Origin of the sequence: Rothia sp. HMSC064D08 (assembly GCF_001809525.1) — a bacterium.
GTDB lineage: Bacteria > Actinomycetota > Actinomycetes > Actinomycetales > Micrococcaceae > Rothia > Rothia dentocariosa.
This window is the reverse complement of record NZ_KV797900.1, coordinates 217,420-332,762: the sequence shown is the minus strand read 5'-3', so window position 1 is coordinate 332,762 and position 115,343 is coordinate 217,420. Positions and strand designations below refer to the sequence as shown.

Annotated in this window: 91 protein-coding genes, 4 tRNA genes, 1 other RNA gene, 1 CRISPR repeat array and 2 riboswitches (1 of these 99 running past the window's edge); of the genes, 35 read left to right on the top strand and 61 right to left on the bottom strand. The window is 50.1% G+C overall.

Features of this window, described 5'->3' with window-relative positions:
• The 6 genes from HMPREF2625_RS08220 to HMPREF2625_RS08195 form a co-directional block, all read left to right on the top strand.
• Positions 1–615, top strand: the 3' portion of a protein-coding gene (locus HMPREF2625_RS08220) for a heme o synthase (RefSeq protein ID WP_048754087.1). It extends 297 nt beyond the left edge of the window; only the last 615 of its 912 coding nucleotides appear in the window; the start codon falls outside the window, past its left edge; the stop codon is at positions 613–615.
• A 354-nt stretch (positions 616–969) separates the two neighbouring features.
• A complete protein-coding gene (gene tkt, locus HMPREF2625_RS08215; RefSeq protein WP_070523841.1) occupies positions 970–3,081 on the top strand; it encodes a transketolase in 2,112 nt (703 codons plus the stop codon).
• 111 nt (positions 3,082–3,192) lie between these two features.
• On the top strand, positions 3,193–4,299 hold the full coding sequence (tal, locus tag HMPREF2625_RS08210) for a transaldolase (protein ID WP_013399030.1): 1,107 nt from the start codon (positions 3,193–3,195) through the stop codon (positions 4,297–4,299).
• A 211-nt stretch (positions 4,300–4,510) separates the two neighbouring features.
• Positions 4,511–6,058, top strand: a complete 1,548-nt coding sequence (zwf, locus tag HMPREF2625_RS08205; RefSeq protein ID WP_070523837.1) for a glucose-6-phosphate dehydrogenase — start codon at positions 4,511–4,513, stop codon at positions 6,056–6,058.
• Positions 6,055–7,041: a glucose-6-phosphate dehydrogenase assembly protein OpcA gene (locus HMPREF2625_RS08200; RefSeq protein ID WP_070523835.1), complete on the top strand. Its 987-nt coding sequence runs from the start codon at positions 6,055–6,057 to the stop codon at positions 7,039–7,041. The genes zwf and HMPREF2625_RS08200 overlap by 4 nt, the downstream gene beginning before the upstream one ends.
• On the top strand, positions 7,034–7,999 hold the full coding sequence (locus tag HMPREF2625_RS08195) for a 6-phosphogluconolactonase (protein ID WP_070523832.1): 966 nt from the start codon (positions 7,034–7,036) through the stop codon (positions 7,997–7,999). The genes HMPREF2625_RS08200 and HMPREF2625_RS08195 overlap by 8 nt, the downstream gene beginning before the upstream one ends.
• A gap of 54 nt (positions 8,000–8,053) precedes the next feature.
• Here HMPREF2625_RS08195 and HMPREF2625_RS08190 read toward each other — a convergent pair whose 3' ends face one another.
• The 16 genes from HMPREF2625_RS08190 to HMPREF2625_RS08115 all read right to left on the bottom strand — a co-directional run bounded on the left by HMPREF2625_RS08190 (position 8,054) and on the right by HMPREF2625_RS08115 (position 29,785).
• Positions 8,054–10,705 carry a DUF6493 family protein gene (locus tag HMPREF2625_RS08190; RefSeq protein WP_070523829.1) on the bottom strand — a complete coding sequence of 884 codons (2,652 nt, stop codon included), beginning with the start codon at positions 10,703–10,705 and terminating at the stop codon, positions 8,054–8,056.
• 22 nt (positions 10,706–10,727) lie between these two features.
• Positions 10,728–13,379, bottom strand: coding sequence for a DUF6493 family protein (locus HMPREF2625_RS08185; protein WP_246826760.1), 2,652 nt, complete (start codon positions 13,377–13,379; stop codon positions 10,728–10,730).
• Between the two features lie 69 nt (positions 13,380–13,448).
• A complete protein-coding gene (locus HMPREF2625_RS08180) occupies positions 13,449–14,828 on the bottom strand; it encodes an SWIM zinc finger family protein (RefSeq protein ID WP_070523821.1) in 1,380 nt (459 codons plus the stop codon).
• A gap of 248 nt (positions 14,829–15,076) precedes the next feature.
• Positions 15,077–15,334 carry a preprotein translocase subunit SecG gene (gene secG, locus HMPREF2625_RS08175; protein ID WP_172461380.1) on the bottom strand — a complete coding sequence of 86 codons (258 nt, stop codon included), beginning with the start codon at positions 15,332–15,334 and terminating at the stop codon, positions 15,077–15,079.
• Positions 15,335–15,456: 122 nt separating this feature from the next.
• Positions 15,457–15,867, bottom strand: a complete 411-nt coding sequence (locus tag HMPREF2625_RS08170; RefSeq protein ID WP_070523818.1) for a hypothetical protein — start codon at positions 15,865–15,867, stop codon at positions 15,457–15,459.
• A gap of 151 nt (positions 15,868–16,018) precedes the next feature.
• Positions 16,019–17,644, bottom strand: a complete 1,626-nt coding sequence (locus HMPREF2625_RS08165) for a BCCT family transporter (RefSeq protein WP_070523815.1) — start codon at positions 17,642–17,644, stop codon at positions 16,019–16,021.
• Between the two features lie 288 nt (positions 17,645–17,932).
• Complete coding sequence (locus tag HMPREF2625_RS08160; protein WP_070523812.1) at positions 17,933–18,274, bottom strand: DUF6176 family protein; 342 nt, start codon at positions 18,272–18,274, stop codon at positions 17,933–17,935.
• A 129-nt stretch (positions 18,275–18,403) separates the two neighbouring features.
• Entirely contained in the window at positions 18,404–19,180 is a 777-nt protein-coding gene (gene tpiA / locus HMPREF2625_RS08155; protein ID WP_070523809.1) for a triose-phosphate isomerase, read from the bottom strand.
• Between the two features lie 142 nt (positions 19,181–19,322).
• Complete coding sequence (locus HMPREF2625_RS08150) at positions 19,323–20,780, bottom strand: hypothetical protein (RefSeq protein ID WP_070523805.1); 1,458 nt, start codon at positions 20,778–20,780, stop codon at positions 19,323–19,325.
• Between the two features lie 118 nt (positions 20,781–20,898).
• Positions 20,899–22,122 (bottom strand): phosphoglycerate kinase, encoded by a 1,224-nt coding sequence (gene pgk, locus HMPREF2625_RS08145; protein WP_004004604.1) that lies wholly within the window; start codon positions 22,120–22,122, stop codon positions 20,899–20,901.
• Between the two features lie 271 nt (positions 22,123–22,393).
• Positions 22,394–23,398, bottom strand: a complete 1,005-nt coding sequence (gene gap / locus HMPREF2625_RS08140) for a type I glyceraldehyde-3-phosphate dehydrogenase (protein WP_070523801.1) — start codon at positions 23,396–23,398, stop codon at positions 22,394–22,396.
• Positions 23,399–23,873: 475 nt separating this feature from the next.
• Positions 23,874–24,839 carry a DNA-binding protein WhiA gene (gene whiA, locus HMPREF2625_RS08135; protein WP_070523797.1) on the bottom strand — a complete coding sequence of 322 codons (966 nt, stop codon included), beginning with the start codon at positions 24,837–24,839 and terminating at the stop codon, positions 23,874–23,876.
• A 136-nt stretch (positions 24,840–24,975) separates the two neighbouring features.
• Positions 24,976–26,046, bottom strand: a complete 1,071-nt coding sequence (gene yvcK / locus HMPREF2625_RS08130; protein WP_070448665.1) for a gluconeogenesis factor YvcK family protein — start codon at positions 26,044–26,046, stop codon at positions 24,976–24,978.
• On the bottom strand, positions 26,046–26,936 hold the full coding sequence (gene rapZ, locus HMPREF2625_RS08125; protein WP_004004598.1) for an RNase adapter RapZ: 891 nt from the start codon (positions 26,934–26,936) through the stop codon (positions 26,046–26,048). Before rapZ ends, yvcK begins: the two co-directional genes overlap by 1 nt.
• Positions 26,937–27,039: 103 nt before the next feature.
• Positions 27,040–29,013, bottom strand: a complete 1,974-nt coding sequence (gene uvrC / locus HMPREF2625_RS08120; protein ID WP_070523794.1) for an excinuclease ABC subunit UvrC — start codon at positions 29,011–29,013, stop codon at positions 27,040–27,042.
• A gap of 91 nt (positions 29,014–29,104) precedes the next feature.
• A complete protein-coding gene (locus tag HMPREF2625_RS08115) occupies positions 29,105–29,785 on the bottom strand; it encodes a lysophospholipid acyltransferase family protein (RefSeq protein ID WP_048752248.1) in 681 nt (226 codons plus the stop codon).
• A gap of 459 nt (positions 29,786–30,244) precedes the next feature.
• Here HMPREF2625_RS08115 and HMPREF2625_RS08110 point away from each other — a divergent pair, with 459 nt between their 5' ends.
• From HMPREF2625_RS08110 to HMPREF2625_RS08090, 5 genes are all read left to right on the top strand, one after another.
• Positions 30,245–32,656 (top strand): nitric-oxide reductase large subunit, encoded by a 2,412-nt coding sequence (locus HMPREF2625_RS08110; protein ID WP_013399013.1) that lies wholly within the window; start codon positions 30,245–30,247, stop codon positions 32,654–32,656.
• A 5-nt stretch (positions 32,657–32,661) separates the two neighbouring features.
• Complete coding sequence (locus HMPREF2625_RS08105) at positions 32,662–33,471, top strand: transposase (protein ID WP_037230884.1); 810 nt, start codon at positions 32,662–32,664, stop codon at positions 33,469–33,471.
• 158 nt (positions 33,472–33,629) lie between these two features.
• Positions 33,630–34,412 carry a slipin family protein gene (locus HMPREF2625_RS08100; protein ID WP_004004593.1) on the top strand — a complete coding sequence of 261 codons (783 nt, stop codon included), beginning with the start codon at positions 33,630–33,632 and terminating at the stop codon, positions 34,410–34,412.
• Positions 34,413–34,621: 209 nt separating this feature from the next.
• On the top strand, positions 34,622–35,170 hold the full coding sequence (locus HMPREF2625_RS08095; protein ID WP_070523791.1) for an NAD(P)H-dependent oxidoreductase: 549 nt from the start codon (positions 34,622–34,624) through the stop codon (positions 35,168–35,170).
• Positions 35,171–35,423: 253 nt separating this feature from the next.
• Positions 35,424–35,972 (top strand): NAD(P)H-dependent oxidoreductase, encoded by a 549-nt coding sequence (locus tag HMPREF2625_RS08090; RefSeq protein ID WP_004004591.1) that lies wholly within the window; start codon positions 35,424–35,426, stop codon positions 35,970–35,972.
• Positions 35,973–36,085: 113 nt separating this feature from the next.
• Here the strand turns inward: HMPREF2625_RS08090 and HMPREF2625_RS08085 are convergent, their stop codons facing one another.
• Positions 36,086–37,729 (bottom strand): bifunctional hydroxymethylpyrimidine kinase/phosphomethylpyrimidine kinase, encoded by a 1,644-nt coding sequence (locus HMPREF2625_RS08085; RefSeq protein WP_070523788.1) that lies wholly within the window; start codon positions 37,727–37,729, stop codon positions 36,086–36,088.
• A 100-nt stretch (positions 37,730–37,829) separates the two neighbouring features.
• Positions 37,830–37,954, bottom strand: a riboswitch (TPP riboswitch).
• A gap of 198 nt (positions 37,955–38,152) precedes the next feature.
• Between HMPREF2625_RS08085 and HMPREF2625_RS08080 the strand changes: the two genes are divergently transcribed.
• Positions 38,153–38,908: a DUF6318 family protein gene (locus tag HMPREF2625_RS08080; RefSeq protein ID WP_070523785.1), complete on the top strand. Its 756-nt coding sequence runs from the start codon at positions 38,153–38,155 to the stop codon at positions 38,906–38,908.
• A gap of 43 nt (positions 38,909–38,951) precedes the next feature.
• Positions 38,952–40,040 (top strand): hypothetical protein, encoded by a 1,089-nt coding sequence (locus tag HMPREF2625_RS08075; RefSeq protein WP_246826759.1) that lies wholly within the window; start codon positions 38,952–38,954, stop codon positions 40,038–40,040.
• Between the two features lie 112 nt (positions 40,041–40,152).
• Here HMPREF2625_RS08075 and HMPREF2625_RS08070 read toward each other — a convergent pair whose 3' ends face one another.
• From HMPREF2625_RS08070 to HMPREF2625_RS08060, 3 genes are all read right to left on the bottom strand, one after another.
• Positions 40,153–41,886 carry an ABC transporter ATP-binding protein gene (locus HMPREF2625_RS08070; RefSeq protein ID WP_070523782.1) on the bottom strand — a complete coding sequence of 578 codons (1,734 nt, stop codon included), beginning with the start codon at positions 41,884–41,886 and terminating at the stop codon, positions 40,153–40,155.
• Positions 41,879–43,705, bottom strand: coding sequence for an ABC transporter transmembrane domain-containing protein (locus HMPREF2625_RS08065; protein WP_246826758.1), 1,827 nt, complete (start codon positions 43,703–43,705; stop codon positions 41,879–41,881). The genes HMPREF2625_RS08070 and HMPREF2625_RS08065 overlap by 8 nt, the downstream gene beginning before the upstream one ends.
• Before the next feature lie 236 nt (positions 43,706–43,941).
• A complete protein-coding gene (locus tag HMPREF2625_RS08060; protein WP_246826757.1) occupies positions 43,942–44,667 on the bottom strand; it encodes a hypothetical protein in 726 nt (241 codons plus the stop codon).
• A 224-nt stretch (positions 44,668–44,891) separates the two neighbouring features.
• Between HMPREF2625_RS08060 and HMPREF2625_RS08055 the strand changes: the two genes are divergently transcribed.
• The 4 genes from HMPREF2625_RS08055 to HMPREF2625_RS08035 all read left to right on the top strand — a co-directional run bounded on the left by HMPREF2625_RS08055 (position 44,892) and on the right by HMPREF2625_RS08035 (position 53,719).
• Positions 44,892–47,498 carry a DEAD/DEAH box helicase gene (locus HMPREF2625_RS08055; RefSeq protein ID WP_070523774.1) on the top strand — a complete coding sequence of 869 codons (2,607 nt, stop codon included), beginning with the start codon at positions 44,892–44,894 and terminating at the stop codon, positions 47,496–47,498.
• A 685-nt stretch (positions 47,499–48,183) separates the two neighbouring features.
• Positions 48,184–49,548: a hypothetical protein gene (locus HMPREF2625_RS08045; RefSeq protein ID WP_070523768.1), complete on the top strand. Its 1,365-nt coding sequence runs from the start codon at positions 48,184–48,186 to the stop codon at positions 49,546–49,548.
• 696 nt (positions 49,549–50,244) lie between these two features.
• Entirely contained in the window at positions 50,245–51,585 is a 1,341-nt protein-coding gene (locus HMPREF2625_RS08040; RefSeq protein WP_037230883.1) for a hypothetical protein, read from the top strand.
• 682 nt (positions 51,586–52,267) lie between these two features.
• A complete protein-coding gene (locus HMPREF2625_RS08035) occupies positions 52,268–53,719 on the top strand; it encodes an alpha/beta fold hydrolase (protein ID WP_070523762.1) in 1,452 nt (483 codons plus the stop codon).
• A gap of 77 nt (positions 53,720–53,796) precedes the next feature.
• On the opposite strand, the gene HMPREF2625_RS08030 is transcribed toward HMPREF2625_RS08035, so the two are convergent.
• The gene (locus HMPREF2625_RS08030; protein ID WP_070523758.1) at positions 53,797–54,399 is read right to left on the bottom strand and encodes an NAD(P)-dependent oxidoreductase; all 603 of its coding nucleotides are present in this window, start codon (positions 54,397–54,399) and stop codon (positions 53,797–53,799) included.
• 158 nt (positions 54,400–54,557) lie between these two features.
• Here HMPREF2625_RS08030 and HMPREF2625_RS08025 point away from each other — a divergent pair, with 158 nt between their 5' ends.
• Positions 54,558–54,956 (top strand): winged helix-turn-helix transcriptional regulator, encoded by a 399-nt coding sequence (locus HMPREF2625_RS08025; protein WP_004004579.1) that lies wholly within the window; start codon positions 54,558–54,560, stop codon positions 54,954–54,956.
• A gap of 21 nt (positions 54,957–54,977) precedes the next feature.
• On the opposite strand, the gene HMPREF2625_RS08020 is transcribed toward HMPREF2625_RS08025, so the two are convergent.
• From HMPREF2625_RS08020 to HMPREF2625_RS11080, 5 genes are all read right to left on the bottom strand, one after another.
• Entirely contained in the window at positions 54,978–55,673 is a 696-nt protein-coding gene (locus HMPREF2625_RS08020) for a hypothetical protein (protein ID WP_070523755.1), read from the bottom strand.
• Positions 55,674–55,827: 154 nt separating this feature from the next.
• Positions 55,828–56,511, bottom strand: coding sequence for a transcriptional initiation protein Tat (locus HMPREF2625_RS10795; RefSeq protein WP_083295651.1), 684 nt, complete (start codon positions 56,509–56,511; stop codon positions 55,828–55,830).
• Between the two features lie 209 nt (positions 56,512–56,720).
• Positions 56,721–58,889 carry an excinuclease ABC subunit UvrB gene (uvrB, locus tag HMPREF2625_RS08015; protein WP_004004576.1) on the bottom strand — a complete coding sequence of 723 codons (2,169 nt, stop codon included), beginning with the start codon at positions 58,887–58,889 and terminating at the stop codon, positions 56,721–56,723.
• A 114-nt stretch (positions 58,890–59,003) separates the two neighbouring features.
• The gene (locus tag HMPREF2625_RS08010; RefSeq protein ID WP_246826755.1) at positions 59,004–60,203 is read right to left on the bottom strand and encodes a hypothetical protein; all 1,200 of its coding nucleotides are present in this window, start codon (positions 60,201–60,203) and stop codon (positions 59,004–59,006) included.
• A 139-nt stretch (positions 60,204–60,342) separates the two neighbouring features.
• A complete protein-coding gene (locus HMPREF2625_RS11080) occupies positions 60,343–61,035 on the bottom strand; it encodes an IMPACT family protein (RefSeq protein WP_246826792.1) in 693 nt (230 codons plus the stop codon).
• 33 nt (positions 61,036–61,068) lie between these two features.
• Between HMPREF2625_RS11080 and coaE the strand changes: the two genes are divergently transcribed.
• Positions 61,069–61,689 carry a dephospho-CoA kinase gene (gene coaE / locus HMPREF2625_RS08000; protein ID WP_246826754.1) on the top strand — a complete coding sequence of 207 codons (621 nt, stop codon included), beginning with the start codon at positions 61,069–61,071 and terminating at the stop codon, positions 61,687–61,689.
• Positions 61,690–61,804: 115 nt separating this feature from the next.
• Here the strand turns inward: coaE and rpsA are convergent, their stop codons facing one another.
• Together rpsA and polA are read right to left on the bottom strand one after the other, a co-directional pair.
• Positions 61,805–63,265: a 30S ribosomal protein S1 gene (gene rpsA, locus HMPREF2625_RS07995; RefSeq protein WP_004004572.1), complete on the bottom strand. Its 1,461-nt coding sequence runs from the start codon at positions 63,263–63,265 to the stop codon at positions 61,805–61,807.
• Positions 63,266–63,586: 321 nt separating this feature from the next.
• Positions 63,587–66,532, bottom strand: a complete 2,946-nt coding sequence (polA, locus tag HMPREF2625_RS07990) for a DNA polymerase I (protein WP_083295649.1) — start codon at positions 66,530–66,532, stop codon at positions 63,587–63,589.
• Positions 66,533–66,761: 229 nt separating this feature from the next.
• Here polA and HMPREF2625_RS07985 point away from each other — a divergent pair, with 229 nt between their 5' ends.
• Entirely contained in the window at positions 66,762–68,039 is a 1,278-nt protein-coding gene (locus HMPREF2625_RS07985; RefSeq protein WP_070523742.1) for a dicarboxylate/amino acid:cation symporter, read from the top strand.
• A 79-nt stretch (positions 68,040–68,118) separates the two neighbouring features.
• On the opposite strand, the gene HMPREF2625_RS07980 is transcribed toward HMPREF2625_RS07985, so the two are convergent.
• Positions 68,119–68,532, bottom strand: a complete 414-nt coding sequence (locus HMPREF2625_RS07980; protein ID WP_070523739.1) for a nuclear transport factor 2 family protein — start codon at positions 68,530–68,532, stop codon at positions 68,119–68,121.
• Positions 68,533–68,644: 112 nt separating this feature from the next.
• Here HMPREF2625_RS07980 and HMPREF2625_RS07975 point away from each other — a divergent pair, with 112 nt between their 5' ends.
• Entirely contained in the window at positions 68,645–69,109 is a 465-nt protein-coding gene (locus HMPREF2625_RS07975) for a PaaI family thioesterase (RefSeq protein WP_070523736.1), read from the top strand.
• 439 nt (positions 69,110–69,548) lie between these two features.
• Here the strand turns inward: HMPREF2625_RS07975 and HMPREF2625_RS07970 are convergent, their stop codons facing one another.
• Positions 69,549–70,163: an ANTAR domain-containing response regulator gene (locus HMPREF2625_RS07970; protein WP_048754317.1), complete on the bottom strand. Its 615-nt coding sequence runs from the start codon at positions 70,161–70,163 to the stop codon at positions 69,549–69,551.
• A 211-nt stretch (positions 70,164–70,374) separates the two neighbouring features.
• Here HMPREF2625_RS07970 and HMPREF2625_RS07965 point away from each other — a divergent pair.
• Positions 70,375–70,454, top strand: a tRNA-Leu gene (locus HMPREF2625_RS07965).
• Between the two features lie 199 nt (positions 70,455–70,653).
• Here HMPREF2625_RS07965 and pyk read toward each other — a convergent pair.
• Positions 70,654–72,132, bottom strand: a complete 1,479-nt coding sequence (pyk, locus tag HMPREF2625_RS07960; RefSeq protein ID WP_013398979.1) for a pyruvate kinase — start codon at positions 72,130–72,132, stop codon at positions 70,654–70,656.
• 509 nt (positions 72,133–72,641) lie between these two features.
• On the opposite strand from pyk, the gene HMPREF2625_RS07950 reads away from it, so the two are divergent.
• Positions 72,642–73,214, top strand: coding sequence for a flavodoxin domain-containing protein (locus HMPREF2625_RS07950; RefSeq protein ID WP_013398977.1), 573 nt, complete (start codon positions 72,642–72,644; stop codon positions 73,212–73,214).
• A gap of 228 nt (positions 73,215–73,442) precedes the next feature.
• On the opposite strand, the gene lgt is transcribed toward HMPREF2625_RS07950, so the two are convergent.
• The 12 genes from lgt to pnuC all read right to left on the bottom strand — a co-directional run bounded on the left by lgt (position 73,443) and on the right by pnuC (position 85,447).
• A complete protein-coding gene (lgt, locus tag HMPREF2625_RS07945) occupies positions 73,443–74,573 on the bottom strand; it encodes a prolipoprotein diacylglyceryl transferase (RefSeq protein WP_083295648.1) in 1,131 nt (376 codons plus the stop codon).
• A gap of 1 nt (position 74,574) precedes the next feature.
• Positions 74,575–75,426 (bottom strand): tryptophan synthase subunit alpha, encoded by an 852-nt coding sequence (gene trpA / locus HMPREF2625_RS07940; protein ID WP_070523728.1) that lies wholly within the window; start codon positions 75,424–75,426, stop codon positions 74,575–74,577.
• Positions 75,423–76,754 carry a tryptophan synthase subunit beta gene (gene trpB, locus HMPREF2625_RS07935; protein WP_070523724.1) on the bottom strand — a complete coding sequence of 444 codons (1,332 nt, stop codon included), beginning with the start codon at positions 76,752–76,754 and terminating at the stop codon, positions 75,423–75,425. The genes trpA and trpB overlap by 4 nt, the downstream gene beginning before the upstream one ends.
• Positions 76,755–76,941: 187 nt before the next feature.
• Complete coding sequence (gene trpC / locus HMPREF2625_RS07930) at positions 76,942–77,736, bottom strand: indole-3-glycerol phosphate synthase TrpC (RefSeq protein WP_070523721.1); 795 nt, start codon at positions 77,734–77,736, stop codon at positions 76,942–76,944.
• A gap of 92 nt (positions 77,737–77,828) precedes the next feature.
• Positions 77,829–78,083: an HGxxPAAW family protein gene (locus HMPREF2625_RS07925; RefSeq protein ID WP_048751642.1), complete on the bottom strand. Its 255-nt coding sequence runs from the start codon at positions 78,081–78,083 to the stop codon at positions 77,829–77,831.
• Positions 78,084–78,257: 174 nt separating this feature from the next.
• On the bottom strand, positions 78,258–78,941 hold the full coding sequence (locus HMPREF2625_RS07920; protein ID WP_070523718.1) for a Trp biosynthesis-associated membrane protein: 684 nt from the start codon (positions 78,939–78,941) through the stop codon (positions 78,258–78,260).
• 24 nt (positions 78,942–78,965) lie between these two features.
• A complete protein-coding gene (locus tag HMPREF2625_RS07915) occupies positions 78,966–80,558 on the bottom strand; it encodes an anthranilate synthase component I (protein ID WP_070523714.1) in 1,593 nt (530 codons plus the stop codon).
• A gap of 139 nt (positions 80,559–80,697) precedes the next feature.
• Entirely contained in the window at positions 80,698–81,171 is a 474-nt protein-coding gene (ribH, locus tag HMPREF2625_RS07910; protein ID WP_048779800.1) for a 6,7-dimethyl-8-ribityllumazine synthase, read from the bottom strand.
• 90 nt (positions 81,172–81,261) lie between these two features.
• Positions 81,262–82,017 (bottom strand): GTP cyclohydrolase II, encoded by a 756-nt coding sequence (locus HMPREF2625_RS07905; protein WP_070523711.1) that lies wholly within the window; start codon positions 82,015–82,017, stop codon positions 81,262–81,264.
• Entirely contained in the window at positions 82,014–83,291 is a 1,278-nt protein-coding gene (gene ribB, locus HMPREF2625_RS07900; protein ID WP_070523706.1) for a 3,4-dihydroxy-2-butanone-4-phosphate synthase, read from the bottom strand. Before ribB ends, HMPREF2625_RS07905 begins: the two co-directional genes overlap by 4 nt.
• A 192-nt stretch (positions 83,292–83,483) precedes the next feature.
• Positions 83,484–84,731, bottom strand: a complete 1,248-nt coding sequence (ribD, locus tag HMPREF2625_RS07895) for a bifunctional diaminohydroxyphosphoribosylaminopyrimidine deaminase/5-amino-6-(5-phosphoribosylamino)uracil reductase RibD (RefSeq protein ID WP_070523702.1) — start codon at positions 84,729–84,731, stop codon at positions 83,484–83,486.
• A complete protein-coding gene (gene pnuC, locus HMPREF2625_RS07890) occupies positions 84,728–85,447 on the bottom strand; it encodes a nicotinamide riboside transporter PnuC (protein ID WP_070523699.1) in 720 nt (239 codons plus the stop codon). The genes ribD and pnuC overlap by 4 nt, the downstream gene beginning before the upstream one ends.
• A 123-nt stretch (positions 85,448–85,570) precedes the next feature.
• Positions 85,571–85,710, bottom strand: a riboswitch (FMN riboswitch).
• A gap of 480 nt (positions 85,711–86,190) precedes the next feature.
• On the opposite strand from pnuC, the gene HMPREF2625_RS07885 reads away from it, so the two are divergent.
• The gene (locus tag HMPREF2625_RS07885; protein WP_070523695.1) at positions 86,191–87,666 is read left to right on the top strand and encodes a GH25 family lysozyme; all 1,476 of its coding nucleotides are present in this window, start codon (positions 86,191–86,193) and stop codon (positions 87,664–87,666) included.
• Positions 87,667–87,874: 208 nt separating this feature from the next.
• Here HMPREF2625_RS07885 and fabF read toward each other — a convergent pair whose 3' ends face one another.
• From fabF to orn, 14 genes are all read right to left on the bottom strand, one after another.
• Complete coding sequence (gene fabF / locus HMPREF2625_RS07880; RefSeq protein WP_070523692.1) at positions 87,875–89,143, bottom strand: beta-ketoacyl-ACP synthase II; 1,269 nt, start codon at positions 89,141–89,143, stop codon at positions 87,875–87,877.
• Positions 89,144–89,231: 88 nt separating this feature from the next.
• Positions 89,232–89,474: an acyl carrier protein gene (locus HMPREF2625_RS07875; protein WP_004004541.1), complete on the bottom strand. Its 243-nt coding sequence runs from the start codon at positions 89,472–89,474 to the stop codon at positions 89,232–89,234.
• Positions 89,475–89,677: 203 nt separating this feature from the next.
• Positions 89,678–90,703, bottom strand: coding sequence for a beta-ketoacyl-ACP synthase III (locus tag HMPREF2625_RS07870; protein ID WP_004004540.1), 1,026 nt, complete (start codon positions 90,701–90,703; stop codon positions 89,678–89,680).
• Positions 90,704–90,759: 56 nt separating this feature from the next.
• A complete protein-coding gene (locus HMPREF2625_RS07865) occupies positions 90,760–91,659 on the bottom strand; it encodes an ACP S-malonyltransferase (RefSeq protein WP_070523690.1) in 900 nt (299 codons plus the stop codon).
• A 294-nt stretch (positions 91,660–91,953) separates the two neighbouring features.
• Positions 91,954–93,024, bottom strand: coding sequence for a tyrosine recombinase XerC (locus HMPREF2625_RS07860; protein ID WP_083295647.1), 1,071 nt, complete (start codon positions 93,022–93,024; stop codon positions 91,954–91,956).
• Positions 93,025–93,084: 60 nt separating this feature from the next.
• Positions 93,085–94,569, bottom strand: coding sequence for a DNA-processing protein DprA (gene dprA / locus HMPREF2625_RS07855; RefSeq protein ID WP_246826752.1), 1,485 nt, complete (start codon positions 94,567–94,569; stop codon positions 93,085–93,087).
• A gap of 50 nt (positions 94,570–94,619) precedes the next feature.
• Positions 94,620–96,164: a YifB family Mg chelatase-like AAA ATPase gene (locus HMPREF2625_RS07850; protein ID WP_013398958.1), complete on the bottom strand. Its 1,545-nt coding sequence runs from the start codon at positions 96,162–96,164 to the stop codon at positions 94,620–94,622.
• The gene (locus tag HMPREF2625_RS07845; protein WP_238789094.1) at positions 96,164–96,610 is read right to left on the bottom strand and encodes a YraN family protein; all 447 of its coding nucleotides are present in this window, start codon (positions 96,608–96,610) and stop codon (positions 96,164–96,166) included. Before HMPREF2625_RS07845 ends, HMPREF2625_RS07850 begins: the two co-directional genes overlap by 1 nt.
• Before the next feature lie 279 nt (positions 96,611–96,889).
• Entirely contained in the window at positions 96,890–97,225 is a 336-nt protein-coding gene (locus HMPREF2625_RS07840) for a DUF2469 domain-containing protein (protein WP_013398957.1), read from the bottom strand.
• The gene (locus tag HMPREF2625_RS07835; RefSeq protein WP_070523688.1) at positions 97,225–98,019 is read right to left on the bottom strand and encodes a ribonuclease HII; all 795 of its coding nucleotides are present in this window, start codon (positions 98,017–98,019) and stop codon (positions 97,225–97,227) included. Before HMPREF2625_RS07835 ends, HMPREF2625_RS07840 begins: the two co-directional genes overlap by 1 nt.
• Positions 98,020–98,184: 165 nt before the next feature.
• Positions 98,185–99,312, bottom strand: coding sequence for a signal peptidase I (lepB, locus tag HMPREF2625_RS07830; RefSeq protein WP_070523685.1), 1,128 nt, complete (start codon positions 99,310–99,312; stop codon positions 98,185–98,187).
• A gap of 105 nt (positions 99,313–99,417) precedes the next feature.
• Positions 99,418–100,017: a signal peptidase I gene (gene lepB, locus HMPREF2625_RS07825; RefSeq protein ID WP_256387838.1), complete on the bottom strand. Its 600-nt coding sequence runs from the start codon at positions 100,015–100,017 to the stop codon at positions 99,418–99,420.
• 47 nt (positions 100,018–100,064) lie between these two features.
• Entirely contained in the window at positions 100,065–100,412 is a 348-nt protein-coding gene (rplS, locus tag HMPREF2625_RS07820) for a 50S ribosomal protein L19 (protein ID WP_004004530.1), read from the bottom strand.
• Positions 100,413–100,669: 257 nt separating this feature from the next.
• Positions 100,670–101,305 carry an oligoribonuclease gene (orn, locus tag HMPREF2625_RS07815; protein ID WP_004004529.1) on the bottom strand — a complete coding sequence of 212 codons (636 nt, stop codon included), beginning with the start codon at positions 101,303–101,305 and terminating at the stop codon, positions 100,670–100,672.
• 256 nt (positions 101,306–101,561) lie between these two features.
• On the opposite strand from orn, the gene mptB reads away from it, so the two are divergent.
• The gene (gene mptB, locus HMPREF2625_RS07810) at positions 101,562–103,205 is read left to right on the top strand and encodes a polyprenol phosphomannose-dependent alpha 1,6 mannosyltransferase MptB (RefSeq protein ID WP_070523681.1); all 1,644 of its coding nucleotides are present in this window, start codon (positions 101,562–101,564) and stop codon (positions 103,203–103,205) included.
• 172 nt (positions 103,206–103,377) lie between these two features.
• Positions 103,378–103,450: transfer RNA gene (locus HMPREF2625_RS07805), tRNA-Arg, on the top strand.
• Positions 103,451–103,553: 103 nt separating this feature from the next.
• Here the strand turns inward: HMPREF2625_RS07805 and HMPREF2625_RS07800 are convergent.
• Positions 103,554–104,459, bottom strand: coding sequence for an HNH endonuclease family protein (locus tag HMPREF2625_RS07800; protein WP_070523679.1), 906 nt, complete (start codon positions 104,457–104,459; stop codon positions 103,554–103,556).
• 384 nt (positions 104,460–104,843) lie between these two features.
• On the opposite strand from HMPREF2625_RS07800, the gene HMPREF2625_RS07795 reads away from it, so the two are divergent.
• The 4 genes from HMPREF2625_RS07795 to def all read left to right on the top strand — a co-directional run bounded on the left by HMPREF2625_RS07795 (position 104,844) and on the right by def (position 107,604).
• Entirely contained in the window at positions 104,844–105,506 is a 663-nt protein-coding gene (locus HMPREF2625_RS07795; protein WP_070523676.1) for a single-stranded DNA-binding protein, read from the top strand.
• A gap of 133 nt (positions 105,507–105,639) precedes the next feature.
• A tRNA-His gene (locus HMPREF2625_RS07790) sits at positions 105,640–105,712 on the top strand.
• Between the two features lie 64 nt (positions 105,713–105,776).
• Positions 105,777–106,970 carry an acyl-CoA dehydrogenase family protein gene (locus tag HMPREF2625_RS07785; RefSeq protein WP_070523671.1) on the top strand — a complete coding sequence of 398 codons (1,194 nt, stop codon included), beginning with the start codon at positions 105,777–105,779 and terminating at the stop codon, positions 106,968–106,970.
• A 61-nt stretch (positions 106,971–107,031) separates the two neighbouring features.
• Positions 107,032–107,604, top strand: coding sequence for a peptide deformylase (gene def / locus HMPREF2625_RS07780; RefSeq protein ID WP_070523667.1), 573 nt, complete (start codon positions 107,032–107,034; stop codon positions 107,602–107,604).
• 86 nt (positions 107,605–107,690) lie between these two features.
• Here def and rnpB read toward each other — a convergent pair.
• An RNA gene (gene rnpB, locus HMPREF2625_RS07775) (RNase P RNA component class A) lies at positions 107,691–108,080 on the bottom strand.
• A gap of 65 nt (positions 108,081–108,145) precedes the next feature.
• Between rnpB and HMPREF2625_RS07770 the strand changes: the two genes are divergently transcribed.
• Together HMPREF2625_RS07770 and HMPREF2625_RS07765 are read left to right on the top strand one after the other, a co-directional pair.
• Positions 108,146–108,931, top strand: coding sequence for a YaaA family protein (locus HMPREF2625_RS07770; protein ID WP_070523664.1), 786 nt, complete (start codon positions 108,146–108,148; stop codon positions 108,929–108,931).
• Positions 108,932–109,204: 273 nt separating this feature from the next.
• Positions 109,205–109,960 (top strand): S-layer homology domain-containing protein, encoded by a 756-nt coding sequence (locus HMPREF2625_RS07765; RefSeq protein ID WP_246826751.1) that lies wholly within the window; start codon positions 109,205–109,207, stop codon positions 109,958–109,960.
• 184 nt (positions 109,961–110,144) lie between these two features.
• On the opposite strand, the gene HMPREF2625_RS07760 is transcribed toward HMPREF2625_RS07765, so the two are convergent.
• Complete coding sequence (locus HMPREF2625_RS07760) at positions 110,145–111,035, bottom strand: Nif3-like dinuclear metal center hexameric protein (protein WP_070523659.1); 891 nt, start codon at positions 111,033–111,035, stop codon at positions 110,145–110,147.
• Positions 111,036–111,169: 134 nt separating this feature from the next.
• Between HMPREF2625_RS07760 and msrA the strand changes: the two genes are divergently transcribed.
• From msrA to HMPREF2625_RS07745, 3 genes are all read left to right on the top strand, one after another.
• A complete protein-coding gene (gene msrA / locus HMPREF2625_RS07755) occupies positions 111,170–111,694 on the top strand; it encodes a peptide-methionine (S)-S-oxide reductase MsrA (protein ID WP_070523656.1) in 525 nt (174 codons plus the stop codon).
• 134 nt (positions 111,695–111,828) lie between these two features.
• Positions 111,829–112,593: a DUF6318 family protein gene (locus HMPREF2625_RS07750; protein WP_070523653.1), complete on the top strand. Its 765-nt coding sequence runs from the start codon at positions 111,829–111,831 to the stop codon at positions 112,591–112,593.
• A 130-nt stretch (positions 112,594–112,723) separates the two neighbouring features.
• A complete protein-coding gene (locus HMPREF2625_RS07745) occupies positions 112,724–113,491 on the top strand; it encodes a DUF6318 family protein (protein ID WP_070523649.1) in 768 nt (255 codons plus the stop codon).
• 164 nt (positions 113,492–113,655) lie between these two features.
• Here HMPREF2625_RS07745 and HMPREF2625_RS07740 read toward each other — a convergent pair.
• Positions 113,656–113,728, bottom strand: a tRNA-Glu gene (locus HMPREF2625_RS07740).
• A 124-nt stretch (positions 113,729–113,852) separates the two neighbouring features.
• Positions 113,853–115,343: a CRISPR direct-repeat array (repeat unit 27 nt; unit sequence GGCTCATCCCCGCAGGTGCGGGGAAAA).

Below are 115,343 nucleotides of genomic sequence, written 5' to 3'. Positions count from 1 at the left end.
ATCTCCGTCGTATATCTGTGGACTATGGTAAATCCCCTCTCTGGGCTTTTAGGGCTTGCCGCTATTTTGCTCTATGTAGTCTTCTACTCCATGTATTTAAAGAAGCGCACTACTCAGAATATTGTGTGGGGTGGGATTGCCGGGTGTATGCCTGTCCTAATTGCATGGGCAGCTGTTCGCAATACCATTGAATGGCCAGCTTTAATTCTCTTTACAGTAATTTTCCTCTGGACTCCTCCGCACTATTGGCCACTCTCTATGAAATACGCGGAGGATTATAAAGCAGCCGGTGTTCCTATGCTGGGTGCTATCGCTCCCGCTCAAGCAGTGTCTGTACAGGTCGTACTCTACGGCTGGGCTATGGTTATCTGTTCGCTTCTACTGATCCCTATTGGAGGCGCGGGCTGGGTGTACGGCGTTAGCGCGGCTACCGCTGGTGCATGGTTCCTCTACCACTGCCACAAGCTCCACTATTTAGCTCTCCAGCAGGTAGCGACAAGCCGTACCGCTATGGTGGTATTTTTCGGGTCCATCACATACTTAACGATTCTTTTCATTGCATTGGCAATCGATCCTTTTGTTGGGCAGCCTATATTAGAATCTTTTATTTTCTAAGAGCATCCGTATCTTGAGGCGAGTAAAGCAGCTATCTCAAGATACGGGTGGTCTATTTTGAAGCTTATCTACGTGGAGCTTAGGCTACAGCATCCTATGTATGTAAGTTCAGCGTGAGGCATAAGTCGTCTAAATACCATGCGAACATACTATAAACGCTAGGATGGTGAACTATCCTTAAGAAGGTAGAATTTCACGATAGATTTATAGATGCTATGTACATGATTACTTGTTGAGAGTGCTCATGGAATACGCACCCTATCTTTTGAGTTATATCTGCTGCAGTCAGCGTTCACAGACTACTATTGTTTGTGTACTTCATGCATGACGTACCACTAAGCGAAGGGACAATACGTGACTAACCCTAACGAAAAGTTCGAATGGACTGAGGTAGACCAGCGTGCGGTTGATACTGCTCGCTTATTGGCAGCCGATGCGGTTGAGAAAGTAGGGTCAGGTCACCCCGGCACCGCCATGAGCCTTGCTCCTGTTGCCTATCTACTCTTCCAAAAGGTCATGAACCAAGACCCCAATGATGACCGTTGGGAAGGTCGCGATCGTTTCATCCTATCCCCCGGTCACACATCGCTGACTCTTTACACCCAATTATTTATGGGTGGGTATGGTCTTGAGATGGAGGATCTAGAATCTCTTCGCACATGGGATGCGCTCACTCCTGGACATCCCGAATATAAGCACACCAAGGGCGTAGAAATTACGACTGGTCCATTGGGTCAGGGGCTCGCTTCTGCCGTTGGTTTTGCATATGCTCAACGTTATATGCGTGGTCTTTTCGATCCCGAATCCCCGGTTGGTACTTCTCCCTTTGACCATTATGTGTACTGTATCGCCTCCGAAGGCGATGTTCAGGAAGGCGTAACGGCAGAAGCCAGTGCGCTTGCTGGGCACCAAGAATTGGGCAATCTCATCGTACTCTGGGATCGCAACCATATTTCTATTGAAGAAGACACTGACGTTGCATTCACCGAAGACGTGCCAGCTCGTTACCGGGCCTACGGCTGGGATGTTCAGCGCGTGGACTGGACCAAGACCGGAAACTACGTTGAAGATGTGCAGGAACTCTACAACGCTATTGAGCGCGCGAAAACGGTCACGGATAAGCCCTCATTCATTGAGGTGCGTACTATCATTGGTTACCCAGCACCCAACAAGCAAAATACTGGGTCCGTTCACGGCTCAAAGCTGGGGGCCGAAGAAATCGTTGAAACCAAGAAAGTTCTAGGATTTGACCCCGAAAAGAGCTTCTTCATTGAGGATGAGGTTCTGGCGCATACTCGTGAACTTCGTGAACGCGGTGCTGCTGCGCATAAGGTCTGGAATGAAAAATTTGAGGCATGGGCTCAGGCTAACCCCGAGCGGGCAAAGCTGTACAACCGCCTGGTGTCAGGCGAAATGCCAGTTGATTATAAGGCTGCTTTCCCTGTCTTTGAGCCGGGTACTTCACTAGCAACCCGCGCAGCATCCGGCAAAGTCATTAACGCTATTGCCGATACTTTCCCTGAACTTTGGGGTGGATCTGCCGATCTAGCAGGTTCTACCCTCACCACCATCAACAACGCCGAATCATTCAACCCGGTTTCGCACAGTACGGAGGATTGGACCGGCAACCCCTACGGTCGTGTGTTGCACTTCGGTATTCGCGAGCAGGGGGCGGGCGCAATTGTGAACGGTATCGTACTATCTTCGCCAACCCGTGCTTTCTCTGGGACGTTCTTCGTATTCTCGGATTACCAGCGTCCTGCAGTCCGTCTTTCAGCTCTCATGGGTGTACCTGCACTGTATATCTGGACTCACGACTCCATTGGTGTTGGCGAAGACGGGCCCACCCACCAACCGATCGAACATCTCAGCTCACTGCGCGCAATTCCTGGATTCGACGTTGTACGCCCTGCGGATGCGAACGAAACTGCGGTTGCTTGGCGTACTATTCTTGAGAAGAAAGACCGCCCTGCCGGCCTAGTACTTTCTCGCCAGAACCTACCAATTTGGGCTCGTGAGGATATTCATTCAGACACTGAAGGCGAAAAATTTGCTTCCGCAGAAGGTACTGCGCGCGGAGGTTATGTTATGGCTGACACCGAGGGAACTCCAGATGTCATCCTAATCGCAACTGGGTCCGAAGTTGAAATTGCCCTCGAAGCCCGCCACAAGCTCTCAGAAAAAGGCATTGCAGCCCGAGTTGTTTCAATGCCTTCCCGCGAATGGTTCAACGAGCAGTCAAACGAATACCGAGAATCAGTTCTGCCTTCCTCGGTTGCAGCACGCGTCTCAGTTGAAGCCGGTTTGGGCATGAGCTGGTACGATTTGCTCGGCTCTGCAGGACGTGCTGTCTCAATTGAACACTTTGGGGCTTCTGCCGATGCTAAGACTTTGTACCGTGAGTTTGGTATTACCCCTGAAGCCGTCGTGACTGCTGCTGAAGAATCTATCGCTTCGGTCAAATAGTCAGTCGGCAAGTTAAGGTTTTTCGGTGAGTCCTGATGCTACTTGCATCTTGCATAGCTCATTAATGCTCACCCGTCCATATTGACTAATTTAGATTGAAGGTTTTATTTCATGAGTGATTCGACTCGAAAGCTCTCTGAAGCTGGTGTCTCCATTTGGCTTGATGATCTTTCCCGCGACCGTCTTACCAGTGGCAGTCTTGCAGAGCTCATCAGCGCTAAGAACGTCGTGGGTGTCACTACCAACCCCACTATCTTTGCCGGTGCGCTTTCAAAAGGTGCTGCTTACGCTGAGCAGATGCGCCAGCTTGCCGCATCCGGCGCAGACGTTGAAGAAGCTGTCTTCGCAGCGACTACTGACGACGTACGTGCTGCTTGTGTCGTATTCGAACCCATATATTCTGCCTCTAAAGGTTACGACGGCAGGGTTTCTATTGAGGTTGATCCCCGCCTTGCCCGCGATGCCGAGGGAACCCAGAAAATGGCACGAGAACTCTACGAGCGTGTAGGCCGTGAGAATGTCATGATCAAGATTCCCGCAACCGTCGAAGGTTTGGAGCCTATTGCCAAGACTCTTGCAGCCGGAATCAGCGTTAATGTGACTCTCATCTTCTCACTAACACGTTATCGTGAAGTCATTAACGCTTACATGCTCGGCCTTGAAGAAGCACTCAAAAACGGTAAGGATCTCTCTAAGATCCATTCGGTCGCATCATTCTTCGTATCCCGCGTAGATAGCGAGGTAGATACCCGTCTGAATGAAATCGGTACTGAAGAGGCCTTAGCGCTTAAGGGTAAGGCCGGTCTGGCAAATGCTCGGCTGGCATATGAAGTTTTTGAAGAGATGTTCTCTTCTGAACGCTGGGCACGTTTGGCATCTCATGGTGCCAACGTTCAGCGCCCGCTCTGGGCATCTACTGGAGTCAAAGATCCGGCGCTTCCAGATACTCTCTACGTTAGCGGTCTGGTCGCTAAACACACTGTCAATACCATGCCTGAAGCAACTCTGAACGCTGTTGCTGATCATGGTGAAATCACGGGAGATACTGTAACCGGTGAGTATACGAACTCCAACAAGATTCTGGACGATATCGAGCGTCTGGGTATCTCTTATGTAGAGGTTGTGGATAAGCTCGAAACCGAGGGCCTTGCAAAGTTTGACGTTTCGTGGGAAGAGCTTCTGGAGACCGTACGGAAAGCACTTAGTGAGTCACGTTAGTGACTAGTGAATAATTTTTCGTTATACCCGTTCTCTAAAGTTCATAAGGCGAGCGCTGTCGCTATAAATAACACAAAATTAGCTTCGGCGCTCGCTGTCAGATATCTCTCGTTTGCCATTGAAACGGTAAGATGCAGGGATACGTGCCCCAGAGGTACATAAAGTATCGCAGGGTGAATGTGCACATTATCAGCAATCAAAGGAATCTATCTTGCATACCGGTCATGAGTCGAATCCGCTACGAGATTCGCGCGATCGACGTCTCACTCGTATTGCGGGTCCTTCCGCACTTGTGTTCTTCGGCGTCACGGGCGATCTTGCCCGCAAGAAACTGCTCCCTGCGGTCTATGACCTAATGAATCGTGGTTTGTTGCCCCCAAGTTTTGGTCTTGTTGGGTATGGGCGCCGCGAGTGGGATAACGATGATTTTCGTAACTATGTGCGTAAGTCTGTGGAAGAAAATGCGCGTACCCCATTCCGTGAGGATGTCTGGAACCAATTTCAGAAGGGTATGCGGTTTGTTCGCGGTAATTTTGATGATGATGCCGCATTTGAACGTCTCAAAAATACTCTTACTGAGCTCGATGAACTTGGCGCCCAAGGGAACCATGCGTTCTATCTCTCTATTCCGCCGAAGGCTTTCGAACAGGTGCTGTCGAAGCTTGCCGAGCACGGTTTAGCCTCACGCGATAACACGAACAATAATCCCAGGAACGGATGGCGTCGTGTCGTTATTGAGAAGCCGTTTGGTCACAACTTAGAGTCAGCGCGTGAACTTAATGGAATTGTGGAACGTGTATTCCCCCCGGATTCAGTGTTCCGTATTGACCACTACTTAGGTAAAGAGACCGTTCAGAATATTCTAGCGATGCGTTTCTCAAACCAGATGTTTGAACCGGTTTGGAACGCAAATTATGTGGACCACGTGCAGATTACGATGGCTGAGGATATCGGTATTGGTTCACGTGCGGGTTATTATGACGGCGTGGGTGCAGCACGTGATGTGATTCAAAACCATCTGCTTCAGCTGTTGGCTCTAACCGCCATGGAGGAACCCCTTAGTCTTGATTCTAAGCATCTTCGCGCTGAAAAGGCTAAAGTACTGGAAGCTGTACGTATTGATGATCTGGAAAATTCTTTCGCGCTCGGCCAGTATGCCCCCGGTTATCAAGGCGGCGAACATGTCAACGGGTTCTTTGATGAGAAAGATATTCCTGCGGACTCACGCACAGAAACTTTTGCGGCTCTTAAAGTCAATATTGACAACCGCCGCTGGGCAGGAACTCCGTTCTATCTGCGTGCGGGTAAACGGCTGGGTCGCCGAGTAACCGAGATTGCGCTTCTCTTCAAGAAATCTTCTGACCGTCTCTTTGGTAAGGAGACTGAGGTTCCTGCGGGTCAGAATGCCATTGTGATCCGTGTGCAGCCCGATGAGGGTATGACTATTCGTCTGGCGGCTAAGGTTCCTGGCACTCAGATGGAAATCCGTGATGTGAATATGGATTTCGGGTATGGTCATGCGTTCACTGAGGAATCTCCTGAAGCCTATGAACGTCTAATTCTGGATGTGCTCTTAGGTGAGCCGCCGCTGTTCCCTCGCCACGAGGAGGTTGAACTTTCGTGGAAGATCTTGGATCCATTTGAGAAATATTGGGAAGAGAACAAGATTAAGCCTGAACCCTATGAATCCGGTTCGTGGGGTCCACGTTCGGCTCAGAAGATGCTTGAGCGTGATAACCGTGCCTGGAGGCGCCCATGATTTCGCATCTGCAACACACGAATGTTTCTGCTATTTCAAAGGAACTTTCTGATCTTCTGGCTTCAAACGGCAGTCTTAGCAGCAGCCGTGTACTTACCTTGGTGGTACTAGCAGAAAAAGGACATTCTCGCGAGGCTATTAATGCGGCTATCCGCGCTTCACACGAGCATCCGAGCCGGATCATTGTGCATATTGCGCATAATAGTGATGCGCCCGATCAGCTGGATGCTGAGATTCATGTGGGCGGAGAGGCCGGTGCTTCTGAGCTTATTATTCTGCGCGGCTGGGGTAGTGCATCAACGCCGACAGAATCGTTGATTTCTGGTCTGCTTTTGCCGGATTCTCCTATTGTTGTGTGGTGGCCGCATTCCGTTCCTGAGAATCCGGGTGAGGATTCAATTGGTAGGATTGCACAGCGCCGCATCACAGATTCGGCACGCGCATATGATCCGATGGCTGTTCTTACGCATCTTTCTGAGGTTTATCAGGCCGGGGATAGCGATCTTGCCTGGACACGTTTAACGCTGTGGCGTACCCAACTGGCAGCTCTTTTGGAGCAGATGCCTTACTCTCCTGTTAAGCGTGTAGTGGTTTGGGGTTCTGAGAAGTCTCCTTCGGTTGTGCTCCTTGGCGCTTGGCTTGGCTGGAAACTCGAAGCTGAGGTTCATCTTGCAACTATCGGCGCAGCAGAACGGGGTCTTTACCGTGTAGCTATTGAACGTGAAGATGGGCAAACGATAATGTTCCGCCCTGGCAAGAATATCGCCATTATTGAAACTCCCTATACACCTGATCAGCAGATTCCACTACCAGTTCGTACTCTAGCGGATTGTATTTCTGAGGAATTACGCCGACTTGACCCTGACACTATGTATGGGGAAGTTTTAAAGTCGGCATTTCCTACTCTGGAAATGCATCCTGCTCAGTGCGATGCTGAACCTTTCCTTAATACTTCTGAATTCCCCGAGGTTTTTGATGCCTAAGATCAACAATATTGGTGAGAGTACTCCAACTTTAATAGCGCATCCTTCTCGGGAGGCGCTTGCCTCTGATGCCACTACGCGTATCTTAGATGTTATTGAGCATATACTCACGGAACGCACCATGGCTCATGTCTCTCTTACAGGTGGCACGATGGGCATTGCTACTCTTCGTGCATGGGCTCAATCTCCACGTGTTAAGGATATTGATTGGTCGCGCGTTCATTTCTGGTTCTCGGATGAACGCTTTGTTCCTGAGCGTGATCCGGATCGGAACGATGGGCAAGCAATCGAGGCGCTTCTCGCAGATTTAGTAGATCTTGGTTTTCCGGTTGAAAACGCGCATCGTATGGGTCCTTCCGATGTCATGATTGATGTTGAAGCTGCTGCCGAGCACTATGCCTACGAAATGCGTAATTTTGCGGGTTCTGCCGAACCCGTGCGTGTTGAGATGCCTGAGGGGGCATCCGAGCTTCCATTAGCGGGAGGGCACGGGGGATCTGCTTCTCAGCAATCTGGAGGCGGCTGCGGATGCGGTGGTTGTGGATGCGGCGGTGGCTCGGATATATGGCCTGTCCCCATTTTTGATGTTACGCTCCTAGGGATGGGGCCTGATGGTCACATCGCTTCGCTGTTTCCCAATCGGCAGCAAGTCCTTCTGGGCACAGGTTTACCAGAGGATCCTGTGGACGGCGCTAAAGCTGTGACGGTAATGGTCAAGGATTCCCCTAAGCCACCTAGCGAACGTGTATCTGTCACGCTGCCGGTTATCAATAATTCGCGCCATATATTCTTTTTGATTACCGGCGGTGATAAACAGGATGCGACAACCCGTCTTCTCAAGGGTGCACAGGTTCCTGCTGAGGACATTACTGCCGATATGCTCCTAGAAACTCCAGCTATCGGGGCTCGTGGGCAGAAACAGACCCTGATTTTTGCGACGGAAGAATCGCTAGCTTAGGATCCACAAATTTTTCTAGTGGGGGTTACGGTCTTAGGATTATGACTCCCACTTTTATTTCGCGTCCCTAGTCTCATTCACCCTATTGAAAGTATTGAGGTTACTTGCTTCTTGCCGTGCCTTCTCCGCGAGCTCGGTCGGATGCGGTTCTAACCTTTCGAGCGCCCGCAGATTCTTCGCGAGCACAGTTGAACCCTTCATTTTGGGACGCAAACCCTCAGGAATCTCGATACTCGCCCCGTACTCCCCTGCTAATTGCACCAAGAGCTGCACGAAGGAACCACCACGATTAATATCGCTCACCGCTGGCAACATGTTCTCTAGCACCTGCACGATACGCCACCCCGCCAACGGGCTAATGGATGCAGCGTCCTGTAAACAGCTAGCTGCCCGGGCCGGTTTAACCCATCCCCCTCGGAGCAGGTAGGTCAGTTCATCCGCAAGTAAAGAAGCATCGAGCATTCCGCGACCCGCAAGAGCAGCAATAGATTCGGCGGTGAGAGCCCTGTGCTCAGCTGCTGCTGCACCAGTTAGCCAGCCCAACACGGAATAGGCGGGTTCTTGCAGAACCTGATGTGTGTGGGTGATGGTATCCAGTACGGCGTCAAGCCCCTTGATGTGTTTCTGGAACCCTGTTGTAGTGACGAACGGCATGCTCTGCGCCGCCAATGTATTGGGGTTATTCTGCAGAAGCCACGCATACCATTGCATGAGGGTACGGTGAAAATCGTCGGTTGCCTGAACAGCACGGTGCATAAACTCTTCCGGAATACCTGCCGTGTTCAGAGCCGCCTGCGCGAAAGGCATCTGTGCGGTCGGCAGTTCGTGATCTTCAATAAGCCACATCATCAGGCTGCCGTTGGGAGCCTCAGCATAGGCTTGGTCGTACATATTGTGAGGACGCGGGCGGTAAGTGAGAGGTTCAACGCGGCGTGTCCAGGTGCTCTCTTCTGCGTGAGGTATAGGCGCAAATACAAGGTTTTCTGGATGTTCTAAACAGTTAATCTGCTCTTGACAGAGCCCCGCCGGTCCACGATAATTTGTGGTCGTTTTCTCTATACGGGGTTTTTGACGCCCCAGAGATCCAGTGTGTTCAACCTGGTAGGGCTGGATGGTTTCGCCAGTCTGGGGGTCGGTATGGAATTCATGCCGGTACCCGGTAAAACCTTGCGGCAGTTTTTTAAAAAGTTTTCGGTGCGGGGCAATCACCCGGTACATCAGATAGTTGCCTAACGCATGAGTACCCGAGCGGATACCGGAATTCACGCATCGTTCAGCCAGAAAGTCCTGCTGGGCCGTATCAAGAGTAATGCGAGGATTATGCGCTAAATAATCAATGAGTTGCGGGAGCAGCGAACCGTCACCTGTGCCTTGGAGACAGGGAATAAGACCATCCATAAACTCAGCATCACTCGTATAAATATGCACCTGTGGGGTTGAAACGTGCTGCTCTAAAAGTTGCGGCAGATTCTCGGGAATCATGACGCTGCCCATTACTTGCTCCGCGTGAGACGGTGCGCTAGTTTTATCCGCCGCGGCTTCAGCAGGAGACATGAGTGTTTGCGCAGCGGGCTGCAGATCAGGCGGGAGAGATTCTGCGGTTTCCCTCATCAAGCCGTCCACATCTTGAGTATACTCGGGGTGCGTTCTAGCAATAGCGCCAAGGAGTGCGATCTGCGCCCGGAGTATTTTCTTCTCGGTGCGAAGCATCACGGTGCGAGAGACATTAAGTAAGTCATGAATCTGGGGTTCGGTCAGCTTTTCGACGCATGACATCAACATTTCTTGAGCCAATCCCACGGAGGTTGAGGGAACGGTAGTGAGCACTGAGGTGAGCAGATTGGTGTTACCAAGGTTCTCGTCTAGGGTGGGGTTCATCCCCCGATAGATGTAGTGGAAGATACTGGTATTCTTAGCGGAAAAGTCGCGGAGCATCGCCTTCAGACATTCAGTAAGCAGGCGGTCACGGAATCCGTCAAAATTCTCCTGCAGCGTGTGGAAGAGAGCGAGCGTGTCCGCGTTTTCACGCCCTGACCACTCTTTCCGAAGAAGCCCTTCATCTGTGAAACACGCCCACATTTCGTGTTCTAACGTCTGAGGGTTGTTTTTGAAGAAAGAGATAACCTCTTCCCGATTCTCGGATGAGCCAATGTACATGTCAGGGACGGCTGTCACGAAACCCCAGAGGTAGGAGCGCGTGGTATTGGTAAGTCCGCGTTCGTGAAGAAGCTGATGTATCTGCACCCAGAGTGTGGGCGAGTCGTAACCAAACCTGCCATAGCCGCGCTCGTTAACGAACCCGGTTATCCAGGTGTTATCACGTTCGCTGAGTCCAAGCATCATAGCTTCTGTGCGTTGGCTGAGGTATTTTTCTGATTCAGAAGTTGAAAACTTCCAGTTCGCCTCACCGGGTAATCCCCTGTCGATGAGGTTTAAGAGCTCAACACCCATATGTTTGTTGAAGATTCCGCCCAGCGCAGCTGCCGTGTAGACACATATAAGCCGCTGCTCGGTCGTTCCTTCACGGCTGTAGAGGTCTATGAGCTTTTTAATGGAGAGTGTGCGTGCAAGGCTCTTACGTTCGTCCTCGGTGGCGCCGGTGAGAACTTCATGGTACTGCCAGAAGGTGGCGTCATCACGTTTCAGTAGCTCCCGCAGGCGGGCGCGACGTTCCGTAAGACTAGGTTGCGGTATTTTTGGGGTCATAGCAGTCTCTCAGTTTCTGCACTTATGGTTGTGCGCAGCGGTGTTGGTCCAGCAGTTCTTGGGCTTGGTCTCGGGCCTGCTCCGCAAGCTCGGTCGGATGCGGATGCAGCTTTTCAAGCGCACGCAGACTTTTCGCCAGCACGGTCGATCCTTTCATTTTGGGCCGCAAAACCTCAGGAATCTCGATACTGACACCGTACTCCCCCGCTAATTGCGCTAAAAGCTGCACCAGCGTACCGCCCCTGTTCACCTCGCCCACGGCAGGCAGTATGCCTTCTAGTACCTGCATAATTCCCCAGCCCGCCAAGGGGCTAATCGACGCAGCATCCCTAAATGTCTGCTCAATTCGTTGAGCCATCACGTGTTGCTGGTCTAACAACCAATACAGTTCTTTGGCGAATAAAGTAGTATCGAACATGCCCCGATCCACCAGGGAGGCGAGCGCCTCCGCAGCATTGGCGCGCACCTCGGTAGTTTTAGCGCTAGCACCAAGCCCGAGTGCGCTGTAGGAGGCGGCACCTAGTGCTCGGTGCATATCACCTAGGATGCGCATGATGATATCGGCGCCATAAGCATTATGGGCATGGATAGCGGCCACAAGAATAGGTATGGTTTGTGCGCTGAAAATATCTGGGTTGTTCTGCATCAGCCAGCCGTACCACCCCATGACCGTGCGGTACGAAGGATAGTATTTTGATTCCACCATACGGTGCACGTACTCGATTTGCGTGCTATTGGTGTTAAACGCGGCAGCTTCAACGGAGAGCGCGGCAGCATCGGGCGTATCTGTTCCAACCCACAGCGGGAATTGCAGAGGGAAGCTGTACTGCCGAGCAAGATATAGCGATTCCCAATACTGGGTGAGGACAGTACCCGTAGTGCGTTCAAGGGCTACTCGCTGGGGCGCAAAAGGCGCGGCCACTATGTTGGTTTCTGCGTCTTGATCCGCAAAAATCAGGGAGAACAGCTGCTCCATCAGCAGCATGTGAGGCCCGCGCTCATTGAGACGAAGTTCTGTCCCTGTAGCTTTTACGTTAAAGGGACGAGGGTGATACTTCTTAGCCGTCTGTTCATCTACTATCACCGGGTCTCCGTGCTCATCGCTCAGGTAGAGACGTTCTTTATACCAGGTGGGGATGATCGGTATCTTAGCAATATCAGCATGTTGTATCTGTCCACTTTTGATGAGTGCCACAATGGCAAGGTATGGGATATTGGGACTGGAGAGAGTATAAATACCGAATGAGTCTTTTATGAGAAGGTTGCGAGCTTCCCAGAGAAGCTTCTGTTCTGCATCGTTTATTTCCAGGTTCTCGGTATGTTCCAAGTACTCCAGGATGCGCGGAATATCGGTGCCATCGCCTCCTTGGAAGGTTGCTGCCAGGCATTCCATTAGTTCCCAATCCGTAGTAATAGGCGGTCGAGGCGTCAAGCACCCCTGCGGTTCACGATCCTTCGGGGTGATATCCGGTACCGTGATGCTCCCCGCTGCGTTCTGAGGTATGGGTGGCTCCTGCACCGAATCGTTGATGAGCTTCTGGGCCTTGTCTTGAAGGTCCAATGGCATAGACTTGAAAGCATCCTGTACTATCTGGCTTACTTGTTCAGTATATTCGGGGTGGACTTTAAGCAGTAGAGAAAGAAGCCGTATCTGAGCATGCAGAATTTTCTTTTCGGTGCGCGTCAGCACTGTTGCTGAAACCTCAATGAGCTCACGTGCTTGCGCGTCGGAAAGCTCGTAGACTGCCTGCTCCAGCAGATCTTGCGCCATGGCGATAGCTGGGCTATACGCCGTCCCCAGCACCGAAAGGTAGAGCGCAAAACGCTCCTTAATTTCTTGAGGTGTTGGCTGCAGAGCAGCATGGGACCGATAAAAATGCCGCACATGGTGGGCCGAGTAGTCGCGCAGGAGACCTTTGAGCGTTTCATCCAAGAACCTGGGACGAATATCTGGAAAAGTTTCGCACATGACCTGAGCAAGAGCCGAAAATGACGACGAACTTCGATATTCAGGCTGCAAGGTGGGATCCCACCTAGACTGTGCGAGTACCCCTTCAGCTGTGAAAGCATCCCAAAATTCTCGTTCCAGCAGCACAGGATCGTGAAGGAAGAACTGCTCTATATTCTGATACTCTTCCGCAGACTTTTCTCTCACGTGTGGGACGGCATTCATCATCATGCAAAGATACCCTGGCGATAAGCTCGTCAGCGAATGTTCACGTATAAGTTTATTGAGGTGTGTCCAGGAACGTATGGACCAATCGTCTGAACATTCTTCAACAAAATGCAGAACCCACTCATCGGATCGTTCTATTACCCCTTGAGTTAAGAATTCCCAGAGCCGCTCAGTAGCAAGCATAGGCGGCTCAGGAATAATATTAAAATTCTCATCTCGAAGAGGATGAAAAAGTTCACTTATGATCCTTACCGCACGCGGAGTCGAAGAGGTTAAAGCCCCTACTGCATATGCGGCCAGGGCTGCTTTCTCCCCTCGGGCTTTCGAAAGTTTCGTGGGTGATAGCGTCCTTGCCAACGACGCGCGTTCTTTCTCTGTCGCACCGCTAATCACTGTGTGATAGTCCTCAACGGTAGCATCGTTACGTTTCATGAGCTCCCACAGGTGGGCGCGACGCTCTCCAAGGCTCGTGTGCTGCGAATAGTTCTTCTCGTCCATCATTACCTGTTTGTATATTTGGGTGTGTACGAAAAATATGCTTCTTTACGGATGCAACCCGGTATCGGGCTAATTCAGCCCGCCGCGACGTTTAATACTTACCGCCAGTACATGTTTGCAGGGGCCTCGGGTGCCCCGGTATTTCACCCACCACGGGCAGGTACACCGGTATTCTTCGATTTTCTCGGCAGGGGTTACCGTGTAGAACGTATCCCGCGACTGTACGCGATAGGTGCCGTCTCCGTCATCCCACACCGCACCGGAGTCAATAAGCTTCTGGGCACTCACAAGCCGCGGATGCATAGCCTGCAGGGCATCCGCCTGCACGGGCAGCGGCCGGTGGAAGTACTCCCCTGCCTGCACATCAAAACCGACCTGTCCGGAGGATGCCAGTAATGCGAGGGCGTCGCGTACTTGAGTCTCGTTCAGCCCGCTGCGTGCAGACATGACGGGCACCTCAATACGCGGCTCAAAGGAGAGAAGCACACTGAGCATATCCGCATTTTCAGCAACTGACGGATCGGAGAGCGCCTGCAACACAGAACCTTCTCCTGAGAATCCGCGTGATTTTTCGGGGCTCAGCCCAATACTCAGGCGCGCGCCTGGCAAGTGGGCCACCCACACGCTTGACACTGGGGTGTTACCTGAGGTGACCGGTTCGCTGTATGCTTCCAGACGGGTCATGAATCGGATGAGCGGCTCAAGCACCCGCAGCCGCTCCGGTCCGGCCACACACACCGACCCAACGGTGGCTCGGGTAGCCAGCCTCAGTGAACGCACCGCACGGGTTGCCCACATGACGCTTTTCGTGGCGGATCGGCGCGGCAGCCCCTGGATGAACATGCGGGCTGCTGCCGCATCCAGAGAATGAGTAAGCTTCATCAGGGACGAGAGCATCTGTGTTTCGGCGAACCCTTTGAGCCAGCGTACCGGCAGGGGTACTTTATCTTCCATCACTTCACCGTCTAGGGTGGTGGTCAGCAACCCTTCATTCCCCACATCCAGGTGGAGGGGTTCGCCAGCCCGGAGGGAAGCTAAAGCAGTGCGAAGCGGCGGATTCACGTCCACATTTGTCACACCCACAGCACTGTGGGTGGCATCTAGGGCGGATGAGTCTACGTCAAGTCGGGCGTAGACACCGCAGCAGGCGCTAAAGGATTCAAACCGGAGTCCCTCGCTGGTGCTGGTCACTACCGGGTCGGCAGCCCGCAAAATGGCGGCGACCATGCCGGGTGGGGTGTAGTAACGGGTGCGGGCCACACGCGCAACCACCAATAGCGACGCCGCGATCACATCGGGACGCTCCATGAATCCTGAGAAGAAGTAAGGGTGTGCCACCGCGCCTTCCGGTGTGCTGCCACCGCTAGTTGCTAAAGCAAGTCCAAGACTGCCGTCTTGTTCATGCAGTAAAGAAGGTTTTAGATATGTATAGGTTAGAGTCTGTGCCATGGCGATCCCTCCAGTGGTTGGATATGCTAGGTTTTCGCCTTATCACTACTATGCCTGAACCCCGAAAGTTTTGGCCTCTTTTCCGTCATCCTAGGGAAAATATTATCTACTTGTCTCTATATCAGACACTCGTCATGACTTGATCCTCCGTCATCTTATGCACCGACAATCTCCATAATTACTACAGTAGGACATGTAAGAAGCCCCGGCGGATGTACCTGCCGGGGCTTCTGGGAAATATATAAAGTCTATATGACGAACTGTCCGTTAAAACGTAGTGCTAGGCCATAAAGCACCACGGCAATAACCCAAATAACGGTAACTGTAATGGTCAGACGGATTAGGTTCTTAGAAGCCATACCTGAAGAATTCAGTGAGCTGGTCATACCGCCACCAAACATATCGGACAAGCCACCACCCTGACCGCGGTTCAAGAGCACCAGAAGCACGGTGATAATGCTGGTAATCACGATGACTACCAAAAGCACATTCATAATGATGTCCACAGCGGGCCTTCCTAATAGGTCGATAATAAAGCCTGTCCCATGGCAGACTTTAATAACTATACGGTATAGAGACTCTGTGGTCATTCTCTAACACGTAATAACGCGTAGAGCGAAGGGCTAAATTATTGCCTAAACTGAGTGACACGCCGTTGATATTCGCTGGGGGTAAGTTGAAATGCATCTGGACGGTCTCGTAGCGCCCGCTCTGCATCCAACGGGTCTCCCTCGGTATCGTAGGCGTAAACATAACCGCCCTGAACAAGATAGTACGTAAATTGTTGGGCTATACCCCAGTAGTTGCCGCCTTCGGCATAGAATCCCAGATCTACCCAATCGCGTAGTTTTACCTGAACGGGTACTTCTGGGGAGCTTGTGCGGTGATACAGCCAGTCCAGGAAGCTATCACGTTTATTTTCAAAATACACGATCTGCGGAGTCTCCGCGGTAGGTGCAGAGACTCGTCGGCTTCGAATAATGAGGACCACTATAGCCGCCAAAATACCTGCAACGGCAAGGGATACAATTGCAAACATAGTTAAAGTCTAACGGGTTGAATTTACAGGGTACAGGAACTTAGCTTATCGAGCAGCTACAGAGTTCGCTTACCCTATAGATAAAAGATCTTCCCAGAAGCCGGTTACCGGCTTCTGGGAAGATCTTTTATCTTATTACGATGCTAAAAATTTATGATTCTTTTTGGACCACTTTTGCCTCAGGTTTTTCTTCTGCTACCTGATCGTCTTCAGAGTCTTCAACCTCGTAAGGTTCATAAGACTTGAAGGGCTGTCCCTTTTCGGGATACCGTTTAGGCGAGATCGACAGACCCATCTGAACCTTCTCGTGATACACCTCAACTATTAGCGCCACCACGATTAACGCAACCACAACGGCGAAGGGTAACGCAATAATAATCAGCGTATTCCGCAGAGCGTCTAGCCCGCCAGCATACAGCAGCACGGTTGCAATACCCGCGACGATAACACCCCACACAACTTTCTTTCCGTTAGTGGGGATAAGACGCCCATCTTCGGAAAGCATTGAGAGCACATAAGTTGCTGAGTCTGCGGAGGTAATGAAGAAGGTAAAGATCAGAATGATTGCGATGATCGACATTAATATACCCAGCGGGTAGTGTTTAAACGTTCCGAACAGCAGTTGTTCATCCTCTAGTTTCGTCAGATTCTCTAGACCATTCTGCTGTACCGTATTAGCCATCGTACCGAAAGCGGAGAACCAGATGAAGCTTAAGACGGTAGGTATCAGAAGTACTACAGTAATAAACTCACGTATTGAACGGCCTTTGGAGATGCGGGCGATGAAGAGGCCAACGAAGGGCGACCAAGAGATCCACCACGACCAGTAGAAAATGGTCCAGGTATCAATCCAGGCGCGTTCGTCACCGTTAAATGCGGCGGTTCGGAAACTCATCTCGAAAAAGTTCTGCATGTATAGACCGATGGATTCCGACATATTGTCAAAAATTTTGACGGTAGGACCAACCGCAATAGCAATCGCCAGAAGTGCGATAGCCAGAATCATATTAAGATTTGAAAGGATTTTAATACCTTTACCCAGCCCCGAAAGAGCTGAGAGCACAAAGAGAGCAGTGGTTACTACGATAATAACAGTGCGTACTTCCATGCTATTAGGAATGGCATTATCAGTGAGGTAGCTCAGCCCACCATTAATCTGAATAGCACCGAAACCAAGCGTGGTTGCCACACCAATAACGGTTGCCACCACAGTAACAATATCTATAATATATCCCAGCCAGCCATCGGTTTTTTTACCGAAAAGCGGCTTAAGTGTGACAGAAAGAAGATATTTCTCTTCCTTACGGAAACCGAAATATGCCAAAGCCAGAGCCACAATACCGTACACAGCCCAGGCGTGTATACCCCAGTGGAAGAACGTAAATTGGAAGGAATCTGCCATTGCTTGCTGTGACCCCGGCGCAGCATGCGGAGTTTTGTTAGCAAAGTGTGAAAGCGGCTCGGCAGCACCATAGAAAACTAGACCGATACCCATACCAGCCGAGAAAAGCATGGCAATCCACGAACCGGTGGAATACTCGGGCTTTGAGTCAGGCTCTCCAAGCTTAATTTGTCCCATGGGGCTTAAAACAAAAAACCCGCAGACCAATACTATAAGAGTTACAAGCAGGAGGTAAAACCAACCGAAGTCAGTTCCGATCAGCGCCCTCCAGTTTTTAGAAACTGTCTCGTAACCCGGAACAAAGCCCAGAGCCACTAATATTAATGAAATAATTAATGAACCAATAAAAACAGACGTATACTTGCGTGATTTCATATCTCACCCTCCTAAAACGCTTAGGCATAAGTGTAACAAATCTCGAAGACTTCACAAAACCACACATTTTAAATATATAAAGAACATTTGAATTATATTTAATTAAATTAGATTTAAATAAAATGCAACTAACTACATCAAACTAACTCAAAATCCTTAATCATTTTGTTATATTTTAGATATTATTATAATAATTTTAGCCGCAAATATATGCCGAAAATCGCTATTTTCCACATTTTTACAGAAAAATTTTAGGTACCACATATTTTGTCCCAGGGCTGCGTTCTCTTACCCTAAGGCAACTTTATGAATATCTGGTAGCATCATCAGAACTTCCATCGTTAGATCTTCTCCCGGAAATGTAGGGTCAATAACCTCGCACCAGAACCTTAAATGCTCCTTATCCACCCAGTGCTCTGATTCTTCTACAGGTTGTGCTCCCTGTCCCTGTACGCTGTACCAGTACATATGCCCATCACGAACCTCCGAAAAGATCGTTTCGACATACATTTTCTCGGGCGCTAAAGTCTGCTCAACGGCATCCATATTCTGGCGAAGAAAATGCATCCATCTTACAGCTCGCTCTTCTTGACCTTTTAGCACCCGAAATCTGGTGAGCTCAACCTGCATCAATATCTGCCTCTCTAAATATGGAATGAGAATATTTCTGTTCATGTTCGTAACATTACACAAAATGGTAGGCGCCTAGCGCACGAATACACGTATGCTAGACGCCTTTAAGTACGAATTGCTGCTTAGCTATGCATCAAAACGCGCAATTGCTGCAAACTCTTCAGCCTGAAGGGATGCGCCACCTACCAGCACACCATCCACGTCTTCCTTCCCCATAATAGAGGGCGCCGAAGAAGACTTAACCGATCCACCGTAGAGAATACGAACCTTCTGAGCAACGTCTGCGGAGTAGAGCTTTTCAAATTCAGCACGTATAGCCGCAGACATTTCCTGCGCATCATCGGCAGTTGCGACCTTACCAGTGCCAATTGCCCATACAGGTTCATACGCAACCACGAGAGTTTCTGCTTGATTGGCACTCAAGCCTGCAATAGAACCGCGAAGCTGCTCAAGGGTAAAGTCCACATGGGTGCCAGCCTCACGGACTTCCAGGGCTTCACCAACGCACAGTACCGGAGTCAAATCATAGGTGTAAGCAGCCTGTACCTTAGCAGCACATAGTTCATTACTTTCGTGATGGTAAGTGCGACGCTCAGAGTGTCCTACGAGAACGTATTTCGCACCAAGTTTCTGCAAAAAAGCACCAGAGATCTCTCCGGTGTATGCACCGGATTCATGTACAGAAATATCCTGACCACCATATTCAATACTCAGTTTGTCGCCTTCAACGAGGGTCTGTACGGAGCGAATATCGGTAAAGGGAGGAAATACCGCTACTTCAGTCTTTGTAAAATCAAAATTCGAATCATCAAGAGTCCATGCTAGCTTCTGGACCAGCGTAACGGCTTCAGCATGGTTAAGATTCATCTTCCAGTTACCGGCGATCAGCGGTTTGCGCGACATATTTTCGCTCCAATCCCCCGAAAAATCAGGGTATAGATTCGGAAATTTCTATCTTCTATTTTAATGGTTTGATCACTCAAAAAACACTAAATACTCTAGGTTTTATCTGGATTTTTAGGCTAGTCAGGTCTACTCCGAAAAGCTACAGATCAAGTTTCCAGGCGTTTGCCATTTGTTCTGTCTCCTGCATGAAGAATTCCCGAGTATTTTCCGACATGTTCTGCAGTATTAGAGCATCAAGTTCTTCTTCGTCGTAATCTTGAAACATCTCACGATAGTCAGTGTACGCATAACGATGCGCCATCACGATCGCCTCATGAGCGCTGTGGGCGAGACTCCAAGCCTGTAGGGTATTTCCATTCTCAGCCAATGCTTCCTCATAACACATACGCGCATTGGTGTATATCGCATAGGTTGCCACCATAAGTGGAGCAAAATTGCCTAAAGCATAGATATCCCACTGAGTTAGTAGCATTGTGAGGTAGCGCCGGTACGGTTCAAGCAAATAGCGCAAAATTTCTGTAAAGACCTGTTCGGGAACATCCGAATGCACAAGATCCAGAAGGTAGAGTACAGTATCAGCATCGTCAGCAAGAGAGTAATCTTCCAATGCTCTTACCGATATAGACTCTAATCTAGCAAGATATTCGAGTATATGAACGTACTGTTCATCGTCTGAAGTTTCTCGCAAAATTCTCACCACTTGACGAAAAGCAGTAACAAAATCCACATGCAGCAGTTGGCTTTCCCTCACACAGTCTGCATAGTTTTCAAGGGCAAGTACAAGATCTGAGGCGCCTGATTCATACGCGAGTGCTAGGTTATAGAGACCCGTTTCAGGTTGTGACTCAGCCTTTTGTGCAAGGTGCTGGGCGCGTACTATCGCTTCTTGGGCGACACGCTGTCCTGTCTTCAGAATATTCTGGCGTTCTTCTACAGAAATAAGAAATGCGTCTGATGGAGCCATAACTACCGGGGAATCTATAACTGCTGGCATAATCTCTGGAATAATCTGCGCCGTATCTTGTGCACGTTCAGATAAGATACGTATCATCTTGTATTTTTGCCTCAAGATATTAGTTGTAGTCCAGATATTATTCTGCAGACACCGGTAAGCAACCTTTACAATATCGCATGCAGCGTTATAACTCGGAAAATAATATTCGGCAAGTTCTGGATTTTGTGGGTTTATCTCCCACGCAGCGTTATAAGTGTAGTAGCTCAGGAGCGCTTGAGTGGTTTTTTGATGAAGCTCCGTCACGGTTTTCTCTAGATAACTAGGGAGCTCGTCCAAGTGATCTTCAAGGTCAGTTACTAGCGTCTGAATAAGATCCCTAGATTTTTGCGCTTGCAGCATGGTGATAGTCAGTTTGTGGTCCCGATCAACTGCCGAGTTTTCCCAAAAATCTGATGAATTATCGGCAGAGGCACCATACAAATAATCCGGATGTTCTGAAGCTGATGCGACTTTAGCTTCGTCTGCCTTCCGAGGCTCTTTCAGATTTTGGGCGGATGCCTGTCTTTCTTGCCGCACTTCACGTTCATAGTCTGCGACTGTTGTAGCTTCGCGGGAACCAAAGTATTTAGAGAAAAATCCCATGGAATGCATCCTTGCGATGTGGGTTATGGCTATCTATCTATGAGCATATAGGAACGCACCCGGCGCGTCCTTGAAGTTGAGAGCCGGGTGCGTTTTCCTAGCGGCAGCGCGATAAGAGTTATGCGCCTAGAGCGTCCAAACCGGGCAGGGTCTTACCCTCAATGTATTCGAGCGATGCACCGCCACCCGTAGAGATGTGTCCGAACTGTTCGTCAGCAAAGCCAAGGTTGCGCACAGCCGATGCAGAGTCGCCACCACCGATGATGGAGAATGCATCAGACTCAACAATTGCCTCCGCAACGGCCTTCGTACCACCGGCAAAGGGAGCAATTTCAAAAACGCCTACCGGGCCGTTCCAGAAAATAGTCTTCGCATTCTTAATTTTTTCTGCGAAAAGCTCACGAGTCTTCGGTCCAATATCTAGACCTTCTGCTTCGGCACCAAGTTTACCGCCGGTGAGATCCTCGACGGGTCGAATCTCGGTGTTAGCCTCTGCCGAGAAGTCGTCTGCCCAGACAACATCAACAGCGGTCACGATTTCAGTTCCCTTCTTGGGGGCTTCTTCTAGGTACCGCTTTACAGTCTCAACCTGGTCTTTTTCAAGCAGAGAATTACCGACTTCGTAACCCTGCGCATAGGCGAAGGTATATCCCATGCCGCCACCGATAAGAATGGAGTCTGCCTTGCCAATCAGGTTGTCGATCACGGCGAGTTTATCAGAGACCTTCGCACCGCCCATGACAACGACGAAGGGGCGCTCAGGATTATTAAGAGCCTTTGAGAGAACATCGACTTCCTTCTTAACAAGGTCGCCAAGGTACGCGGGAAGACGCTTTGCCACATCGTAGACTGACGCATGCTTGCGGTGAACAGCACCGAATGCGTCATCCACATATGCGCCATTTTTACCGGTGAGAGCAACGAGCTCATCTGCAAATGCACCACGCTCTGCATCGTCCTTAGAAGTTTCACGAGCATCGTAACGCACGTTCTCAAGAACAAGGACTTCACCGTCTTTGAGGTCCGCAGCCTTCGCCTTTGCGTCCTCACCCACAAGATCTGTCGCTACCTTTACAGGAACGGATGCAAGCTCGGCAAGGCGTGCAGCTGCGGGAGCAATCGAATACTGGGGATCTACCTGACCCTTGGGGCGCCCAAGATGCGCGGTTACAATAACGCGAGCACCAGCTTTAGCCAATTTTTCAATAACAGGCAGGGATGCGCGCACACGACCGTCATCGGTTACCACGCCGTCTTTTAGGGGAACGTTAAGATCGGAACGAACCAGCACGTAACGCCCCGTTACGCCTTCATCAAGCAGCTCTGCAAGTGCCTTAGCCATGGGAAATTCCTCCTACATTAGTGGGGATGTGTGTATTTTCAATAATACAGAAGTCTGGTGGTCACACAGCCGTAAGTCTGCTGAAATGACCAAGTTTTAGCCTGGTGCGGCGCGGATGGTGGTTTAGGCAAGTTCTACCGATATTCCATACATACACGCCTCATTTTTTACTTCGTGGTACATGAAAACCCCAACTCTACGGTAAAAACATGCTGTAGAATTGGGGTTCTCCTCGTCAGCTCGTAAAGTAGCTATCCTTGCGTAGATAGGCTTAGAGAGAAGCCACAACCTTGTTGGTGAACATTACCAAGCGGGATACATAACCATACTCGTTGTCGTACCAAGCGATAACCTTCACCTGGTCGCCAATAACCTTGGTTAGCGGCGCATCAAAGATAGTGGAGATTCCTTCACCTTCGATATCCTTCGAGACGATGGGATCCTCGCTGTACATGATGATACCCTTCATCGGACCCTCGGCTGCAGCCTTCAGAGCAGCGTTAACTTCTTCCTTGGTCACCTCGCGGGATGCGGTGAAAGTAAGATCGGTGATGGAGCCGGTAATGGTGGGAACGCGAACTGCGAAGCCATCCAGTTTACCCTTGAGCTCGGGAAGTACGAGACCAACTGCTGCTGCTGCACCGGTGGAGGTGGGAACCATGTTCACTGCTGCTGCACGTGCACGGCGCAGGTCAGAGTGGGGAGCATCCTGCAGACGCTGGTCAGCGGTGTATGCGTGGATAGTGGTCATCAGGCCCTTTTCAATGCCAAAGGAATCGTTGAGAACCTTTGCCAAAGGAGCCAGGCAGTTGGTGGTGCAGGATGCGTTGGAGACAATGTGATGGTTCTGCGGATCGTACTGATCGTCGTTCACACCCATCACGAAGGTACCGTCAATGTTCTTGCCGGGTGCAGAAATAATAACTTTCTTAGCGCCGGCATCAATGTGCGCCTGTGCTTTTGAACCTTCGGTGAAGAAACCGGTAGACTCAAGCACGACATCTACGCCGAGATCCTTCCAGGGAAGATCTGCAGGATTGCGCTCAGCAAGAATCTTAATCTCTTTGCCGTCAACAACCAATGCATCGTCCTTGACCTCTACGTCGGCCCCCAGGCGACCCATAATGGAGTCATACTTAAGCAGGTTGGCGAGAGTCTTCGGGTCGGTAAGATCGTTGATTGCTACGATCTCAAAGCCCTTAGCCTCGGCGCGTGCGGCGCGGAAGAAAGTGCGGCCGATACGACCAAAACCATTGATAGCTACGCGTACAGTCACTGGAGTATCTCCTTGTCAGTGCATTGAGTTTGACGGACTAGAGCCATTGTTCATGGGTCTCATGAGAGAGCCTCTAGAGTTTTTCGTCTCACGCTGGTTGCGTGTCCGCCGGTGTTGTTATAATCCTACCTTAGTTTATGTGTGTTTGGGTGTGTTTTTATCGGGTATTTTTGTGATTTACCTTACAAAAATGGCGAAAAACCCTTTGTTTTCTGTTGTTTTACGTTGAATTTAGCAGTTCTTTATGTTGGGATATGGTTGTGGCAACTCAAACGCAATCAATATCAAACTAATACAAAATACATATAAAGACTTTATAGTTAGAATCTTATCTTCCTTGAAAGAACACACGAGCCCACGCGTCGCCACATCGAAGTAATGTTAGATTTTCCTTATTTAAAGATTTTTCACACAGCAGAGAGGCGGGGTTATCTCTACATCTCTACAGATAACCCTGCCTTTATACAGCAGCTACTTATGAAGATTTCGGGAGGTCGGTTCCAGGAATCCCCAATTCTTTCGCTCGTTTATCAGCCATGACCAGCAAACGACGAATACGTCCAGCGATCGCGTCCTTCGTCAGAGGAGGATCTGCCATACGTCCCAGCTCATCCAAAGAGGCTTGCTTATTCATGGCACGCAGTTCGCCCGCATAGCGCAGATGATCTGGAACATCGTCTCCCAGGATCTCCAAAGCACGTTCTACACGGGCACCCGCGGCCACAGCTGCCTGAGCAGAACGACGCAGGTTTGCATCATCAAAGTTTGCCAGACGGTTCGCAGTCGCCCGAACTTCCTTACGAGTACGTTGCTCACGCCACGCCTTGAGGGCGTCCTGAGCCCCCATACGCTCCAAAAGCCGGGCTATAGTCTCGCCATCGCGGACCACAACACGATCCACTCCGCGAACCTCACGCGCTTTAGCAATAATTTCCAAACGCCGGGCCGCTCCCACAAGAGCAAGCGCTGCTTCCGGCCCTGGGCATGTAAATTCGATTGCTGATGAGCGACCAGGCTCTGTGAGCGATCCATGTGCCAAAAAAGCACCACGCATGACCGCTTCGGCGTCCTGAATGGAGCCATTGACAACAGCAGGCGGCAGCCCCCGCACCGGGCGCCCTCGCAAATCTAAAAGACCGGTTTGTCGAGCAAGTGCTTCTCCCCCGGCATCAACACGCACTATATAACGCCCGCCGCGGCGCAAACCACCACCGCTGACGCTCGTTATCTCAGCCTCATGCCCGTATATTTCAGCAATAGTCTGCTGCATGCGTAACGCGGTCTGTTCGGAATCAACTTCTGCCTCAACAACAATCCGCCCAGAAACGATGTGCAAACCACCAGTAAAGCGCAGAATAGTCGAGATCTCCGCCTTACGTACTGACGCTTTGCTCGTTTCGTATCTGGCCAGCTCATCCTTAACGAGCGCGGTAAGAGCCATTGTTGTTCCTTCCCACCGTGAGGTTCGTATGATGTGATGTGCTGATAATGCACTCAGCTATGCTACATGCTCTATTTAGAGAAACGGTGTATCTTGAGGTGGCAGAAATAGAAAATAAATTCCACGCTTCTTACCTCTAAAACTTGAACGAAAATAGTTCGTGATACGCCGCTGCAAGTTTCAGAGGATTATGTACATTGTTTTCAGCTGATGCTCGTACGGGTGCCCACATCACACGCGCCCCCATAGATTCTGATTCTCGTTCCAGTTCGCTACGTACAGACTTGGGTGTTTCGTCATCAGCAATAACCGCGTCCAATCGAAGATCCGGGGCGTATCGTTTCAAGAGTGCTAAATGTGCGGCTGGAGTGAATCCAGCGGTTTCTTCGTCATCCGAAAGATTCATAACTACACAGCGCATAGCTTCTGTACGGCAGATAACATCGCGCTGTGCTTCTAACAACAAGTGCGGCAGAACGGAGGTGCGCCACGACCCGGGGCCTAAGATTACCCAATCGGATTCCTCAATAGCGGTTAGCGCTTCCGGACATGGGCGCGCGTCTTTGGGAGTAAGCCCAATATCGTGCACTTGCTTTTCTTTTGAGAGGTTAACTTGCCCGCTAATACGCACCCGTTCGATGCCACCGCCAGCATGTTCCCGTAGCACCGTACCATAAATAACCATAGGATCCAATGCCATAGGAAGCACCCGACCACGAGCGTTGAGCAGAGCTCCCGCCCAGTCAAGCCCAGCAACGGGGTCTTCAAGAAGCTGCCAGAGCGTCGTAATAAGCAGGTTTCCAAGGGCGTGATATTCAAGAGGAAACTCGTCAGTATACCCCTCAGGCGCGCTAAAACGATGCTGCATAACGTCTCGCCACGTTCGCCCCCAATCGGTATCATCGCAAAGGGCCGAGAGAGCCATACGCAAATCTCCTGGAGGGAGTACGCCCATCTCTTTACGTAAGCGACCCGATGAACCCCCGTCATCGGCAACCGTTACTATAGCCGTTAGATCTGTTGTGACATGCCGAAGCGCGGACAGCGAACCGTAAAGTCCATGCCCGCCCCCCAAAGCTGTTACTTTGGTAACGCGGTGAGTACTTTTAAGAAGCCGTAAAGCCTGAGTTGGTAACGCGGGCAGCTTCGGGATTCCCTGAGTATCAGAGCCGACAGGCAGGTCAGGTGAATGACCGATGCGTGCCATTACTCACGCCCCTTATCACGATGCAACACGTGCACATTAACTTCGGGAAATGCGCTCAGGCGCCGAGCGATTTCTTCCGTGACAGCGACCGAGCGATGCTTCCCGCCGGTGCATCCTATAGCAATGGTGGCGTAGTATTTTCCTTCGCGACGGTACCCTTCCAGAACCGGACGCAGAGCTTCCAGGTAGTTGCTGATAAATTCCTCAGTCCCAGAGTTACTGAGCACGTAGTCACGTACTGGGGCATCCTGTCCGGTGAGCGGACGCAATTCAGGAATCCAGTGCGGGTTTGGAATAAAGCGCATATCTGCCATGAAATTTGCGTCTGTGGGTGATCCATGTTTGAACCCAAAGCTCATGACAGTAAGGTTAAGTTTTTTATCCGGTCCGTCAGCAAACATCTCGCGTACTGTGCGTGCAAGCTCGTGCACGTTCATGCCCGTGGTATCAATCGTGCGATCAGAGGCGAGTCGAAGCCCTTCGAAGAGGGAACGTTCGGCACGTATACCGTCAAGTACGCGACCTTCTCCTTGAAGCGGATGGGGGCGACGCTGTGCCTCATAGCGAGCCACGATAGTTTCATCTTTGGCGTCTAGAAAAAGCATCGAGAAATCAACGTCGGATTTGCGAAGAGTTTCAATAGCCGCTGGTAAGTCGTCGAAAACCGCGCGGGCTCGTACGTCAATCCCCAGTGCAACCTTCGGAACTTTGGCGCCATCCTGCGTAACGAGCTCCGCGATCGATTCCAGCATTTGTGGCGGAATATTATCAATCACATACCAGCCCTCATCCTCAAGGACATTAGCAACAGTGCTACGACCTGCGCCTGAAATACCGGTAATTACCAGTATCTGGGGTTTTTGCGATTTATTTAGCAATTCGCCACTCATTATGTAGTTTCTCCTTTGATACGAATTGTCTCTAGTTCTCAATCATACTAGACAACCCCTTATGGCGGACGGCTATCTGTGCATAAATACCCGGGGTGCTGCCTCAGGCAGTTTCCTTTTGGTTGAGGTGGTCATGCACTTTTTGTGCGAGCGCAGGCCCCACGCCTGAAACCTGTTGGAGTTCTTCAACCGAAGCGCGCCGTACTTTAGCAAGCGACCCGAAATGTTTAATCAGCGCTTCACGTTTTACACTGCCTAATCCGGGCACAGAGTCCAAAGCAGAAGCCACCATAGCTTTACCTCGTTTTGCGCGGTGGAACGTAATAGCAAAACGGTGTGCCTCATCGCGAATACGCTGCACAAGGTATAGCGCTTCAGAGGTACGGGGCAGAATCACTGGGAAATCATCGTCGGGTAACCACAGCTCTTCGAGGCGCTTTGCGATACCTACCACGTAGATATCCTCAATGCCGAGGTCACTCAAGGCGGACTGGGCGGCTGCAACTTGAGGTGGGCCGCCATCAACTAAGACCAGATTCGGCGGATACGCAAATTTAGCTGGTTCTTGTACCGACTCATCAGCTGCAACTTCTCCCGAGGACAAAGGTGTTTCCGCACGTTGCTGCTGCTCGGTGAGATAACGTTTAAATCGCCTGGTGATGACGTCATACATACTGGCGGTGTCGTCGCGAGCAGCACCCCCTGTGATCGAGAATTTACGGTAGGCACTTTTGGTGGGCATGCCGTCTTCAAAGACCACCATAGAGGCCACCACATTAGTACCTTGCACATGGGAAATATCGTAGCATTCGATGCGCATGAGCGGTTCCGGTAGTTCTAAGGCTTCTTGGAGTTCCACAAGCGACGCTGAACGGGTGGTAATATCCCCAGCACGACGGCTCTTGTGCAGGGTCAGGGAATGTTGGGCGTTCTCGGCGACCGTTTTCATCAGTGCCGCTTTATCGCCGCGCTGCGGTACTGCAATATCGACTTTGGCACCACGCACACCTGAGAGCCATTCCTGAAGCTGCTGGGTGTTCTCCGGCATAGTAGGAACTAAAATCTGTCGAGGGATCTCATGTTGTGTAGCGTCTAACCCGGAATCTTCGTCGAAAGCTGCAGCGCTAGCAATATTTGCCGCCATTTCACCATAGACCTGAACGAGAAGCTGCTCTATCAGCTCGGTTTCGCCACCATCGTTAACCTTCTCAACAATCCAGCCACGTTGTCCGCGGATACGCCCACCGCGCACGAAGAACACCTGTACCGATGCCTCTAGCTCGTCCTGAGCAAAGGCGAAAAGATCAGCATCAACAGAGTCCGATAAAACCACGGCGTTACGTTCAAATGCCTTTGTTAACGCGGTAATATCGTCACGTAATACAGCTGCACGTTCGAAGTCCATATCGGCTGCAGCTTTTTTCATACGTCGGGTAAGCTGGGTAATAAATTTTTCGGCACCCCCTGCCATGAAACGGCACAACCCATCCGCTAGTTCACGGTGTTCTTCGGGGCTCACACGCCCTACACACGGTGCTGCACATTTGTCGATATACCCTAAAAGACACGGGCGTCCCGAAGCCTCGGCACGTTTAAAGACTCCCGCCGAGCAGGTACGCACCGGGAATACGCGCAGAAGCGCATCCAAAGTTTCACGAATAGCCCATACCTGCGAATAAGGACCAAAGTACCGCACACCTTTTTTACGATCACCGCGCATGACCTGCGCTCGCGGGAATTTATCGCGCATTGTGACTGCAAGGTAAGGATAAGATTTATCGTCGCGGAACGCTATGTTAAAGCGGGGTTTATATTCCTTGATCCAGGTATATTCAAGCTGCAGAGATTCAAGTTCGCTGCCGACTACCGTCCACTCCACGCTGGCGGCAGTATGCACCATAGCGTAGGTTTTCGGGCTCAGACGTTCCGGGGCTACAAAGTAGCTGTTCAGTCGGTTGCGCAGGTTTTTCGCTTTACCTACGTATATAACTCTGCCGTGGGGATCACGAAAACGGTATACACCGGGATGCGTTGGAATATCGCCGGAGGCAGGGCGATAGCTTTGGGGGTCTGCCACGAACGCTCCTCACGGTGTAGTACTGAAAAATAACCACGCATCCATAATCAGGATGCGCGGTTAAGTGTACTCGTTTTTAGACGGGCAGGCGCTACCCTGCGTCACGCTCGGCGGAGGGCGAAACGTTGTATTCGTTCTTCCGGGCTTGGCCCGAGAGCTGAGCGATAGCATCCATGATGTGGTCGGTGGTCTGACGGCGCTGTTTACCGGTCATTTTCTCGCCGGTCTTCTCAAAATGCATAGGTTCCCCCACACGGATGGTAAACCGGTGAGGGTAAATCATATTTGAGCCGGGCTTCTGCAGACGTTCGGTTCCGATAAGACCCACAGGAACTACTGGTGCTCCAGTCATATGGGCTAGCCAGGCTACACCAATTTTGCCGCGGTATAAAAACCCGTCACGAGATCGTGTACCTTCAGGGTAGATACCGAAGACTTTACCCTCTTCAAGTTTTTCAAGAGCTAGATCGAGTGCTTTAAGGGATTCCGAACGGTCGGAGCGGTTCACGGGGATAATGTCTACGGCCTCAAAAAAAGCCTTCATGGCTTTGCCTCGAATACCCGGTGTATTGACGTACTCCGCCTTCGCGAGGAATGCTACTCGGCGGGGCATCATAGCGGAGATAATAATGGAGTCGAGGAAGGATAGATGGTTAGACGCCACAATTACGGGCCCCTTCTTTGGGAAATGCTCAAGCCCGGTCACCCGTGCCCTGAATACAGTGCGCAGTAGCCCCGTTACTACTTTTTGCCCTGCCTTGTACGCCAGCATGTCCGAACTCCTTATGGTTCTGGTGGTTTTCTCCGTTCTTTATTATTCCATACGGATTTTATAAGCTTGACGTTTGTATTAACTTTCTCGGAATCAGCAGAGATATTATGAAAACCTATGGAATGTTTTCTTCACTTTCTTATTATTTCAAGCAGATGCATATTCTTACGGCACCCCACCAGAATTAGAGTACAAAAATCTTGCTTAATTCTTAGGTAAGCCTCACCTAAACATAAAACTGAGGTACTAAATTGTATCAAATAATACACAACATGAGAACTATTCTTACTTTACCTGTGTAATTTCTTTCATAATAATGACACCATGTCTGTAAACTTTCTAAATTCGTATTCGTAATGCAAGAATAAAACTAAGTGCCCCTGTGGGTTTCCTAATTATGGGGATGCTTACCGCGAGCACTAACAAAAATCAATCCACGCACACTGGAGACACATCAAAATGGCTAAGAAAACCGTAACGCGCGGGGAGATCGCCAAGATCACCCGCCGCACGGATGCAGTCGGTGCCTACGCTGGAAAAGGCTGGGTACAGGCTGTAGCGTTTGTGATGCTCTTGGGCTTTACCATCATGGCTGTCTTGGCGATGCGCACCTACGCGCTCTCTATGCCGCTCCCCGATAAGATCGTCGGCAATGACGGTAAAGTTATCGCAACTGCTGAGCAGATTCAGCATGGTCAGGAGCTCTATCAGAGCCGCGGTTTGCAGCAGTACGGCTCCGTTCTGGGTCACGGTGCGTACATCGGTCCGGACTTCACCGCAGAGTACCTGCGCAAGACCACCGATGCCGCCGTTGATAAATACCGCTCAGAAGGCAAGCAAGAACCGCGCGAAATCGTTAAAAACGAGTGGCGTCACGAGAATAAATACGACGAATCCAGCAAAACCCTTACCTGGACCGAAGGACAGACCAAGGGTTTCAGCTTGATGACAGACCACTACAAGGACACCCTTACCCGTGGTGATACTTCCTTAGGTCTTTTCCCGAACGCTATTAAGAGCGACGAAGAACTGCACGATTTGACGGCATTCTTTGGGTGGACGGCATGGGCGTCGGCCGCCGAGCGTCCTAACCAGGATTACACCTACACCAATAACTGGCCCGCAGAACCGAACGTTGATAATAAACCTACTGCAGACCTCATGGTTTGGTCGGCTCTATCGCTCATCGCCCTCATTGGCGGTACCGGCTTGTTGTTTGCCATATATGGTCGTTGGTCGCGCACCATCGGTTGGCACGGCGAAGAAGCCCCAGTCCTTGACTTCCGGCAGCCGGATGAAGTTAAGCTCACCCCCTCCCAGAAGGCAGCTGGACTCTTCTTCATCACGATTATTGTTCTATTCCTCCTGCAAGCCTTGGTGGGCGCTCTCACCGAGCACTATCGCGTTGAAATAGACGGGTTCTTCGGTATCAATATGGGTGAGCTACTGCCCTACACCGTGTCTCGAACGTGGCACGTACAGCTCTCTCTCTTCTGGACGGCTGCGGCGTTCCTAGCTGGTGGTATCTTCATTGCCCCGCTTATTACCCGCAAAGAGCCAAAGAAGCAAGGTCTGCTCACCGTCGTCCTCTTCGTGGCCGTGGTTATTGTGGTGCTCGGGTCGCTTCTCAACGAATGGTTCTCGCAAAAGGGCTGGATACCCGAGAACACTATCTTTGCGCAACAGTGGGAGTACCTTGATCTACCGCGTTTCTTCCAGATTCTGCTCACCGCTGGTATGTTCATCTGGATTGTCATTGTTTGGCGTACCCTTAGCTCACGCCTCAAGAGCGGGAAGAAAACCTCCATGCCTTGGTTGTTCCTCTTCTCAGGTCTGGCAATTCCGATGTTCTACGCCGTGGGTATGCTCGCTGGTCAGCGCACCCATTTCTCAGTCGCCGAGTTCTGGCGCTTCTGGGTGGTACACCTGTGGGTTGAAGATTTCCTCGAACTCTTCACCACTGTGATGGTCGCTTACGTCTTCGTACTCTTGGGTGTGGTGCGCGAGCGCATCGCTATCTCCATCATCATGATGGATGCAGTGCTCTACTCCGCCGGTGGTGTGGTTGGTACTATGCACCACACCTACTTCGCTGGTACTCCTTCGGAACAGATGGCATTCGGTGCGTTCTTCTCGGCAGCAGAGGTTATTCCGTTGACCTTCCTGACTGTTGAGGCGTGGGGCTTCATGCAGTTGGGTGCTCGCCAGTACTCCAACCGCACCAAGCCGTTCCCGCATCGTTGGGCTGTGATGTTCCTTATTGCTGTAGGCTTCTGGAACTTCTTGGGTGCAGGTGTCTTCGGCTTCCTGATCAACCTGCCGGTTGTTTCGTACTACGAAATCGGCACTGCACTCACCGCAAACCACGCGCACGGCTCTATGATGGGTGTGTACGGTATGTTGGCACTGGCCTTCGCGGTGTTTGCGTTGCGTTACCTGATTCCTGAGAATAAATGGCCTGAGAAGGGGCTGAAGTTCTCATTCTGGGCCTTGAACATCGGGCTGATCTGGATGGTCTTTATTTCGCTTCTGCCGCTGGGTGTCGCTCAGTTGTATAAGTCCGTGGGTGAAGGCTACTACGAGGCCCGTTCCTTCGCGTTTATTCACGATGGTTCAACTGTGATTATGGACTGGCTGCGCTTACCGGGCGACGTGATCTTCTTGGCTGGTATCATGCCGCTGCTCAAACTCGCATGGTTGGGTATAACTTCGTACTTCTCACAGAAGAACAAAGAAACTGTTCTGGAGCTCCCCGAGCCGCCGCTATACGAGTTGGTGGATGATGAGCGCATCGCCGAGTTTGCGGGTGCTAAGGCTGCTGACGAGCTTCCCGAACAGACAAGTCCGTACCGTAGCGATCGTCGAGGCTGACTATCATGCCTGAGCAAATTGCCGGAGTATCCCTGATGGTGTGGCTATCCAGCGTTTATGCGCTGGGGCTAGTCGCCGTCGGGTGGGGCTTCGATATTCTTGCTAAGCGTACAAGCCAACGTTTCGTGGCATCCCGGACTTTCGGGTTCACCTACCACGAGAGTAACGATGCGTGGCTTTGCCCCGAGGATCAGTGGCTGTGGCCGGTAGCGTTTGATACGGATAATCGTGTGATGCGCTACCGTGCCAAGCCGAGCGTGTGCAATACCTGTCCTATTAAGGACACTTGCACCGTCTCGTCTAATGGGCGTGAACTTACGCGTGAGGTTGATGAGTGGCCTTACTCGGAGTCGGGTAAGTTCCATCGCGGTCTTGCCGTGACGGTTGCGCTTTTCGGCCCTATTATCGTGGGTGCTACGGCTCTGGCCTGGCATGCTCCCTTGGAGCTGCTGGTGGAAGCCGCCGTTATTGTGGCTTGTTTATCACTCACCTATCCCTTGGCTATCAAGCTCATTAAGTCACCTGAGAACTTTGTGGCAGATCCTAAACATATTCCTGGGTCTACTGCGGATGAATCGGTGGCGGTTAAGATGGATAGGTTTGCCGCTAAGTGGGGCGGTATTGGCAATGAGCGTAAGCGCCGCACCGACGATGCTCGTAAGCAGATAATCTCTGCTGCAACTTTGCCTGTGCGTTCTTCGCAGATTGATCCTGATCGTCCGGCGTGGAGCGGCGAGGGGACTTCTACCCCACGTCTGCATAAAACTACCGCAGAGGTTATTCAGGAGCAGAATCTCGAAGAAGTCTCTCGTTAGTGTGAGGATGCGCGCCCCGGTTTCTAAGGTACCGTCGTTGATGAATTGGTAACCTAGAGATCGGGGTGCGTATTGTCACCGCATCTAGATTTTTCTCAGCACGCATCTACACAGGTCATTCCTACTGACCGTTACCAACATATTTTTTAGAGGACATGATGGATTCTCTTACCGTTCTTTCGATTGTTATTCCGATTCTTGTAATCGTCGCTTTTCTGATTATTCGTACCCTTCGGGTCATCCCTGAATATCAGCGCGGTATTTCTTTCCGCTTCGGTCATCTGCGTTCCGAGCTGAAACCTGGTATTAACCTGGTGGTTCCGCTCATCGATTCGCTGCAGCGCGTGGACATGCGTGTGATTACGCTGACCATTCCCCCGCAGGAAGTTATCACAAAAGATAACGTTCCTGCGCGCGTGAACGCGGTAGTACTTTTCCGTGTGATTAGTGCAAAAGACGCCGTACTTGAGGTCGAAAACTACCCGATCGCTACTTCTCAGATCGCTCAGACTACACTACGTTCGCTGTTGGGGCGTGTGGATCTTGATACTTTGCTGGCGCATCGTGATGATTTGAATGCGGATTTGCAAAGCATTATTGATTCACGCACCCGCCCGTGGGGTATTAAAGTTGAGCTGGTTGAGATCAAGGATATTGAGATTCCTGAGGCCATGCAGCGCGCAATGGCTCGTGAGGCTGAGGCTGAGCGTGAACGCCGCGCCAAGATCATTTCGGCACGTGGTGAGCTTGAGGCTTCATCTCAACTTAAGGAGGCTTCTGACATTCTCAGTGATTCACCGGCTTCGTTACAGTTGCGGTATTTGCAGACTCTCTTGGAGTTGGGCGCTGATCAGAATTCGACGGTTGTTTTCCCGCTTCCGCTGGATATTGTGGGACCGCTTATGGGGGCTTTGAAGGGTGCTTCTCACGAGGAAAAGTAACAGCAGCCTTCGATAAATATCACAGAAATATCCGGAACAGTTCTTTCCCACAGACTCGGGGAATATAGCTTGTTCCGGATATTTCTTTAACCTATTCACCTCAGGGCGTAGAAATCGTGAAAATAAGCAAGGAACCTAGCAGCTCTACTTAAGGCTCGATATATTGGATTCCTAACTTTCCTGTTTATCGCACACAGATTGGATTTATCATGTCAAAGATTCTTGTTATTTCAGGTCACCCGAACCTGCCAGATTCCACCGCAAATAAGACGGTTCTTGATGCCGTAAAAAACCATTTTGGCGATGCGATAAACATGCGTGAACTCGACAAACTGTACGTGAATGGTAAATTCGATGTTCCAGCCGAGCAGAAGGCACTCGCGGAAGCAGATATCGTGGTGCTTCAGTTCCCTGTGTACTGGTATTCGGTGCCGGGATTGTTGAAACAATGGATTGATGACGTTTTCGAGTATGGCTTCGCATACGGTTCGCAAGGCACGGCGCTGCGCGGCAAGAAACTCTTAATCTCTGCGACTGCGGGAGCTCCCGAGAATATGTACCGTGATGCTTTGCCGTATGAGCTCACAACCACATACGCCGATTTTGGGAATACTGCCGCTTTCACGGGTATGGAGTTGGAAGAACCTATTTTCAGCTACGGCGCATCAAGTGATCCGGGGAATGCCGCAGCGGTACGGGCTATTGGTGAGAATCATGGCACCAAACTCATCGCCAGGTTAGAATCCTTGCGGGCTTAGTATATTGCGGTTGCTATTTTCTTTTTCGGCGGCATCGCATTAGGTATTTGTCATGCATTTTATGGGTAATGTTGTGCATCGTACACCTTCTGGAAAACTAAAAGCTTGTTAGCAGTATGTATTAGATTCGGCATAATGTTCACAGGCAGACATAGGGAATAGCGTGCTAATATACGAAGGTGGCAAACTTGAGCTTATACTTGAATCAGCACTCACAAGCTCATGATTCTGATGTTTAATAGATTGGATGACTATGTCTAATATCCTGATTATTTCGGGGCACCCTGACCTTACGACTTCTAACGCTAACAAGGCTATTCTTGATGCCGTGCGGGCACGGTTCGGCGATAACGTCAAGATTCGTGAGCTCGACAAGCTGCGTGTAAACGGTAAGTTTGACGTACCTGCTGAGCAGAAGGCACTTGTGGAAGCAGATGTCATTGTTCTGCAGTTCCCGGTGATGTGGTATTCAATTTCTTCTCTGCTGAAGCAGTGGATTGACGACGTTTTCGAGTACGGCTTCGCGTATGGAGAAAACGGCACCGCTTTGCAGGGTAAGAAGCTTCTGATCTCTGCAACCGCTGGCGCTATTGAAGATGTCTACCGCACTATGCTGCCACGCGACGTATCTGCTACGTTGACCGAGTTTGAGAACACCGCAGCGTTCACCGGTATGCCTCTTGAAGAACCACTGTACAGCTACGGCACCACTGGCGACCCCGATAACCCCGCTGTTGCTCGCGCCATTGGTGAGGATCACGGCAAGCGCCTGATTGAGCGTCTGGAGGCTCTGGGGGCATAGTCCCTTTTACCTACCTGCTAAAAGGCTCTTTATCCAAATCAAGCGGTGAAAAATACGCTTGATTTGGCTAAAGAGCCTTTTACGTTGTCGTATGCGGGCCGACCAGTGGGATGTTACCGCAACGCTCTATGAGCCTGGTCGAAAAAGTCACGTTCATATAGGCATGCGCTCATATATGCCTGCGCGGCGGCAACACGCTGACTGGGGGAAGCCTGTTCAAATGCTTCCTCAACAACCGCCACGCAGCGGCGCACATCTGCAGCAAACTCTTCGCCGCCATACACCGAAATCCAGGCATTATACGGATGTTCCTCGTGGGTTTTCTCCAAGAGCCGGTAACCGATCTCAAGGTACAGCCAGTAGCATGGAAGCGCCGCAGCTGCACCCACCACATAATCCTCACCAGCGGCAGTAGCACGTAAAAAGTTCGTGTACCCCATTGTCACTGCCGAAGGTGCACCACGCCGAATACCACCCTGCTCCGCAGGAATAGCGGGATGCGCCGCCAACCATTCATCGTGCAGAAGCGATTCCTCAACAATTGCCGCCTGGGCACCCGCAGCCCAATGTACCTGACCTTGCGATGAGGTGGCACGTGCCGAAAGAGTAGCTAAGGCGCGAGAATACTGGGCAAGGTACTGCGCATCTTGGTCTAAATAGAAGCCGAATAAATCCTCGTCAAGCGTGCCGTCGCCCAGCCCGCGAATAAAGGGCAAATCGAGAATGTCACGCCAAATATCACCGGTAGCTTGCCACAGGGCGGCAGTCCACGGACCCGCCGGGGCTACCTTCGACTCTGGGGATTTCCGCTGCGCAGGTTTCACCAAATTCTTGGGGCTCTCGCCCGTAAGATTTTTATCAGCGTATAAGTGCTCCCACGGTTTCGTATCGGCTGCATGTTCCAAACGGCGAGCACGTGCCTGATGATCGACCGGTCCGTGACCCTGCCCGCTGCCCACGTGCAGTTCCTCACCCGCGATAATAGCCTCGTTGAGCCACCGGGTGCTCCATGCCAGCGCGTTCGTGAGTACTCGTACACTCAGCTCATTATTGCCATTCACAAGAGCAAGTCCAAGGCGGGTAGCAAGACTTGATGAGAGCGAGCACCCGGTACCGTGGGTATTCTTCGTTTGGACGCGATTGGTGGCCACATGTGTATGAGTTCCATCAGGGAAAACAGCCGAGTTTCCGGCGTCCTCCCCCGTCAGGTGACCGCCCTTAACAATCACGATCGTGCCAGTGCTCCCCGCGAGCTGAGCCGCCTGGTTATGCGCCTCCTTCAAAGTCTGGGCAGGGTTGCTCTCACAGAGCACCGCGAGTTCGGCGATATTCGGAGTGATAACATTTGCCTGCGCCACCAATTCGCGCAGTGCCTGCTCGGCGTCTTGACTAATCAGGCGATCGCCGCTGGAGGCAACCATCACCGGATCAAGTACCACCACTGGTACCGGATGTTCTGCAAGCCAGGTCTTGACGGTAGTGATAGTTTCAACATCGCCGAGCATACCAATTTTAACGGCATCCACAGTCACATCGTCGAAAACTGCCGCAAGCTGTTCTTGTAAAAACTCGGTGGGTGGAGCAAAAATGCTGCGAACCCCTTGTGTATTCTGTGCGACAAGCGCGGTTGTGGCGCACATACCGTAACCACCGCTTGCGGCAATAGACTTGAGATCAGCTTGGATTCCAGCACCGCCTGTAGGGTCGGTTCCGGCAATGGAAAGCACACGAGGCGTAGATGTGTTTAATAGCGTCATAGCTATAAGTCTCCTTGGGATGGGCGTGGCATCGCTGCAAACGCACCACGCTATCTAGATAATGATGAATCGGGTGTTTCAGAAAGAAGGTTAATGCTGCTCTGCCACGGTTCGATATCCCTTCGCTAGTTCTAACTAGAGCAGGTTCAATGGGTATATCTCAGCTCCAGATCACAGCGCCGTGCTGTGTATCCGTTACAAAATGGAGCACCCCATATCGCGTTTTCACTGTAGCATATACCGTTGGGCTCAATAGGTTCACGGACTTTATGTGTTATTGCCGTGCACATATCTCTAAGTTTTGGTAATTTTCAAACTCTTATAAAGTAATATTTCTTATTCTTTACATGTAACAGTACTGTTGAAAAGGGTCGCGCTCCCCTGCGGCCTGCTGTATATTCACCCAACCACGAAAGTTCACTGATGAGCATTCCTGCCCTTAGGCACAACAGTGTGCCTCAAAAAGTCCTCAACCGTCGTGCCCTGATAGCCTTCGCATCGGGGATCTGCGTTACTGAGTTCCTGACCGCTTGCGGAGAGCAAGCACATGAGACGGCATCTGCTCGTGCCGAAACATCCAACACCACAGACGGTAGCTCCAGCCCACATGGTACCGAATCTGCCTCACCTGAGGCCCAGGCACATCCGACCTTCACTAAGGGTTATTCTGGTGGCTCTGAAGCGCCCAAAGGTGAGTACCGTCCTGCAGACGAAAAAGGACCCGCGCAGAACGTCCCCAAGCCCAAAAAGCCCGAAGACATTGGGATTGAGACACCGGAGGCGCTTTTTCACTTTATTCAGTATTGGAACGACCTGCGGAATTACGCTATACAGACTGGAGACGTACAACCATATGCTGACTATACGTCTGAAGGTTATAAAGAAGAGGAAGAGATTGCCAACTATGTCTATAGGCTCTACCAAAAGGGAGGATGGGCAGTTGGTGGTACTAGAAAACTCACCTTTGACCCGTCCACTCTGATATCGCCAAGCGATCACGTTTACCTCATCATCGGAAATATTATCGCTAACGATGTCGTCTACTTAGATAACGAAGACTATAAGACCCATACCTATCCCTTGTCCGAACAAAATAAGAACACTATCGAGTTCGGTATCGTTTTCAAATCAACTGGTCACTGGGCATTTGCTGGGATGGAAAAAGTTGAGCTCAAATAAGAAACGCGTTTTTTGCGCTATAACAGTAATTTTCTTCTGTACAGTGTCATACTCTTCTTCTGCTGCAAACGACTATTCAGGCAATATCCACGGAGGTAAACTCACGGTTAAGGGAACCTCGTCTTCCAGCAATTCACAACAGCCTAACGAACCTCATACGGTACCTCAACAAAGTAATGGATATCGAGATACTGACGCGAAGCAAGGTATCGCCGATACAGGCTCTAACGCTCCCGCAACCGTGAGTAGTGTAGGAAATACCTTCGATGTCTACAATGGTAATGCTTCTAAAGATGCGCCCTGTCTCTACCAAGGGAAACCTGGTAAAGTAGCCCGTGTTCCCCTACCCATTGACGATTCAGGCAACTATAAACAATACGGTGTCGTTCAGTCAGGAAACGGCGGTATAACGTGCGTTCCCAACGATCCTGCAGACCAAAACACACCTGAAAACGAACCTACTGCCGATAACGCCCAAGTTCGCACCCAAAAGATAGAGCACCAGGTTCGGGAGCAACTCGCCGAACTTACCACCACAAAACCCGCACTACATTTCGACGGGCATGAGCCCCACGTCAATACCGGGATCAACACAAACTTCTATGTGACCGGTGTTAAAACAGCAGCACGTGATACTACTATCCTTGATGAAGAAGTCACGATAGAAGCTGTTCCCGTTGCCTATACCTATGAGTACGGTGCCGGCGACCCTGTTTACACAACGCGGGATTCAGGAACCGCGCAAGGCTCTGTCTGGGACAAGAGTAAACGTAACTTTAAACCCACCGATACCAGCTATGCTTTCAAAGAATCCGGCAACTATCATGCTTACGTTACTGTCACCTATCAGGGTCGGTACCGTCTCAAAGGTGGAGACTGGAATATTGTTGGCTCGCTTACGGTTCGCAGTGATCCCACTCTAGTACGCGTGTGGGATACCGAGGTGCATTCTGTAGGTAAAACCTGCCGCGAAGACCCTGGTGCTCGAGGATGCCCAGAACATCCGGATGAGCCCGATCGTAATAACCCGAATCCAAAGTTAACGCAGCCTGACCCAGTGACAGGGCAGCATTGGCATCGCGATGACTCGGGAGCAGGCGATACCGAATGGCGGCTCCATAAGAAAAAATAAATCCCAACCAATTCTATAACCTGTCCGAGCGTCGTACACTTTTCTTCTCTATCGTGCCGTTGTGCCCATCTACAAGAAGGGCAGAGAGTGTACGGTTCTTGACTATCATCTTCTAGGTCAGAGCGAAAATCTCAGCGGGCGTGCCCTCAGCGGTAATCATGCCTTCCTGAAGCAAAACGGCACGGTCTGCCAGGGATGCGATACGCGCATCGTGCGAAATAATCAACACAGCACGATTCGCGAGCACGGCCTGTAATGATTCGGTCGCGTCCACAAGCTCAAGCTGGGTGGTCGATTCATCAAGAATAACCGCGTGAGGGTTTGCCGCGACGATGCGCGCTAAAGCAAGCTGCTGAATCTGGTCACGGGTGAGTTCATGATCTCCCGTACCGATGCGCGTCTTCAACCCTTGGGGAAGCTCACGCCACCAGCGGGCGTTAACAGCATCCAGAGCTTCACCGATCTGTTTCTTGGTGGCCTCTGGTACTACAGCAGTGAAATTATCAATAACGGTACCAAAGAAAATATGTGCCTCTTGGGTACAGACTAGTAGTCGCGGCCTACCATCTTCGTACTTGTCGGTTGGAAATTCCCCATTGCCAACTGGTTTTCCCAGCACACGGATTGTACCGTCAAGCGCGCTCAAGGAACCGCCAATGAGCCTTGCAAGCGTGGTTTTTCCAGAGCCAGAACGCCCCACTAACGCTAAGCACTCCCCAGGTGCAATCTTCAGATTAATATCAGTCAGTACAAGCGCATCTGAAGAATAACCGTACGAAACATGGGAGCACTCGATTACATGTGCGGTATTCCCCAAAGTTTCATGATGTTGTGCTCTACGAATATCTTTGCGCCGAGCACGCTGCGCTTGCGCCAGATTAATAATCCCAAACACACGCCCCATATTAACCAGCATTATGCGTATATTGCCCACGTGATGCCCCAAAATATCCGCCATAGTTCTCAGGCTGAAAACCATAATGGATGCAGTCGCCAAGGCACCCCAGGTTGCCCACCCTTGCATGACGCAGAAGGACCCCCAGAGCAAGCAGATAACGGTAGGGAACCACGCATTCAGAGCATCAAGCGTGTAATAATTCTGGCGTATACGCACCATCTTGAGTGTAGCCCGATAACGCCGGTCGTTATCAGCCTCGAATGTTTCGTTGCGGGCATCATGCACCCCAAGTTCACGAATGGTGGATGCGCCCCGGACGTTCTCGGTCAGCACGCTATTAAGCTCGCTCGTAATCTCCTGCACGCTCTGATTTTCACGGGCAAGACGCGGCAGAAAATATCCCATCAGCAAGCCCAAGCCGATAATCATAGGCAGGAAGATAACGCTCAGAGGTATGCTGAGTGCGGCAAGTGAAACCATAGAAACTACGAAATACAGAATCACAAAAAGAATTTCGAGCAGGTCAAAGCTGACGGCGTTCGAGGCTGAAGACAGGTCATCAGTTACTCGTGTGAGCAGGTCGCCGCTGCCGGATTCCTCGACGGTTCGCGCATCAAGATTTAGAGTTGCATCGATGGTATCTATACTTGCTTGGCGTGTTACGAGGGCGCCAAGACGGGCGGCGCTGTACATAGCCAAAAGCATCACGATGGCTTGAGCAACAGTAGCGGCAAGAATGATCAATACAGGTTTCCACGGAAATTGCGCATACTTACCAGCCACAACGTCGTCAACAGTTGCACCAATCTGCAGAGGCACTACCGCGCCCATGACGCTGCTCAACACATAAACCATAAAAGTGAAGAATGCACGCCCTCTATAACGCACAATATAAGAACCCATTTTCTGCACAACCACACGGGGCGGTTCGGTTGGTAACTTAGACATGATTTACCCTCTGGGTTTCGATATTGTTATCTCGCGCAATACGCCGAGATACTTCTGCAGTTGTCGAAATAATGTAAATAGTCTCAAAGCCCGCAAGCAGCCCAGGATAGAGCTCTGGTGCTGCAGGCGTGCCCACACATTCCTCAAGTCTGTCGTAAATATATTTCTGGCTTGGCTCATCCACAGAATTAAGGGGCTCAGTCAAAATGAGTATTTGGGTGTCCTGAGCGAGAGCACGCGCAAGAGCTAAACGTTGGCGTTGTCCGCCCGACAGGTTAGCCCCTTCACTAGTGATCAGCGCTTCAAAATATTCATCTGGATTTCGCCCACCCAAACGGTAAGCAATTTCGCTAGAGTCGGTTATCTGAAGGAGAGCTTCATCTTTCGCTTGCGCAGCTATAGTATCTTCGGGCGGTACGGTGCCCAGACGTAGGTGATTCCGCAAAGTTCCGGCGAAAATCATAGGGTTAGGCTCACTTAGTAGGATTCGCTGTTTATCCGGCAGTTTTTCGGCAGCGAGCGCACGCACATGTTCGACAAGCGATTCTGCATACTCTTGAGCAGTCAGCTGCCAATGTCGAGGATTGATGTATACGATGCGCGCGTTGCGTGCCTTTGCGGGAACCTGCGGGATATCGACGACCGGCATATCGTGTTCTTTCCCATGGCTCACATATGCTTCAAGTTCGGTATCTGTTCGCGGTTCTTTGAGCACACCTTGACGTACCCCGGCGTACCCTTCAAGCCGAGCAACTTTAGCCAGCCCCACCTTGGCGTAACGCCATTCGGTGAGAAAGTTTTGTGAAATCCAGACGGGCCCACCCATCATGGCGATAATAGAAGCAACCGTTACTAGGGAAGCAGCTGGAACATCAGGTACCCAGCGTCCGTTCTCAACGTGTCCCGTCAGCGCGAAACCAATACCAAGCAGGGTGACTGTTCCGCTGAGGAATACGCGGATAAGGAACATCCAGCGATGAGTTTTCTCATATTCCATGAGAGCATCGAAAACATCATCTGCTCCCTGGTGATAGCGCTCGCGCATTTGCTGTTCCGCGCCCAGTCCCGTGATGGTGCGTAGTCCTGTTGCTATATCTGAGGCACGCGAAGAATTTTCACCATCTTTCGCGCGGTAGACGCCCACTTTACTTTCCATGAAGGTGGAGTATTTCGCCAGAACCCATATCACTAAGGCTGTTCCGGTAAGAGTCACCGCAGCAGTGAGCGGACTAATGAGCCACAACTGTATAGCGCCTAAAGTTGCGATAATCATGGCGTTGGTGAAGAGAGGGATTGAGAAGAATACTGCGCTGATACGGCGCACGTCTTTGCTCATAACGGTAACCATCTCACCCGCATTGTTCTTATGCGCTGCGCGGTTGAGCAGGGCGTTAATATAGGTGCGCCAGTCGCGGTCTAGCTCGGCACCAAATTTCATGGATGCGCCCCACCCAAAGTATTCGTTGAGCGCGATAAACCCGATGGAGACGACAACGACCCAAAACAGCAGCCAGGCATCAGCCGTGTGTCCTGCGATTTGGTGGTTGATAAAAGTGCCCACGACAACGGGAATGCCGATAGCGCCTATACCCGCAGTAGTTTCGCCAAGCATGGGGATAACCCAACGGTACCAGGGATATGTATAACCGGGGGCACTCACACGTAAAGATACCCGATTTTTCAGGTCATCGTCAGAAATACCTACCTTGGGAGTTTGTGAGGACTGTGTAGGATTTTTCTGCTGGTGCTGTGTCGTCTTTGTACTAGTGGGAGCTTCTTCTGTACTTCTTTGGTGATGCTGCTCATCCACGTTCGCCATATGTGCCTCGCTTATACCCTCTATTTCATTAAATATTGAGGCTAACACATTTACCTTATATATGTGACATGTTGCATTGCAGATTTTATAGTTTTCTGCTGTACCGCTTATTTTCACGAGGGCCTACAGAAAACTAGCTACGATAGTTTTGTAGACAATCTAGATGAAACATACACAACATGGGATGTCACGCAGTAATTTTTGGCGCGAAGACTCAAGACGCTGATTCTATACGTTCATGTGCCGCGGTAGAGTACACTCTCGACTCCACGGTTCGATAGTTCTTGCGCAAGCGCCACAATTTTCTCCGGGGTGACATCGTGAATATCCGATGAGGTTTCAAGAAGTATTCCCTGATACAGGGGTTTTCCTAAGTCGCTGATTAGTTCGCATACTGCTGGTTCGCTGAAATAGGTTTTCCATCCTAGAGATGGTGTATACGCTTCTCTTTTCGGTACAGCACGTAACCAAGTGGTTGTTGTCCATGTGGCTAAGTGCGGTGACCAACAACGAATAATTGTTTCTAGCAGTTGGTGACCGGATTCAAGAGTGGGTTCTCCCTGTGAAGATTCTGGCACTTCGGGGTCTCGCCAAAATTTGATCAGGACAAAGTTTTTAAAATTCTTATTGTCGGTTTGTATTCCCACGCATCCTTGGACAATTATTGGGAGCGGCCCCAGATATTCAAGGTTAAAGTAGTACCCAAATGAGGCGTCTGCATCTGGAGTTTTCGCGCCCTCTAGCTGGCCCAGTAGCAGATCAGTCAGTCCGGGAGTAGAATTTTCAACATTGGCCCCTAACCGCTGAGGAGCTTCGCGCATGATACGCCAGTGTCCGCCCGGGTACAGTGACTCAAGCGAGGTCATAAAATAGTGAAGTTCTGACACACAATCATCAAGAGTATTTTTCCTTGCGGTCGCCCAGTATCCCGCTATTTGTGTGTCCTTTAAGGATATTCTCATGCTATATTGCGTACTCCTTATCAGAAGGGAAACTAACCGCACTTCGCTATACGCAAGTCTAACAGTCAGAGGGGTTTCTGCTAGCGTAAAAAATGACCATAACCTAAGTTTCCTGTGGCGTGTATATCTTGCGCAACGCAATAGTCACCCAATATTGTGCGCATCGCTGATTTTGACGGATTCTGCTAATTCTCTGCCCCTAGACTCGGTAAACTTGAAGCACCATGAGCATTCTTGAATACCTTTCCCCCAAACTCGCGGAGAATCCCGGCGGTTACAAACGGCGCGACTATACCGGCAATCCGCTCACCCCTGATGAAATCTATGAGGCATTCACCGGGTGGATCTCTAGCCGAGGCATGACGCTTTACCCGGCTCAAGATGAAGCTGTCTTGGAAATTGCGGCGGGGCATAACGTGGTGCTGGCTACCCCCACCGGTTCTGGTAAATCTACAGTGGCAGTGGCGGCGCATTTTACCGGTTTGGCGACTGGGCAGCGTTCTTACTACACCGCACCCATCAAAGCGCTTGTTTCCGAGAAATTCTTTGATCTTATCAAGATTTTTGGTGCCGAAAATGTCGGTATGATTACCGGGGATTCAGCTATTAACGCAGATGCCCCCATTATCTGTTGTACCGCCGAGATCCTGGCAAATATTACTCTGCGCGAGGGTAAGTCTGCGGATGTCTGCCAGGTTATTATGGATGAGTTCCATTTCTACTCCGATCCGCAACGCGGCTGGGCATGGCAGCTGCCGCTTTTGGAGCTTCCGCAGGCGCAATTCTTGCTCATGAGCGCGACCCTGGGCGACACCACGCGCTTCCAGGAAGAGATGACAGCGCTCACCGGCCGCGAAAGTGTGCTGGTTGCCAGTAGCGACCGCCCGATTCCGCTTCATTTCTACTACTCAACCGACCCCATTCAGGAAACGGTTCAGGAGCTTGTGCAGACTAAGCAAGCCCCCGTCTACATTGTTCATTTTTCGCAGAAGGCCGCCCTGGAACAGGCAAACGCGCTGCTGCCGGTAGCTATTGCTTCAAAGGAAGAGAAAGAGCGGATCGCGCAGCTTATTGCGAAGTTCAGGTTTGGTCCGGGTTTCGGCAAGGCGCTGAATAAACTGGTGCGGGCCGGTATTGGTATTCACCATGCGGGAATGCTCCCTAAATATCGTCGCCTCGTGGAGAGGCTTGCGCAGGCCGGGTTGTTAAAGGTGATTTGCGGTACCGATACCTTGGGCGTAGGCATTAACGTACCTATTCGCACTGTACTTATTACGGCCTTGTCGAAGTTTGATGGGTCGAAGAATCGCCGCCTGCGCGCACGTGAATTTCACCAAATCGCGGGACGTGCCGGTCGAGCTGGTTTTGATACCGCCGGTACCGTAGTGGTGCAGGCGCCCGAACACGATATAGAAAATGCGCGCCTATTGGCCAAAGCACAGGCGAAGTTCGGTGACGATACAAAGAAGATTAATCAGTCACTGTCGTCTAAACGCAAGAAAGCGCCGGAAGGTTTTGTGGGTTGGTCAGAGAAGACCTTCGATCAGCTGGTCGCGGCAGAGCCTGAGCCGCTGACTTCTTCGTTCGATATTACCCACTCAATGCTTTTGAACCTGATGCAGCGCCCTCAGAACCCGGTGGTCGCAGCCTATCGCATTCTTCAGGCGAATCATGAGCCTCCACAGCGTCGCCGGGAGCTTTTGCGTAAAGCCGTCAGTATCTATAAGGAACTACTGACCGGCGGGGTTATTGAGCGCACAGATACCCCGGATGAGCATGGCTCATACCTGCGGCTTACCGAAGATTTACAGGATAACTTTGCTTTAAATCAGCCGCTTTCTGCATTCGCGGTGGCAGCCATTGAACTTTTGGATCCTGATTCTCCCAACTATGCTTTAGATGTTCTTTCGCTGATTGAGGCAACTTTGGAACCGCCTCACCTGGTGCTATATGCACAGGAGCGTAAGGTTAAGAACGAGCTTTCAGCGCAGCTGAAGGCAGACGGCGTGGAGTATAACGAGCGTATGTATGAGCTCGATCAGGTAACCTACCCTCGGCCTCTCACTGAGTTAATCGAGCAGGCATACACTACGTATCAGCAGTCGGCACCCTGGGTGGCACGTTTTGAGCCGCATCCAAAATCTGTGGTGCGTGATATGTACGAGCGCGCTATGGGCTTCAACGACTTTGTGCAGTACTATGCGTTAGAACGTGGTGAGGGCGTGCTGTTACGTTACCTTTCGGATGCGTATAAAGCGCTGCGGCAAACGGTACCCGAGTCGGCCGTCAACGATGATCTTGCGGAGATTATCGAGTGGCTGGGTGAACTAGTGCGCCAAACCGACTCATCGCTGGTGGACGAGTGGGAGAAACTTGCCGCTGGCGAGGACGCTGCATCCTTGGCAACTGACCGTGCCGCCGCCGAGATTAAGGATGATACTCCCCCAGCCGTCACGAAGAATGTACGTGCGTTCCGGGTAATGGTGCGCAATGCTCTCTTCCGCCGTGTTGAGCTTTTCGCCGATGAGCGAGAGAACATACTTGGGGAACTAGATGAGGCCTCAGGATGGGATGCTGACGCTTGGGCGGATGCGATGGATGACTATTTTGATGCCCACGACGATATCTATACGGATGCTGAGGCTCGCTCCCCTAAGCTCGTTCAGATTGACGATGATGTGCGGGAACATCCTGGCGTATGGAAAGTACAGCAGACCTTTGCTGATCCTGAGGACAACTTCGACTGGGGTATTCGGGCGGAGGTAAATCTTGCTGTTTCCGATGATGCTGGTTACCCAGTTCTGAAGATCCTAAGTGTGGGTGAATTCTAAAATATGTGCGATCAGCTGCGTACTTTCAATGCATTGTTTAAACATTTCATAATCCAATACAACGATTCCAGTGCTATAGAGTTCGCATAGCCTTAAACTATCGAGGGTAGGATTGCCCCTCGCGTCTATAAATTTATCCTCTTCCACATCATTTTGCACCGTCATACATTGCAAATAGTTTGCGTAATTTGATGTACTTATAGTCCACATACCGCGTTTATCGAACACGCTCATTTTCCAAATATGAAGAATAGTTTCTTTACTTAGAAAAATATGTTACAAATCACAATTTTCTGCCAAAGTGCCTAAATTTTTAGAATATTTAGTATCTTACATCACAAAAACTTCTATAAATCCTAAATTTTTTGTGATCTGAAACAAATTTTATGGAAGTGCACTACCAAAATCTCTCTGCGTTTCCGACCACTACAACCTTCAACCACGTAAACTATAAGATACAGTTACGATTCAAAACACACAGATAACAAGAATCTAACCTTAATATCAGCATATATTCTGCCAAGTATATACTTATACCTGACATATACTGTTGATTACATATTAAGGTTCGCCTATGTAATTCTTTGTGTCTGTTGTGCTCAGTAACGCATCCCGGAATTTGCTCTGATAGGCAAACAGGGAAAGACAGTTATCACTACATCTCAGACATTTAGGATTATCATACGTGGCAAGCTCAATTTCTAGACGTCGTGTTATTCAGGGCACCGCATGGGCAACCCCCATTGTTATCGCCAGCTCCGCTGTTCCTGTGTACGCATCATCCCGCGAAAAATGCGTTCCCGACATTTCTGTCCCGGTTAACCAGAACCTCACTAATGATGGGTCATCTACCCTAGAAGCTTTCACCATTCCTGCTGGTGTTGAAACCGTTACTTTCCGCATTACTGGCGGTGTGGGCGGCTCTTACCGCGGTCTTGCAATGCATGGTTCCGGCGGCCGAGGCGCACTCATTACTGGGACTCTTGCGGTCAAGGAGAATGACGTTCTCAAGTTTGTTCTTGCTGGGGGCGGCGCCTATAACCGCGATAAGCCAACGGAACCAGGTAAGGGCTGGGCTAATGGCGGTTCACACGGGCCATCCTACAAAACGACCGACGCACGCACCGTCAAATTCTTTGAAGGCCCCAACACTGCCGAGGAATACTACGGCCCTACAGGCGGTGGCGCATCTGCGGTATTCCTCAATGACAAACTCATTGCCGTCGCCGGTGGAGGTGGCGGAGCGGGGACTAGGTTCTATTCCTACACCGTATGGAACGATATGCAGTCCGGTCCCCAACCCAAAGAGTTCCTCCCTCTCATTCTTGAAACGACCGAAGCTGCTCAAGGCGGCAGCGGCGGCGCTGGAAACGGCGCAAATGGCAGCTCATTCTCTGAAATCTACAAGTTCTTCCCCGGTCCTAGCATAAGAGCAAACGGTGGTTTTGCGGGTGAGAATGGCAAAGGCGGCGCTGGCGCAACGACAGGTGGTCTGCGCAATATGGATTCCAATGCTTCCATTGTTTTTGCCACTAACGATGAGAACGACGTATTTTACGAGGATGTAGCTGGCAAATCGGGTGAAGACGCTACCCTTGACAGAAACAGCCTCGGCAATAACGGCGGCACAGGCGGTGGCAGCGTAGTTGGTCGAGCCTTTGTCGATAACCGTCAGTTTACCCACAAATATCTGCACCAGGGCGCGATTGTGCATTCCTCAACCGGTGGCGGGGGTTACGGCGGGGGCGGTTCTGGCTCCGTAACGACCGCAGGCGCTTATGCTTCTGATCAGCGCTGGGTTAAATACGACCGAGGCGGCTGGGCTCCTGTTGGTGCTGCCGCCGTGTCTGGCGGCGCGGGTGCGGGCGGTTCATACCTAACCCATGATGATGCTCTCCTTGAAGGGCAGATCCTACCGGATCTGGTCACCCGTCCGGCTACTGCTTTGAGCCGTATTAACGCCGTGGCAGAACTTTCTTGGTGCCGCCTCCCCAACAGCGATGACCCCAAGAAAGAAAACTCGGATAATAAAGACAATAAAGGTGAGTAAGTAAAGACAACGCCGAATAGCATATGATGATGCTTACGCGTTACGGCGCTCTCTAGAGATAAGGCTTTGCATGTGTAGAATTTTGACCATGCAAAGCCTTATCTCATATACCTCAAACAAGTAAAACTTTACATCAATACTATTTCGAATCTGACTTCATGTATGTGTATCGCAAGCCATAAATTTTATCAAAAATAACTTTACCAATAAATCATTTCTAGATGCTCCCTACATCAAAATCTCTTCTCACGCATTTCATTATGCTCCCTCATTCACTACATGACACATTTTTAATATTTTTACTCAATATCATTCCGTAAGAGGTTGAGAGATTTGTAAATATCACATCAATATTGACGTAAAATAGTGAATTTTATAATATTCTCAACTTTGGGAATACTCTTCACAGAGAAAATACTCTATAATCTTTAAATAATCCATGCGCTTCAAATAATCGCACTATATCCATCCTCGAAAGGCGCCACTACACAAAATAACTTAGGACTTTCTCATCTCTGCAGAGCAGTTTCATATCAGAGTTTTAACAGCTCTGACTGATAAATCTGCAGAGGTACCAAGGATAATGACACCTATCGCCTACTAATGACAGTGGTGATAATGCCATCATTCGATAGTGCGTCAAAACTAGCGCCAAGATTTTCATATCACTCACACATCAAACACTGGAAGGATACAATGAAGCATTCCATATCTCGCCGCAACGTTGTTAAAGGTGCTGCGTGGGCTACTCCTATGGTCGTAGCAAGCGCTTCTGTACCAGCTTTTGCATCATCGCTGTGCACCCCAGGTATTACCCTGGATGTACCCACTAACACTACAACAAACGGGGATTCTGTAACCCACACCTTCACCGCTGGCAATATTGAAGTCATGACTTTCACCCTTTTGGGCGGAGCCGGTGGTACTTATCAAGGCAATGCCCGCGATGGCCACGGTGGTTCTGGTGCTCTTGTTACCGGAACCCTTGATCTTAACCCAACCGATGAGGTAACCTTCATCATTGCTGGCGGCGGAGGCCCATATAATAATACCCCGTCTACACCGGGTAAAGGCTGGGCTGACGGTGGCTCTCATAGTGAAGCGATCATGGATGAAAATGAGTACACGAAGCGGTACAAGGAGCATTCTAGCAAGAGCCTAATAAACGAGCTATATGGTCCTACTGGCGGCGGTGCATCAGCAATTCTCTTGAATGGTACTCCTATTGCTATTGCTGGTGGCGGCGGTGGCGCAGGGGCTCGTCAGATTTCGCGTACTTCTTGGAATAAGGAGTTTTACGGTCCGCAGCCTGAAAGCTTTAAAGGTCTCAAATTCAATACAGGCGATATGGCAAACGGCGGTTCTGGCGGACGTGTGGGTGAACGCGGCGGCAGCTACCAAGAAACCTACTTGTTCTTCCCAGGACCTGCCCTCAACATGAACGGTGGTCTTGGAGGCGGTAATGGGCAGGGCGGAGCAGGTGCACCTGCAGGTTCTTTGTCTGATCCGAAGAGCAACAGCGCTATTTCCTTTGAGGGTTCACAAGAGCGCTACTTATTCAGCCAAAACGTTGCCGGTAACGCAGGTGCCGATGCTACCCTCACAAAAAATTCCCAAGGAAATAATGGAGGTCAAGGCGGTGCAGGCGTGGTTGGTATCGGTATGGCTATTACCTGGTACCGCACAAGTGATCTGAACCAGTGTTCCATTCTCCACGGCTCAACCGGCGGCGGCGGATACGGCGGCGGCGGTAGCGCGTCAGTGACTACCGCTGCCGGTTATGGCGCGGATCAATCCTACGCCTCTGTCACAGGTTGGGTTGATGGGAACTACATCGAGGGGGGATACTGGTCACCAGTTGGCTCGGCGGCGTTCTCCGGCGCAGGTGGCGGTGGAGGGTCCTACGTCGATACCTCTCGCGTCTATGACTCCAATATAACTACTGGTAGCAACATTGGTAAGCCCGGTATGCGTGTGAATGGCGCGGCAACCGCTGTGGTGTGCCGTAATTTCACAGCAGATAAGAAGACCAAGTAAATAAAGTACGGTGCGAAATACGTACAAGTATTTCGCACCGTATTTCTTATCCCTCTAATACGTGTAACTAGGGATCTACACCTTATACGTTGATTGTTCCGTCCCCTTACTGCACTTTGCAAATCTTTATATCAACTTTTCAATGCCTTACCTTAATCCTATGAAAGCAAAATCCCCTCCTTATCTCGTCGAACTTCTTGTACAGGGGTCGGCATGGCATGTCTCCCTCGTGACAGCAAGTACTACCATTCCCCGCTTACGCATCATCAGTGGAATGTGAATATGGGGGGCTACGGACAAGTCTTTGCAAATACCTCATCCGACGGTACGTCACGTACATGTACAGTGACGGTAGATAAGAAGGATATGGCCTTTACATTTTCTATTACCAGTAGCTGTAGAAGGTCGTATCAGGTCTCTGCTCAAGGCGGCATCGGGATGCGAGCGATTCATATGTAGATAACTAGCACATCTATACCTCTAATATTTCTTAAGCATACCCCCGGGTTCCCCAGGTCGTCGTGTTAATGGAACCGCTGAGTCTTCGCTGTGCAAGCTTTCCTAATATATTCATGAATACGCATATATAAGCGAATCTGACTTCTTGCACTACCATAAAACTATCGCGCTCTGCCTTAAGAGGTGGGGCGCGATAGACTATATACATGATGAGTTTATAGGTATGAAAGAAGGTTCACCGTTGACCATTTCTGCACTTCCTCAAGTTGAATACCGCCAAGGCACCGTCGTCAAACATGATGGATACGAAATTATCGACCATTGGTTTCAGGTTCCGCTCACTCACGGCCTGATTTTTTCCAAAGGGCGTGATGCCGCGCTATCTTCACGTTTTGCAGATCAAAGCATCAAAATTTTTGCTCGTGAAGTCATCAATACAAGCGAGACTCTGACTCTTCCCGTCGAGAAGCGTCCCTATATCGTCTATCTACAGGGCGGTCCTGGGTTTGGTTCCCCTAAGACCGGTTCCATCGGTGGGTGGATAGCCGAGCTGGCTAAAACTCACCGCGTTATCCTGCTGGATCAGCGTGGTACCGGTATGTCTTCTCCCCTATCCGCACGCAACATTACAGCGGTGGGTGACCCCCAGATTCAGGCCGAATATGTTGAGCTTTTCCGGGCAGACTCTATCATCGCAGATGCGGAAGCTATACGCGAGGTTTTGCTCGCCAGCCGTAAGGACAAGCGGTGGTCAACCATCGGTCAGTCCTTCGGCGGATTCTTGACTCTGTCTTACCTGTCCTTCGCCCCACAATCACTGCGTGATTCGAGGATTACTGCGGGTTTGGCACCAATTCGCACCACAGTAGACAACGTGTACCAGCATACCTTCGATCGTATGGCTGAGCGCAACAAGGAATACTATGAGTGGTTTCCCGAGGATGCAGCTCTCGCTACTCGCATCGCAGAACATCTGCGCACCCACGAAGAGTACCTTCCCACGGGTGAGCGTCTGACCGATCACCGTTTTCAGATGGCTGGCCACTATTTAGGTGGGCGCTGGCGCGAGCGCGGTCTGCACTACTTCTTAGAAACTGCTTTCGCTGAAGGAGATGATCGCCTCTCAGATCAGTTCCTCTCATCCATGAGCAGCGAAGTTTCTTTCCTGGCAAATCCTCTCTATGCCCTTATGCATGAGACGATCTATGCAGATGGTCCCGCTGACGGTACCTTGCCGGGCATTGCGGGTTATGAGCTCTCACCTTCGCCTGCCCCCACTAATTGGGCAGCGGCACGGGTAGCGGCACAGCGCCCCGAGTTTTCGCCTGAAGCCGATACTCTCTTCTTCACGGGCGAGCACATTTTCCCGTGGTACTACGAAGAAGATCCTGCCCTGCGCCCTCTGGCAGATGTTGCGCAAATTCTTGCGGAGAAGAAAGATTGGGGTCGACTCTACGATCATGAGCAGTTGCATCGGAATGAGGTTCCGGTAGTTGCTGCAGCTTACAACCCAGATATTTATGTGGATTTTGAGAACTCAATGGAGACAGCCCGATGGGTTGGTAATACTCAGGTATGGACCTCAAAAACTCATCATCATGATGGTTTTGGTTCCGATCCACTCACTATTTTGGGCCATTTGAAGAATATGCTAGCAGAGGTTCATAATCAGTAAATTCTTCGTGAATACTAAAATCCGGTACAGCTTCTTACGAAGCTGTACCGGATTTTAGTTTTTCCGACCCCTACATTTTAGTGAGCAACGGTAAAGCGAACACCAGGATATTTTGGGGTTTCCGCTTCATCAAGCAGAGCAACAGCAAAATCTTCAGCACTAATCTCAGTACCAGCAGGAGTGTCAAGCGATACATTGTATTTGCCGGTGCGCTCACCGGGACGGATAAGAGGTGCGGGGGAAAGCAACGTCCAAGCTAATCCTTCGGATGCTCGGTATTCTTCAAGGATCTGGCAGAAAGCTTTGGCTTCATTTTTGTATGCCTCGGGGAACCCAGCGGTATCAACGAGACGCACGCCATTTTCGTCCATGAGGGAACCGGCACCACCTACAATCAGTAGACGGCCAGCAGGCTTGGCTGCAATTAGCGCCTTATGAGCGTTGATAACCGGATCTGCAGAAGTACCGCGACCGGCAGAAACAGCAATAATGGTAACGTCGTGGCCGTTAACGATTGAGACAAGTTCGTCGGTGTTAGCTAGATCAACGGTTTTTCCCTCTGCACCGGGTACAGCGTTACCGGAACGGCTGTATGCATCGACCTGATGCCCGCGCGCGACCGCCTCTGCCACAATACGTTCCCCGACCATACCGGTTGCCCCAATAACCGCAATATTCATCTGTTTATCCTTTCCTATTTCCAAGCATGCCAATAGCTCAGATTTTTGCCTTCTACTCCCCCGGCTTGCCGGGCTTCCGAGACAATAGTATCCTTTAGTAACCAGATACCTCAAGGTAACTATAGAAACTTTCTCAATTTTTGGACTGGAAAGTAGTTATGGCTGCAACTCTAACATCACATAATGGAGCCCCCGCCAATATTCTGGCTAGCGCGTGTCCTTCACGTACTGTATTGCGACATCTTACGGACCGCTGGACTCCTATGATTGTTGCTGTTCTTGCCGATCAGCCAAGTGCTCGTTTTGGGGAGATTAAGGATCATATCGAAGGGTTATCCCCCAAAGTTCTTACCCAGACTTTGCGCTCCATGGAGCGCGATGGCCTGCTCACCCGCGCGGTCACGGCTTCTATGCCACCACGTGTAGATTATTCATTAACTCCGCTTGGTAATACACTTATTGCCCCGATGAATGCTTTACGCCAGTGGGCAGAAACTAATATGGATGCAGTTCTCGCCGCCCGCGAACGTTACGATCAGAACGTTGTTGCCTCATAGTTTTCCCTAGGCAGGAAGCATCTACCCCGCAAATTCAAAGCAGGGTGAGGTAATTCCGATTGCTCGGGCTACGACTTTATCGCGCCGTTTTTCTTCCGCGGCAACAGTAATAACAGTTTCGAGGCGGTAAAGCCCTTCCTGAGCAGTTACATAAACCTCATGCGCAGACACCTGCCCGCCAAGAGGAACAGAGGTTGATTTGTTAGTGTTCTGCCTCGGCTTTGTCGTATAGGTATGCCCACTGTTACGCACCTGGACCCCTTCAGGGTCATAGAGGTAAACATCCAACTTGACGTCACCTTTGCCTTTGCGCCTACCATGGTCTGCGTCATGTGCCGCTACAGAGTATTTAAAAGAATACCGACATCCTGGTCGTAGCTGAGCTTCTGAATCGTAGCCAGCACGGTACGCCGTGCGCAAAACAATACTCGCTTTTTCATTGCCTACTGCGGTGCTTTCCGACATCCAGTATTCCTGCCCACCAATAATTTTTATCCCATTCGAGGCAGGCGATATCAGCTCCCCGGATGCAGGATTGGAGATAGACCACCGCTCCAACTGGGCAAAACTGGGTCCAGGTACATCTTCACAGCCGGAAGCTGCAAAAGCTGGTACTGTCACTGCTGACAGCACTGCAGGTACAGCCCAGGCTATACCCTTAGTAACAGTGCGGCGATTTGCCCTGTAATCGCAGCTCTGCGACGCACCGGTTCGCACAGGTATTGTTCCTTCTTTCAAGTTTTGATGACCACCTAAACCCTTATGGAACAAGAACACATCCAGAGTGTAGGTATACGTGTAAATCTATGCATATGCGCTACGACATTATTATCTTTCTGTGTATTTACAAGGTTATGCAAAATAATCTACTTTACATTGGCTCAAAAATTGGCACAGTAAAGCCAAGACCACGATTCTGGACTCGACGAGACTCCAGGCCCTCGGCAGGAACGTCAAAGACAGCCTCAAACCTATAGACTCCAGGAATTGCTTTGAGAGTCCATTCTTGTGCCTGTATATCTTCACCTAAGGGAACTGGAATAAACCCTCCAGGTTGTCCAGCGGGGTCAGTGGTATATCGAAGAGTTTTTCCGTTAATAAGTTTTCCTCGAGGATCTCTCAGGGTAATAGTTACTTTAGGATTACCACGGTATTCTCCGGAAGCTGCTCGTGTTTCTATAGCCGTCATATAGATACGTACACGATACATACCACATTCAGTATTTAAAATACTGCTGTCATCAGATCCTGATTCAAACCCCGCAGTAATCCTAATAGTAGCGGGTTCTTCACCTAAAGCAGTTGTATTTGAAATCCAATATTCTTTTCCATGAAACGTGCTCGGACGATTAGATCCAGCGGACTTGAGTTTTCCTCTGTCTGGATTCTTAATGGCCCACGAACCCGCCTGGCGAAATCCAGGGGCGCTCTTAGGGTCACATCGGGATGCAGCAACTGCTGGAACCGCTGTAGAAGCGATCACTATCGGGGTAGCCCATGCGACGCCCTTAGCCACAGCACGTCGATTAATAGGTATTGACTTATTTCTGGGCAAAAGATTCTCCTTGAATGCCTATGCATATCTTGTGAGTGAGTGTAATTGCTTCTCTGCTAACAAGTAATTATAACGCGCAAATTCCTATACATCTGTGAAGTGAAAATAACGCATATCTTCATCGAAGCAATATTCTAAATTTTAGGACAAAACACAATATCTCAACAAGTATAAGGTTGAACCTTTATATTTTCATTCTTAATAAGACATTACGCATGCCCAGCTTCTCGCATCTGCCGAAATTCTTTTTTGAGATCGGTAAGTTCATCACGTAAACGTGCCGCTAACTCAAACTGCAGGTTTTCTGCAGCCAGACGCATCTGCTCACTCAATTGTTCGATAAGTTCCAACAGATCCTCAGCAGGCTCAGCTGCGAGACCATCGGCGCGAACACGGTCTTGAGCTTTGGCAAGAAGAGCATCCGACTCTGGGGTACTTGCTGCGATCTTCGAAGAAGTACTTGACCCTGTCTTCGCTCCGGCTTCAACTGTTCGAGAACCTTTCTTACCGCTCTTGCGTAATTGCAAAAGCTCATGGGTATCTTCCTCTTCGCGAGCGAGAACATCTGTAATATCCGCAATTTTCTTCCTCAGAGGCTGCGGATCTATGCCGTGCTCCCGGTTATACGCCTGTTGAATCTCTCGACGACGGTTCGTCTCGTCAATAGCAGTACGCATTGAATCGGTAACAGTATCTGCATACATATGTACCTGCCCCGAGACGTTACGTGCTGCACGACCAATCGTCTGGATGAGCGAGGTCGTCGAACGTAAGAATCCTTCTTTATCAGCGTCCAAAATGGCCACCAGTGAGACCTCAGGAAGGTCCAGTCCCTCACGAAGCAGATTAATACCTACCAGAACATCAAAAGTGCCCAAGCGAAGCTCACGTAACAGCTCTACGCGTTTGAGAGTATCTACATCGGAGTGCAAATATTGCACACGTACTCCATGCTGCACCAAATACTCGGTCAAGTCTTCTGCCATACGTTTGGTTAGAGTCGTCACCAAAACACGCTCGTCGCGTTCGGTACGCTCTTGAATTTGTTCAAGAAGGTCATCAATCTGCCCCTTCGTGGGCTTTACAATAATCTCTGGGTCCACCAGTCCTGTTGGACGAATAATCTGTTCAACATAACCATCAGCCTGTGAAAGCTCATACTTGCCGGGAGTAGCCGAAAGATAAATAGTTTGCCCTATGCGCTCTAAGAATTCATCCCATTTTAGAGGGCGGTTGTCCATGGCAGAAGGCAGACGGAACCCATGTTCCACGAGCGTACGTTTACGAGACATATCGCCTTCGTACATGGCACCGATTTGAGGTACCGTCACGTGTGACTCGTCGATAATAAGCAGGAAATCATCGGGGAAATAGTCTAACAGACAATGCGGAGCCGAACCTGCTGAACGACCGTCGATATGGCGTGAATAGTTCTCAATACCACTGGTGAACCCCATCTGTTCCATCATCTCAAGGTCATAGGTGGTACGCATACGTAGTCGCTGTGCCTCCAGAAGCTTCCCCTGAGATTCTAGCGTTTGTAGACGTTCCTGGAGCTCGTCTTCGATGGAAGCAATAGCGCGAGCCATACGCTCAGGACCAGCAACATAGTGGCTCGCCGGGAAGACATACATCTCGTCTTCTTCTCGAATAACCTCACCCGTGAGCGGGTGCAGAGTATAGATAGCCTCAATTTCATCGCCGAAAAATTCAATACGAATAGCATGCTCTTCGTACATAGGGATGATTTCGACAGTATCACCCCTCACCCGAAAGGTTCCACGGTGAAAATCCATGTCGTTGCGGGCGTACTGCATATTCACGAATTGGCGCAGCAGATCATCACGATCTATCTCATCCCCGCGCTTAAGAGTGACCATCTGCTCCACATATTCTTCGGGCGTACCCAAACCGTAAATACACGAAACAGTCGAGACCACAACAACATCGCGGCGAGTCAAAAGGGAATTCGTAGCAGAGTGCCGCAGGCGTTCTACTTCTTCATTGATTGAGGAGTCTTTCTCAATAAAAGTATCCGTCTGCGGAACATAGGCCTCAGGCTGATAGTAGTCATAGTATGAGACGAAATACTCGACCGCGTTATTGGGCAAGAGCTCACGCAGTTCATTGGCTAACTGGGCAGCAAGAGTCTTATTCTGCACCATAACAAGCGTCGGGCGCTGCACAGATTCGACCAGCCACGCCGCCGTAGCAGATTTACCGGTGCCGGTGGCACCCATCAGAACGATGTCTTTTTCACCGTTCTCCACGCGCTCAGTAAGCTCAGCAATAGCCTTAGGCTGATCACCAGCTGGCTGATATGGGCTGACAACTTCAAAAGGGGCTACGACTCGTTTAATCTCCGGAGCAAGACTCATACATCTATTCTAGTTGATGTATTCGAGAAATCAGAGGGTTTCACTCTAGGAAGATGTATGCCACCATCTAAGAAATTAATGGGTCTCATATTCCACACGATCCAAACTTGATACTTATTTAACTACAGCTCCCGATAGCTGCATGAAATCTCGTACTGTCATGGGCAGGTAGCCATTTAGCGCTCCCATGAGAGCGGCGAGCGTATCGTCTTCGTCAGCTTCCGTTGGAATGCCGACCGCAGGCATAGTAATCCGTTGCTTATAAAGATCGAGTACAGCACAGATCGTGCGCCCTGGAACATCCAGAACGTGAAAATTGCCGCGATGCGCAACCGGGCGAATATTTTTATCCGGGGTAATAATCAAAGATCGCAGATCTGGCGCAACCCGAGAATCAAACCGTGGAGCGCCATTTTGCGACGGTGCATTACAGGTATCATCCTCATCAGTGCTCTGAGGAAAGCACTCACCTACAAGAGCCGTCACTACGACGTACCGCGTCCCCATTTTCATGGCGCGGTGCACGTTAATTTCAGCGTACTCTTCAACACGGTATCCCAGCTCAAGCCCACATCGAATATCGTTCTCTGAATCTTCTACTTCTTCATCCCAGAAACATGAGAAGCAAGTATCTGGTGCACCCCGCTCTATGGTATGCACGCGTTGGTAGTCATCGTCGAGGAGCATAACAGATAGTTCATACCCATCAGGAATTTCACGTATACCTGTAGCACTCAGCGCCACAGCTTCATTGGAGTTTCCCAACGGAAAAGTTTCCCACAGACTGGGTATAAAGGGGTTAACTGCACCATCGAGCGCTGGGTTACATGAGACTGGCTGAGGTTCAGTTTCCATAGGCCGATAAAAATCTTGAGGCGGCATGGTCACAATTAGTCCACGCATCTTAGGTGCCAAACAGAGCTCTAGGGCTAGGAGTAGACGGGCAGCATGAGCACGAGTTATCACAGGGGCCTGGATGATATGCAGCATACGAGAATTATCTTGAGAGATTTTCTCCCCCACGCCGCGAGCTGCGTTGGAATACTGATTATAGAGGCGAACTAGGGTTCCTTGAGGAAGATTTTCGCCTACTTCTTGAAGAGTGACTGCAATACGTTCAATTTCAGAAGGAAAAGCACGGCAAATACGGTTAAGCTGTTGCGCAAAATCATGCGGCCGCTGCGTCAACACGTTCAGGAGCGTATCTAGGTTACCCTGCGCATAAGCATTGAGAATCTGCTCAACAGTCGCAGGTCCAATATCGGGCTTAGACGTATGTGCGATGGAGCTATGCTGTTCAGAGTTAAAATGCACGGGAAAATTCTCGGCTTTCACTTGCGGTGTATATGGCAGACAATGCTGCACCGTATTCAACGTACCACAATCAGCACCAAGATACTATGCCTAGCCTAGTTTAAAATTTAGGGTATGCTCCAAATCTAATATGGCTGGGCTAAAAACATGGAATATCTACCCACCGAGTATCGTCCCATACGATATTTTCCCGACCAGAAGTTATTGCTATAACACGTTCCTGTGCCTCGCGCTTCTCCTGCTCCCGGTCGAAAACATCTAGAGAGATCTGGGCGCCGTCTACAAGATAATCCGTACCTAAGACTTCAATTCCTGATGCTCGAATCTCATTCTCCACTCGCCCAGCCTCAGCCAGAGAAACTAAAACGGTGCCTACCCGCATCCGTTCCCGAGAATCAAAATGGGCGTTATCGAGAGTCTGCACCACCGCATCGGTATAGGCACGCACCAATCCGCCAGCGCCCAGTTTGATACCCCCAAAATAACGAACAACAACGGCCACAAGATCAGAAAGGTCAGTACCGCCCTCATCAATGCGTGTCTGGCGTGCTAAAAGAGCTTGAAGCATTGGAATTCCTGCAGTACCGGCAGGTTCGCCATCGTCCGATGAACGTTGAATTTCACGGTCCGCTCCAAGAACAAAGGCCGAACACACATGGCGGGCATCGTGATAGCTCTTCCGAAGCGAATCTATGTAAGTGCGTGCCTCATCTGTTGTGTATACGCGTTTAACATGACCAATAAATTCGCTACGCTTAATCTCAAGAAGACTCTCATAGGGCTCTATTCCATGCAATACTGTGTATCGTTGTGCACGGGATTCTTGGAACATTTGAGTACTCACAACTACTATTCTAGGGGTTTCATGGGCGTTACACAGTACCGTCGCTACGCGCTGACAGGCGGCATTGGAAGCGGTAAAAGCACAGTCGCGCGGATGTTCAGGGATCTAGGCGCCGTTATTATTGATGCAGATGCGATCTCGCGTGAACTCATGGAGCCTGGGCAGGAAGTCCTTGCTCGCACAGTCAACCTCTTCGGAGAGTCCGTCCTCAATGCAGACGGAACCCTTAATCGTGCTCGTTTAGCGGAACGTATCTTTGCCCATGACGCAGAGCGAAAGAAACTCAACGCTATTGTGCATCCCAAAGTTCGTGCTCGCGCCTCTGAGATTGTTGACGATGCAGTAAACTCCCCCAACTTTTCGGGCATTATCATTGATGATATTCCGCTCCTGGTTGAGACTCACCGCGCTGCAGAATTTGATGCTGTCATTGCGGTACAGACAGATCTCCCCATTCGTCTAGAGCGACTTAGCAAAAATCGGAATATGTCTTATGCAGAAGCCCAAGCACGCATTTCTGCTCAAGCCACCGATCAACAGCGCTCCGCCATTGCTCGGTGGGTTATTACCAATAGTGGATCTCGTGATGATACTCAAGCACAGGTTCAAAAGGTTTGGGACGAACTACGTGCTGAGGTCTAAAACTGTACGCGAGAAAAGACGCACAATACTACACGAGGGTTCCCCAGGTTTGGGGAACCCTCGTGCGTGATATTTATGCTCTAGAACTAGAGGCTACTCTATAAACGAATAAACCTTAGTTACCAGTCAGCTTCTTACGCAGTTCTGCTAGAGCCTCGTCAGATGCGAGAGTACCAGCGGAAGACTTCTCATCGGAAGAGTAAGATGATGCGGGTGCTGGCTCAGCTGCGGCAACGGGAGCAGCAGCGGCTGCCTCTGCGTCAGCTTCAAGTGCTTTAGCAACCTGAACCTTGTGTGCCTCGAAACGAGCCTGTGCTTCTGCATACTGTGCTTCCCAAGCCTCGCGCTGTGCGTCAAAGCCTTCAAGCCATTCGTTAGCTTCGGGATCGAAGCCTTCGGGGTACTTGTAGTTGCCAGCTTCATCGTATTCAGCTGCCATACCGTACAGTGCGGGATCGAACTCAGTAGCGTTGGGATCAACGCCTTCGTTAGCCTGTTTGAGGGACAGGGAGATACGACGACGATCCATATCAATATCAATGATCTTGACGAAGAGCTCTTCGCCCACCGAAACAACCTGCTCTGCCAAATCAACATGGCGCACAGCAAGCTCAGAGATATGAACCAGACCCTCAATACCGTCTTCAACACGAACAAACGCACCGAAGGGAACGAGCTTAGTAACCTTACCGGGTACAATCTGACCCAGAGCGTGGGTGCGAGCAAATGCCTGCCACGGATCTTCCTGGGTAGCCTTCAAGGACAGCGAGACACGCTCACGATCCAGATCAACCTCAAGAACTTCAACGGTTACAGGCTGACCAACTTCGACAACTTCGGAGGGGTGGTCGATGTGCTTCCAGGAGAGTTCGGAAACGTGAACCAGACCGTCCACGCCACCCAAATCGACGAAGGCACCGAAGTTGACGATAGACGATACAACGCCTTCGCGTACCTGGCCCTTTTCGAGCTGGTTGAGGAAAGTGGAGCGAACCTCAGACTGAGTCTGCTCAAGCCATGCACGGCGAGAGAGAACAACATTGTTGCGGTTCTTGTCAAGCTCGATGATCTTAGCTTCGAGCTGCTGACCGATGTAGGGTGCAAGATCGCGAACACGACGCATCTCAACGAGGGATGCGGGCAGGAAGCCTCGCAGACCAATGTCAAGGATAAGACCGCCCTTGACAACCTCAATAACGGTACCGGTGACGACGCCGTCGTTTTCCTTGATCTTTTCGATGTCGCCCCATGCACGCTCATATTGTGCGCGCTTCTTGGAGAGGATCAGGCGACCTTCCTTGTCTTCCTTAGTCAGGACGAGAGCCTCGATTTCATCGCCAACTGCGACTACTTCACCGGGATCTACATCGTGCTTGATAGAAAGCTCGCGAGAGGGAATGACGCCTTCGGTCTTGTAACCGATGTCGAGCAGAACCTCGTCGTGATCAACCTTAACAACCTGACCGGAGACGAGATCGCCATCGTTGAAGTACTTGATGGTCTCGTCAACTGCCTTGAGGAATTCTTCCTCGTTGCCGATGTCGTTGATTGCGACCTGAGGGATGTTGGTGCTCATGTAGTTAGGGCTCCAATTGGATTAATAATAGGTCGACGTCTCCGGCAAGTTTGCGAGCGCTCACTTACTGTTTCCTACTCAAAGCACGAGAGGTGACGTCGAGTCTGACGGATACTTACCGCGCGTATCATCCGGAAGATGCGTAGGTACATGCCTCTGGTGCATAGGGATGCTGATACACGCGATTACTAGTGTACGTGTTTTTCGGGCGTGTCGTCAATGAACGACGCGCATCGATGCGGGTATTTCTTGCACTATTCTGTGTGCAATATATTCCGAATAAGTCCGACGGCATCGTTCATCTCTCTTCGCGGCTTCTGACTAGTGTCCGGCTTCTTCCCAGGACTTGCCCCAGCCAACTTGCACGTCGAGAGGAACCTTCAGCTCAATAGCTTCACTCATCTCCTCTACTAGGATGCGCTGCGCTGCTTCGCGTTCACCGACGGCAACTTCGAGGATAATCTCGTCGTGAACCTGCAAGAGCATGCGGGTCTTGAGCTTCTCTTCTTGAAGTCGGCGGTGAATGTTAATCATCGCGATTTTAATGATGTCTGCAGCTGTCCCCTGAATTGGAGCGTTGAGGGCAGCTCGTTCGGCTGCCTCACGTCGAGTTCGGTTTGGAGAGTCAAGATCTGGCAGTGAACGTCGGCGCCCATAAATAGTTTCGGTATAACCGTCGTTATGAGCCTGTTTGACGACCCCGCGCAGGAAACGCCCCACACGACCAAATCGTTTGAAGTAGTTGGTACGCAACTCCCCTGCCTCATCGGAACTAATATTAAGCTGCTTTGCGAGACCAAACCGAGAAAGACCGTATGCCAATCCATAAGACATTGCTTTAACTTTCGCACGCATCTGGGGTGTCACCTCTTCGGGGGCAACCCCGAACACCTCAGAGCCAACGTACCGATGCAGGTCTTCACCATCCGCATAAGCCTGGATTAATTTCTCATCGGCGGCGAGATGCACCATAATACGCATCTCAATCTGCGAGTAGTCGGCGGTGAGCAAACCTTCATACTCTACACCGTCTAAAACTTTTGGAGCCACGATAAAGGCACCGCGGATACGTCGTCCTTCATCAGTGCGGATTGGGATATTCTGCAGGTTTGGCGCCGTTGAGGAAAGACGCCCCGTTGATGCAGCATTTTGCTGGAAAGTAGTGTGTACACGACCATCTGTGACTGCCGCTTTTTGTAAACCTTCGACAGTCTGCTTGAGCTTGATATTATCTCGGTACGCCTGGAGCGCAATCAAGAATTGAGCACCATCTGATTCCGGCGATACTTTGGTCAACAAGTCAGCCACAGATTCTGAATCCGTTGAATACCCGGACTTAATTTTGCGGGTCTTCGGAAGACCGAGCCTCTCAAAGAGTACAGTTTGGAGCTGTTTCACAGATGCCAGATTGAGGGGCTCACCATTGACGTCACCGCCGATAAGTACTTTCGCCTGTTCCTCGGCCATGGATGCGCGTGAGCTAAACGTATCATTAAGCTCGTTTAGTAAGGCATCTGAGACAGCGATACCCGCCTGTTCCATATCGGCCAGAACGTACAGAAGCGGCAGCTCAATGTCTTCATAAATCTTAAGCTGGCCCTGTTCTTGCATTTCGAAGTGCAGAATACGCGCCAGTTCGTGAATAACCCGTGAAACCTGGGTAAAGTAACGTAGGTTCTCTTCACCGGGCATCTCAAAAAGTGAAAGGGCTTCCTCTGGAAAGACAAGTTCACTGAATTCCTGTCGGGGAATCCAAAGATATTTCTCAGCTAAATCCTCAATACGTTCAGCAAAGAGCCTACGATTCGCAGCTGCTATGTATCCGCACATATATGAGGATAGTGACGGATCTTCGATGGCTCCATCGAGTTTATACCCGTACTCACGTAAGAGTTTCCGCTGATTTTTGAGATCCATCACGATCTTACGCATTTGAGGGTCAGAAACCCACTCCGCAAATGCTGAGGCGAGATCTTCGGAAATATTCGTCAGGTTGATCCACAGCGATGATTCTTTCGAGGTCAGAATAATTCCTCGCAGTACCGGATTCTCTTCAGCAGCGCGAATCTTAGTCTTGGTAACTTTCACGCCTTCATGGGCTACAGGCACATCAATCACAGGGAAAAGCGTAACCGCGCCTTTAAGCCTTTCAGGAACCTCAATGGAATTACCCGATGCGTCATGCCCATACCCAACGTGGGCTGCATGCTCGCACCATGAACGAAAGTCTGCGGCCGATGTCACGGTGATCGCCTCATCGGTACGAATCGGCTCAAAGGTGGGACCACTCGGAACCCCGTTATCTGTCATGGGTTCTTCACCTGCGGTACGAGCTTGCGCGCCCAAAGCACGTATAACAGGCCCTAATATATCCTGGGCCCGCTTACGAATAGTGCGGAATTCCACTTCATCGAAGAACGTTTCAAGCTCCTGAAGGTCCGGAATAAACCGCATTTGATCGAACTCAACATCCAAATTGAGCGTGTCAACAAGCTGGTTGAGGCGACGGTTCCTGCGCACATTCTCAATGTTTTCGCGCAGAGCCTCACCTTTTTTACCTTTGATGTTCTCGCTATTAGCAAGTACACCTTCAAGATCACCGTACTCATGAAGCCATTTAGCAGCAAAACCTGGTCCAACTCCGGGGACTCCAGGCAGATTATCGGCTTGCTCACCGGTGAGCGCAGCGAGATCCGGATACAGCCGAGGTGGTACTTTTGTTTTTTTCTCAACCGCTGCAGGATCCATACGCTGAATACCTTTGGAGGGACCAGTCGTTACGGGATACAGCAATGTAACATCGTCCGTAACAAGCTGGAAAATATCGCGGTCTCCTGAAAGAATGAGCACTTTGTATTGAGCTTCTGATCCCTGCCGTGTCAGGGTCGCGACGATATCATCTGCCTCATAATTCTCCTGGGTGAGCGCCGGGATTTTCAGAGCTCCGAGCATCTTCTTAATGAGATCAAGCTGCCCGTCGAAGGCTTCAGGGATAACGTTACGGCCGCTCTTATATTCGCTGTATTCCTCCGTGCGAAAAGTACCACCGGGCAGATCGAATGCCACCGCAATATGGCTAGGGTTATGGTCTTTAATAATGTTCAGCAAGGTAGACAGGAAGGCATGAACTGCTTCCGTATGCTGCCCGTCGCTTCGCACAAAAACATGGTTTCCCGTTTTCTCTGCCATTGTATAAATGCCAAAGAAAGAGCGAAGGGCCAGTGAATGTCCATCAATAAGGAGCAGGGTATTTTCTGAGTTACTCACAATCCCATTCTAGAGGTTTTCGACGGCGTGAGTGATAGTGAACGCAACACGCCTGAAAACTTCTAAAAGGCCTAGTACCGGCTAGGCGTTTTCATGTCATGAACGTCTGTCCTGTCGCTGGATAAACATATTCATTCACGCTAGGATATAACTCTATACTTGAGTGTTCCCTGAGAATACCGGGGATGAGCGGCATGGATCTTATCGGTCCCAACACACATAGGAAATTATGAAACTACTCAAAAAGATCCCTCTCCTTGCCTGGATTGTGATTGCAATTCTTGCAGGTGTTCTTATCGGTGCTACAACTCCTGGGATGATCGGTGGCATAAATAGCGGGCTGGGTACCTCTATCCCTACCGATGTTGTAGTTCAGATCTTTGTCTCGTTCTCTACTGTTTTCAGTGCGTTCCTGAGCTTCTCTATTCCGCTTATTATTATCGGTTTTATCGTTCCAGGAATTGGTTCGCTAGCCCAAGGTGCAGGTAAGATGCTGGGCATTACCGTAGCTCTATCATATCTTTCCAGTATTGTTGCTGGATTTTTAGCTTTAACGGCGGCACTATTCCTGTACCCTATTTTGTTGAAGGGGCAACGGTTAGAATCTTTTGATAACCCTGAAAATGCACTCTCGACAGGATACATCAAGTTTGAACTTGACCCCATTATGGGAGTGATGAGCGCACTCATTCTGTCCTTTATCCTAGGTCTGGGAATAACAGCCCTCAAGACTCGTAGCATGCTCAATCTCTTCGAGGATTTTCAAGTTATCATTGAGAAGCTTCTCAGCTACGTTATTATTCCGCTTCTACCCATCCATATCGTGGGTGTCTTTGCGAATATGACCCTTGCGGGCCAGGTTGCTAAGATTCTCTCGGTCTTTGGCATGGTATTCATTATGGTCATTATCTTGCACTGGGTAACGCTAACGCTACAGTACACAGTTGCCGGAAGCGTTTCAAAGCGCAACCCGTTTAGGATGCTCAAGACCATGATGCCCGCCTATTTCACGGCCATCGGAACCCAGTCCTCAGCAGCTACCATCCCGGTAACGGTTCGATCCGCGAAGAAGGCTGGTATTTCTCCTCGCGTGGTTGATTTCGCTATTCCGCTATGCGCTACCATCCACCTTTCGGGTTCTATGATCACGATTACTTCATGTGCAGTCGCAGTCCTGTATATGACTGGGCAAAACCCCAATTTTGCCTCAGTAACTCCAGTGGTGCTTATGCTAGGCATTATGATGGTCGCGGCCCCGGGTGTACCCGGCGGAGGTGTGATGACCGCCATCGGGCTACTGGAGTCGATGCTTGGTTTCAATGAATCCATGATCGCCCTCATGATTGCTCTGTACCTTGCTCAAGACTCTTTCGGTACCGCAACTAATGTCACCGGAGACGCCACCATTGCAACGTTTACCGAACGTATCTCTAAAATGTTGGGGGTTGATCCAACTGCCGGGATTAGCGATGAAGACATCGAAAAAGCAGAAGCAATTTCGGCATAGCCTTGTCCTAAACGACGGGGTGCGCGTCCAAAAACCTTGGATGCGCACCCCGTTATTCATATGGAGCTTTACTTACACCTTACTTATTCCGTACGAGTGCTTCGCTAATATGCTGACACCCTTTCCAACCCCAATAGATGCGATGGTTCACAATAAGCCCATCGGATATTTCCATGAGCTCTAAGATATCTATTTGTTCTCCTTCAGGAGTTTCTCGCGGATATTCCCACACCAAAGTTTTCCCATTAGTCAGATACTCCCCCGTGCGGTACCAACGTACAAGTTCATTCGGACGACGCTGGGTGCCCTCTTCCAGAAAATGCTTAATCGCTTCTCGTCCCCGCAAAACGCCGCCGCCAGCTCCGGGAATTATTGCTGGCACGAGGGGGCTTTCAAAAACTGCGTCCTCAGCGTAAAGGCTGAGCAGTCCTTCAGTATCACGGTTTTTAGCGTACCGATGCCATTCTTCATAGATACGTGCATGATCATCCATATTCTTACACCTTCCAAAGCAAGAATCTCGTTTCTTCTCAATCCCGACAAACACATACTTGATAAGAGCTCTTTTTCTACTCCACCCTATCACTGGGAGTACACTTGAAGGCATGACTGAATCTACCCCTAAACTATCTGCTGACCTTGTAGCACAGCTCAACGAGCACGGTGTGCCCGCAGAGACTCATAAATTCTTTCCGAAGGGCTTGGGAGAGCTAATCCCCCGTATGGGAATTATCTTTAGTGAGCTAACTGCTGAGCGAGCTGTGGCATCCATGCCTGTGCAGGGGAATACCCAGCCTGTCGGTTTGCTCCACGGAGGTGCCTCGGCTGTTCTTGCAGAAACTCTTGGTTCATTAGCAGCAGGTATCCATGGAGGAGTTGACTCCATAGCCGTTGGGGTAGATCTCAATGCAACTCACGTGCGCCCAGCCATTAGTGGCCACGTTACGGGAATCTGTACGGCAGTTAAGCTGGGACGTACCGTTTGCGTACACACTATAGAGATTATGGATGAGTCCGATCGAACTATTTGTACAGCTCGTATAACTAATATGATCATTCCACGACCCTAAAGCAGACATATAGAGGATTGATATGGCGCGCCAACCGTATTCCAAACGCTATCCAAAAATCGTCCGCGCAAAACGTATTACATTGCCCTTAGCCATAGCTGCTCTACTGGTATGTTGGGTTGCCGCTATGGGAAATCCAGGAAGTTTCTGGTGGCTAGGACTTTTCATAGCAGCCGGCGTTTTACTCTGGGCTGGGTCCCCAACAGCACGCCCGATTAAAGGTCCTCATGGTAGTGATGACGATGACGACATAACCCGTATAATGCGACGCTAATACATTCATTTCAAGGCTGTCGTGAACAAATAAAAGCGTAAAACAGGAGTGTGGATTTTCAGGACAACAAGAGTCTTGTTGTCCTGAAAATCCACACTCCTGAATTTTATATTCTAGAGCAGCAGCTAATCATCGTTTGGGACTTGACACTAAGGTCCCAAAATATTACTCAGACAGCTGCTTGATAATAGTATCAGATACCTCTCGCATGGAGAGGCGACGGTCCATTGAGGTCTTCTGAATCCACCGGAATGCCTCAGGCTCGGTGAGGTTCATTTTGGTGATAAGCAAAGACTTGGCACGATCTACGAGCTTTCGAGTCTCAAACTGATCACGAATAGTTGTGACCTCTTTCTCTAGCGTACGCAGCTGTTCATATCGAGAAAGCGCCACCTCGATAGCGGGGAAAAGGTCATTAGGAGTAAAGGGCTTGACCACATATGCCATGGCCCCAGCTTCAACAGCACGATCCACCAGCTCTTTCTGGCTGAAAGCGGTCAGGAGCACCACAGGCGCTATTTTTTCCTTTCCGATTTCCTCGGCGGCTGTAATACCGTCCATAATCGGCATTTTGACATCCATGAGCACCAAATCGGGATGGTGTTTTTTGGCAAGCTCGATAGCGGTTTTACCATTATCGGTCTCTGCCACGACCTCGAACCCTTGGTCCTTCAGGATTTCGACGATGTCCAGGCGAATCAATGCTTCGTCTTCGGCAACCACAACGGTGCGCGCCGAGACCTGCTCTCCCTCGTGTTCGTGAGCGGTCTTCTCTGACATAACTCTCTCCTTGGTCTATTTTCAGTCGCCTTTATTCTACAGTAGTTAATAAAACTTCATCTACTGTATAAGGTTGAAATTTGTATGTTTCTCGTCTAGATGTCAAACTATCGTCGAGGATTCAAAGAATACTGTGGATATTTCTTGCTCTATGTAATTCGATTTTCTGCCAATCGATAGGGTAGAATCTTATGCGTACCTTTGAGTACAAGCCCGAGTGGCGGAATTGGCAGACGCGCCTGACTCAAAATCAGGTTCTTCGGAGTGTGGGTTCGAGTCCCACCTCGGGCACATTGATTAAACTCGTCTCGACCATAGTTATGGTTTTTAGACGAGTTTTTATTTTCCTGGAGCTCCAGTTCAATAGATTGGGTACCCGCAACTCATATAGTGGGTCTTTCCGCATATAGAAAGTCCCGCCTCCTACATCAAGGAGGCGGGACTTCTCATAGATTCAGTTCGAAAGATGTTTACACGATAAAGAAGAATCTTACTTGTGTTCGTCTTCCCCGTAGGGGCGCAGATGTTCACGCTCTTCCGGCTCATGCTCGCCGGAACCCTGTTCCTTAATACGGTGTACCTTAACCATATTGGTTGATCCCGCCACCCCGGGAGGGGAACCTGCAGCAATCACAATAAGATCACCCGGTTCTGCGAGCTTATGCTCGACCAGGTAGTCATTTACGATGTCGGTCGTACCGTCAATGTTGGTCGCCACCGGCGCATGCGCAGCTTCAACACCCCACAACAGTGAGATAAAAGCACGCACCTTTGGGTTGGGGGTGAAAGCAAGTACCGGCTGCGCAGGGCGTAGACGTGCTAAACGGCGTGCTGAGTCACCCGTCTGGGTAAAAGTACTAATGTAATCTACATCCAATTGTTCCGCAATGTTTACAGCTGCACGCGTGATGGCACCACCACGGGTACGAGGCTTACGGTCCAGCTGTGGTACGCGGTATAGACCTTTTTCCTCAGTATCACGAATAATGGAGGCCATTGCCGCAATGGTAATAATGGGGTAATTGCCTACCGAAGTCTCGCCGGAGAGCATCACCGCATCGGCGCCATCCAAGATTGCGTTTGCACAGTCAGAGACTTCCGCGCGCGTAGGAGTCGGGCTAGAGATCATGGACTCAAGTACCTGAGTTGCCACGATAACGGGCTTAGCCCAGCGGCGAGCCATCTCAATAGCTTTCTTCTGAACCAGTGGCACCTCAGAGAACGGCAGTTCCACGCCAAGGTCGCCACGGGCAACCATGATGCCATCAAACTTGTCGATAATATCTTGCAGATTATCAACGGCTTGAGGCTTTTCGATCTTGGCAATCACCGGAATACGGATACCCTCTTCGGCCATGATCTCATGAACGCGGTTTACGTCTTTCCCGCTACGTACAAAGGAAAGAGCAATAATATCTACGCCCAAATTCAGGGCAAAACGAAGGTCAGCCTCATCCTTCTCGGTCAGTGCGGGAAGAGAAACGGCCGCCCCAGGAAGGTTGATGCCTTTATTGTTTGAAATAGGTCCGCCTACAATCACACGAGTGCGAACACGAGTTGGAGTTACTTCAACGGCTTCCAGCTGGATCTTACCGTCATCCAGCAAAAGTTTATCGCCAGGCTTCACATCGCCAGGAAGACCTTTATAAGTCGTACCACAGATGTCTTTGGTACCCTCAACGTCCTCAGAAGTAATCGTAAAATCAGCGCCAGGCTTTAGATATTCTTCCCCGTTTACAAAGCGCTCCAAACGGATCTTAGGACCTTGCAGATCAGCAAGAATAGCTACTTCTTTCCCCAACGCCGCGGATTGTTCACGGATAGTTGTGTAAGAGTTAGTGTGAACGTCATGGTCACCGTGACTCATATTCAGACGGGAAACATTCATACCCGCCTTGATCGCTTCCGCAATTTTTTCGGGAGAAGAAATAGCCGGACCAATGGTTGCAACGATTTTTGCGCGCCTCATGTACCTAACCTTCGTGTGTTGGGGTGGAACCTTCTAAGAAAGATACCCATAATATAGATGGAACCTTCTCATCAGGAGTCCCAATTATTCCCACACAACACCATGTATACACAACATGGCATGTGCGGCATTCATCCCTTCTAGTATATTCCTTCTCAAGCGTTTTCGGGAGGAAAATTCTCGGTATTTTCAGGAAATCCTTGTTTTAACCTCGAACTATGTTGCCCACTCAAGACTCACGTGCTCTCTACCTGCCCCTCAGAACAATAATTAGGTTTTAGTTGTTTTCTGACATCTCATTTGAAACTATGGCCAAGCGCTCCTGTCCGAGAAACAAATATGCCCACATCATGTATGACACACCTTGATGTTCATCGCTCACTCCCCTCTTCCATGTGATAAAAACGACACGCCAGTATTGGCTAAGCAATTTCACATTTATCACCACCTGCCATAGACTGGAATCAATAATTAGTATCTTGTATGCAAATTTGCTTTGGGAGGCTTCAGTGACCATTCGTGTGCTGATTATCTTCGGTTCAACCTATGGGTACACCGAGCGTTATGCGAACTGGATAGCAGAAGATCTGCGAGCATTACCACAGGCTCCTGAAGTCGATACTTTACGGGCTACAGAAGTAACCCCTGAACTTGTGGAAGCAGCGGACTCCGTTATTATTGGCGGTAGCGATTACGGCGGGTTCCTTACAGGCGCTCCCAGCCTCAAGAAGAAGATTGTTCCCTTTATTCTCCCTAAAAAGGAACGTACTGCATTCTTCACGGTTTCCTTCACAGGCGAGTACTCCAAGAAACTGCTCGACAAGGCTGTCGCTAAAAGTTATACTGCAGAACTCACCGATGGACGCCCGACTTTCCATTTACGTGGTGGGATTGACTTTTCAGAGCTTTCACTTGCTCATAAGACCGCTCTTAAAGGCCCGGTTCGCGCTTGGTTGATGGCTAATCCAAACCCCAACGAAGGTATTCAGCAAATGCTTGAGTGCTATAAAACCGGTCACGCGGATTACACCAACCGAGAGTCTCTAAAACCACTTGTTGAAGCAATATCCAAATTCCTCTGATATTGCATAGCAGGTTACCAAAATAGACTTGGCCGGAGGTTTTCTCTCCTCCTCCGGTCTATTGATTCCGGATGCGGGTGCGAGGCCGCGCCGATAACGTATTCGGTTGCAGGGGGTGGGTCTTGTGTGTGCGGCCCACCCCCTCCTTTTATCTTTCATCAAGGAAAAAGTCAGGTCCTCTCCACCATTGAAATAGTGAAGAGGACCTAAGGTTAGTTGTCCAGGAATTTACGATTTAGATTTTTTCCACGGGATCTCAGGGGTTTTATCCTGCTTATCACCGGTCTGAACCCTATCTGCAGGCTCCTCGTGGGTGCCTGGTTCTTTGTCTTTTGTAGCTTTCTTCTCTTCCGTTACCTTCTTTTCAGATATCTGAGATTCTTCCAAGATCTCTTTACCCTGGTTAGAAACCTCATCCGGATCTTGGGCGGCAGTCTTCTCTGAGTTAGGGGTATGCTGAACAGATGGCCCCTGAACTGGAGCTTCAGCAATGCCCGCTGCAGCTTTAGCCCTAGCGCGGATACCAGCGGCAACAAAGCCGATCAACCCTAGTACAATCAGGGCACCCGATGTCCACACGTGAACCCGCAGCCCCAGAAGTGTTTCAGAGGTATCAATACGCAGGAACACTTCAATGAAGAACCGTCCAATACCGTAGTACAGCACATAGAGCCAAAAAGTTTGTCCGCGCTTCAGGAACCTATTCCCCAGAAAAATTAGAAGGAATGCGCCCACAAGGTTCCATAATGATTCGTAAAGGAACGTGGGATGAAAGAGAGTTCCTGCGGGATATTGAGCAGGAAAATTCCCACTCGATTGACTAATCTCCAAACCCCACGGAAGGGTAGTAGGCTTACCGAAAAGCTCCTGATTAAACCAGTTGCCCCAACGACCAAAAGCCTGCGCCAAAATAATACCTGGTGCAACTGCATCCGCAAATGCTGCATAGTTAATCTGGTATCGGCGACAAGCAATCCAGGCCCCCAGGGCTCCTACGGACACCGCTCCCATAATGCCGATGCCGCCTTCCCAAATCTTCAGGAAAGCCCAAGGATCAGAGACATTGGGACCAAAATAGCTGCCAGGGTCTGTAATGAGCACATGGTAAGCACGCGCCCCAATAATTCCAGCGGGAATAGCCCACATTGCCACGTCATATACGCGCTCACGTGTGCCGCCAACTTGTGCCCAGCGCCGAGCGCTAAGCCATAGACACACGATTATTCCGGCTAAAATGCAAAGTGCGTAAAAATGGATACGAAACGGCCCAAGCTGAAGATAAGATACACTCGGTGACGGGATTGACGCCAGAGGAAGGGATACTGCTGAGGTAAAGGATTCCGATAATATAACATTCATACTATGCACGTCCTGCAAGTTCACGAGTTAGTGCTCCCACCGCAATAGGACCTCCATCAGCTAGAGCTTTTACAAGTGCCGTTCCTACAATCACACCATCTGCATAAGTTCCGATCTCTTCAACATGAGCACGAGTTGAAACGCCTAAACCAACACACGCGTATTCAGCGCCTGCAGCATGAAGGTTTTCGACAAGTCCTTGGGCAGCTTCTGAGACTGAGGTGCGAGCCCCTGTAACGCCCATGACAGAAACGGCATAAACGAACCCGCTCGAAGCCTTAGCGATAGTCTCTAAACGTTGAGGCGATGATGATAGCGCCGCCAAGAAAATACGATCTAACCCGTATTTTTCAGAGGCTTCGAACCAAGCCGATGCTTCATCGGGCACTAAATCTGGAGTGATCATTCCAGCTCCTCCAGCAGCCGCAAGATCACGTGCAAAATTATCAACACCGTAGGCAAGTACGGGGTTCCAATACGTCATCACGACAACGACAGCTTGGGTTGCCTCAGTAATGCGCCGTACAGCATCAAAAACCCGAGAAAGTTTGAAGCCGCCTTCTAATGCGGCACCTGTTGCGTGCTGGATAACGGGGCCGTCCATGACCGGATCCGAGTACGGTACGCCCAGCTCAATAATGTCGGCACCGTTATTGCCTAATTCGATAGCTGCTGCCACAGAATCTTCAAAGTTGGGAAAACCTGCGGGGAGGTACCCGATAAGTGCTGCACGCCCATCTTCTTTGCATTCGCGTAACCGCTGCACGAGAAGCGAGTTCGGGTTTTGGGGCGGGAAGGTACCGTCAAGGACTTCGTACTTTGCCGCATGCGGCTGTGCGTCTTGATAGCTCATGCGTGCGCCTCGCTTTCTGCCTGCACTGCCTTCTCAGCAACTGCCTCTTTATTGCCTGTCATGAGAGAAGATGACGGGGTTGCTTTCCCTAGATCGAACCATTTCAAGGCGGTCTCCATGTCTTTATCGCCACGACCAGATAGGCACACCACCATTATTTTTTCACGGGCAGACTCAGAATCTTGATGCGCCCACTCCTGGCAGACCCGTAACGCACCGGCAAGTGCATGCGCCGATTCGATGGCAGGAATAATACCTTCAGTACGGCAAAGCAGTTGAAAAGCATCCATAGCTTCAGTATCGGTCACCGGCTGGTAGCTGACACGGCCTAAGTCTGAAAGGTATGAGTGTTCGGGCCCAACGCCGGGATAGTCCAGGCCAGCAGAAATCGAATGCGACTCTATAGTTTGCCCATCTTCGTCTTGCATCAGGTAGGTTACGGCACCGTGAAGCATTCCTGGGCGTCCTAGATTAATAGTTGCGGCGTGACGTCCGGTTTCTACACCGTCCCCCCCCGCCTCAAAACCGTAAAGTTTTACATCGCGGTCATCAAGGAATGCATGGAAGATTCCAATGGCGTTTGAACCCCCACCAACGCATGCAGAAACTCCGTGGGGAAGACGCCCAGTCATCTGTTGAATTTGTTCGCGTGCTTCAGAACCAATAGCATCATGAAAGAAACGCACCATAGTAGGAAAAGGATGTGCTCCCGCCGCTGTACCCAGCAGATAGTGAGTATTCTCGACATTAGCGACCCAGTCTCGAAGAGCCTCATTAATAGCGTCTTTCAGAGTACGGGAACCATTCTGAACGGCAATAACTTTCGCGCCCAAAAGCTGCATACGCGCCACGTTCAAAGCCTGCCGCTCGGTATCTTCTTCACCCATGTAAATCACACAGTCCATACCGAAAAGCGCAGCAGCCGTTGCCGTTGCTACACCGTGCTGACCAGCACCGGTCTCTGCGATCAGACGTGTCTTACCCATGCGCTTTGCGAGAAGTGCTTGTCCTAAAACATTGTTAATCTTGTGGCTACCGGTATGGTTAAGATCTTCACGTTTCAGAAAGATCCGAGCCCCAGCGTGCTCTGAGAACCGCGGAACTTCCGTTAGCAATGAAGGACGATTCGAGTATTCAGCAGAGAGTCGCTGAAATTCCGCAATAAACTCTGGATCCTGCTTAGCATTCTGGAAGGTAGACTCAAGCTCATCCATGGCGGCAATTAATGATTCAGGCATCCATCGCCCACCGTATTGCCCGAAGTAGGGACCGGGCGCATTTTTGAGGGATTTCCCCTCAAGAAATGCGTCTGCCAGGTGTTCACTCATTGTTGTCCTTCCCGGGTACTTTTATTTTCATCCATGAGTTAGGTTTGTACATTTAACTCATGGTACGGCTTGTTCGTATTCTTACTATTCTACGCGGAATGACATAGCGTCAGCGTATATAAAGAAAAGCCCTATGATTATTCACATGTGAAAAACTGTCATCTACGTAAGATAGCTCTAATCTGCATTAGAGATGAGGGACAGCCGAAAATTCACGTACAGTTTTCTCCGGGTCTCCAGATTTGACCAGAGTCTCACCAATAAGCACGACATCAGCACCAGCCTGCGCGTAGTTCTGTACATCGCTCAGCCCAGATACACCAGATTCTGCAACTTTAATAACGCTTTCCGGCAGGTCGGCCGCAAGCTCTGCATAATGCGCGTTCTTGACTTCAAGAGTTTTTAGGTTGCGAACGTTAATACCTATAATTTTGGCTCCGACACGCTGAGCGATAGATATTTCTTCTGAAGTATGTGCTTCTACGAGAGCATTCATACCAAGCGATTCGGCAAGCTCTAAGAAAGCGCTCAAGGTATCTTCTTCCAAGGCAGCAACAATAAGAAGCACCAGATCTGCGCCGTGTGCACGTGCTTCCCAAATCTGGTACTCATCAACAATAAAATCTTTACGCAATATGGGAATACTGACGTGAGCACGCACCGCGTCCAGATCCTCCAGGCTTCCGCCGAAACGGCGTTCTTCGGTAAGCACCGAAATAGCTGCTGCTCCTCCACGCTGATACTTCACCGCTAGTTCCGCTGGATCCGCTATTTCCCCCAGGACACCTTTCGATGGAGACGAACGTTTCACCTCTGAAATGATACGCACAGTTTGGCCATCACCACGTAAAGCACATACAGCGTCAAGAGCTGGTGCCGTAGAGAGCGCTAGCTCCTGCACCTTTTCCAGAGGATGTTTTGCACGACGAACCTCTAAATCCTCACGTACTCCACCAATAATTTCATCTAGTACGGTACTCAACAGTGTTCCTTCTCATAGTCACCAAATATCCAAAAGTTTGAGATAGCACAAGAGAGCGCCTCGTCATGGGCGAGGCGCTCGTAGCGTATTTACTAGTGACGCTCAGTATTTTTAGTTTTAGAACCGCCTTGACCGTAGCCAGCACTCTTGAGAAGCAACCCAGCCACTAGACCCAGCACGATAATGCCAGCACCAACAAAGACGATAACGGGCTGAGCCAGATCATACGCAACAGCACCAACAAGTACCCCGGTCGTCATGATGGCGATCATAACCCACGATGCTACGGTGCTACCGTGATTTGCATACGGGCGTTCAGGAACAATAACAACTTTCTCTTCCGTCACGAAAACTCCTCATGTGTGTGCACAGATACGCGAATAATGCGTACAGACGTCCTTTCTTCGATTTTAGGTCATGACCTCGTCTTCTGTGAATTTGCTGGTGAGAATCGTACAAATATTTAGACGAGCAATGTTGTACAACTCGCAGTGTTTGAAGCCTCTTTCACTATTTAAAAACTATTTTTCTACGGTAGGGTCTTCTCCCCTGCTCAGCAGATCCCATGCATCCATATTGTCGACCTCACCAGGAGCTTCTTGCAGGTTACGCACTGTGCGGTCATATTTACGCCCACCTTGCCAGTGTCGAGCCACCACAAGAGTCCAAAGTCCCACGCACATAATAAGAAAACCTGATATGCATGAAATCCACGGCCAAACAGTCACAGCATACGTACCTGTAGACGCCACGGTTCCCGTTACCTTGCTGGTCTCAGTTACAACCGCACCTGCGGGATTCATCACCACCGACAGCGCAGAAAAAATAATACCCACCCCAGATCCTAAACTTACCAATGCGATAACATACCGCAAAAGCTGAGGGGCTATGCGCGCCGCTAAAGGAGCTGCTAAAGCTACCATCGCCAGTGCGCTTACTGCGGGCGCCGCTCGAGACCCAGTAATGTCAAGATTTTGTTCCCCCAAGACCCCGTTCACATGCGCTTGGACCCAAGGAAAAAGCGTCGTGCTAAAGGCAAGGGCAGCCACAGCAAGCCCTGTTAAAAGCACTAGTCCAGGTGCTTGTAGTCTCGCAGGTTTCGAGTGTAAGTTTTCATCCGCCGTACTAAAAGCCGTAGCAGTACTCGTTGTCTCATGGTTATTTGATTGATTCAAAGACGAAGACTTATGCCGCTGTGTATTCATGGGATTATGCCCTCCCGCAGGTTCTTAATCTACTGTGGTAATGCGTTTTGTCTGCAGAGGTTTCAGGCCCGATGCCGTCAATACAGCACGGAGCGGAGCAGCTGACTTATTTACGGTCTCTTCAGTCTCGCACTCCGGGTTGGAGTCCATCACAATACCGGCTCCAGCCTGTACATAAGCTTTTGTTCCCTTGAGAACAGCAGTACGAATTGCAATAGCCATATCCATGTTCCCAGCAAAATCAAAATATCCGCAGACACCCCCATAAACCCCACGGCGGGTCGGCTCATACTCGTCGATAAGCTGCATGGCCCGCGGTTTGGGAGCCCCCGAGAGAGTCCCCGCCGGAAAAGCAACGCGAAGTACATCGTAAGCACTGAATTGAGGGTCAAGTTCAGCACTCACTGAGGAAGAAATATGCATGATATGGCTAAACCGCTCAATCACCATGAACTCATCAACAGAGACCGTTCCAGGCTTTGCAATTCGAGACAGATCATTACGCGCCAAATCAACCAGCATCAAATGCTCAGAGCGCTCTTTTTGATCGGCAAGAAGCTCTTCAGCAAGAGCTATATCCTGTTCACGAGTTGCACCGCGAGGCCGGGAACCAGCGATAGGATGCGAAGTCGCACGACCCTCCTTGAGGGTCACCAAGGCTTCTGGGGAAGAACCAACAATTTGGAAAGGAATACCCTCAGCATCCTCAAAGTTAAAGAGGTACATGTAGGGTGAAGGGTTAGATTGACGAAGGATGCGATAGACGTCAAGCGCATCCGCGCCAGTTTCAATTTCAAAACGACGTGAGATCACGATCTGAAAGACGTCGCCATCAATAATATTTTTCTTACACCGATCAATTGCGTCTTGATAGCCTTGCACTGACCAGGTTTGAATAACCTCACGATGAATTCGATCATTTACCTCAGAAACGCCGGTTAAAACCGATGCCGTTTCAGAGGCACCCTGTTCTAGCTGCTGCAGCATACGGTGCAGACGTTCGACCGCATCGACGTATGCATCATCCACATTTTCATTGGTACCGTTGAAGTTAATGGCATTTGCGATCAAGAGCACTGTACCGTCAGTATTATCATGGATTGCCATGTCAGAAACCATGTTCAAGGCAAATTCTGGGAGATTCACATCATCAGCTGGCGGATACGGCAGGTTCTCCCAGCGGCGTACTACGTCCCAGCCCAAGTAACCTACCAACCCCGATGTTAACGGTGGAAGGCCAGGAACCGGTTCAGTATGAAGCATACGAAGGGTTTGATCGATAGCTCCAACGGGGTCGCCTTCTGTTGGGGCTCCCGCCGGAGTTTGCCCTTGCCAATATATCTTGCCGTCTCGTGTGGTCAGGGTTGAACGAGAAGAAGCGCCGATAAAAGAATACCGGTCCCAAGCTGCCGATTCCCCCTCGGTCGCGATCTTAGCCGATTCAAGCAAAAAAGTTCCAGGATCAGCGGCACCATCATGTAGAACCAGCGAACGATAAATACCAATGGGTGTGAGCGAGTCTGCAAGAATTTTGATGCACACCGGAATAACTCGGTGAGTCACCGCGCGTTCCCGGAATTCTTCAAGAGAGGGTGAGATAATGCCCAAATCCTGCATAGGACTAATCCTTCGTGCTCGATTGCTGATGCCCAAACTGTTGCCTGGGGCTCTCGTATTAGTGTACAAGTTCCACCACATCTAACAGTGGTTTGAACAAACAGCGCGAAGTATCAGAATTGACACTTCGCGCTGTTAATTAGCTCAGTCGTTTGAGAGTCGCTGCGGTTTGCAAAGCTGCCGCCGTTGCCTCATAGCCTTTGTCTTCAGAGGAACCAGGAAGTCCGGCACGGTCTAGAGCTTGTTGTTCATTATCGCAGGTGAGTACCCCGAAACCGACCGGGCGACCAGTCAGCACGGAAACATCGGTCAGACCACTCGTAGCGCCCTGACATACGAAGTCAAAGTGAGGAGTTCCACCGCGAATAACAACGCCGAGAGCAACAATCGCATCGTATTTTTCGGCAAGACGGGTTGCTGCAACAGGTAGTTCAAAAGTCCCCGGAACACGCACAATAGTCGGCTCCAGCCCCGCATCAGCAGCGGCGCGCTGCGCCCCATCGAGTAACCCTTCCATGACCTGAGTGTGCCAGCTTGCCGCGACAATAGCTAGTTTGAATCCAGTGTAGTCCTCAGGATTGAGAGTGGTATCTGCTGCTCCTGCGCCGCTCATATTTCTTAACTCCTTGGTGTCGTTGGTTTATATCGCAAAGTCGTCCTCTGACCACACAGCAAGCTGTTATCAGCCAGAAGAACTATAATACTAGGCGCCATGGAGCCTATGCCCCATGCGCCGACGTTTTGTTTCAAGGTATTTGACGTTCTCAGCGCGCGCCGGAATTTCGTCAGGAATTACCTCATGTACTTCAAGCCCCAGCTCGGTCAGCGCGTCAACCTTTGCTGGATTATTTGTGATAAGTCGCAGTTTATGAACCCCGAGTTCTTGCAGAATAAGTGCCGCCTGTGTGTAATCACGCATATCTTCGTCTAAGCCAAGCGCTAAATTTGCGTCTAGGGTATCAAGGCCAGCGTCTTGAAGTGCATAGGCTCGCAGCTTATTTACAAGCCCAATACCTCGCCCTTCATGATTGCGAACATAGAGCATCCAACCACCATAACGCGAGAGAATTTTTAACCCATTCTCAAGCTGCTGACCACAGTCGCATCGGAAGGAGCCCAGAATATCTCCAGTAGCACATTCGGAGTGGATTCGCACTGCGGGAATCTGAGCTTCTCCCGAAAATGCAATAGGGTTCCCTTGGGTGTCTAAAGCACGAATGCTCATATGCTCAGCACCATCGGCAAACCGCCAAGCACGTACCCCAAAGTTTCCATGGGGTGTAGGAACAATAACCTCAACGGTCGATTCCACCAGTTGCGGGCTGGGATGAGGCACTAAGTCTAAAGGCGAAGCTGTGTACCGGTGGGCAAATCTCTCAGCAAGATCGCGTTTCTCGAATTCGAGCTCTGAGGGTATGTGCTTGTGCTGAGTGCTCTGCTTTTCTGGGGTATCACTCATGCTCGTTCCTTCACATACTGAATAAGGTTTTCGATCGAAATCATGGGGAGGCTGTGCGCAGCTGCAAAAGAGCGCAATGCTTCAAAGCGCATCATGCTTCCATCATCATGAACAAGCTCGGCAATAACGCCTACGCCCGAAAGACCGGCCGCACGGGTAAGTTCTACGGCCGCTTCGGTATGCCCAGCACGTTCCAATACCCCACCAGCTACAGCACGCAAGGGAAATATATGCCCCGGACGGCTCAAATCTTCAGGAACCGCCGAGCTATCCGCAAGAACTCTCGCTGTACAAGCCCGATCGGCAGCACTAATACCTGTTGTGGTTCCTACACGCGCATCGCAAGAAACCGTATATGCAGTACCTTTAGGATCTTCATTGTGCGCGGTCATCGGCGGCAAGTTCATGCTGTCTGCGCGTTCGTGACTCATTGGAGCACATATCACTCCGGAAGTATAGCGGATAGTAAATCCCATGAGTTCTTCTGTAGCATATTCAGCCGCAAAAATTATATCTCCCTCATTTTCACGGTTTTCATCATCCACTACAACTACAGCTCGACCGGCGGAGATAGCCTCAATGGCCTCCTGAATAGAATCCAGCTCTTGTGCAACTACGGAAGTTTCATGGAAATCTACATTTCTCATTTCCATCAACCGGGCTACATATTTAGCGAGTGCGTCTGTTTCAAGATTGACAGTGTCTCCTACGGTAAGCTGCCCTAGATTAGTTGCGCTAAGAGTTTCAGGAATCAAACCGACTTCAAACCAAGGAGCGCTCTCAGCAGAGGCAGAAACTGCTGTTACTGTCAGCGATACGCCAGAGACGGCAATAGAACCCTTCTCAACCAGATACGGAGCAAGTTCTTGAGGAATGGAAAAACGAATAGTGCACCACGCATCATGTTCAGTTATTGATGTAACCGTCGCGATACCATCTACGTGTCCCTGGACTACGTGTCCGTCAAACCTTCCGTTGGCAGGCATGCACCGTTCAAGGTTAACGATCGATCCTTGAGTTAGTGTGCCTAAATTGGTCCGAGTGAGCGTCTCCCCCATGGCATAAGCGCGAAATTGCTGCGGTTCAATGCTATCCTCATCGACGGCAGTTAGACATACACCGTTGACAGCTAGGGATCCTCCATGATCCAAGTCAGAGACAATATCACCAGCGTTAATAGTGATATATGCAGCTCCGGTCGAAGTCCCTTGAGCGTCATAGACTGGTTGGACGGACTCAACGGTACCTAGCGCACCAATAATTCCTGTAAACATGTGTGTCTTCTCCTCTGTGGCAGCTGCACCGGGATGGAATTCAGATGCCGCTACGATACTTGCACTATAACTATAAAGATGAGTCTTTTATTCCCCGAAATATCGTGCAGGTGCATACCGGAACGATCTCAAAGATGATGTTCCCTTTCCTACACTTTGTTTCCAGGAATTATGCATAAACTTTTGTAGTTTTTATTCTCGTGATTCTGGAAAATATTTGTGCGTGAAACGTGGAAGTACACGACGAATACCCGGTGTATTTTTTGCAGTGCTACGGGGGCTTGGTATCAGGTGCGTTGCGGTGTCTTCGCCTAAGACCCGGACTGATGGAAACATCCCAAGATCATCAAGCTGCAGACGAGGGGCATTTTCCAACGTGTTGGTAATAAGTCGGTACATTGCACTTTTACCGTGCCCCATGAGTATAGGAGCGCGGTACCAAACAAGTTCGTCAAGAAGATCTTCCCCGGTAAATAGGCCAACCATTCCCGGTCCTCCCTCAATCATGAGGTGTCGCACCCCACGACTGTAAAGTTCGTCAAGAAGGACTCGGGGCTCATGAGTGTAAACCTGCATGTAATTTTCTGGGTCTCTTGTACCTAGACCACACACTTTATAGGTGCTTGGTATATCTGTTTCTCCCATGACAACCCGTAAAGGCTGTTTCTTGTAGCGTTGCCCTGAGATATCACGGGCATCTAGTGAGGGATTATCAAGGAGTGTAGTGCGGGTTCCGATCATCACGGCGTCTGCGCGTTTTCGGATGAGATGCCCATCAGCACGTGCTTGTGAACCAGTTATCCATTTACTGGTGCCGTCTGCTGCCGCGATAAAACCGTCAAGAGTTGAAGCAGATTTAACGGTAATAAATGGTCGTTTTTCTGCGACCGAAATAAACCATCGTTCATTTAGCGCGTACGAGTCCTCAGCAAATTCTCGCATATACGTTGTTACAATTCCGTGAGAGCGTAAATATTCTGCTCCGCCAGAAGCCTGAGCGCTCCTATCTGGATATGCATAAAAGACCTGAGAAATTCCAGCTTCTTTGATAGCATGCGAGCATGGACCGGTTTTGCCTGTATGATTGCAGGGCTCTAGCGAAACATACATTTTTGCATCGCTCATATCCGTGCCAGCCGCGCGGGCTTGAGCTAGGGCATCAGCTTCAGCATGAGGTGTTCCTGCCCCGCGATGCCATCCAACATGCAGTACTTGACCGGTGGAGTTTGTAATAATTGCCCCCACAAGTGGATTAGCCCCTCGTATACCCTGACGAGCGGCTTTTAAAGCTAAACGCATAGCACAATCATCGGTCAATGCCCCTTCAGGGATCTTCATGGTTACCGAAGCAGGTATTCCTTGAAGATGTCCGTACTCCGCAGCAGAATAGTCAAGGTCATTTACGGGCGTATACATCTCAGGACCTAGATACGTTGTCATGATTTGCTCGATTCCACGTCAACAGTAATATCTGGAAATTGCGTTTGAACTCGGGTTTTTTCTTCACGGTTCCGAGTACTCCACCATACGAAGAATCCCACGAGGGTGAAGCATCCATAGAAAACATACATCAGCGATGTGGCATAATAGCCTGCGCTCCAAAGCAGCGGAACACCAACAATATCAACAGCGACCCAAATTAGCCAGAATTCTACCCATCCTCGCGCCATTCCATAGGTCGCTAAAAGCGAGCCAATAAAAATCCAGGCATCTGACCATACAGGCTCATATGATCCGAGAGCGCGAAATATTGGGGTTAACGCTACAGTGCCAAGAATAAGTACAGAGATAATGCCAAGACGTTCCAGCCCGGATGCCCATCGGGGAATTACCGCTGCTCCCTCGGCACGCGTTCCTTGAGCTCTGCAGGACTGCCGCCAACGATACCAGCCCCACACAGAAACAGTTATGAACATAATCTGGCGCCCAGCCTGACCAAGCATATTAATGGGGTTGGGGCTGCCGAAGAAGGCACCCATAAACACGGTAAAAAGCAGCAGATTTCCGGCTATACCGATCGGCCATGCCCAGACTTTACGGCGCATTCCGCCCAAAGCTGAGGCTAAACCGAAAAGGTTACCTAAAACTTCGCGTACAAGAAGAATCTGGTCTCCAAACTGTATTTGTGCGTCGAAGAGCCACCGCAGAACGCTCACTGTTCCTCCCTTTCATCGTCATTGCGGCGACTCCGGGGAGAACAAAATGCATTGATTCCAGCAATTGTTGGAACATTAGATGACGGTTTCGAATATATACCGTGACCGCATCCCGTGCTTTCTGCTCGTGCTGCCTACCATCCAGACTGTACTGTCGGTACCGGAGTTTCACCGGTTCGGCCGTAAGCATCACAATAACTGATACGCACGGTTCGCGGACTGTCACCGCCGGTTCGGAATTTCACCGACCCCGGAGCACGATTACGGGTCAATTATGGCATACCACGCATGATCGCCAAAAGCAGGTCTTGAGGAAGGCACCAGCACTATCACAGTATGGGCTAAAGATATGTCAATTTCTTTACCCTTAATTTTGTGATTTAGACATTACGTACCCTCAAATAGAATTTACTGTTCTCCTTGCCTGTTTATATTGAAAAATATAAACTTTTCAACCACATATGAGGTTTAACATACAATTTAATGATATTCATCCTGGGGTATCAGATATTTTAATACTTGACACTTAAAAAATACTCATACTACCGCAAAAACACGCTACAAAGGGTTGAATACTTGAAATTTATAGGAAATTATTTTTAGAATACTCTTCGTTCACGCTTCCTTTGAGAAGCATGATCTGCAGTGCATTTTTAAGAATCGAAAAATATTCTTCGCATTTTTAAATCATGCACAACACATATCACTCTCACATACACAACTAAATAAAATTGCAGGTAAACATGAAACTTTTTAACCGGCAAAAGTCTGTTTCAAAGACCCTAGCAGCCGTTGGCGCTATGGTGCTGGCTTTAGGGACTATAAGCCCGGCAGTAGCTCATGAAAATACTTCTGATGCTTCTGCTACAGCTCAAATTCCCGCTCGCGAGGAAATGAATACTCCAATGGGTGCAGGTGAGCGAGCTCGCCTTGCAGAGTCGCAATCCTCAACTCTTGGCAAGATCTCCCCTAATGCCACTTCCATGTGGACTCCCACAGGTGGGACCCTTGGTATGGACGTTTCTTCATACCAAGGAAACGTAGACTGGAACCGTGCATATAATATGGGCTCCCGTTTTGCATACACAAAAGCAACAGAGGGTAACTATTACACTAACCCTTACTTTGCTCAGCAATACAACGGTTCCGCACAGTCGGGCATGATTCGTGGTGCCTATCATTTTGCCAACCCACGCTCCACCTCTGGAGCTGAACAGGCACGCTATTTCGTCAGACATGGCGGTGGATGGAGTAACGACGGAATTACAATGCCCGGCCTACTCGATATTGAATACAACCCATATCCGAGTCTTGGCAACACCTGCTACAACATGAGCAGTGCCGGTCTCACTCGGTGGATTCGTGATTTCATGGAGACCTACCGCAGCCTCACCGGTCGATATCCTATGATTTATACCGCTAATTACTGGTGGAGGCAATGCGTAGGCGCAACAGAGTTCGGTAACCGCCTCCTGCATCTGGCAAATTACAACTACTATCCCGGTCCTATGCCAGCCGGATGGGGTAATTACGATATCTGGCAGTTCTCTTCTGAAGGACCTTTCGTTGGAGACTCGAATTTCTTCCCAGGTACGGTTCACGATTTACGTGCACTAGCCACCAACGCGGGGGCAAAGAACCGTTCATGGCATCCTCAACCCGCGCCCCGAGTAGAAACGGCTCCTAAGACCCGGTTCCGAGATGTTCCGCAGAGCTCGCCTTTCTATAAAGAAATTGAATGGTTAGCCAACGAGAAAATTACTACCGGTTGGCCGGATGGCACTTTCCGACCGGACGCAGGTGTAGAACGCGCTGCGATGGCAGCTTATTTCTACCGTATGGCTGGCTCTCCCCCGGTTAATCTTCCAGCACGTTCACCTTTCCGCGATGTAGCGCCTCAAGACCAGTTCTATCGCGAAATTGTCTGGATGCATCAGCAAGGTATCGCTACCGGTTGGGCTGATGGCACCTTCCGTCCGCACGATAGTGTCAACCGCGATGCGATGGCAGCTTTCTTCTACCGTTTTGCGGGGAAGCCAGCGGTGCCCGCAGGCCGTAATTTCTCAGATGTTGGAGCAAATAATCAATTCTATCGAGAAATTATGTGGCTTAAAGGTACTGGTATCGCTACCGGTTGGGCTGATGGCACCTTCCGTCCTTGGCAACCTGTTGAACGGGGCGCAATGGCAGCGTTTATCTACCGCTATAAGCACAAGTAAAATAGTCGCTTCTCATTAATAATCAGGGAGGATTCCCCACAAAACTGTGGGGAATCCTCCCTTTATTATTACCCGTGGTATTTTCAGATATGACAGTTGCGTTAAGTATGCATACCTCACTGTTTTTCGTGGCTTCAGCTGTACACAGATACGAAAAGGGTCTTCTCAGGTAATTCCTGAGAAGACCCCAATGCAGTATTATGCAGAGTTACTCAACAGAACGGAACGCGACGACTGCGTTATGTCCACCAAAGCCGAAGGAATTCGAGATACCAACAATCTCTCCTTCAGGAAGCTCCCGTGCCTGTGTCACAATGTCAAGATCAATCTGCGGATCTTGGTTTTCCAGATTAATAGTAGCCGGAGCTTTGCGGTTGTAAATCGCCAATACGGTAAGCACTGCTTCAAGGGCTCCTGCACCACCCAAAAGATGCCCCGTCATAGACTTGGTTGCAGAAACAGCAATATTCTTTGTATGCTCACCGAAAGTAGCATGCATAGCAGTTGCTTCCGGTAGATCCCCCGCAGGAGTTGAAGTTGCGTGTGCGTTAATATGCACAACTGTAGCAGGATCAATATCCCCATCTTTGAGTGCTTCACGCAGAGCTCGTGTGGCTCCTAGAGCATCAGGATCGGGAGCGGTTATATGGAAGGCATCAGCAGAGACACCGGTACCTGCTAGCTCGGCATAGACTCGCGCTCCACGGGCTCGGGCATGCTCCTCTGACTCAAGAATCATAGCCGCAGCGCCTTCACCCATCACAAATCCGTCACGATCCATATCATAAGGGCGTGAGGCTTTTTCGGGGTCATCGTTACGCGATGACAACGCCTGCATACGCGCAAAGGCCGCTAAAGGAAGAGGATGAATTGCTGCTTCGGAACCGCCGACAACAACCACATCTGCTTTACCTGTGCGAATCATATCGACCCCCAGCTCCATAGCTTCCGTTGAAGAAGCACAGGCAGATACGACAGTTTGAGCAGCGGCGCGCGCTTTCAGGTTCATCGACACAGCGGCTGCGTTGCCGTTAGGCATTAACATGGGAACTGTCATGGGAAGAACCCTTCGAGGTCCTTTCTCACGCAATGTATCCCATGCATCAAGCAGGGTCCACACACCACCGATACCAGTACCAAATGCTACACCGGTGCGTAAGGGATCAACTTCTTCTGCGGATTCAGCGTCGGAACCCGAAAAACCAGCATCTTCCCAGGCTTCACGAGCAGCGATAAGTGCTAGCTGTCCTGAAGGATCTAAGCGCTTTGCTTCAACTTTGGTGAGTCGTTCTGACTCGTGAGCAGGCTCTACGAGGCGCCCAGCGATGTAAACAGGCAGACTGTATTCTTCTACCCAGGGCTCATCAATTTTAGTGATACCCGAGACGCCTTTAAGCGCATTTGCCCAGGTGGTGGGGACGTCGCCGCCAATAGGAGTGGTTGCGCCGAGACCGGTCACCAACACTTTTCGAGACATCTTCACACTTTCTTGGTTATATCGGTGGAGGGTGAAACTAGACAGGTGGGCGCGGTTACTTGCCCGCGCCCACCGTCGGCAGCCTAATTTAGGCTGTTTTTGCGATAAAGTCTACTGCGTCACCAACAGTCTTGAGGTTCTTGACCTCTTCGTCTGGAATAGTAACTTCGAACTTTTCCTCAGCGTTCACTACGATAGTCATCATCGAGATAGAGTCAATATCGAGGTCTTCGGTGAAGGACTTATCCAGCTGAACATCTTCAACTTCAACACCGGTCTCTTCGTTTACAATCTCAGCAAGACCTGCGAGGATCTCTTCTTTGTTAGCCATGAAGGGCTCCTTTGTCATAGAAGTGGTAGCACGCTCCTGGTTAAGAGCATGTGCATAATCGAGTTTATCGTGTCTGTGTAAGTATCTCACACAATAACCCCGAGTTTTTCAAATTCGTACTATAAAATCTAGTGTTTGCAGGTACGAATTTGAGCTATTTCATAAAAGGTATATTCAGATACCTTAAGAGTGATCTCGATAACTTACGGAAGAACAACAACCTGTGCCGCATATGCAAGACCGGCCCCAAAACCAATCTGTAGTGCAAATTTTCCAGAAAGTTCAGGCTGTTCCTGCAAAAGACGATGCGCTGCCAAAGGAACGGAGGCGGCAGACGTGTTACCAGCATCAGCAATATCTCGCGCAATAGCGACATTTTCAGGCAATTTCAGGGTTTTTGCCATCTGATCGATAATGCGAGCATTAGCCTGATGCGGAATTAATGCACCCAGCTCATCCGGAGTAATACCTGCCGATTCTAAAGCCTGCTGTGCAACTTTTGCCATTTCCCACACGGCCCAGCGGAAGACTGAAGGTCCATCTTGACGCAGAGTAGGCCAAATCTTTTCGTCTTCCTGCACAGGGTTAGCGACAAAGTCACGGTTACGGATATCGAGGAGGGAATGGGTCATTCCAACAGTCCCCCAACGAGAACCGTCTGACCCCCAAATAGTCGGGGCGATGCCGGGTTCGTCCGATACGCTGACAACAGCCGCACCCGCTCCATCTCCCAATAAGAATGAGATAGAACGTTCCGTATTATCTATAAAATCTGAGAGTTTTTCAACGCCTATCACGAGAACATTCTGCGCCATACCAGAACGAACCATAGCATCTGCCTGAGCTATGCCGTAGCAGAAGCCAGCGCAGGCCGCAGAAATATCGTAAGCAGGACACCGAGACCCAATGGCATCCGCAACCAGAACAGCTAGTGACGGAGTAGCATACGGATGGGAAATTGTTGAGATAATAACGGCATCAATCTGTTCACCCGTCACGTGTGAGTTGGCGAGCGCATCATGAGCTGCTGCGATTGCAAGGTCATTAACGGTTTGGTTTTCGCTAGCTCGATGTCGGGTTGAAATCCCAGTACGCTGCTTAATCCACTCATCAGACGAGTTGATAGCTTCAACGATATCGTTATTATGAACAATCACCTCACCACGGGAAGCCCCATAGCCTAAAATGCGGGAGTAACGATTGTTCTCATATTGTTTGAGGGTAGTCACGTGTTTACTGTTCCTTGAGCTGTTTCTTCGTGGGTCTGATTTGATACGCCTTAAACCTATACACCAAATTTTTCGAGGTCTTCAGGAGCATTAACGGCGGTGAAAGGTACACCACGCATTGCGCGTTTTGCCAATCCGACGAGGGTTCCTGCAGGTGTTACCTCAATAATATCGGTGACTTCGTCTTGCAACATCTGAGCCATACACAGATCCCACCGAACAGGGTTTGTAACCTGCTTGACGAGAGAATCGAGAAATTCCTGTCCGGAAGCAACCACAGAGCCATCGCGATTACTCAAAATTTTGTGCTTTGGATCTTCAACCGTGATCGTGTCTGCAAATTTCTTGAGTGGTTCCACGGCCGGGGCCATAGCTTCTGTGTGAAAGGCACCAGCAACTTTAAGCGGAATAACACGAGTACGCGCCGGTGGATTCTCAGTGAATTTTTCAAGATCGTCAAGTGCGCCTGCTGCAACGATTTGTCCACCGCCATTGGAGTTGGCTGCAACTAGCTGCGCCGCTTTAATTGCTTCACGAACCTCTTCTTCATCGCCGCCCAGGACTGCTGCCATACCGGTTGGGGATGCAGCGGCGGCTTGGGCCATGCCGGTGGCACGAACGCGAATAAAACGCATAGCATCTTCATCGCTAAGAATTCCAGAAAGCGCAGCTGCTGTAATTTCTCCTACGGAGTGCCCTGCGAAAAGTAGATTCTCTGATCCTAGACGAGCAAGCGTTAGACGCCCGGTGACAATACCTGCAGCAACAATCAAAGGCTGTGCAATAGCGGTGTCTTTAATAGCTTCTTCCTCGGCTTCGGTGCCGTAATGGATAAGGTCAAGCTCTGCTGCTTGTGAGAGACGCTCAAGGTGTTCCCGAACTCCAACCATCTCAAGCCAAGGAGTGAGAAAGCCTTTTTTTTGAGATCCTTGACCGGGGCAGACAATAGCGTACATTCTTGACCTTTCAAATAGCTCATGACGCTCTCGCGTATAGTATTCTATCGCTTTATCATCGTACGGAGTAGCTCAAAATGCCACATATTATGATAAACGCTCCAGAGATATTCTACTCATCTTTTGTCCTAGCCGGTATATTCCATAAGCGCCCACCACAGGCTCCGCTGGATATTGGTCTTGATATCTTATGCCTTCTAGGTATCAGTTGCTTCTTGTAACGTCATCATTTTTCGCTTACCGCGCAGGGCGGGCACACGAAAAACTTCAATAGCCTTTTCCGCTTACGTACAATCAAGCTCGCGGATGAGCACGAGTATAGGTATCTGCTAAACGTTTCATGGAGACATGGGTATAGATCTGTGTCGTTGAAAGCGATGCGTGCCCTAACAGCTCTTGAACGGTACGAATATCTGCCCCTCCGTCAACAAGATGAGTTGCAGCAGAATGACGAAGCACATGTGCCCCTGAAACCTCGGTATTCTCAAGTGTACGTAGGATTCGGCTAATATCTTCACGAATTTGCCGAGGGTTTGCACGTTTGCCGCGTGGCCCTATAAACAGGGCAGTTACATCGCGTGAACCTTTGGCTATCCAATACGGGCGCCCTATTTTGACCCACTGTGAAAGAACTTTCATCGCGGGGGTCCCCAATGGTACAACACGTTCTTTATTACCTTTACCGATAACGCGAACCGTCTTATTAGCTCGGTCTATACTCGATAGATTCAAGCCTGTAAGTTCTGAGATACGCATACCCGATGAGTACAGAACCTCTAGAACAGCCCAAAGCCTCAGCATCCGGATATCCTGCGGATTTTCGCGGCATCGCAATGCTACGGTGTCCAAAACGGAGCTCATCTGTTCCTGGCTCAGGACAGCAGGAAGATGTCGGTCACGCTTAGGCGTACTCATTCCCCGGGTAGGATTTTCTGTGATAAGTTCTTCCTCATGAGCCCAGCTGAAAAAAGTGCGCAGGGTCGAACCACGTCGAGCTACAGTTGTCTTGGCATTTTGTTTTAGGTGCATAGACCCCAGCCATTCACGGATAAGCTGCAGGTTTACATCTTCAACACGGCTAATTCCTCGTCGTCCGATAAAGCCGAAAAACCCGCAGAGATCAGATATGTACGATCGGATAGTCTCTTCGGAACGATACTTCTCGTACCTGAGATAACGTTCGAAATGCTCGACAATAGGTAAAAATACTTCTCCAGATAAGGCGGGAGCAAGGTCTGGGGTGGAGTCCTGCTGGCTTGCTGACATGGGGAGGGTAGGGGCTAATGAACTTTCCGGTAGAACTGCATCGGGCATAGGTAAAGTCTTTGAAAGCTCTTTATTATCATCCCAAAATGCGGCTGTCATTTCGCCTTCCTCCTTTCTGCCCCTATCTCTTCTGCGAGGTTAGCAAGTCCATGTACTAAGCTATGATGCTGAGCGAGCTGCCTGCCGTATTTTACGCCACCCGAACCCATCGGTTTCTGCCAGACCTTGTTGCGCCAACTGGCTCAGTTCTACCATAGTACCGCGCAAAGGCAAGCCGATGTGGCCCGCAAGTTCTTCCGCCGATCGATAGGCCCGCGGGGACATCATGTCCCAAAGCCGTCCCTGCGCCTCCGACATGGTATCGAGAATTGTACTTTGCTCGTGATCATGACTTTGCTTTTCTTCCTGCAGAGCATCGAACCCTTCACGAGCTTCCAGAATATCTTGTATCTCGCTCAGGATACGAGCATAGCCATCCCGAATAAGCCTGTGACAACCTACAGAGTTCGGAGAGTTAATATTCCCTGGAACAGCCCAAAGTTCTCGTCCAATTTCAAGACCATGCCGGGCGGTGTTGAGGGCGCCCGACCTCCAACGTGCTTCCACCACCACAATGTCGTGTGAAAGGGCGGCAATAAGACGGTTACGCTCTAGGAATCTCCACCGTGTGGGTGTATTTCCAATAGATACTTCGCTCAGAATAAGACCTTCCTCCACAATACGGTGCAAAATCTCACTGTTCTGCACGGGATAGAAATGATCCAGGCCTCCAGCCATGAGCGCAATCGTAGGAACCGCAGAATTTCCTGCGGCAAGCGCAGCACGATGGGCAGCCACATCAATGCCATAAGCCCCACCGGAGATAATAATGTGACTCTTCTGCGCTAATTCATGTACTAAATATGATGTTGCATCAGCCCCGTACACACTCGCATCGCGCGAACCAACGACCGCAACACATTTCTGAAAATACTCTGTTAGTATCCGTAATTTTGCGGGATCACCCTTGCCCCACAGACCATACGGAGTTTCATCCCCTAAATCTTGCAGGTGGTTAGGCCAAAAATCATCAACAGGGGTTACAAGCCATATGTCGCAAGATACCGCCATAGCGCATTCACGTCGAGGTTCAAATCGCTGACGTCCCTGCCATCTCCTACGCTTCTTTGCGATACCACGAGTAAAGTCCTCATAGCTCATGGAATGCTGACCGGGTGTATAACTGGCCCCAGCGGCACGAAGTACATCGGCAATTTCTTCGCTGGGTTCTCCCCCATTCCACCACGTTTCCGTCATTCCTTCCGGATTAGTCACGCAATACAAAGTAAGTGGAGCCCCCAAAGTTTTTAGTCCCTCAACGATCAGAGGGTCCGCAGGATCAGCAAAGCGCATAATAAGGGCGGTACATAACCGAATATAGGCTCGCACCTGGCGTATCCGTTCTTCCGGTTCCAGGTTTTCCTCAAATAGCAGCTCGGCTTCTTCATCCTGCAACTTCGCATTTATTCGCCACTGAAACGGTGTTGAACTTTCAAAAGGTTCCGGGATGTACGCTTGGTCTAGGCTTTCAAGCTCTTTCCGGCGATACATCATTAGCTGTTGAAAATATGTATGGTTTTCTACGTCTAAAAGTACGTCTGGCATGATAGTTCTCTCTTCACTATGCTCGTTTATTCCATCAACGTGGATAATTTTTATAGCCCTTGATGCCCACCCTGCTGCCGCAGGAATAAAGCCACATCAAGATGTTCCTGTTGGGGTGAGGTCGTGCCGTCTAGGTCGCTCAGAGTCCATGCGGTGCGTAACACGCGATCGTATCCGCGCGCTGTTAAAGTGCCCCGGTCTACGGCTCGGTTAAGACCTTGTACCAAGGTTGAGTTCAGTCGAAGCGGTCCGCGTAGAATTTTTCCATTCGTCTCAGCGTTAACCCGTAACCCATAGGGAGATAATCTTTCCACCTGGGCAGCACGAGCTGTGATAATCCTTTCTCGAATGCTACGAGAACTTTCCCCGCGTTCTTGGCTGGCAAGCTCGGCGGAGGATACTTTAGGAACCATCAGATTGAGGTCTATACGGTCAAGAAGTGGTCCCGATAAACGGCTGAAATATGAGCGTCGCTCACGAGGGGTACAGGTGCAATCAGCACCGGTACCTACGTTCATTCCACAAGGGCAAGGGTTAGCAGCAAGAACTAATTGAAACCGGGCCGGGTAAATTGCTGAGGCCGCAGCTCGATCAAGAACTATTTCTCCGCTCTCCAAAGGCTGGCGCAACGAATCGAGCACTGTACGTTTAAACTCTGGAGCTTCGTCCAGAAAAAGTACTCCGCGATGGGCTTTTGAAACGCAACCCGGTCGCGGTATTCCGCTGCCTCCTCCCAAAATAGCGGGTGCAGATGCGCTATGGTGCGGAGCTTCAAAAGGCGGTATACGCACTAGTTCGCTCAAAGATGCGTCCGATGAGCAGAGCGATTGAATCGCTGTTACCTCCATAGCTGCTTCATCATCAAGAAGCGGCAGAATAGTAGGAAGCCGCTCTGCCAGCATTGTTTTCCCAGATCCGGGAGGACCCTGCAGCAAAATATGATGTCCCCCGGCGGCAGCAATTTCGAGGGCAAATCTTCCCTGTTGTTGCCCCGCAACATCAGACATATCAGCTAATACCGCAGTATGCGCAGAAGGATTCGGAGTCATCGACTCAACCGGCGCTGGTGGATATTTCAGGTTCTCTATGCTCGCTCCGAAAGCAGAAAATACTTCTGCCAAACACCGAAATCCGGCAACCTGAATTCCCGGAATTAACGATGCCTCTGCAACGTTGGCATGGGGCACCACTACGCGCGAGTGCCCCGCATCAGCGGCAGCTTTTACAGCTGGCAGTATGCCAGGAACAGACCGTAAAGAGCCGTCTAGCCCTAGCTCCCCAAGAAAAACGCAATCGCCGCTAGGATGTAAATTTCGTTCAGCTTGCAGAGCCGCGATTACCATCGCAAGATCAAACCCAGAGCCACGCTTAGGCAGTGTTGCGGGTGTCAGATTAATGGTGAGCCTGTGCTGTGTTAACGAAATACCCGAGTTCTTAGCGGCAGAGCGAACACGCTCTTTAGATTCGTTAAGAGCTGTATCGGGAAGGCCCAAGAGCACAAATCCAGGAAGCCCTTGAGAGACATCCGCTTCAACATCAACGATATGACCGTGAAGCCCAACCAAAGCTACAGAGTACGTACGTGCAAACCCCACTACGCCACCCCCATCAAGTGTTCGAAGGTGAACTTTTCAGGAGTTCCTGTCACCGCAATAGCATCAACACGAAAATGCCCAAAATCAAGGTTCTCGCGTAGACGACACCATAGTATAGCGAGTTCACGTGTGCGTTTAGCCTTATCACCATTGATAGCTTCAAAAGGATGCCCGTACTCTTCTGAGGATCGAGTTTTAACTTCGACAAAAGCCAGCTCGTCCTGGGGAGTAATAGCAATAAGATCTAGCTCTCCCCGCAACGGAATATCTAGCCCTGCGGGCGGACGCCAGTTACGTTCCAGAATCCGGTACCCATTAACACTAAGAATCTGGGCAACTAGGTCTTCGCCCCAGCGCCCCACCCGATGTGCCTTCGCAGGTCTACGAATCCAGCTTGGCTTTCCCAGCGTGCGGCTCGATGGCGTGCGCGACGTTATAGCGGTCATAGTGGCTCCTCATGAGAACACCAAAACTCATGCGAAGCTCACTAGCTCCCCAGATTCTTGGCGCATAGCAGATGTTCTTGCCTCTACTATGACCGCTGTATCCATAGTACGCGGGCTCTACTCTGAGATTTGTGGAAAACCTAAGGGAGAGGGACACTTTTCTTTGTTATCCACAGCGATTTATACGAAAAACTTCCCATTAACCCCAAAAATTTGAGTCTGAGAGCCGACTATAAACCGCTATATTAAGCTCAGTCTTTTGCCGCGCTACGGTCGCTTTTATCCTAAATCATCGGGGAGATCAGCAATTTCTGGCACCGTAAAGTCCTGATTTGGTAGCCGTTCTTCAACATTTACGTCACGAGTCGAAAAAGCTCGAACATTCTTGACGAACCGATTAGTGCGAAAAACATCCCACACCCACACATCATTCATCACGACCTCAAAATATATGGTTCCCTCGCGGATCTGAGGCGTTACATCGACCTTATTTGCGAGATAAAACCGGCGGTCCGTTTCAACGGCATAGCTAAATAGCGACATAACATCTTGGTACTCCCGGTACAATGCTAGTTGAGCATCGGTCTCATAGTTTTCCAGTTCTTCTGCACTCATTAACTTTCCCCGTCTTCCCCCGAAACTTTCAATACTTCGCTGCGACCGATACGTGTATTCGTCAGTTGCTCTTCTGTAGCCGGTAACGACCATGAAAGACGATGATAAATACTAGGTCCATACTCGCTAATAGCCTGACGATGCGCCACAGACCCATACCCCTTGTTCTTCGCCCAGCCGTAGTGTGGGTTCTCTGCCGATAAGGATTCCATAAAGGCATCACGATCGACTTTGGCAACCACCGAGGCGGCAGCTATAGAAGCACACTGATAATCACCCTTAATAATCGTGGTGACTGGACCAATCCAACCTTTTTCTACGGCCGAGTTAGCACCGTTCCATACACGGTGAAGCAATTCCTCATACCGACGGTATACAGGGTCTATAGAATCGAGCAGGTTCGCAGGCTGAGGGCTGAGCCAATCATGTTTCCCATCCAAAAGTACGGCCTCAGGGTATAAACCTCGATACGCCAGATCGGCGAGCGCTCGCTGCGCCGCCAGTCGTAGTGCGTAGGTCATTCCTAAAACGTCTATTTCGGCGGGTGTAGCGTGCCCAATAGCGTAGGAACACCATTTTTGGATACGCGGTATGAGAGCTTCACGGCGTTTTGGGGTTAGAGCTTTTGAATCCGTGAGTCCTTCAAGTATCCGCTGATTTTGTTGGTCTAACACGGCAACACCTACGCTTACGGGGCCTGCTAATGCTCCACGCCCGACTTCGTCGAGACCAGCGATCAAGCGATACCCTGCGGTAAAGAGTTTTTGTTCATGCTCAAGATTCGCGCTATGCATGTTTAGTCTTATCTTTCCACGTGAAAATGCCAACGGACGAGGGGCTTTGGTATCGCCTATATAAACATCGTGTATATGAGGTATACCCATTTTATAGGCACGAGGTGGAATAGGTTTTTCTTCCTATTCCACCTCGTGGATGGGCAATATGTTCACACTGGTCAATTACGGGTTAGGGACCGAGTCGAAGACCTTCTTTTCGTCATCCAACATTCCGAAGTGGTTCAGCGGCCAGGCAATCACGAAAACTGTTCCCGCTATGTCATCTCGTGGGATGAAGGCGTGCCCGTCGGCAATGTGAAACCTGGAATCGGCAGAGTTATCGCGGTGGTCACCCATCATAAAATACTTTCCTTCGGGTACCGTCACCTTAAAGGGAATGTCTGAGGGGTTTGATCCGGGGTGTAGATAGGGTTCCGTGATCTCAACACCGTTGACCTTGATCTTTCCGCTGCCGTCACTTTCTACCGTATCACCAGGCAGACCGATAACTCGTTTCACCAGGTAGTTTGAGGATGTGTCGGGTAGGATACCAACAAAGGTAAGTCCATCGGAAATGGGGTTGGAGCTCTTCTGCCCTGAGGGAATCCAGCCCTGTGAGTCTTTGAAGACAACAACATCACCACGTTTGGGGTCATTGAAATACGACCCGGCAACGTTGATGAAGACCCGATCGTTAACCTGCAGAGTATTTTCCATAGACCCTGAGGGAATGTAAAAGCCGCGAATCAGGAATGTTTTAATAACGAAAGCGATAATCAGAGCATAAAGGATGATCGTGCCTGTTTCACGAACTTGAGTCCAAGCCCATTCACTTACTCGGCCCTCGGCTTGCGCCTGTTTGAGGGTCAAAGCCTGTTTCTCTTTTTTCCTTCGCTTCTTTTCTTCTTTAGCGCTGAGAGCTGGAGCAGGCTCTGTCTCCGGTTCTTCCTCATCAGCTTCTATGTCTTCCGTATATTCTGCCTCATCATTACCATCATATTCGGAAGGATAATCGTCATATTCAGCTGAGGCTTCCTCGAAATCTACTGGTTCTTCCTCATATTCCGGGTATTCCACATACTCTGAGGCATCGTATTCTTCCGGTTCATACACATCCTGCTCGTCTTCATAAGCATAATCCGTATACTCGCCCTCTGGATCTTCTTGCGACTCAATGTACGACTGTTCTTGTTCTTCATAGACCAGGCGCTCTTCAAGCTCCCGGCGCTCACGGCGACTCCGCGGCTGATAGTTAGCTGGGACGGAGTTCTCATCGCGTGATGAACGTGATGAGCCGTACTGGTTAGCCATATCGAAGACCTTTCTAGGGGCGAATGGTTCTTAGCTATTGTATAGGTGTCTGCCCTTCAAATGCAGTTTATTTGAGGGTTTTACGCCTGTAGACATACACAGATGTCAAAAATGGAGACGAAAATCCACGGTTCCAATAATCTTATCGGTTCGGATTAGCCCTCCACCAGGTGCTCCTAGTAAAGACCTAGAGTCAACTGATACCGAGCGGTGATCACCCATGACCCACATGCGTCCGCGCGGTACTACAACGTTAAATTTTGTGGTTGAAGGTGAGTCTTGTGGGTAGATATAAGGCTCGTCTAGAGGCTCTCCGTTGAGAGTTATCTCGCCTTGGTCGGTACAGCAGGATACGGTATCACCCTCAAGTGCAATCACTCGTTTGATGTAAACGGTTTCTGTAGGAGCTAGACCCAACCACTGCCCGGTGTGTTTTACTGGGTCGTTCCAGAACCCGTCCCCTGATTTATAAGGCGACAGTGACCCAGTACCATCAAAAACGACAATATCGCCTCGATGTATGTGGGAGCTATCAGACAGCTTCGAGACTAAAACACGATCCCCGGGCATATAGGTAGGCTCCATAGAGTCAGATGGAATATAGTAAACATCCGCTATAAAGGTACGGATACCCAGCATAATGCATAGTGCAAGAGCGCAAGCCACAAGAACAAGGCGCCATCCCCTAACGGAATGACGCCTCATCTGAGGTTCTGCCGAAGATTCGGCTAACTCCATGACCTTGATATGTCTTAGAACTCGCGCTTCTCGCGGATACGAGCTGCCTTACCGTGGCGATCACGCATATAGTACAGCTTGGCACGGCGAACATCGCCGCGGCTAACAAGCTCAATCTTCTCAATTACCGGGGAGTGCACCGGAAAAGTACGCTCAACACCAACGCCGAAGGAAATCTTACGTACAGTGAAGGTTTCGCGAATACCAGCGCCCTGGCGTCCAACAACAAAACCTTTGAAAACCTGAACACGGCGGTTCTTACCCTCAACGATGTTCACATGAACATTCAGGGTGTCGCCGGGTGCAAATTCGGGAATGTCGTCACGAAGGGACTTCTTGTCGAGAAAATCAAGAGTTTGCATGTGTTGCTCTCCTGAGTCATCTGCCGCAGGTCAAATAGACTCGATTAAATCTATCGCCCAAGAGGTGGATAGAAGTTCTATTAACTTAGAACATGATTGATGTTCTAAGGTCCGCACTGTTATGGTCGCTCTTCCCCCTACGGCAGGGGCGTGCCCAGTGCAAACACAGTTTTTTATTATGGCAGATGCCGTAGCCGGTGGGCAACTACGAGCGCTTCTATCGAAGCATGTTTTCAGAGCCTAAGACGACGTATCTCTTACGCCTCTTCAAGAGTCTGACGCTCTGCTTCCACGTCGCGAGCTATACGAGCTGCGGTAATCGCATCCGGTGCATCTGGAACAAAAATTGCGCGACGGTAGTATTTGAGTTCATCAATCGAGTCTTTAATATCACCGAGAGCACGATGGTTTCCGGTCTTAACTGGCGCATTATGACGAGCAGCCGGGTACCAGCGAGCAGCGAGTTCTTTGATCGTCGATACATCAATTACGCGGTAGTGCAAATGCTTCATAAGATCTGGCATATCGCGCTCCAAAAAGCGTTTATCCATGCCGACTGAATTTCCGCCCAACTGCGCTTTGCCCGCTACGGGAACATACTTCTTGACGTATTTAAGAACTGCTTCCTGCGCTTCATGCATAGATACGCCGTGTTCAAGGTCCTCTAGCAACCCCGAAGACTCATGCATATTTCGCACATAGCTATTCATGTTCTCGAGAGCGCCAGCGGGTGCCTCAGAACCGGGTTTGATCACGAGCTCCACGCCTTCACCCAAAATATTGAGATCAGAATCCGTCACAAGAACACCTATTTCAATCAGTGCATCCTGTGTAAGATCGAGCCCGGTCATTTCGCAGTCAATCCATACAATACGTTCACTTGAAATACTCACGCTTTAACTCTACAGATTTTCTACGTACTCTCCCAGCTACAGCAGTTCATAGCTTTCTTATTTTTCTGTATCTACCGCCCTAAAAAGTTTGATTGTGACCTATATGAGAATTAAACCTTCTCCACACGCGAGCTAAAACACGTGCGAAGAACGGTAGTCTTGTGGGTTTCACACAGGAGACAATGAAGGTGCTCGGGTATTATGGAGAGCGTATTGGATGTAGAGCTAAAACCCCTAGTGAAGGGAATCCTAACGCATGAAAACGCGGTATATGCAGTGGCGGTCAAGATTTTTTACAAAGCCCACCGCAACGTCGCCGCGTCTGCAAAAGTACATTGACAGTAACCGTCTTCGCACGCTGCTGCTGGGTGCCTTTGGCTCTATTCTTATCACTCTCAGCTCATACGGCGTTGGCTGGATTGCAGATAGCTCAGGTTTTTGGCGCAATAACCTGATACGCACTATACGTTATGAAGTTTCGTGGGTAATCGTTTGTATTATCGCACTTTCGCTAGGCGCCATGATTATGTGCCGTGAGTGGCTGCGTATCTATCAGAAGATGGGTACCTGGAATAATTCTTCGCTCAGGTGGATGATCGCAATTGTTACCTGCTGGTCACTGCCCCAGGTTTTTGCTCTTACTATCTATAGTCGCGATATGTTCTCCTACTATGGGCAGGGCATGGTTATGGCTCACGGACTGAACCCCTATAAACAGGGGGTTTCTGAGATAGCGAACTTCATGCAAAATGGTGCGGATCCGCAATGGGCTGAGTCTCCTCCGCCCTACGGGCCTATCTCACTCAAAATCGAAGAATTCATCGCTCGCATCGTCGATGGAAATATCGATCTCGCCATTTTCTTGTTTCGTCTTGTCAGTGTCCTCGCCGTTATCGGCATCTTGTTCTTTGTCGTAAAACTCGCACAGCTTTACAAGTATAATCAAACGCGAGCGCTCTGGCAGGTAGGCGCTAATCCCCTGTTCATAGCTTCTTTCATAGCGAGTGGTCACAACGATTCCTTGATGACCATGTTTATGCTTGCAGGTCTCTACTTTGCGAAGCGATACCCCAATGTCTATGGTGGCGTTCTTGGCGTTACGATGGTGACTTTCGGCGTCGGGGTAAAGCCTCTAGCGCTTGTGGTACTCCCCTTTGTTGGCTTGCTGTGGGCGGGTAATAACGCCAGCTGGGTACGCAAATTCACTATCTGGTTTATCTCAGGAATTATTCTTCTTACCGAGCTCGCTATTTTAGGTTATATAAGCGACCTTGGTTTCGGTTGGGTCAGCGCGCTCTCTACTACGGGCGGTCAGTACATTTGGTACACTCCCATCGGCTTGGTGATCGGTTTTATTGGGCTTTTCGCGCACGGTGATTCCTTCGATGCTGTCAAGAAAATTCTTGAGAATATTGGCAAACTTCTAGGCATTCTGAGCGCGTTAAGCTTCGCATTTGTCGGTCGATACCGTAACGTGGTGCGATACGCAGGTCTCGCGATTCTCGCCATGCTCTTTTTCAGCCCTATGATTCAGTCATGGTACATTCTCTGGGCTGTTCCTATGATCGCCGCGACAGGTCTGCGCTCTCATTTCCAGCTGATGTGGTACTTTGTGACAACCTTGTTCTTTATGGCGTATGCGGTATGCGATCAGCTGTACATCTCACCATATCTGAACGATTTCAACCAGGGAATGGCGCGTCTTATCGCCATTTTGATCTGTCTGGCCTATATCGTCTATCTGATGGCGTTAGACCCGGCAACGCGACGTATGGTGTACTTGAGCTTCCACCCACATCAGGTAAAGCGAACTATCACACGGATGTGGTGGCAGCTCTTCCCTCAGACACGTGAAAGGCTCCGTGCGCGGCGCACCCGTCAAATATTACAAAAACATTAAGCTTGACGAACACTTGGGCGTAAACCCCTGTCATGGCGCGGAACCAGGCTATGGCGACTCAGGATTTTTTCCATAAATTTGTGTCATTTTTCGAGTTCGTTTACCATAATGTGACTTTTCGGTGTACTCTATAAATGTATTTCACACCGATGTCGAAGACAGTGAAATGCATGCCTCAGTAGCTCAGAGGATAGAGCAGGAGCCTTCTAATCTCTTGGTCGGGGGTTCGATTCCCTCCTGGGGTACCCGTACACACGAGCGCCGTTCCTCAGATTGAGGGAGCGGCGCTCGTGCTTGTACCGATAACCCCGTAACCACCTGTGCATTCTTGCAAACGGGTGTGTACCGTTATTTCTTCACAGGGTTCGTATCTTTACACGAGTTCAGCACGTTCTCCATAGCGCGTTTTTCATCGGCAGTGACCCATAGCTGATATTTTGCTTTTACATGCACCTGCCGCGCCACATATGTGCATCGGTAGGCCGTATTGCCAGGAAGCCAATCAGAAGCATCGGCATCAGATTTCTGCATATTTGCCGGACCATCTGCTGCTACCAGGTTCTCGGGGTCGTTCGCGAGCTCACGACGTTTTTCCTCGCCAATATCTTGAGCCCCGGTCTGCCACGCATTCGAAAGCGCCACCACATGGTCGATCTGAACGGCACTTGAAGACTTCTTACCTCGTTTAAATTCGATTGTCCTGCCAGTATAAGGATCGTCAAGAGTTCCGGTTTGTACAGTGCAAGCACGAGTTCCCGCTTTGAAACGAATATTTGTTAAATCACGACGCAAAATATCATCACGAGTATTACATCCATTATGATCGACATCGTCCCAGGCAGCACCAAATTGCTCACGTGTATATCCGACTTTTGATGCCCGCTCTTTCACAGGAAGAGCAGCAAGTTCCTTCTTCGCCGTCGATAAGTTAGGTGCATATGCTGTGGCTGGATCAACCGCATCATGCGGGTTCTTGACCTCTTCCAAAGCCTCAGTTTTGACGTTCTGCTCTTCGCCGTCCCCTGTAGCAGAAGATGAGGCACTGGGGCTACCCAACAGCCCGCCTTGGCTATGCCGCCCAATATAAATAACGGCAATAATCAGCACGATGATCACAAGAATAGCCAAAGCAGTATAGAGAAAACGCTTGTTCTTAGGATCCATATCTGGAGGCAAAATCTTGCGCGGGTCTACATCGGCAATCTTCTTAAAATCGCGAAGATTCGGCGTAGGAGGCCTTTTAGACTTTGTCACGATGTTCTCCAGTACGTCTGCGGCATAGATATGCTGTTAGATTTAGTGTGCTCATAAAGCTTACGAATGAGAAAAAATCTCATGCTAAAACCGAATCCACCGGTATTGCACTACAAGGATAGGGGTTTATAGAGCTAGAAAGAAATCCAGAAGTAAAGGGTTTTCTTTACCAATATTGTGACACGTATCAGAAGTTCCCCGCCTCTCCTGTCTATCCACAGGATCAGAGTTCTTGTCCCGTTCAGATAGGCTATCCACAGGTGCACATACAACGCTCTCTTTATCACACAACATTGAGGCACACTAGAAAAACCGCGTCCCACTTTGACAGGGGATGCACATTATCTGATTAACACACCACCTAACATTTCAGGGAGCTCTATCATGGCTGATACTGTTATCCTACGCGGGTTTACCGCAACCGCCCCACAGCTACGCACACTTCCGACCGGAATTCCAGTCGTCAATTTTAGGTTGGCAAGCACGCCACGCTGGTTTGACTCAGCAACAAACTCCTGGCGCGAGGGACAAACAAGCTGGTACACTGTCTGCGCCTACCGCAAGCTGGCACAAAATATTGCCGCCTCCCTCACAGTGGGAAGTCCCGTACTCCTCACCGGGCGCGTTCGCACACAACAGTGGCAGCGCGAAGACGGTTCTCAAGGTGCATCCGTCGAAGTTGATGCCAGCAGTATCGGTCTTGACCTTACCTTCGGCACCAGCACATTCTCACGCGCTGTAGAGCACAGCGGCACGCAATCCCACACTCAGGATGACACAACAAACCCGATTCAGAAGGATGTATCGCAGGACGGCCATGCCGCTCCCCCACAACCATCGAGTACACAGCAATACCCAAACCGCGCCCTTCAAGAAGCTGGACCACGAGGAACAGCATCTTCACCTCAACGGGAATTTTCACAACCCAAAAACACTGTTTCAGCATCTACAGATACGCACCAGACTGTTCACCAATCTTCAGAACTTACAAATAGTTTTGAGTATGAGAAACAAAGCGATCAAATATCTGAAATGGCGCCCTTCTAGAATTCAACATCACAACTTTTAAAAACCGCATATAGCGTGCCGCGTATCACCTTGAATTGATTTGTCACAAGTTATCGAACTCATGTAGAGTAGTATCCGTTGCAATCGCGCGGGAAACCGCATGATGTACATGGTGGTCGTAGCTCAGTTGGCAGAGCGCCTGGTTGTGGTCCAGGAGGTCGCGGGTTCAACCCCCGTCGATCACCCCGTCACTAGGGTCGTTATGGTAATCCCCATAGCGGCCCTATAGCTTTACCTACTAGACTTTATATGTTTTATTCCCCTGAGGAAAGAGGATTTTCTGTGCAATCAACTCTGACATTTTCTGAAGACCATGAGCTGTTCCGAGAAGCAGTCCGTGAATTCGTGGCACACGAAATAACCCCTCACTACCCCGAATGGGAACAAGCACACATTATGCCTCGCTCAGTATGGCAAGCCGCCGGAGAAGCAGGAATATTAGGACTTGCGGTCCCCGAAGAATTTGGCGGAGCCCAGCTGCCCGATTACGAGTATCAATTAGTTCTAACCCAAGAACTCGCAACCGTTGGAGGATATGGGTTTGCGCTCGCAGTGCATCTTCAACAGGATCTGGTGCTCCCCTATTTACTCGCATACGGTACACATGAGCAAAAGGAACGTTGGCTACCCCAAATGGTAAGCGGTGACCTCGTAACTTCATGCGCTTTTACAGAACCAGGTGCAGGATCCGACCTGCGGGCATGCCGCACATCCGCAGTACGTGATGAGAGCTCTTACCTTCTCAACGGTCAGAAGACGTTTATTGGATCCGGTATTTCGGGGGATGCAGCCCTCGTGTTGGCCCGCACCGATGGTTCCTCTGAACGTGCTTCTGAGGATTCGTTTTCCCTCTTTTTTGTCGAAAAATCTGAAGGTTACACCCCGGGACGGCAGCTCGACAAGATGGGTATTCGGGCCTCAGATACTGCCGAGCTATTCTTCGAGAATGTACGTGTTCCCGCTGAGAACCTTATCGGTGAGCTTGGTCAAGGCTTGACCTATATTAAACAACATCTGCCCCAAGCGCGCTTAGCGATTGGCACTGCAGCCGCCGTCATCAGCAGGACTACTCTCAACGCCACACTAGAGTATGTAAAAGAACGTAAGGTTTTTGGGTCTCGTGTGGCAGATTTTCAGAATACCCGTTTTGAACTAGCTAATGCTCTCATGAATACAGAACTTTCTGAACTCTACGTGGCACGCGCTATAGCGGCTTTTAACGCTGGGGAGCTTACCGCTGAGGACGCCGCTAAAGCCAAGGTCTTTGCCTCTGAAAAAGCCTGCACAATTACCGATCGGTGTCTGCAGCTTTTCGGCGGCTATGGCTATATTAATGAGCATCCTGTAGCCCAAGCGTTCCTCGCGGCACGGCTACTGCCTATTTTTGGGGGTACAAACGAGCTTCTGCGCGATAACATAGGATTTGACCTACTCGCTGAGTAGACACCAATATACTCTATCAATAGCTCTTTACCTTGTGATTTCGAGAACGAAGGATTTATCTGTGGCTATTCGCCCTGTTGTTATTTATGGCAATCCCGTTTTGCACCGCCCAGCTGCTCCGGTCACGGCTTTTGACGATGAGTTCAAAGCTCTTGTTACCGATATGTATGAAACTATGGATGCAGCCCACGGAGTGGGTCTCGCGGCTCCTCAAATCGGGGTAGGTTTACGAGTTTTTACCTACCAGATGGAAAATGAAGATGGTGTTCCTGCCCGCGGGTGCATCGTTAACCCCAGGCTAACTCTCGGCAAGGTGTCCGCAGCAGAGCCCGACCCCCATGACGAAGAAGAAGGGTGTCTTTCGTTCCCGGGCTACGGTTTTCCTCTCAAACGTGCTGAGTGGGTTACTGTCAATGGATTTGATGTCGAAGGCAATCCGCTCAGGTTTGAGGCAACCGGCTGGTTTGCCCGCTGTATGCAGCACGAGACCGACCACCTTGATGGAAAACTATATGTGAATCGTCTTAATAAAAAATGGACCTCTCGCATGAAGAAAGTTGTTAAACGCGAAGGCTGGACTGTTGAGGGTAATAGTTGGATGCCCGGTGTAGATCCTGACCCGTTCGGACATTAAATACATAAAATCATCTACACTACCGGTGCGCCTGATTCTTGATACACAGAAATAGACGCACCGGCCAGTGTGTACAAGCATCATGAGAAGCAGGGTGCCCTATAAGCCGGGTTCTGTCATCGGTACCGATGAAAGCTCTGTACCTGAGGCAATCATCTATCTAGGGCTTATGTTGCCATAAGCATCAAGCAGCCTACCCGAACACGCGCCGCAGGCTCGGGCGCACTACCCTATCATGGCGTGTTCTGTTTGGCCTTGCTCCGCATGGGGTTTACCGAGCTGAGCACGTCACCGCACCCACTGGTGGTCTCTTACACCACCCTTTCACCCTTACCTCGATGAGGCGGTTTACTTTCTGTGGCACTAGCCTGCGGGTTACCCCGAGTGGATGTTATCCACCATGCTGTGCTGTGGAGCCCGGACTTTCCTCGACATACCCATCAGAAGAGGTATATCGCGATTGCCCAGGCACCCTGCTTCAGCCTTCTATTCTAGCGGAGTTATTATCGCTGCTCTATTTCTGCCCGGTAGAATAAGAGGCATGCTGATTCTTCTGCCTCCTTCTGAGGGTAAGACCCCTGCGCCTCGCACACACGCACCAGTTAATCTTGCCGAGTTATCGTTTCCAGAGCTCACAACCGAACGTGAAGATGTGCTGGAAGAACTCATGCGAGTTTCCGCTCAGGAAGACGCTCTAGATGTCCTCGGGGTGGGTGCATCGCTCACGGCAGAGATTGAACGAAACACGCGGTTAGTGGAGGAACCTGCTCATCCGGCGGCTGAAGTCTATACGGGTGTGCTCTTTGAGGCGCTGGATTACGCCAGTTTCTCCCCCGATGAACGGGAGTTGGCCCAGAAGTCCGTTCTTATTTCATCTGCTTTATGGGGTGTGGTGCAACTTGAAGATCATATTCCTGCGTATCGTCTGTCTATGGGAACCAAGCTTGGCGCTATAGGGGCTCTGGCCACATATTGGCGCGGAGCTTTGGGAAATGCTTTGACTGCATACGCGCAGGGGCAGCTCATTCTTGACTGCCGTTCTAGCGCTTACGCGAAATCGTGGGTATCGCCGTCAGCCCAGACATTAGCGGTTCGTGTTGAACGCGTTGCAGCAGATGGTTCACGCAAGGTTGTTTCCCATATGGCAAAGCATTATCGCGGAAAGTTAGCTCGCTACGTGATCACTCATGCCCTTGCCGAGCGACCTTTTGAAGGTACAGCGGGCATTTCAGAATTCTTGGAGGCGCTTGACCGCGATTGGGAACTTGAATGTACCTTACCGACGCCCAAGAAAGCAGGAACACTGACCCTTATTATTCGTGAATAGATTTTTCAGGTGTGAATATAGCGTGTACTCTTCTGGTATCTACGAGAATTCTCCCGCTATCAACACCCTGAAGAAAGAACTGTTATATTCTAATTTCGAAGTGTAGAGGAAATAGGTTCTGTATACTCGGCACATTTTCTAAGAATGTGTCCAGAGAATTTTCCCACAAGGTTTATAACAGTTTTATAAATATCTTCGAAGATCCTTTACCATATATGACATCCCTGGTACATTGTAGGGAGTCATATCGCACTAGCCATGATGGATTATTGTATGTCTTTCACTTTTAAACTTCGTAAAGCTCCCACGACTATATGCTCACTTACCCTAGTTGGCGCTACTCTTGCACCTAGCACCCCCGTCTTTGCAGAGACTCAGCAGCCTCAGACTGATCCTCAGGGGCAACCTGCCGTTGTTGCACAGGAGGATCTCTCGACCCTGAATCAGGTGGAAGGTAACGCAACTCCGCAGACCATTTCACCTCAGAAACGTTTTATTGACGTTCCTGAATCTTCTGCTTTTTATAATGAGATTACTTGGCTTTTTAACCGTAAAATCACGATCGGTTACCCAGATAGCACATACCACCCGAAAGATTATATTGAGCGTTCGGGTATAGCTGTTTATTTCTATCGTCTGGCAGGCTCCCCGCAAGTTGATCTTCCCGAAAAGTCGCCTTTCACAGACGTTTCTCCTAACGATATGTGGTATAAGGAAATGGTGTGGTTCCATCAGCAGGGTCTTACCACTGGCTGGTCTGATGGAACTTTCCGCCCGCATGACCTGGTAGATCGTAATGCTATGGCGGCATTCTTCTACCGCTTCGCGGGCAAGCCTCAGTTCGAGGCACCTGAGGTTTCTCCTTTTTGGGATTTGAGCCCAGACGAGCCTTTCTATAAAGAGATTGTCTGGCTTCGCAGCACAGGTATTACGACCGGGTGGTCGGATGGTTCCTTCCATCCCTATGAGCCTATTTCACGTGAAGCAATGGCGGCGTTTATTTATCGTTATGCACATATGAAACATTAACAATCGGATTTTAGAGAAATATGGCGTGTCCCTATTTTCCTAGGGTCACGCCATATTTATGTTTTATTGGCCGCCGCAGTATTATTAACAGAAAAATATTCAGGAAAAATAGTAATGCATGTTGCAAAATATGAGTTTTTCTCACATTTATTTTAGAAGTCTCGTCGGGCTGCTCTAAATATTTTTAGCAAGGTGTGCTTGCCGAACCAATGGTTTGTCCGGTATCTACATGAAAATCCCAGGGGTCGGTATTTAGCGAAGATACCGAAATTTCAATACTGTATCCCTGGCCCGCTAGGGTTTCTTGCAGACGTTCCGCAGCACGGTTTAACCATAAAGATTCACTTGCAGCATGCGAACAGTCGATGAGTGCAGTATCAGTACCTCGTACAAGTTCTTGTTCCCGGAACTCACTGGCAGGGTGATGCCGTAAATCTGCGGTGATATAGACATCGGCTTTAGATGCCCGCACGGCGTCAAACAACGAGTCACCGGCGCCTCCGCAGAGGGCAACACGGCGAATAATTTTTTGTGGGGATCCCGCAACGCGCAGCCCGCCCGCTGTTGCAGGAAGAGCAGCAGCTAGTTCTTCAGAGAGTTCCTGCAATGTAAGAGGACGGGCAAGAACACCTACACGACCTGTTCCAACGCAGTATTCCTCACCTGCAAGTTCCTGTTGCTGCTGATCAGTCAGCGGTTCGCATCCTTGTAGATTAAGCGCTTCACAGAGAGCCTCGTTGACACCGGCGACGGCGGCATCAGCATTGGTGTGCGCACCGAGCAGGCCACATCCGCCTTCAATGAGGGTATGGAGCACGTTACCTTTGTAATCGGAGTCAGGTATAAAGCTGGCACCCCGCAAGAGAAGCGGGTGGTGAGTAATAAGAAGACCGGCCCCAAGATTTACGGCTTCTTGGGCGGTTGCTGATATGGCATCAACCGCAAAATGCACATGTTCGACGGGTACCTGTAAACGTCCGCAGACTAGCCCGGAAGAGTCCCAGCTAGCGGCAAGATGCGGCGGATACAGGCTATGAAAAGTATCAACAATGTGGGATAGCGTAGGTGTTGTCATGATTCTATTGTGGCATCTAGCAGCAGAAAGACGAGCTATTACACGTCCCGTAGCAGACCTCGGGTAGGACGGGGAATAATAGTTGATACAGCTACGCTGTAAAGGAATGTACATCTATCTGTGGGAGAGGTCTTATGAAAAGCTTTGTTGTTGGCGGCGGTTGTTTTTGGTGTATTGACGCTGTTTTTCGGCAGTTCCAGGGTGTAAAAGCAAGCGTATGCGGGTATGCGGGCGGGCACACCCAAAACCCCGATTACCGGTCTGTATGCTCGGGAACGACTGGGCATCACGAGGTTGTTCGGGTTGATTTTGATGAATCGATTATAAGTGAAGACGCGATTTTGGATATTTTCTTCGCCGCACACGATGCGACAAGTTGGGATCAGCAAGGTGCCGACCGTGGTTCGCAGTACCGTTCCGTGCTGCTGTATTCCTCTGACGAACAGAAGGCTGTGTTTGAGGCTGCGAAAGAGCGAGCTCAGTCATTCTTCGACGCCCCAGTTGTCACCGAGATTAAACCGCTGACTGAGTTTTGGGAAGCAGAAGGGTACCACCAGGATTACTACGCGAAGAACCCATATCAGGGGTACTGTTCCGTAGTAGTTGGGCCTAAGGTAGCGAAAGTACGCAAACAATATGCTCATCTTTTGAAAGACTAAATACAGATCAGACCATTATTGTCCCCACAGAGAGTTTGAACCCCCGTAAATCTATCCTTGAGAAATAGAAATTTTCCATGTTTCACGTGCAGGATGACGTTATGATGGAATTAGTACAGATTTGAAAGGGCATCATGACTCTAGTTTCACGTCGCCAAGCTGTGTGTTTGACCGGTACAGGTCTCACAGCGGCAACGGTTACTGCCTGTGCGCCAAAGGTTCAGCCGGCGGGTAATGATGCTTCTCCATCGCCCGGCGGTACCGCATCTGCTGAGAGCGCAGCCTCGGCTGCGGGGGCTTCCCCATCAGCATCGGAGGGCCTGCAAAGTTCTGGGAAGAACTATCAAGGACCTGTAAAACTAGAGAAGTACGATTCTAAAGGTGAGTTCAAACCGGGCACCCGCGAGCATAAGGCAGAGAACGTACCGGCTCCTGTGGAACCAGAAAATATGCATGAAGAGTCTGTGGACGGCATGTATTCATTCATTGCATTCTGGGTTGAGGCACAAAATTATCTTTACTTAACGGGTGACGGTGCTCTGTTGCGTAAAGCTGATCCGGCTGACGATTACACCGAAAGTATTGATCTTTATAAAGCCTTGTACGACAGCGGTGTAGTGTGGGTTCTTGGGGAACAGCATCCCATGAAAATTTCACTCAACTCTGCAAAACCGGTGAAGAATCCGCGGAGTGAAACATCGTATATGTGGATTGCTACCGTTGAGTTTGGTGAAGGTACTGGAATCTATAATTCGCAGACTCAGGAGACTTACCCTCTTAATGACCTTATGCAGTCTGAGTCTAGGGTCTCGGTAATAACTCAATATGAGAATGGGGCATGGCGCATGCTCAAGGACGACGGCTCGCAGGCTTCGCCCGGTGGCACTAAGGCTTCTTAGAGATCTCCACACATTTTAGGTGTGCTAGGGTTTTACCGGTAGATTTTATAGAGAACGTATATATTTTTACGTTCTATTCTTGTGAAGTTTTTCGCGCAGGCGGAAACGTTTTTTGACGGGAAGGTTTCTCATGAGCTCAATGTCGCGTCGTGGCGCTTTCACTGTTGTAGGTGCCGGTTTTATAGCTACTCTTACCGCGTGCTCGTCGCAGAATAAGGATGCGGCGCCAAGTGCTAGCGCATCTGCCAAGGCTACATCGCCATCACATTCGACTGCTTCTGCATCTGCTACCCCTTCTGGCCCTAGTTTTAAGGGCGAGTTGAAGTTGGAGAACTACAGATCGTCTGGTGAATTTGAACCTGGCACGCAGGAGCATCCGGCGCAGCATGTGCCTGTTCCGGTGGAACCCGCGAAACTGCGTGAAGATTCGGTTGAGGGCCTACATGCCTTTGTAACCTACTGGCTCGCGACTTTGAATTATATGCTTTTGACGGGTGACGGTAACTATTTCACGAATATTGATCATACGGGCGATTACACAACTATTGCCGATTTCATGCAGGATATGTACGCTTCAGAGACTGGCTGGGTGACTGGCGTGCAGAACCCGTTGACGATGTCTTTGGATACAGATCACCCAACGAAGGATGAGAAGAACGGATTTTATACCTGGAAGACAACGATGAAGGTTAATCGGGAGTCTGCGGTGTATACGAAGACGACGAACCGTTCGCAGCCGCTTCCTGAGGTTTTTAAGGTGCCGAGCGGTGTTGTCTCGGGCCAGGTGACGGCTCATTATCTTGAGGGAACGTGGCGTATGGTGCACCGTGCTCCTGCCGCAGCGGGTGCTTCTGCCAGTGCGCAAGGGTCTGCGAGTGCGAGCGGAGAGAATAAGTAGGCTGCTCCCCCGTTTCTGGTTATTCACATTACGACGCGAGCATGTTAGGTTTTGCTGAAAAGGTTATATACGTGCCTTTTAGAAAATCCTGACCCCCTTGGCATTTATAAAGATAAAGAGAATTCCCCGGTTCGCCTGAACCGGGGAATTCTCTTTTCCTAGTGTGACCCCAACCGGATTTGAACCGGTGTTGCCGCCGTGAGAGGGCGGAGTACTAGGCCGCTATACGATGGGGCCGGACTGTTTTTCGGGACCCGCCCGAACAACATATATAACTATACAGTTAAGGGAATACCCCACCAACTCCAGTAAGCATGATATGCGTCACTAGACTTAATGGAGTATTCCTCATAGGGTTGAAAAGTTATCCCCGCAGGTGCGGGGAAAATCAACATAGAGTCCGCCTGTGGAGGCGAAAATACGGCTCATCCCCGCAGGTGCGGGGAACATCGCGCGGCGCGGCCCTAGTGCTTCCAAAGCGGGGGCTCATCCCCGCAGGTGCGGGGAAAACGGGGTCTGGGATATTAACACCCAAAGCCTAGGCGGCTCATCCCCGCAGGTGCGGGGAAAACGAACACGTTCGTCAGAACGGTACGAACATCTGCGGCTCATCCCCGCAGGTGCGGGGAAAACAATGGGCGAAAGAGCATGAGGTTTCTCTAGGGCGGCTCATCCCCGCAGGTGCGGGGAAAACAGGCGCGCGACATGAATCCCAAACTCCAAATGCGGCTCATCCCCGCAGGTGCGGGGAAAACCAAGCTCTATTCCTCCTGCCATGCTTTACCTTCGGCTCATCCCCGCAGGTGCGGGGAAAACGATGGTCAGGTGACAGAGCGCGGCGAAGTCACCGGCTCATCCCCGCAGGTGCGGGGAAAACAGCATAAAATCCGTTGGCGCGACCAGCCCGTTCGGCTCATCCCCGCAGGTGCGGGGAAAACAGGAAGAGCCTTACGATCTTCCCTCTTGTCCCAGGCTCATCCCCGCAGGTGCGGGGAAAACACGCTTACGATGGACATAACAGAAATTCCTTCCGGCTCATCCCCGCAGGTGCGGGGAAAACCGACGTCAAAGTGACGCATCAAGAGAGCGGCGCGGCTCATCCCCGCAGGTGCGGGGAAAACACTTCACAGACGATAATGTTCTTGGACTTTACCGGCTCATCCCCGCAGGTGCGAGGAAAACTTTCAATATCGTCGATGCTAAGCACCTCGATACGGCTCATCCCCGCAGGTGCGGGGAAAACAACGCGGCTGATCGCACCATGCGTGGTAATGCCGGCTCATCCCCGCAGGTGCGGGGAAAACTCGAAGAACTGAAAGCTCGTATCGCGGTACTCGGGCTCATCCCCGCAGGTGCGGGGAAAACTCGATGCGTTCGCGGCGGCGCTGTAGGCGGGTCGGCTCATCCCCGCAGGTGCGGGGAAAACCAGTGTGCGGGTGGTAGCCCCCTTGGCGAGCTCGGCTCATCCCCGCAGGTGCGGGGAAAACCGGGTCGGCGGTTAGATAGGTCATTTGACCTCCGGCTCATCCCCGCAGGTGCGGGGAAAACTTGTTCAAACAGTCAGCGGACGCGCAGGGAAACGGCTCATCCCCGCAGGTGCGGGGAAAACGGGATACGAATGTACTCCCATTCGCCAGGCTGAGGCTCATCCCCGCAGGTGCGGGGAAAACTCGATATGAGCTGCCAGTTTTAGCCGCATGGCCGGCTCATCCCCGCAGGTGCGGGGAAAACCATACGCTGCATTCTGCGTACCATTTTCCTTTAGGCTCATCCCCGCAGGTGCGGGGAAAACTCTTGGATGTCTTCTTTAGGCATATCTTCCTTCGGCTCATCCCCGCAGGTGCGGGGAAAA

Coding starts and splice junctions, on each gene's coding strand:
- tal (WP_013399030.1), top strand. CDS start 3,193: ATGAGTGATTCGACTCGAAAGCTCTCTGAAGCTGGTGTCTCCATTTGG.
- HMPREF2625_RS08200 (WP_070523835.1), top strand. CDS start 6,055: ATGATTTCGCATCTGCAACACACGAATGTTTCTGCTATTTCAAAGGAA.
- HMPREF2625_RS08195 (WP_070523832.1), top strand. CDS start 7,034: ATGCCTAAGATCAACAATATTGGTGAGAGTACTCCAACTTTAATAGCG.
- HMPREF2625_RS08190 (WP_070523829.1), bottom strand. CDS start 10,705: ATGACCCCAAAAATACCGCAACCTAGTCTTACGGAACGTCGCGCCCGC.
- HMPREF2625_RS08185 (WP_246826760.1), bottom strand. CDS start 13,379: ATGGACGAGAAGAACTATTCGCAGCACACGAGCCTTGGAGAGCGTCGC.
- HMPREF2625_RS08180 (WP_070523821.1), bottom strand. CDS start 14,828: ATGGCACAGACTCTAACCTATACATATCTAAAACCTTCTTTACTGCAT.
- HMPREF2625_RS08170 (WP_070523818.1), bottom strand. CDS start 15,867: ATGTTTGCAATTGTATCCCTTGCCGTTGCAGGTATTTTGGCGGCTATA.
- HMPREF2625_RS08165 (WP_070523815.1), bottom strand. CDS start 17,644: ATGAAATCACGCAAGTATACGTCTGTTTTTATTGGTTCATTAATTATT.
- HMPREF2625_RS08160 (WP_070523812.1), bottom strand. CDS start 18,274: ATGCAGGTTGAGCTCACCAGATTTCGGGTGCTAAAAGGTCAAGAAGAG.
- tpiA (WP_070523809.1), bottom strand. CDS start 19,180: ATGTCGCGCAAACCGCTGATCGCCGGTAACTGGAAGATGAATCTTAAC.
- HMPREF2625_RS08150 (WP_070523805.1), bottom strand. CDS start 20,780: ATGGGATTTTTCTCTAAATACTTTGGTTCCCGCGAAGCTACAACAGTC.
- pgk (WP_004004604.1), bottom strand. CDS start 22,122: ATGGCTAAGGCACTTGCAGAGCTGCTTGATGAAGGCGTAACGGGGCGT.
- whiA (WP_070523797.1), bottom strand. CDS start 24,839: ATGGCTCTTACCGCGCTCGTTAAGGATGAGCTGGCCAGATACGAAACG.
- yvcK (WP_070448665.1), bottom strand. CDS start 26,046: ATGGCACGCATCGGTCATTCACCTGACCTGCCTGTCGGCTCTGATACT.
- rapZ (WP_004004598.1), bottom strand. CDS start 26,936: ATGAGTGGCGAATTGCTAAATAAATCGCAAAAACCCCAGATACTGGTA.
- HMPREF2625_RS08115 (WP_048752248.1), bottom strand. CDS start 29,785: ATGCTGGCGTACAAGGCAGGGCAAAAAGTAGTAACGGGGCTACTGCGC.
- HMPREF2625_RS08110 (WP_013399013.1), top strand. CDS start 30,245: ATGGCTAAGAAAACCGTAACGCGCGGGGAGATCGCCAAGATCACCCGC.
- HMPREF2625_RS08105 (WP_037230884.1), top strand. CDS start 32,662: ATGCCTGAGCAAATTGCCGGAGTATCCCTGATGGTGTGGCTATCCAGC.
- HMPREF2625_RS08100 (WP_004004593.1), top strand. CDS start 33,630: ATGGATTCTCTTACCGTTCTTTCGATTGTTATTCCGATTCTTGTAATC.
- HMPREF2625_RS08095 (WP_070523791.1), top strand. CDS start 34,622: ATGTCAAAGATTCTTGTTATTTCAGGTCACCCGAACCTGCCAGATTCC.
- HMPREF2625_RS08090 (WP_004004591.1), top strand. CDS start 35,424: ATGTCTAATATCCTGATTATTTCGGGGCACCCTGACCTTACGACTTCT.
- HMPREF2625_RS08085 (WP_070523788.1), bottom strand. CDS start 37,729: ATGACGCTATTAAACACATCTACGCCTCGTGTGCTTTCCATTGCCGGA.
- HMPREF2625_RS08080 (WP_070523785.1), top strand. CDS start 38,153: ATGAGCATTCCTGCCCTTAGGCACAACAGTGTGCCTCAAAAAGTCCTC.
- HMPREF2625_RS08070 (WP_070523782.1), bottom strand. CDS start 41,886: ATGTCTAAGTTACCAACCGAACCGCCCCGTGTGGTTGTGCAGAAAATG.
- HMPREF2625_RS08065 (WP_246826758.1), bottom strand. CDS start 43,705: ATGGCGAACGTGGATGAGCAGCATCACCAAAGAAGTACAGAAGAAGCT.
- HMPREF2625_RS08060 (WP_246826757.1), bottom strand. CDS start 44,667: ATGAGAATATCCTTAAAGGACACACAAATAGCGGGATACTGGGCGACC.
- HMPREF2625_RS08055 (WP_070523774.1), top strand. CDS start 44,892: ATGAGCATTCTTGAATACCTTTCCCCCAAACTCGCGGAGAATCCCGGC.
- HMPREF2625_RS08040 (WP_037230883.1), top strand. CDS start 50,245: ATGAAGCATTCCATATCTCGCCGCAACGTTGTTAAAGGTGCTGCGTGG.
- HMPREF2625_RS08035 (WP_070523762.1), top strand. CDS start 52,268: ATGAAAGAAGGTTCACCGTTGACCATTTCTGCACTTCCTCAAGTTGAA.
- HMPREF2625_RS08030 (WP_070523758.1), bottom strand. CDS start 54,399: ATGAATATTGCGGTTATTGGGGCAACCGGTATGGTCGGGGAACGTATT.
- HMPREF2625_RS08025 (WP_004004579.1), top strand. CDS start 54,558: ATGGCTGCAACTCTAACATCACATAATGGAGCCCCCGCCAATATTCTG.
- uvrB (WP_004004576.1), bottom strand. CDS start 58,889: ATGAGTCTTGCTCCGGAGATTAAACGAGTCGTAGCCCCTTTTGAAGTT.
- HMPREF2625_RS11080 (WP_246826792.1), bottom strand. CDS start 61,035: ATGTTCCAAGAATCCCGTGCACAACGATACACAGTATTGCATGGAATA.
- coaE (WP_246826754.1), top strand. CDS start 61,069: ATGGGCGTTACACAGTACCGTCGCTACGCGCTGACAGGCGGCATTGGA.
- rpsA (WP_004004572.1), bottom strand. CDS start 63,265: ATGAGCACCAACATCCCTCAGGTCGCAATCAACGACATCGGCAACGAG.
- HMPREF2625_RS07985 (WP_070523742.1), top strand. CDS start 66,762: ATGAAACTACTCAAAAAGATCCCTCTCCTTGCCTGGATTGTGATTGCA.
- HMPREF2625_RS07980 (WP_070523739.1), bottom strand. CDS start 68,532: ATGGATGATCATGCACGTATCTATGAAGAATGGCATCGGTACGCTAAA.
- HMPREF2625_RS07975 (WP_070523736.1), top strand. CDS start 68,645: ATGACTGAATCTACCCCTAAACTATCTGCTGACCTTGTAGCACAGCTC.
- HMPREF2625_RS07970 (WP_048754317.1), bottom strand. CDS start 70,163: ATGTCAGAGAAGACCGCTCACGAACACGAGGGAGAGCAGGTCTCGGCG.
- pyk (WP_013398979.1), bottom strand. CDS start 72,132: ATGAGGCGCGCAAAAATCGTTGCAACCATTGGTCCGGCTATTTCTTCT.
- lgt (WP_083295648.1), bottom strand. CDS start 74,573: ATGAATGTTATATTATCGGAATCCTTTACCTCAGCAGTATCCCTTCCT.
- trpA (WP_070523728.1), bottom strand. CDS start 75,426: ATGAGCTATCAAGACGCACAGCCGCATGCGGCAAAGTACGAAGTCCTT.
- trpB (WP_070523724.1), bottom strand. CDS start 76,754: ATGAGTGAACACCTGGCAGACGCATTTCTTGAGGGGAAATCCCTCAAA.
- HMPREF2625_RS07920 (WP_070523718.1), bottom strand. CDS start 78,941: ATGAATACACAGCGGCATAAGTCTTCGTCTTTGAATCAATCAAATAAC.
- HMPREF2625_RS07915 (WP_070523714.1), bottom strand. CDS start 80,558: ATGCAGGATTTGGGCATTATCTCACCCTCTCTTGAAGAATTCCGGGAA.
- ribH (WP_048779800.1), bottom strand. CDS start 81,171: ATGAGCGGCGCAGGAGCAGCAGATACCACTCTCAATCCTGAGGACTAC.
- HMPREF2625_RS07905 (WP_070523711.1), bottom strand. CDS start 82,017: ATGAGTGATACCCCAGAAAAGCAGAGCACTCAGCACAAGCACATACCC.
- ribB (WP_070523706.1), bottom strand. CDS start 83,291: ATGTTTACAGGAATTATTGGTGCGCTAGGTACCGTTGAGTCCGTCCAA.
- ribD (WP_070523702.1), bottom strand. CDS start 84,731: ATGACAACGTATCTAGGTCCTGAGATGTATACGCCCGTAAATGACCTT.
- HMPREF2625_RS07885 (WP_070523695.1), top strand. CDS start 86,191: ATGAAACTTTTTAACCGGCAAAAGTCTGTTTCAAAGACCCTAGCAGCC.
- fabF (WP_070523692.1), bottom strand. CDS start 89,143: ATGTCTCGAAAAGTGTTGGTGACCGGTCTCGGCGCAACCACTCCTATT.
- HMPREF2625_RS07875 (WP_004004541.1), bottom strand. CDS start 89,474: ATGGCTAACAAAGAAGAGATCCTCGCAGGTCTTGCTGAGATTGTAAAC.
- HMPREF2625_RS07865 (WP_070523690.1), bottom strand. CDS start 91,659: ATGTACGCTATTGTCTGCCCCGGTCAAGGATCTCAAAAAAAAGGCTTT.
- HMPREF2625_RS07860 (WP_083295647.1), bottom strand. CDS start 93,024: ATGACAGCCGCATTTTGGGATGATAATAAAGAGCTTTCAAAGACTTTA.
- dprA (WP_246826752.1), bottom strand. CDS start 94,569: ATGCCAGACGTACTTTTAGACGTAGAAAACCATACATATTTTCAACAG.
- HMPREF2625_RS07845 (WP_238789094.1), bottom strand. CDS start 96,610: ATGACCGCTATAACGTCGCGCACGCCATCGAGCCGCACGCTGGGAAAG.
- HMPREF2625_RS07840 (WP_013398957.1), bottom strand. CDS start 97,225: ATGAGTGCAGAAGAACTGGAAAACTATGAGACCGATGCTCAACTAGCA.
- HMPREF2625_RS07835 (WP_070523688.1), bottom strand. CDS start 98,019: ATGCATAGCGCGAATCTTGAGCATGAACAAAAACTCTTTACCGCAGGG.
- lepB (WP_070523685.1), bottom strand. CDS start 99,312: ATGGCTAACCAGTACGGCTCATCACGTTCATCACGCGATGAGAACTCC.
- lepB (WP_256387838.1), bottom strand. CDS start 100,017: ATGAGGCGTCATTCCGTTAGGGGATGGCGCCTTGTTCTTGTGGCTTGC.
- rplS (WP_004004530.1), bottom strand. CDS start 100,412: ATGCAAACTCTTGATTTTCTCGACAAGAAGTCCCTTCGTGACGACATT.
- mptB (WP_070523681.1), top strand. CDS start 101,562: ATGAAAACGCGGTATATGCAGTGGCGGTCAAGATTTTTTACAAAGCCC.
- HMPREF2625_RS07795 (WP_070523676.1), top strand. CDS start 104,844: ATGGCTGATACTGTTATCCTACGCGGGTTTACCGCAACCGCCCCACAG.
- HMPREF2625_RS07785 (WP_070523671.1), top strand. CDS start 105,777: ATGTTTTATTCCCCTGAGGAAAGAGGATTTTCTGTGCAATCAACTCTG.
- HMPREF2625_RS07770 (WP_070523664.1), top strand. CDS start 108,146: ATGCTGATTCTTCTGCCTCCTTCTGAGGGTAAGACCCCTGCGCCTCGC.
- HMPREF2625_RS07765 (WP_246826751.1), top strand. CDS start 109,205: ATGTCTTTCACTTTTAAACTTCGTAAAGCTCCCACGACTATATGCTCA.
- HMPREF2625_RS07760 (WP_070523659.1), bottom strand. CDS start 111,035: ATGACAACACCTACGCTATCCCACATTGTTGATACTTTTCATAGCCTG.
- msrA (WP_070523656.1), top strand. CDS start 111,170: ATGAAAAGCTTTGTTGTTGGCGGCGGTTGTTTTTGGTGTATTGACGCT.
- HMPREF2625_RS07750 (WP_070523653.1), top strand. CDS start 111,829: ATGACTCTAGTTTCACGTCGCCAAGCTGTGTGTTTGACCGGTACAGGT.
- HMPREF2625_RS07745 (WP_070523649.1), top strand. CDS start 112,724: ATGAGCTCAATGTCGCGTCGTGGCGCTTTCACTGTTGTAGGTGCCGGT.